At 65.3% G+C, this 111,108-nt stretch carries 115 protein-coding genes and 2 pseudogenes (1 of these 117 only partly in view); 75 read left to right on the top strand and 42 right to left on the bottom strand.

The annotated features are described in order from the left end of the window. Positions 1-1,053 carry the 3' portion of a sulfate adenylyltransferase subunit CysN gene (cysN, locus tag Q1U94_RS00575; RefSeq protein ID WP_300540828.1) on the top strand. It extends 843 nt beyond the left edge of the window, so 1,053 of the gene's 1,896 nt are visible here — the last part of the coding sequence; the start codon falls outside the window, past its left edge; its stop codon occupies positions 1,051-1,053. Between the two features lie 37 nt (positions 1,054-1,090). On the opposite strand, the gene cysQ is transcribed toward cysN, so the two are convergent. Next, positions 1,091-1,888, bottom strand: coding sequence for a 3'(2'),5'-bisphosphate nucleotidase CysQ (gene cysQ, locus Q1U94_RS00570; RefSeq protein ID WP_300540825.1), 798 nt, complete (start codon positions 1,886-1,888; stop codon positions 1,091-1,093). A 185-nt stretch (positions 1,889-2,073) separates the two neighbouring features. Between cysQ and Q1U94_RS00565 the strand changes: the two genes are divergently transcribed. Beyond that, a complete protein-coding gene (locus tag Q1U94_RS00565) occupies positions 2,074-3,102 on the top strand; it encodes a glycosyltransferase family 2 protein (RefSeq protein ID WP_300540822.1) in 1,029 nt (342 codons plus the stop codon). Here Q1U94_RS00565 and Q1U94_RS00560 read toward each other — a convergent pair. Continuing rightward, positions 3,074-3,655: a hypothetical protein gene (locus tag Q1U94_RS00560; RefSeq protein ID WP_300540819.1), complete on the bottom strand. Its 582-nt coding sequence runs from the start codon at positions 3,653-3,655 to the stop codon at positions 3,074-3,076. The genes Q1U94_RS00565 and Q1U94_RS00560 overlap by 29 nt on opposite strands. Positions 3,656-3,879: 224 nt before the next feature. Between Q1U94_RS00560 and Q1U94_RS00555 the strand changes: the two genes are divergently transcribed. The 4 genes from Q1U94_RS00555 to Q1U94_RS00540 all read left to right on the top strand — a co-directional run bounded on the left by Q1U94_RS00555 (position 3,880) and on the right by Q1U94_RS00540 (position 5,779). Beyond that, the gene (locus tag Q1U94_RS00555; RefSeq protein ID WP_300540816.1) at positions 3,880-4,170 is read left to right on the top strand and encodes a DUF4164 family protein; all 291 of its coding nucleotides are present in this window, start codon (positions 3,880-3,882) and stop codon (positions 4,168-4,170) included. A 6-nt stretch (positions 4,171-4,176) separates the two neighbouring features. Continuing rightward, on the top strand, positions 4,177-4,599 hold the full coding sequence (gene zapA, locus Q1U94_RS00550) for a cell division protein ZapA (protein ID WP_300540813.1): 423 nt from the start codon (positions 4,177-4,179) through the stop codon (positions 4,597-4,599). 200 nt (positions 4,600-4,799) lie between these two features. Then, positions 4,800-5,408 carry a 5-formyltetrahydrofolate cyclo-ligase gene (locus Q1U94_RS00545; protein WP_300540810.1) on the top strand — a complete coding sequence of 203 codons (609 nt, stop codon included), beginning with the start codon at positions 4,800-4,802 and terminating at the stop codon, positions 5,406-5,408. Further along, positions 5,405-5,779, top strand: coding sequence for a hypothetical protein (locus Q1U94_RS00540; protein ID WP_300540808.1), 375 nt, complete (start codon positions 5,405-5,407; stop codon positions 5,777-5,779). Before Q1U94_RS00545 ends, Q1U94_RS00540 begins: the two co-directional genes overlap by 4 nt. Before the next feature lie 57 nt (positions 5,780-5,836). Here Q1U94_RS00540 and ahcY read toward each other — a convergent pair whose 3' ends face one another. Both ahcY and metK read right to left on the bottom strand, forming a co-directional pair. Continuing rightward, positions 5,837-7,264 carry an adenosylhomocysteinase gene (ahcY, locus tag Q1U94_RS00535; protein ID WP_300540805.1) on the bottom strand — a complete coding sequence of 476 codons (1,428 nt, stop codon included), beginning with the start codon at positions 7,262-7,264 and terminating at the stop codon, positions 5,837-5,839. A 114-nt stretch (positions 7,265-7,378) separates the two neighbouring features. Next, entirely contained in the window at positions 7,379-8,545 is a 1,167-nt protein-coding gene (metK, locus tag Q1U94_RS00530) for a methionine adenosyltransferase (RefSeq protein ID WP_300540802.1), read from the bottom strand. A 232-nt stretch (positions 8,546-8,777) separates the two neighbouring features. Here metK and metF point away from each other — a divergent pair, with 232 nt between their 5' ends. From metF to tkt, 10 genes are all read left to right on the top strand, one after another. Next, complete coding sequence (metF, locus tag Q1U94_RS00525) at positions 8,778-9,683, top strand: methylenetetrahydrofolate reductase [NAD(P)H] (RefSeq protein ID WP_300540799.1); 906 nt, start codon at positions 8,778-8,780, stop codon at positions 9,681-9,683. Then, the gene (locus Q1U94_RS00520) at positions 9,683-10,741 is read left to right on the top strand and encodes a homocysteine S-methyltransferase family protein (RefSeq protein WP_300540797.1); all 1,059 of its coding nucleotides are present in this window, start codon (positions 9,683-9,685) and stop codon (positions 10,739-10,741) included. Before metF ends, Q1U94_RS00520 begins: the two co-directional genes overlap by 1 nt. Positions 10,742-10,753: 12 nt before the next feature. Beyond that, complete coding sequence (gene metH / locus Q1U94_RS00515; protein ID WP_300540794.1) at positions 10,754-13,414, top strand: methionine synthase; 2,661 nt, start codon at positions 10,754-10,756, stop codon at positions 13,412-13,414. Between the two features lie 246 nt (positions 13,415-13,660). Then, on the top strand, positions 13,661-14,476 hold the full coding sequence (locus tag Q1U94_RS00510; RefSeq protein ID WP_300540792.1) for a TIGR00282 family metallophosphoesterase: 816 nt from the start codon (positions 13,661-13,663) through the stop codon (positions 14,474-14,476). Between the two features lie 239 nt (positions 14,477-14,715). Next, complete coding sequence (locus tag Q1U94_RS00505; protein ID WP_300540789.1) at positions 14,716-14,982, top strand: hypothetical protein; 267 nt, start codon at positions 14,716-14,718, stop codon at positions 14,980-14,982. A gap of 151 nt (positions 14,983-15,133) precedes the next feature. Then, positions 15,134-16,216 carry a mannose-1-phosphate guanylyltransferase/mannose-6-phosphate isomerase gene (locus tag Q1U94_RS00500; protein WP_300540787.1) on the top strand — a complete coding sequence of 361 codons (1,083 nt, stop codon included), beginning with the start codon at positions 15,134-15,136 and terminating at the stop codon, positions 16,214-16,216. Between the two features lie 89 nt (positions 16,217-16,305). After that, positions 16,306-17,067, top strand: coding sequence for a YebC/PmpR family DNA-binding transcriptional regulator (locus Q1U94_RS00495; RefSeq protein ID WP_300540784.1), 762 nt, complete (start codon positions 16,306-16,308; stop codon positions 17,065-17,067). A gap of 35 nt (positions 17,068-17,102) precedes the next feature. After that, positions 17,103-18,236: an AGE family epimerase/isomerase gene (locus Q1U94_RS00490; RefSeq protein ID WP_300540781.1), complete on the top strand. Its 1,134-nt coding sequence runs from the start codon at positions 17,103-17,105 to the stop codon at positions 18,234-18,236. A gap of 76 nt (positions 18,237-18,312) precedes the next feature. Beyond that, positions 18,313-19,866, top strand: a complete 1,554-nt coding sequence (gene pgi / locus Q1U94_RS00485) for a glucose-6-phosphate isomerase (RefSeq protein ID WP_300540779.1) — start codon at positions 18,313-18,315, stop codon at positions 19,864-19,866. 51 nt (positions 19,867-19,917) lie between these two features. Continuing rightward, entirely contained in the window at positions 19,918-21,900 is a 1,983-nt protein-coding gene (gene tkt / locus Q1U94_RS00480) for a transketolase (RefSeq protein ID WP_300540776.1), read from the top strand. Between the two features lie 13 nt (positions 21,901-21,913). Here tkt and Q1U94_RS00475 read toward each other — a convergent pair whose 3' ends face one another. The 4 genes from Q1U94_RS00475 to Q1U94_RS00460 form a co-directional block, all read right to left on the bottom strand. Further along, on the bottom strand, positions 21,914-23,083 hold the full coding sequence (locus tag Q1U94_RS00475) for an SMP-30/gluconolactonase/LRE family protein (protein ID WP_300540773.1): 1,170 nt from the start codon (positions 23,081-23,083) through the stop codon (positions 21,914-21,916). 147 nt (positions 23,084-23,230) lie between these two features. Further along, positions 23,231-24,418 (bottom strand): cupin domain-containing protein, encoded by a 1,188-nt coding sequence (locus Q1U94_RS00470; protein ID WP_300540770.1) that lies wholly within the window; start codon positions 24,416-24,418, stop codon positions 23,231-23,233. Between the two features lie 133 nt (positions 24,419-24,551). Beyond that, positions 24,552-25,166, bottom strand: coding sequence for a hypothetical protein (locus Q1U94_RS00465; protein ID WP_300540767.1), 615 nt, complete (start codon positions 25,164-25,166; stop codon positions 24,552-24,554). A gap of 22 nt (positions 25,167-25,188) precedes the next feature. Next, positions 25,189-25,698, bottom strand: coding sequence for a hypothetical protein (locus tag Q1U94_RS00460; RefSeq protein ID WP_300540764.1), 510 nt, complete (start codon positions 25,696-25,698; stop codon positions 25,189-25,191). Positions 25,699-26,027: 329 nt separating this feature from the next. Between Q1U94_RS00460 and ruvC the strand changes: the two genes are divergently transcribed. The 17 genes from ruvC to Q1U94_RS00375 all read left to right on the top strand — a co-directional run bounded on the left by ruvC (position 26,028) and on the right by Q1U94_RS00375 (position 40,458). Beyond that, the gene (gene ruvC / locus Q1U94_RS00455; protein ID WP_300540761.1) at positions 26,028-26,528 is read left to right on the top strand and encodes a crossover junction endodeoxyribonuclease RuvC; all 501 of its coding nucleotides are present in this window, start codon (positions 26,028-26,030) and stop codon (positions 26,526-26,528) included. Then, positions 26,525-27,169 carry a Holliday junction branch migration protein RuvA gene (ruvA, locus tag Q1U94_RS00450; RefSeq protein WP_300540758.1) on the top strand — a complete coding sequence of 215 codons (645 nt, stop codon included), beginning with the start codon at positions 26,525-26,527 and terminating at the stop codon, positions 27,167-27,169. Before ruvC ends, ruvA begins: the two co-directional genes overlap by 4 nt. 58 nt (positions 27,170-27,227) lie before the next feature. Next, positions 27,228-28,280 carry a Holliday junction branch migration DNA helicase RuvB gene (gene ruvB / locus Q1U94_RS00445; RefSeq protein ID WP_300540755.1) on the top strand — a complete coding sequence of 351 codons (1,053 nt, stop codon included), beginning with the start codon at positions 27,228-27,230 and terminating at the stop codon, positions 28,278-28,280. Between the two features lie 2 nt (positions 28,281-28,282). After that, positions 28,283-28,741, top strand: coding sequence for a tol-pal system-associated acyl-CoA thioesterase (ybgC, locus tag Q1U94_RS00440; protein ID WP_300540752.1), 459 nt, complete (start codon positions 28,283-28,285; stop codon positions 28,739-28,741). 91 nt (positions 28,742-28,832) lie between these two features. After that, the gene (locus Q1U94_RS00435; protein ID WP_300540749.1) at positions 28,833-29,501 is read left to right on the top strand and encodes a nuclear transport factor 2 family protein; all 669 of its coding nucleotides are present in this window, start codon (positions 28,833-28,835) and stop codon (positions 29,499-29,501) included. Between the two features lie 169 nt (positions 29,502-29,670). Next, a complete protein-coding gene (gene tolQ, locus Q1U94_RS00430) occupies positions 29,671-30,339 on the top strand; it encodes a protein TolQ (protein ID WP_300540747.1) in 669 nt (222 codons plus the stop codon). A gap of 3 nt (positions 30,340-30,342) precedes the next feature. Then, the gene (tolR, locus tag Q1U94_RS00425; RefSeq protein WP_300540744.1) at positions 30,343-30,780 is read left to right on the top strand and encodes a protein TolR; all 438 of its coding nucleotides are present in this window, start codon (positions 30,343-30,345) and stop codon (positions 30,778-30,780) included. 11 nt (positions 30,781-30,791) lie between these two features. After that, entirely contained in the window at positions 30,792-31,622 is an 831-nt protein-coding gene (locus tag Q1U94_RS00420; protein WP_300540741.1) for a cell envelope integrity protein TolA, read from the top strand. A 22-nt stretch (positions 31,623-31,644) separates the two neighbouring features. Next, complete coding sequence (tolB, locus tag Q1U94_RS00415; RefSeq protein WP_300540738.1) at positions 31,645-33,000, top strand: Tol-Pal system beta propeller repeat protein TolB; 1,356 nt, start codon at positions 31,645-31,647, stop codon at positions 32,998-33,000. A gap of 132 nt (positions 33,001-33,132) precedes the next feature. After that, the gene (pal, locus tag Q1U94_RS00410; RefSeq protein WP_300540735.1) at positions 33,133-33,657 is read left to right on the top strand and encodes a peptidoglycan-associated lipoprotein Pal; all 525 of its coding nucleotides are present in this window, start codon (positions 33,133-33,135) and stop codon (positions 33,655-33,657) included. 123 nt (positions 33,658-33,780) lie between these two features. Beyond that, positions 33,781-34,659 carry a tol-pal system protein YbgF gene (gene ybgF / locus Q1U94_RS00405; RefSeq protein WP_300540732.1) on the top strand — a complete coding sequence of 293 codons (879 nt, stop codon included), beginning with the start codon at positions 33,781-33,783 and terminating at the stop codon, positions 34,657-34,659. Between the two features lie 2 nt (positions 34,660-34,661). Next, positions 34,662-35,978 carry a tRNA lysidine(34) synthetase TilS gene (gene tilS, locus Q1U94_RS00400; protein ID WP_300540729.1) on the top strand — a complete coding sequence of 439 codons (1,317 nt, stop codon included), beginning with the start codon at positions 34,662-34,664 and terminating at the stop codon, positions 35,976-35,978. Positions 35,979-36,080: 102 nt separating this feature from the next. After that, positions 36,081-38,003: an ATP-dependent zinc metalloprotease FtsH gene (ftsH, locus tag Q1U94_RS00395; protein ID WP_300540726.1), complete on the top strand. Its 1,923-nt coding sequence runs from the start codon at positions 36,081-36,083 to the stop codon at positions 38,001-38,003. 203 nt (positions 38,004-38,206) lie between these two features. Next, entirely contained in the window at positions 38,207-39,037 is an 831-nt protein-coding gene (gene folP / locus Q1U94_RS00390; RefSeq protein ID WP_300540723.1) for a dihydropteroate synthase, read from the top strand. 37 nt (positions 39,038-39,074) lie between these two features. Further along, complete coding sequence (locus Q1U94_RS00385) at positions 39,075-39,467, top strand: cupin domain-containing protein (RefSeq protein ID WP_300540721.1); 393 nt, start codon at positions 39,075-39,077, stop codon at positions 39,465-39,467. Further along, positions 39,467-40,114 carry a glutathione S-transferase family protein gene (locus Q1U94_RS00380; RefSeq protein WP_300540718.1) on the top strand — a complete coding sequence of 216 codons (648 nt, stop codon included), beginning with the start codon at positions 39,467-39,469 and terminating at the stop codon, positions 40,112-40,114. Before Q1U94_RS00385 ends, Q1U94_RS00380 begins: the two co-directional genes overlap by 1 nt. Further along, positions 40,111-40,458, top strand: a complete 348-nt coding sequence (locus Q1U94_RS00375; protein WP_300540715.1) for a multidrug efflux SMR transporter — start codon at positions 40,111-40,113, stop codon at positions 40,456-40,458. Before Q1U94_RS00380 ends, Q1U94_RS00375 begins: the two co-directional genes overlap by 4 nt. Here Q1U94_RS00375 and Q1U94_RS00370 read toward each other — a convergent pair. Both Q1U94_RS00370 and Q1U94_RS00365 read right to left on the bottom strand, forming a co-directional pair. Next, positions 40,455-41,672 carry a Xaa-Pro peptidase family protein gene (locus tag Q1U94_RS00370; RefSeq protein WP_300540712.1) on the bottom strand — a complete coding sequence of 406 codons (1,218 nt, stop codon included), beginning with the start codon at positions 41,670-41,672 and terminating at the stop codon, positions 40,455-40,457. The two genes, Q1U94_RS00375 and Q1U94_RS00370, sit on opposite strands and share 4 nt — an antisense overlap. A gap of 65 nt (positions 41,673-41,737) precedes the next feature. Next, the gene (locus Q1U94_RS00365; protein ID WP_300540709.1) at positions 41,738-42,745 is read right to left on the bottom strand and encodes an RluA family pseudouridine synthase; all 1,008 of its coding nucleotides are present in this window, start codon (positions 42,743-42,745) and stop codon (positions 41,738-41,740) included. 326 nt (positions 42,746-43,071) lie between these two features. Between Q1U94_RS00365 and Q1U94_RS00360 the strand changes: the two genes are divergently transcribed. Further along, positions 43,072-44,769, top strand: a complete 1,698-nt coding sequence (locus Q1U94_RS00360) for an alkaline phosphatase D family protein (protein WP_300540706.1) — start codon at positions 43,072-43,074, stop codon at positions 44,767-44,769. A 54-nt stretch (positions 44,770-44,823) separates the two neighbouring features. Here the strand turns inward: Q1U94_RS00360 and Q1U94_RS00355 are convergent, their stop codons facing one another. Beyond that, positions 44,824-45,186: a helix-turn-helix domain-containing protein gene (locus Q1U94_RS00355; RefSeq protein ID WP_300540703.1), complete on the bottom strand. Its 363-nt coding sequence runs from the start codon at positions 45,184-45,186 to the stop codon at positions 44,824-44,826. A 131-nt stretch (positions 45,187-45,317) separates the two neighbouring features. Between Q1U94_RS00355 and Q1U94_RS00350 the strand changes: the two genes are divergently transcribed. Together Q1U94_RS00350 and gstA are read left to right on the top strand one after the other, a co-directional pair. After that, positions 45,318-46,406, top strand: a complete 1,089-nt coding sequence (locus Q1U94_RS00350) for a nitronate monooxygenase (RefSeq protein ID WP_300540702.1) — start codon at positions 45,318-45,320, stop codon at positions 46,404-46,406. A 29-nt stretch (positions 46,407-46,435) separates the two neighbouring features. Beyond that, the gene (gene gstA, locus Q1U94_RS00345; RefSeq protein ID WP_300540699.1) at positions 46,436-47,056 is read left to right on the top strand and encodes a glutathione transferase GstA; all 621 of its coding nucleotides are present in this window, start codon (positions 46,436-46,438) and stop codon (positions 47,054-47,056) included. Between the two features lie 65 nt (positions 47,057-47,121). Here the strand turns inward: gstA and Q1U94_RS00340 are convergent, their stop codons facing one another. Both Q1U94_RS00340 and folE read right to left on the bottom strand, forming a co-directional pair. Next, positions 47,122-47,511, bottom strand: a complete 390-nt coding sequence (locus tag Q1U94_RS00340; RefSeq protein ID WP_300540696.1) for a DUF4168 domain-containing protein — start codon at positions 47,509-47,511, stop codon at positions 47,122-47,124. Positions 47,512-47,681: 170 nt separating this feature from the next. Then, complete coding sequence (gene folE, locus Q1U94_RS00335; protein ID WP_300540693.1) at positions 47,682-48,299, bottom strand: GTP cyclohydrolase I FolE; 618 nt, start codon at positions 48,297-48,299, stop codon at positions 47,682-47,684. A 238-nt stretch (positions 48,300-48,537) separates the two neighbouring features. Here folE and cysS point away from each other — a divergent pair, with 238 nt between their 5' ends. The 7 genes from cysS (at position 48,538) to Q1U94_RS00300 (ending at position 55,416) form a co-directional block, all read left to right on the top strand. Next, the gene (gene cysS / locus Q1U94_RS00330) at positions 48,538-49,926 is read left to right on the top strand and encodes a cysteine--tRNA ligase (RefSeq protein ID WP_300540690.1); all 1,389 of its coding nucleotides are present in this window, start codon (positions 48,538-48,540) and stop codon (positions 49,924-49,926) included. Positions 49,927-49,931: 5 nt separating this feature from the next. Next, entirely contained in the window at positions 49,932-50,198 is a 267-nt protein-coding gene (locus Q1U94_RS00325; protein ID WP_300540687.1) for a hypothetical protein, read from the top strand. Between the two features lie 136 nt (positions 50,199-50,334). After that, positions 50,335-50,787 (top strand): iron-sulfur cluster assembly scaffold protein, encoded by a 453-nt coding sequence (locus Q1U94_RS00320; protein WP_300540684.1) that lies wholly within the window; start codon positions 50,335-50,337, stop codon positions 50,785-50,787. 150 nt (positions 50,788-50,937) lie between these two features. Further along, positions 50,938-51,309, top strand: coding sequence for a membrane protein insertion efficiency factor YidD (gene yidD, locus Q1U94_RS00315; RefSeq protein WP_300540681.1), 372 nt, complete (start codon positions 50,938-50,940; stop codon positions 51,307-51,309). Positions 51,310-51,311: 2 nt separating this feature from the next. Then, on the top strand, positions 51,312-53,246 hold the full coding sequence (gene thrS / locus Q1U94_RS00310) for a threonine--tRNA ligase (protein ID WP_300540678.1): 1,935 nt from the start codon (positions 51,312-51,314) through the stop codon (positions 53,244-53,246). Between the two features lie 23 nt (positions 53,247-53,269). After that, the gene (locus Q1U94_RS00305) at positions 53,270-54,496 is read left to right on the top strand and encodes an O-antigen ligase family protein (protein ID WP_300540675.1); all 1,227 of its coding nucleotides are present in this window, start codon (positions 53,270-53,272) and stop codon (positions 54,494-54,496) included. Further along, on the top strand, positions 54,409-55,416 hold the full coding sequence (locus Q1U94_RS00300; protein ID WP_300540672.1) for a glycosyltransferase family 2 protein: 1,008 nt from the start codon (positions 54,409-54,411) through the stop codon (positions 55,414-55,416). Before Q1U94_RS00305 ends, Q1U94_RS00300 begins: the two co-directional genes overlap by 88 nt. Here the strand turns inward: Q1U94_RS00300 and Q1U94_RS00295 are convergent. Next, positions 55,413-56,324: a hydroxymethylglutaryl-CoA lyase gene (locus Q1U94_RS00295; RefSeq protein WP_300540670.1), complete on the bottom strand. Its 912-nt coding sequence runs from the start codon at positions 56,322-56,324 to the stop codon at positions 55,413-55,415. The genes Q1U94_RS00300 and Q1U94_RS00295 overlap by 4 nt on opposite strands. Beyond that, the gene (locus Q1U94_RS00290) at positions 56,299-58,062 is read right to left on the bottom strand and encodes a glycosyltransferase family 39 protein (protein ID WP_300540667.1); all 1,764 of its coding nucleotides are present in this window, start codon (positions 58,060-58,062) and stop codon (positions 56,299-56,301) included. The genes Q1U94_RS00295 and Q1U94_RS00290 overlap by 26 nt, the downstream gene beginning before the upstream one ends. Before the next feature lie 101 nt (positions 58,063-58,163). Here Q1U94_RS00290 and Q1U94_RS00285 point away from each other — a divergent pair, with 101 nt between their 5' ends. Continuing rightward, positions 58,164-58,910 (top strand): glycosyltransferase family 2 protein, encoded by a 747-nt coding sequence (locus Q1U94_RS00285; RefSeq protein WP_300540664.1) that lies wholly within the window; start codon positions 58,164-58,166, stop codon positions 58,908-58,910. A gap of 137 nt (positions 58,911-59,047) precedes the next feature. Further along, a complete protein-coding gene (locus Q1U94_RS00280; RefSeq protein ID WP_300540661.1) occupies positions 59,048-59,461 on the top strand; it encodes a hypothetical protein in 414 nt (137 codons plus the stop codon). An 88-nt stretch (positions 59,462-59,549) separates the two neighbouring features. On the opposite strand, the gene Q1U94_RS00275 is transcribed toward Q1U94_RS00280, so the two are convergent. After that, positions 59,550-59,879, bottom strand: a complete 330-nt coding sequence (locus Q1U94_RS00275; RefSeq protein ID WP_300540659.1) for a hypothetical protein — start codon at positions 59,877-59,879, stop codon at positions 59,550-59,552. Positions 59,880-60,040: 161 nt separating this feature from the next. Next, positions 60,041-60,643, bottom strand: coding sequence for a polyhydroxyalkanoate synthesis repressor PhaR (phaR, locus tag Q1U94_RS00270; protein WP_300540657.1), 603 nt, complete (start codon positions 60,641-60,643; stop codon positions 60,041-60,043). A gap of 156 nt (positions 60,644-60,799) precedes the next feature. Here phaR and phbB point away from each other — a divergent pair, with 156 nt between their 5' ends. Then, positions 60,800-61,525, top strand: a complete 726-nt coding sequence (phbB, locus tag Q1U94_RS00265; RefSeq protein ID WP_300540654.1) for an acetoacetyl-CoA reductase — start codon at positions 60,800-60,802, stop codon at positions 61,523-61,525. Between the two features lie 57 nt (positions 61,526-61,582). Next, positions 61,583-62,308 (top strand): DUF4908 domain-containing protein, encoded by a 726-nt coding sequence (locus tag Q1U94_RS00260; protein WP_300540651.1) that lies wholly within the window; start codon positions 61,583-61,585, stop codon positions 62,306-62,308. Here Q1U94_RS00260 and Q1U94_RS00255 read toward each other — a convergent pair. Further along, positions 62,305-62,742: a cupin domain-containing protein gene (locus Q1U94_RS00255; protein ID WP_300540648.1), complete on the bottom strand. Its 438-nt coding sequence runs from the start codon at positions 62,740-62,742 to the stop codon at positions 62,305-62,307. The two genes, Q1U94_RS00260 and Q1U94_RS00255, sit on opposite strands and share 4 nt — an antisense overlap. Next, positions 62,742-63,512 (bottom strand): hydroxyacylglutathione hydrolase, encoded by a 771-nt coding sequence (gloB, locus tag Q1U94_RS00250; RefSeq protein ID WP_300540646.1) that lies wholly within the window; start codon positions 63,510-63,512, stop codon positions 62,742-62,744. The genes Q1U94_RS00255 and gloB overlap by 1 nt, the downstream gene beginning before the upstream one ends. 70 nt (positions 63,513-63,582) lie before the next feature. Between gloB and Q1U94_RS00245 the strand changes: the two genes are divergently transcribed. After that, complete coding sequence (locus tag Q1U94_RS00245) at positions 63,583-64,341, top strand: methyltransferase domain-containing protein (protein WP_300540643.1); 759 nt, start codon at positions 63,583-63,585, stop codon at positions 64,339-64,341. 13 nt (positions 64,342-64,354) lie between these two features. Continuing rightward, the gene (gene hisC / locus Q1U94_RS00240; RefSeq protein WP_300540640.1) at positions 64,355-65,443 is read left to right on the top strand and encodes a histidinol-phosphate transaminase; all 1,089 of its coding nucleotides are present in this window, start codon (positions 64,355-64,357) and stop codon (positions 65,441-65,443) included. Here the strand turns inward: hisC and Q1U94_RS00235 are convergent. From Q1U94_RS00235 to ftsE, 5 genes and pseudogenes are all read right to left on the bottom strand, one after another. Next, a complete protein-coding gene (locus Q1U94_RS00235; protein WP_300540638.1) occupies positions 65,440-66,447 on the bottom strand; it encodes a DUF2125 domain-containing protein in 1,008 nt (335 codons plus the stop codon). The genes hisC and Q1U94_RS00235 overlap by 4 nt on opposite strands. 56 nt (positions 66,448-66,503) lie before the next feature. Continuing rightward, positions 66,504-67,184, bottom strand: coding sequence for a lysophospholipid acyltransferase family protein (locus Q1U94_RS00230; protein WP_300540635.1), 681 nt, complete (start codon positions 67,182-67,184; stop codon positions 66,504-66,506). 35 nt (positions 67,185-67,219) lie between these two features. Further along, complete coding sequence (locus Q1U94_RS00225; RefSeq protein ID WP_300540632.1) at positions 67,220-67,807, bottom strand: YdcF family protein; 588 nt, start codon at positions 67,805-67,807, stop codon at positions 67,220-67,222. 96 nt (positions 67,808-67,903) lie between these two features. Further along, entirely contained in the window at positions 67,904-68,821 is a 918-nt protein-coding gene (locus Q1U94_RS00220) for a hypothetical protein (RefSeq protein ID WP_300540631.1), read from the bottom strand. Between the two features lie 133 nt (positions 68,822-68,954). Continuing rightward, positions 68,955-69,638 (bottom strand): annotated as a pseudogene (gene ftsE / locus Q1U94_RS00215) (cell division ATP-binding protein FtsE); the annotation flags it as partial. A 63-nt stretch (positions 69,639-69,701) separates the two neighbouring features. On the opposite strand from ftsE, the pseudogene Q1U94_RS14095 reads away from it, so the two are divergent. Together Q1U94_RS14095 and Q1U94_RS00210 are read left to right on the top strand one after the other, a co-directional pair. Further along, positions 69,702-69,806, top strand: a pseudogene (locus tag Q1U94_RS14095) (MJ0042-type zinc finger domain-containing protein); the annotation flags it as partial. Between the two features lie 27 nt (positions 69,807-69,833). Continuing rightward, complete coding sequence (locus Q1U94_RS00210; protein ID WP_300540627.1) at positions 69,834-70,478, top strand: DUF3426 domain-containing protein; 645 nt, start codon at positions 69,834-69,836, stop codon at positions 70,476-70,478. Positions 70,479-70,651: 173 nt separating this feature from the next. Here the strand turns inward: Q1U94_RS00210 and Q1U94_RS00205 are convergent, their stop codons facing one another. The 3 genes from Q1U94_RS00205 to argH form a co-directional block, all read right to left on the bottom strand. Then, positions 70,652-73,201 carry a DUF4175 family protein gene (locus tag Q1U94_RS00205; protein WP_300540625.1) on the bottom strand — a complete coding sequence of 850 codons (2,550 nt, stop codon included), beginning with the start codon at positions 73,199-73,201 and terminating at the stop codon, positions 70,652-70,654. 68 nt (positions 73,202-73,269) lie between these two features. Continuing rightward, positions 73,270-73,431: a lipoprotein gene (locus Q1U94_RS00200; protein ID WP_300540624.1), complete on the bottom strand. Its 162-nt coding sequence runs from the start codon at positions 73,429-73,431 to the stop codon at positions 73,270-73,272. 2 nt (positions 73,432-73,433) lie between these two features. Then, positions 73,434-74,858, bottom strand: a complete 1,425-nt coding sequence (argH, locus tag Q1U94_RS00195; protein WP_300540621.1) for an argininosuccinate lyase — start codon at positions 74,856-74,858, stop codon at positions 73,434-73,436. 27 nt (positions 74,859-74,885) lie between these two features. On the opposite strand from argH, the gene Q1U94_RS00190 reads away from it, so the two are divergent. Continuing rightward, on the top strand, positions 74,886-75,473 hold the full coding sequence (locus Q1U94_RS00190; RefSeq protein ID WP_300540618.1) for a TlpA disulfide reductase family protein: 588 nt from the start codon (positions 74,886-74,888) through the stop codon (positions 75,471-75,473). 280 nt (positions 75,474-75,753) lie between these two features. Here Q1U94_RS00190 and Q1U94_RS00185 read toward each other — a convergent pair whose 3' ends face one another. Beyond that, on the bottom strand, positions 75,754-78,564 hold the full coding sequence (locus Q1U94_RS00185; RefSeq protein WP_300540615.1) for a TonB-dependent receptor: 2,811 nt from the start codon (positions 78,562-78,564) through the stop codon (positions 75,754-75,756). A 239-nt stretch (positions 78,565-78,803) separates the two neighbouring features. Between Q1U94_RS00185 and Q1U94_RS00180 the strand changes: the two genes are divergently transcribed. From Q1U94_RS00180 to Q1U94_RS00165, 4 genes are all read left to right on the top strand, one after another. Next, positions 78,804-79,838 carry a phytase gene (locus Q1U94_RS00180; protein WP_300540612.1) on the top strand — a complete coding sequence of 345 codons (1,035 nt, stop codon included), beginning with the start codon at positions 78,804-78,806 and terminating at the stop codon, positions 79,836-79,838. 12 nt (positions 79,839-79,850) lie between these two features. Continuing rightward, on the top strand, positions 79,851-80,171 hold the full coding sequence (locus tag Q1U94_RS00175) for a hypothetical protein (protein ID WP_300540609.1): 321 nt from the start codon (positions 79,851-79,853) through the stop codon (positions 80,169-80,171). 45 nt (positions 80,172-80,216) lie between these two features. Then, the gene (locus Q1U94_RS00170; RefSeq protein WP_300540606.1) at positions 80,217-81,260 is read left to right on the top strand and encodes a helix-turn-helix transcriptional regulator; all 1,044 of its coding nucleotides are present in this window, start codon (positions 80,217-80,219) and stop codon (positions 81,258-81,260) included. A 91-nt stretch (positions 81,261-81,351) separates the two neighbouring features. Further along, positions 81,352-82,758 carry an amidohydrolase family protein gene (locus Q1U94_RS00165; protein WP_300540603.1) on the top strand — a complete coding sequence of 469 codons (1,407 nt, stop codon included), beginning with the start codon at positions 81,352-81,354 and terminating at the stop codon, positions 82,756-82,758. A gap of 55 nt (positions 82,759-82,813) precedes the next feature. Here the strand turns inward: Q1U94_RS00165 and Q1U94_RS00160 are convergent, their stop codons facing one another. The 4 genes from Q1U94_RS00160 to Q1U94_RS00145 all read right to left on the bottom strand — a co-directional run bounded on the left by Q1U94_RS00160 (position 82,814) and on the right by Q1U94_RS00145 (position 86,096). Beyond that, entirely contained in the window at positions 82,814-83,743 is a 930-nt protein-coding gene (locus Q1U94_RS00160; protein ID WP_300540600.1) for an FAD-binding protein, read from the bottom strand. A gap of 2 nt (positions 83,744-83,745) precedes the next feature. Further along, on the bottom strand, positions 83,746-84,495 hold the full coding sequence (locus Q1U94_RS00155; RefSeq protein ID WP_300540597.1) for an electron transfer flavoprotein subunit beta/FixA family protein: 750 nt from the start codon (positions 84,493-84,495) through the stop codon (positions 83,746-83,748). Positions 84,496-84,824: 329 nt separating this feature from the next. Beyond that, complete coding sequence (locus tag Q1U94_RS00150) at positions 84,825-85,412, bottom strand: YceI family protein (protein WP_300540594.1); 588 nt, start codon at positions 85,410-85,412, stop codon at positions 84,825-84,827. Positions 85,413-85,520: 108 nt separating this feature from the next. Beyond that, positions 85,521-86,096 (bottom strand): cob(I)yrinic acid a,c-diamide adenosyltransferase, encoded by a 576-nt coding sequence (locus Q1U94_RS00145; RefSeq protein ID WP_300540592.1) that lies wholly within the window; start codon positions 86,094-86,096, stop codon positions 85,521-85,523. 48 nt (positions 86,097-86,144) lie between these two features. Between Q1U94_RS00145 and Q1U94_RS00140 the strand changes: the two genes are divergently transcribed. Further along, positions 86,145-87,245: a serine hydrolase domain-containing protein gene (locus Q1U94_RS00140; RefSeq protein WP_300540589.1), complete on the top strand. Its 1,101-nt coding sequence runs from the start codon at positions 86,145-86,147 to the stop codon at positions 87,243-87,245. Here the strand turns inward: Q1U94_RS00140 and Q1U94_RS00135 are convergent. Together Q1U94_RS00135 and Q1U94_RS00130 are read right to left on the bottom strand one after the other, a co-directional pair. After that, positions 87,242-87,448: a twin transmembrane helix small protein gene (locus Q1U94_RS00135; protein ID WP_300540587.1), complete on the bottom strand. Its 207-nt coding sequence runs from the start codon at positions 87,446-87,448 to the stop codon at positions 87,242-87,244. The genes Q1U94_RS00140 and Q1U94_RS00135 overlap by 4 nt on opposite strands. A 2-nt stretch (positions 87,449-87,450) precedes the next feature. Continuing rightward, complete coding sequence (locus Q1U94_RS00130; protein ID WP_300540584.1) at positions 87,451-88,500, bottom strand: Rieske 2Fe-2S domain-containing protein; 1,050 nt, start codon at positions 88,498-88,500, stop codon at positions 87,451-87,453. A 136-nt stretch (positions 88,501-88,636) separates the two neighbouring features. Between Q1U94_RS00130 and Q1U94_RS00125 the strand changes: the two genes are divergently transcribed. After that, complete coding sequence (locus tag Q1U94_RS00125; RefSeq protein WP_300540581.1) at positions 88,637-89,191, top strand: hypothetical protein; 555 nt, start codon at positions 88,637-88,639, stop codon at positions 89,189-89,191. Here Q1U94_RS00125 and Q1U94_RS00120 read toward each other — a convergent pair. Beyond that, the gene (locus tag Q1U94_RS00120; protein ID WP_300540578.1) at positions 89,188-90,117 is read right to left on the bottom strand and encodes a hypothetical protein; all 930 of its coding nucleotides are present in this window, start codon (positions 90,115-90,117) and stop codon (positions 89,188-89,190) included. The genes Q1U94_RS00125 and Q1U94_RS00120 overlap by 4 nt on opposite strands. An 85-nt stretch (positions 90,118-90,202) precedes the next feature. Next, entirely contained in the window at positions 90,203-91,066 is an 864-nt protein-coding gene (gene gluQRS, locus Q1U94_RS00115; protein ID WP_300540575.1) for a tRNA glutamyl-Q(34) synthetase GluQRS, read from the bottom strand. Between the two features lie 141 nt (positions 91,067-91,207). Here gluQRS and Q1U94_RS00110 point away from each other — a divergent pair, with 141 nt between their 5' ends. The 3 genes from Q1U94_RS00110 (at position 91,208) to Q1U94_RS00100 (ending at position 93,183) form a co-directional block, all read left to right on the top strand. Continuing rightward, a complete protein-coding gene (locus tag Q1U94_RS00110; protein ID WP_300540572.1) occupies positions 91,208-91,873 on the top strand; it encodes a phospholipase in 666 nt (221 codons plus the stop codon). A gap of 213 nt (positions 91,874-92,086) precedes the next feature. Beyond that, entirely contained in the window at positions 92,087-92,653 is a 567-nt protein-coding gene (locus tag Q1U94_RS00105; RefSeq protein WP_366917234.1) for an HNH endonuclease, read from the top strand. Positions 92,654-92,670: 17 nt separating this feature from the next. Further along, positions 92,671-93,183, top strand: coding sequence for a DUF1697 domain-containing protein (locus tag Q1U94_RS00100; protein ID WP_300540565.1), 513 nt, complete (start codon positions 92,671-92,673; stop codon positions 93,181-93,183). Here Q1U94_RS00100 and Q1U94_RS00095 read toward each other — a convergent pair. Together Q1U94_RS00095 and secA are read right to left on the bottom strand one after the other, a co-directional pair. Then, complete coding sequence (locus Q1U94_RS00095; RefSeq protein WP_300540562.1) at positions 93,180-93,632, bottom strand: GNAT family N-acetyltransferase; 453 nt, start codon at positions 93,630-93,632, stop codon at positions 93,180-93,182. The two genes, Q1U94_RS00100 and Q1U94_RS00095, sit on opposite strands and share 4 nt — an antisense overlap. Before the next feature lie 14 nt (positions 93,633-93,646). Then, entirely contained in the window at positions 93,647-96,397 is a 2,751-nt protein-coding gene (secA, locus tag Q1U94_RS00090) for a preprotein translocase subunit SecA (RefSeq protein ID WP_300540559.1), read from the bottom strand. A gap of 175 nt (positions 96,398-96,572) precedes the next feature. On the opposite strand from secA, the gene Q1U94_RS00085 reads away from it, so the two are divergent. Genes Q1U94_RS00085 through Q1U94_RS00075 form a run of 3 tightly spaced genes read left to right on the top strand, consistent with a single transcriptional unit; the run spans position 96,573 to position 98,151 of the window. Continuing rightward, positions 96,573-97,526, top strand: a complete 954-nt coding sequence (locus Q1U94_RS00085; RefSeq protein WP_300540555.1) for a peptidylprolyl isomerase — start codon at positions 96,573-96,575, stop codon at positions 97,524-97,526. 50 nt (positions 97,527-97,576) lie between these two features. Beyond that, positions 97,577-97,993, top strand: coding sequence for an 8-oxo-dGTP diphosphatase MutT (gene mutT, locus Q1U94_RS00080; RefSeq protein WP_300540552.1), 417 nt, complete (start codon positions 97,577-97,579; stop codon positions 97,991-97,993). Beyond that, on the top strand, positions 97,990-98,151 hold the full coding sequence (locus tag Q1U94_RS00075) for a Flp family type IVb pilin (protein ID WP_300540549.1): 162 nt from the start codon (positions 97,990-97,992) through the stop codon (positions 98,149-98,151). The genes mutT and Q1U94_RS00075 overlap by 4 nt, the downstream gene beginning before the upstream one ends. A gap of 49 nt (positions 98,152-98,200) precedes the next feature. On the opposite strand, the gene Q1U94_RS00070 is transcribed toward Q1U94_RS00075, so the two are convergent. Beyond that, complete coding sequence (locus Q1U94_RS00070) at positions 98,201-99,115, bottom strand: methyltransferase domain-containing protein (protein ID WP_300540546.1); 915 nt, start codon at positions 99,113-99,115, stop codon at positions 98,201-98,203. A gap of 47 nt (positions 99,116-99,162) precedes the next feature. On the opposite strand from Q1U94_RS00070, the gene Q1U94_RS00065 reads away from it, so the two are divergent. The 4 genes from Q1U94_RS00065 to Q1U94_RS00050 are packed head-to-tail and all read left to right on the top strand — an operon-like array spanning position 99,163 to position 101,456. Continuing rightward, complete coding sequence (locus Q1U94_RS00065; RefSeq protein WP_300540543.1) at positions 99,163-99,909, top strand: ComF family protein; 747 nt, start codon at positions 99,163-99,165, stop codon at positions 99,907-99,909. A gap of 22 nt (positions 99,910-99,931) precedes the next feature. Next, positions 99,932-100,189, top strand: a complete 258-nt coding sequence (grxC, locus tag Q1U94_RS00060) for a glutaredoxin 3 (RefSeq protein WP_300540540.1) — start codon at positions 99,932-99,934, stop codon at positions 100,187-100,189. Next, on the top strand, positions 100,189-101,031 hold the full coding sequence (locus Q1U94_RS00055) for a carbon-nitrogen hydrolase family protein (RefSeq protein ID WP_300540536.1): 843 nt from the start codon (positions 100,189-100,191) through the stop codon (positions 101,029-101,031). The genes grxC and Q1U94_RS00055 overlap by 1 nt, the downstream gene beginning before the upstream one ends. Continuing rightward, positions 101,028-101,456, top strand: coding sequence for a DUF1178 family protein (locus tag Q1U94_RS00050; RefSeq protein WP_300540533.1), 429 nt, complete (start codon positions 101,028-101,030; stop codon positions 101,454-101,456). Before Q1U94_RS00055 ends, Q1U94_RS00050 begins: the two co-directional genes overlap by 4 nt. A 2-nt stretch (positions 101,457-101,458) precedes the next feature. Here Q1U94_RS00050 and Q1U94_RS00045 read toward each other — a convergent pair whose 3' ends face one another. After that, positions 101,459-102,184 carry a zf-HC2 domain-containing protein gene (locus Q1U94_RS00045; RefSeq protein ID WP_300540531.1) on the bottom strand — a complete coding sequence of 242 codons (726 nt, stop codon included), beginning with the start codon at positions 102,182-102,184 and terminating at the stop codon, positions 101,459-101,461. Further along, a complete protein-coding gene (locus Q1U94_RS00040) occupies positions 102,181-102,693 on the bottom strand; it encodes a sigma-70 family RNA polymerase sigma factor (protein WP_300540528.1) in 513 nt (170 codons plus the stop codon). The genes Q1U94_RS00045 and Q1U94_RS00040 overlap by 4 nt, the downstream gene beginning before the upstream one ends. 40 nt (positions 102,694-102,733) lie before the next feature. Here Q1U94_RS00040 and Q1U94_RS00035 point away from each other — a divergent pair, with 40 nt between their 5' ends. The 3 genes from Q1U94_RS00035 to Q1U94_RS00025 all read left to right on the top strand — a co-directional run bounded on the left by Q1U94_RS00035 (position 102,734) and on the right by Q1U94_RS00025 (position 105,414). Further along, positions 102,734-104,035 (top strand): S8 family serine peptidase, encoded by a 1,302-nt coding sequence (locus tag Q1U94_RS00035; protein WP_300540525.1) that lies wholly within the window; start codon positions 102,734-102,736, stop codon positions 104,033-104,035. Positions 104,036-104,127: 92 nt separating this feature from the next. Continuing rightward, on the top strand, positions 104,128-104,751 hold the full coding sequence (locus tag Q1U94_RS00030; RefSeq protein WP_300540522.1) for a hypothetical protein: 624 nt from the start codon (positions 104,128-104,130) through the stop codon (positions 104,749-104,751). Positions 104,752-104,898: 147 nt separating this feature from the next. Continuing rightward, entirely contained in the window at positions 104,899-105,414 is a 516-nt protein-coding gene (locus Q1U94_RS00025; RefSeq protein WP_300540519.1) for an RT0821/Lpp0805 family surface protein, read from the top strand. 60 nt (positions 105,415-105,474) lie between these two features. Here Q1U94_RS00025 and ubiG read toward each other — a convergent pair whose 3' ends face one another. After that, positions 105,475-106,233, bottom strand: a complete 759-nt coding sequence (gene ubiG / locus Q1U94_RS00020) for a bifunctional 2-polyprenyl-6-hydroxyphenol methylase/3-demethylubiquinol 3-O-methyltransferase UbiG (protein ID WP_300540516.1) — start codon at positions 106,231-106,233, stop codon at positions 105,475-105,477. A gap of 195 nt (positions 106,234-106,428) precedes the next feature. Between ubiG and Q1U94_RS00015 the strand changes: the two genes are divergently transcribed. The 4 genes from Q1U94_RS00015 to Q1U94_RS14090 all read left to right on the top strand — a co-directional run. Continuing rightward, on the top strand, positions 106,429-107,646 hold the full coding sequence (locus tag Q1U94_RS00015; protein WP_300540513.1) for an aspartate kinase: 1,218 nt from the start codon (positions 106,429-106,431) through the stop codon (positions 107,644-107,646). A gap of 26 nt (positions 107,647-107,672) precedes the next feature. Further along, positions 107,673-109,940: a phosphoenolpyruvate--protein phosphotransferase gene (ptsP, locus tag Q1U94_RS00010; RefSeq protein ID WP_300540510.1), complete on the top strand. Its 2,268-nt coding sequence runs from the start codon at positions 107,673-107,675 to the stop codon at positions 109,938-109,940. 84 nt (positions 109,941-110,024) lie between these two features. Then, complete coding sequence (locus Q1U94_RS00005; RefSeq protein ID WP_300540507.1) at positions 110,025-110,876, top strand: helix-turn-helix domain-containing protein; 852 nt, start codon at positions 110,025-110,027, stop codon at positions 110,874-110,876. Positions 110,877-110,999: 123 nt separating this feature from the next. Continuing rightward, a partial coding sequence (locus Q1U94_RS14090; RefSeq protein WP_366917240.1) for a hypothetical protein occupies positions 111,000-111,108 on the top strand: 109 nt, incomplete at its 3' end.

Here is a 111,108-nt window from a genome sequence, read left to right as displayed (position 1 = left end):
AATGTGGACCGGATCGTTTCGGCCGATGGCGATCTCGAACAGGCGGTGGCCGGCGATGCCGTCACCCTGGTGCTCAATCACGAAATCGATGTGTCGCGGGGCGATGTTCTCGCTGCAGCTGACGCGCGTCCGGAAGTGACCGACCAGTTCGCCGCCGAGGTGTTGTGGATGTCCGGCGAAGACCTGCTTCCGGGCCGGTCCTATCTGCTGAAAATCGGAACGGCGACCACGCCGGCGACGGTATCTGCGCTGAAACACCGGATCGACGTGAACACATATGAGAAGAAGCCGAGCCGCAAGCTGGAAATGAACGGCATCGGCATGTGCAATGTCTCGACCGCACGGCCCATCGCTTTCGACCCTTACCAGTCGATCCGCGACATGGGAGCCTTCATCCTGGTGGACCGCTTTTCCAACCAGACGGTGGGCGCGGGCATGATCGAGTTCGGCCTGCGCCGGGCGTCGAACATCCATCAGCATGCCATGGACGTGACCAAGGACGCCCGGTCCGTGATCAAGGGCCAGAAGCCCGCCATTCTCTGGTTCACGGGCCTTTCCGGTGCCGGCAAGTCAACTGTGGCCAATGCAGTCGAGCGCAAGCTGGCGGCAGCGGGGCATCACACCTACTCGCTCGATGGGGACAATATTCGCCATGGTCTCAATCGCGATCTCGGCTTTACCGATGTCGACCGGGTGGAGAATATTCGCCGTATCGGCGAAGTCGGTAGGCTCTTCGTGGATGCCGGTCTTCTCGTCACCTGCTCCTTCATCTCGCCCTTCCGCTCAGAGCGGCAGATGGTGCGCGAGCTCGTCGAAGACGGCGAGTTTATCGAGGTCTTCGTCGATGCCCCGATCGAGGTGTGCATCCAGCGGGACCCGAAAGGTCTCTACAAGAAGGCACAGGCCGGCGAGATCAAGAACTTCACCGGGTTCGACAGCCCGTATGAGCGGCCGGAAAATGCCGAAATCCATATCGACACCACGACCGTTTCCGCCGAGGAGGCCGCAGACCAGGTGATTGCGAAACTGCGGGAAATGGGCCGTCTGGGCTGACTTCGTCGGGACGCGCGCGATTTTTGAGACTGGCCGGTCAGGCCGGGCGTCCCCAGGCGATGAAGGGGCCGTTGAGATAATCGGCTGCCTGTTTGGCATACAGGAATTCCCCGCCATCGGGCGTGAGAACGCTGCCGCCGGCCGCGTTCAGGACGGCATGTCCGGCGCCCGTATCCCATTCCTTCGTGGGTCCGAAGCGCGGATAGACATCGGCACTGCCTTCCGCAACGAGGCAGAATTTAAGGGACGATCCCGCCGACACGGTATTCGCGACGCCCTGGGCTTCGGCAAAGGCCAGGGTCTGCTCGTCGACATGCGAGCGGCTCATGACCGCGGCCAGGCCTTCTGCCGGCCGCGGCCGTGTGGTGATGCGCTCCAGCGTGTCGGCGGATACCGGTTCGCCCGCCTCGAGCTTTCCGGCCCAGGCGTCACGGCCGCCCAGGAAAATGCGTTCGCGCGCGGGCGCGAAAACACACCCAGCCGTTGGCCGGCGGTTCTCCACCAATGCGATGTTGACGGTGAACTCGCCGTTCTTGTTGATGAACTCCTTCGTGCCATCGACCGGGTCGACAAGAAAGAAGGCGCCCTGGGTCGACGGTCTCATGCCCGCCTCGAAACTCTCTTCGGCGAGGACCGGAACGCCGGGAAAGGCCGCGTCGAGTTCTGCCAGGATCACGTCTTCGGCCAATTCGTCGGCGTCTGTTACCGGCGACCGGTCGCTCTTGCCGCGAGCGTCGAAATCGGAATTGTAGACCGTCATGATCTTCACGGCGGCCAGGCTGCAGATGCGGGCAAGTTCGAACGCAACCGAATTCTTGTCGTCAAGGCGGGACATGGGTAGAGACTCGTCACTAGCTGGGCCGGCCGCAGAGCGGCTGTGCCCTGCAGCCACCGGCATAGGTGAATTGGATAGTGCCGCCAAGCCCGAATGACCTCGCCCCGGGCAGTCCGGCCACCGGAAGTGCGGTAGGCGGGCAAGGGGGCATCGATCGGCTGAACCGCGGCCGGATGGGAAAAGCAATGCCGCATACGTCGGATATCTCAGTTCTGATTGTCGCCTATCGCAGCCGGGACACGATCGGACGCTGTCTCGATGCGCTCGCCGCACAAACCGTCAAACCCCGCGAAGTTCTGTTGCTGGAGAACGGGTCTCCAGCGGCCGAGCGGGTCTCGGTATCCGATGTACCCGACTGGGTGCATATGGTCGAAAGCGATGAAAATCTGGGCTTTGCAGGCGGGAACAACCGGCTGGCAAGGCTTGCAACGGGCCGGTGGCTGGCCCTGCTCAACCCCGACGCCTATGCCCGTCCGGACTGGATCGAGCAGCTCTGCGAGGCGACCGGGCGTTATCCCGGCATCGCCCTGTTCGGCTCGACACAATATTCCGCGGAAAGGCCCGACCTGCTCGACGGCGCCGGGGATGTCTATCACGCGACAGGACTGGCTTACCGGGCCGGTTATCTCAGGCCGGCATCGATGCTGCCGCCAGAGGGCGAGGTCTTCGGTCCGTGCGCCGCCGCGGCGCTGATCCGGAAGGATGTGTTCGACATGCTCGATGGCTTCGACGAGCGCTTCTTCTGCTACAATGAGGATGTCGATCTGGCTTACCGGGCCCGGCTCCTCGGCCACCGGGCCATCCAGCTGTCCGGTGCGGCGGTCGATCATGCCGGCTATGCATCGTCCGGCCGCCGGTCGGAATTCGCCACTTACTACGGTGTGCGCAATCGGGAATGGGTATTCTTCAAGAATACGCCGGGCTGGCTGCTCGCCGTGCTGTCGCCGCTGCATGTTGCAACGGTACTCGCGCTATGGCTCTCAGCGGCGCGCTTTGGCCAGTTCACACTTTTCGGCCGCGCGCTCCGCGACGCATGGGCGGCATGGCCTGAAATGGCGCGGTCTCGGCGCCTTCTGCAGCAATCGGCGCGGATACCGCCATCGCGGATTGCGGCGGCCATGGCATGGAATCCGCTGCGGCTGCTCTCCCGGTCCCCGGATATCCGGCCATACCCGGACGGGCAGGCTAGCACTCGAGAGGCTCGAGCGCGGTAAGCGTTACGCGTGCAATGTCGACTGCATTCCGGTCATTGTCCCAGTCCGGCCAGATGCCGATATAGCCGTGTGCCCAGTCGCAGCTCTGGGGCGAAAGATCGAAGATGATTTCGCCGTACTCGTCCGAAACCGTGTGGCGCTGCCAGGAGTCCTGCCCGACATTCGGGACAAAGAAGTTGAAGCGAACGCCGTCGGCAGGCGCCGGCGCGGCCTGCCTGACGCGGAAGGTGAAGCGGACCCGGTGGCCTTCGAGCGCCGACAACTCGTCCGGGGACAGCGTGAAGAAGGCGCCGGCCGACTGAATGCCGTCCAGCGGCCCGCGCACCGCGCTGACCCGCAGGAATGTCGTGTCGCCCTCGGTGAGCAGTTCGGCCGTCAGTCCGTTTCCGGTCGTGATCGCGTTCAGGCTGTCGCCCTCATAGGCCAGGCCTTCGGCACGGATCTCTTCCGGGGCCCGGTGCGTTACGTCGCCAAAGCTGAGAGCGCCGGCAATCATGCCGCCGGCAATGAGGGAGGCGAGGGGGTAGAAGGCCCAATCCGGCAGGCTGATCATGGACTGTCCGTGATTTGCGATGGATCTGCTCGATGCGGTTGTTTGGCCTGCTACGCCCGTCAGGTCAATTGAGGAGCAGGCGGGATTGCTGTGACTGAGCTGGGATCCGGACGGACTCAATTTGGCCATCTGCAAAGTGTTCAATGTCGCCATGAGTCAGCCGCTCCGGAGAAGAAGTTGACGTTGCACTTGAACTTTTGGCCGACGCAGCCGATTCTGGGCGTATGAACGTGCGTCCCGAAGTGCCCGACAGTCCCATTGATGCAGCCGTTGCCAGGCTTGACGGCGCGATGGCTCGCGTCGAACGCGTGGCCGGCCGCATGCGGGCCCGTGTCGAGCGGGCCGAGGCGGAGGCCGACCAGTCTCGCAATGCCGACGACGACCGGGCGCGGCTGGCCGAGGCCCTGGACGTTGCCCGTGGGCGCGAGGCTGCCTTGCAGGACGCCGCACAGGAAGCGTCCGATGCGCTGGACCGCGCTATTGGCGAGTTACGCGCCATAGTAGGCGAGGAGTGAGGCGGCATGTCCAGGGTCACAGTCACGCTCAATGGCCGCGAATTCACCATTGGCTGCGAAGACGGCCAGGAAGCCTATCTCAAGGATCTGGCGCGCACGCTGGACGCGCGCGTCTCCTCGATTGCCGGCCAGGTCGGACAGATCGGCGATCTGCGCCTTCTGCTCATGGCCTCGCTCATGCTGGTGGACGAACAGAAGGATGCGGAGCGCCGCGTGGAAGCGCTGGAGTCCCATGTCGATCGCCTGCGCAACGAGCGCCATGGCGCGGCGAGCCTGCAGGCCGAGGAACGGGAGCGGATTGCCGCGCACCTGATCGGCATCGCCGAGCGTCTGGAAGCGTTCGCAACGAGTCTGGACGACCTTCCACCCGAAGGCGGAGATGGTGAGGACCAGGCAGCCGACACGCTCTTTGCAGAAGCGCGCGCTTGAGCCCGTGCCGATTAGACGCCACATAGAGGCGTGGCGGTCGTCTGCTGCGTGCGACTGGGGCGTTGATCCCGCCGACCGTACATCTCCACGAGGGAACTGCCTCTGTTCGGGACCGTGGTCTCTTTCACGCGGTGCCCACCTGAATTGTCGGGTCAGTGGGGATACACACGCGCCGACGGCGCAAGCGGAGCCGCCACACCATGTCCGCTGACGATCCAAAGGCCGCGCTTCGGCGCCGCCTCCTCGCGCTGCGGATGGACGTCTCTGCGGCCCGGCCCGATGCAGGCGCCGCTCTTGTTGAACACTGGCCTGAAGCCTGGGCCCTTCCGGCCGGATGTGTAGTCGCCGGCTACCGGGCATTGCCTGGCGAGATCGATCCGGAACCGCTGATGCGCCATTTGGCCTCGCGCGGTGCCGAACTGGCGCTTCCGGTCACGCAGGCTCAGGACGGTCCTCTCCTGTTTCGCGCCTGGTCGCCCGGCGATCCGCTGCAACGGGCCGCTTTCGGCGTCGAGGAGCCCACCGGCGAAGCACCGGCCCGGCATCCCGATCTGGTTCTGGTCCCGCTGCTCGGCGTCGACAGGCACGGCATGCGGATCGGTTTCGGAAAGGGCTATTATGATCGAACCCTGGACCGTCTGCGGACCCTGGCGCCGGTTCGCGCGGTCGGATTGGCCTTTTCCGAACAACGACTGGACAGCGTGCCATTCGACGATCACGATCAACCACTTGACGCCTTGGTCACGGACAGCGGGTTTCACTTGTTCGGGACGGACAAGCCGGAAAGCGGCGCAGGAGGGCGGACATGACGTTTTCGGTTCGATACGATGCGACCCATCTCGCGGCGATCCTGGCCCATGAGGGACCGGTCGACGAGCCGGAGATCCGTGCTTCGCGCGTCGAGCTGAAAACCGTGGCCAATGCCGAGGGGGCCGCAGGAGCGGTTATCGATATTCTCGATGCGCAGATCGAGGCCACGCCCGTCGACATTATCGAGAATGTTGAGGCGCTGACCCGGGATCTCAAACCCGGTACGCGCCTGGCCTTTGTGGCCCGTGAGGCCGATCAGCAGACCGTGTCGATGATCGTGACGACGGTGGCGCATTCCTCCGGCCTGAGGGTTGAGTATTTCCCGAGCCTGGATGGTGCGCTGGAGTGGATCCGGGCCTACGCCGCGTAAAGAAAAAGCGCCCTGCCGGAACAGGGCGCTTCTCCAGGTTTTCCAAGCCGGCCGGGCCTAGTAGCGATAATGCTCGGCCTTGAACGGGCCTTCCTGCGGCACGCCGATATAGTCGGCCTGATCGCCCGTCAGCTCGGTCAGCTGGGCGCCCAGCTTGGGCAGGTGCAGGCGGGCGACCTTCTCGTCGAGATGCTTGGGCAGGATATAGACCTCGTTCTTGTACTGCTCGCCCTTCGTCCAGAGCTCGATCTGGGCGAGCGTCTGGTTGGTGAAGGAGGAGGACATCACGAAGGAGGGGTGGCCCGTGGCGTTGCCCAGGTTCACCAGACGGCCTTCCGACAGGAGAATGATGCGGTTGCCGTCGGGGAATTCGACCAGGTCGACCTGGGGCTTCACGTTCGTCCAGTTGAAATTCTTGAGGCTTTCGACCTGAATCTCGTTGTCGAAGTGGCCGATATTGCAGACGATCGCCATGTCCTTCATGGCGCGCATGTGGTCGACGGTGATGATATCCTTGTTGCCTGTGGCGGTCACAAAGATGTCCATCTGGCCAATTACGTCGTCCAGGCGGACAACTTCGAAGCCATCCATGCAGGCCTGCAGGGCGCAGATCGGGTCGATCTCGGTGACATAGACCCGGGCACCGGCACCGCGCAGCGATTCCGCCGAACCCTTGCCGACATCGCCATAGCCGCAGACGACGGCCTTCTTGCCCGCCATCATCACGTCGGTGCCGCGGCGGATGGCGTCGACCAGGCTTTCGCGGCAGCCATAGCGGTTGTCGAATTTCGACTTGGTGACGCTGTCATTGACGTTGATGGCCGGGAAGGGCAGCTCGCCGCGCTTGGCCATCTGATAGAGGCGCATGACGCCGGTGGTCGTCTCCTCGGAGACGCCCTTGATGGCTGTCTTGGCCTTGGTGAACCAGCCCGGGCTTGCTTCAAAGCGCTTCTTGATCTGGGCGAAGAGCGCGGTTTCCTCTTCCGACTTGGGATGCGCCAGAACGGACGGGTCGGCCTCGGCCTTCTCGCCGAGGATCAGATACATCGTGGCGTCGCCGCCATCGTCCAGGATCATGTTGGCGGTTTCGCCGTCGGGCCAATGGAAGATGGCGTCGGCATAGTCCCAATATTCCTCGAGCGTCTCGCCCTTGTAGGCGAAGACCGGGATCTGCCGGTCGGCAATGGCGGCCGCGGCATGGTCCTGGGTCGAGAAGATATTGCACGAGGCCCAGCGCACTTCCGCGCCAAGCTCGACGAGGGTCTCGATCAGCACCGCGGTCTGGATGGTCATGTGCAGCGAGCCGGCAATGCGCGCGTCCTTGAGCGGTTGCGATGCCTTGTATTCCTCGCGCAGGGCCATCAGGCCCGGCATTTCGATCTCGGCCATCTCGATCTCGGTCCGGCCCCATTTGGCCAGCGAGATGTCCTTGATGACGTGGGGATTGTCAGCGGCGAACTGGGTTTTTTCCGCAACAGCAGTCATGACCTCAAGGTCCTTTGTGGTTCGGGTTTCAATCGGGGCGCTTCGCTTTGAGCGCCGGGACGGTCGGGGCCGGCGCGCGATGCAGACCGGCCCCTCTTATCGCTTTGGCGCGGCTTAGGCGAGCCCGCGCAGTTCGTCGGCAATGTCGGTCTTCTCCCAGGAGAAGCCGCCCTCATTGTCCGGCTTGCGGCCGAAATGCCCGTAGGCGGCCGTGCGCGCATAGATCGGCCGGTTGAGCTGGAGATGGGTACGGATGCCGCGCGGCGAAAGATTGACCAGCTGGCGCAGCGCATCCTCCAGTTTGACCTCGTCGACCTCGTTGGTGCCGTGGCAATCCACATAGAGCGACAGAGGTTTGGAGATGCCGATGGCGTAGGAGACCTGGATCGTGCAGCGCTTGGCCAGGCCGGCCGCGACGACATTCTTGGCCAGATAGCGGCAGGCATAGGCGGCCGAACGGTCGACCTTCGTCGGGTCCTTGCCGGAGAAGGCGCCGCCGCCGTGCGGTGCCGCACCGCCATAGGTGTCGACGATGATCTTGCGGCCGGTCAGGCCGGCATCGCCGTCCGGGCCGCCGATCACGAAGGTGCCCGTCGGATTGACGTAGAACTCGTCTTCCGGCGGCAGCCAGCCCTCGGGCAGCACGTCTTGCACCACCGGACGCACGAGTTCGCGGATCTGGTCTTGCGAGATGCCGTCCTTGTGCTGGGTGGAAACGACGACCGATGTCACGCCGGCCGGCACGCCGTTCTCGTAGCGCATCGTCACCTGGGACTTGGCGTCGGGCTCGAACTCGGGACGCTGGCCGTTCTTGCGGAGTTCGGCCATGCGCTTGAGAATCTTGTGCGAATACAGGATCGGTGCCGGCATGAGCTCCGGCGTCTCGTCGGAGGCATAGCCGAACATGATGCCCTGGTCGCCGGCACCCTCGTCCTTGTCGTCACCGGCATCGACGCCCTGGGCAATGTGGGCCGACTGTTCGTGCAGGAAATTCTGGAAGTTGGAATTCTTCCAGTGAAAACCATCCTGCTCGTAGCCGATATCGCGCACGGCTTCGCGTGCAGCCTGCTCGATCTCGTCATTGTCGATCTCGGCGGCGCACCGGACTTCGCCGGCCAGCACGATCTGGTTCGTGGTGGTCAGGGTCTCGCATGCCACGCGGGCTTCCGGGTCCTTGGACAGGAAGAGGTCGACGATCGTATCCGAAACACGGTCGCACACCTTGTCCGGATGGCCTTCTGAGACACTCTCGGAGGTGAAGATGTAGGACGGTCTGCTCACTGCGCATATCCTCATATAAAGATCACTTTATATGGCGGATAGAACAGATACGGCGGCGGGATGCAAGCCTCTTGGTGCGGCCGCTGCGATTGCCGGGACCGCCAACATCATGGCCTCTAGCCATCCGGCTCACATAAAGATATCTTTATGTCTCCATGTTTATGTGGCATGGAGTAAGGACATACCCGTTTCACACGCCCCGCCTGGTTGCGGGGCAAATTGAAGGTGTCTCATGAGTGCCGATGGAAGTCCGATACAGCCGCGTGGCGGCTTGAATGTTTCCTTCGAATTCTTCCCGCCCAAGACCGAGGCAATGGAGGAAACGCTCTGGGAATCGATATCCCGGCTGGAGCCGCTCTCGCCCGATTTCGTCTCGGTGACGTATGGCGCGGGCGGGTCGACGCGGGACCGGACGCACCGCACGGTGCGCCGTATCGTGCAGGAGACCGGTATCCGTCCGGCCGCCCACCTGACGTGCGTGTCGGCCACGCGCGAAGAGATCGATGGTGTAATCAAGGACTATTGGGAGGCAGGCATCCGCCACATTGTGGCCCTGCGTGGCGATCCGCCTGACGGTATCGGCGAAACATACGTGCCCCATCCGGGCGGGTATGCCAACGCGGCCGAACTGGCGTCGGGCATCCGCAAGGTCGGAGATTTCGAGATATCCGTGGGCTGCTATCCGGAAAAGCATCCGGAAAGCCCCGATTTCGACTATGATCTCGACCTTCTCAAACAGAAGATCGACAACGGCGCGACACGCGCGATCACCCAGTTTTTCTTCGATCCTGACGTGTATTTCCGCTATCGCGAGCGGGCCGAGCGGGCCGGTATCACGATACCCATCGTGCCCGGGATCATGCTGCAGCCCAATTTCAAGGGTCTCAAGCGCATGGCCGGGCTGTGCGGTGCCAACCTGCCCGCATGGCTTCACGAGGCCTATGAAGGGCTTGAAGACGATGCGAGTACGCGCCAGCTGGTGACGGCCCACATCGCAGCGAAACTCTGCAGCCAGCTGCAGGCGGGCGGTGCCGAATACTTCCACTTCTATACGCTCAACCGGGCCGAGCTCGCACTGTCCACATGCCAGCTCCTCGGCGTGAAGGCCGAGCAGCCGGTGGCGGAAGGAGTGGCATAATGACCCAATCCGGACGCATCGAAAAACTCGGAACCCTGGCCAGGGAGCGTGTGCTCATCCTTGACGGTGCCATGGGTACCCAGATCCAGGATCTCAAGCTCGACGAGGACGGATATCGCGGCGAGCGCTTTGCCGAGTGGCAGGTGGCCATCAAGGGCAATAACGACATCCTCAACCTGACCAGTCCGGAGGCTGTCAAGGCAATCCACAAGGCCTATTTCGAGGCCGGGTCGGATATCGTGGAGACGAACACGTTTTCCGCCACTTCGATTGCCCAGGCCGATTATGAAATGCAGGATCTGGCGCCCGAAATCGCCCGGGAAGGGGCGCGGCTGGCGCGGGCCGCCGCCGACGAGGTCGAGGCCGAGACCGGCAGTCCGCGCGGGGTCGCCGGCGCCATCGGTCCGACCAACAAGACGCTCTCCATCTCGCCCGACGTCAACGATCCCGGCTTCAGGGACATCGATTTCGACTCGGTTCGCAATGCTTATTACGAGCAGGCGGAAGCAATGGCCGAGCATGTCGACTTCTTCCTGATCGAAACGATTTTCGACACGCTCAATGCCAAGGCCGCGATCAAGGCATTGCTCGATCTGAAGGCCGCTACGGGTATCGACCGGCCGATCCTGATCTCCGGCACGATCACCGACCGGTCCGGCCGCACCCTGTCCGGGCAGACGGCCGAAGCCTTCTGGTACTCCGTGCGTCACGCCAAGCCCTGGGCCGTCGGCCTGAATTGTGCGCTGGGAGCCGAAGAGATGCGGCCCTACATCACCGAGATCGCGCGCGTCGCCGACACCCGCATCATCACCTATCCCAATGCGGGCCTGCCCAACGATATGGGCGAATATGACGAGACACCCGCAGAGACGGCCGCCCAGGTTTCGGACTGGGCCGAAAACGGCCTGGTCAATATCCTCGGCGGCTGCTGCGGCACCACGCCCGACCATATCCGGGCCATCGCCGAGGCCGTGAAGTCCGCCAAGCCGCGCCGCCCTGCGAGGCGCGAGCGTGCCATGCGGCTATCCGGTCTCGAACCCTTTGAGCTTTCCGCCTAAGGCACAGAATTCATGACAGTATCCGTACCTACCTTCGTCAATGTCGGCGAACGGACGAATGTGACTGGCTCGGCGAAGTTCCGAAAGCTGATCACCGACGGCGATTATGCCGAGGCAGTGTCCGTCGCCCGCCAGCAGGTCGAGAATGGCGCCCAGGTCATCGACGTCAATATGGACGAGGGCCTCCTGGACAGTGTCGAGGCCATGACGACCTTCCTGCGCATGATCGCCGGCGAGCCCGATGTGGCGCGCGTTCCGGTCATGATCGACAGTTCCAAATGGGAAGTGATCGAGGCCGGTCTGAAGAATGTCCAGGGCAAGGCGATCGTCAATTCGATCAGCCTGAAGGAAGGCGAGGACCAGTTCCGCGAACAGGCGCAGACCTGCCTGGCCTACGGCGCTGCGGTTGTCGTCATGGCGTTCGACGAGGTCGGCCAGGCGGACACGGCCGATCGCAAGTACGAGATCTGCGAACGGGCCTACAAGATCCTGGTCGACGAGATCGGCTTTCCGCCGGAAGACATCATCTTCGACCCGAATATTTTCGCCGTGGCGACCGGGATCGAGGAGCACAACAATTACGCCGTCGATTTCATCGAGGCGACACGCCGCATCCGCGAAAACCTGCCCGGCTGTCACGTCTCGGGCGGGCTGTCGAACATCTCCTTCTCCTTCCGCGGCAACGAGCCGGTGCGCCGGGCCATGCACTCGGTCTTCCTCTATCACGCCATCAAGGCGGGGATGGACATGGGCATCGTCAATGCGGGTCAGCTCGATATCTACGACGATATCGACGAGGAACTGCGCGAACTGGTCGAGGATGTCATCCTCAACCGCCGCGACGATGCCACCGACCGTCTGCTGGAGGCGGCCGAACAGTATCGCGGCCAGGGCGGCGGCACGACCAAGGAACGCGATCTGCGTTGGCGCGAGGCTCCGGTGGCCGAACGCATCCGCCACGCCCTCGTGCACGGCATCAACGAGTTCATTGTCGAGGATACCGAAGAGGCGCGCCAGGAGTTCGAACGGCCCCTGCATGTCATCGAGGGTCCGCTGATGGACGGTATGAATGTCGTCGGCGATCTCTTCGGCGACGGCAAGATGTTCCTGCCGCAGGTGGTGAAGTCGGCGCGTGTGATGAAACAGGCCGTCGCCCATCTCATCCCCTACATGGAAGCGGAAAAGGAAGCTGCCGGCGAAGCGCAGTCGTCCGCCGGCAAGGTCGTCATGGCTACGGTGAAGGGCGATGTGCACGATATCGGCAAGAACATCGTCGGCGTCGTCCTTCAGTGTAACGGGTATGACGTGATCGACCTGGGCGTGATGGTGCCCTGCGAGAAAATCCTGGAAACCGCGCGCAAGGAAAAGGCCGACATTATCGGCCTGTCCGGCCTGATCACGCCCTCGCTCGACGAAATGGTGTTCGTCGCCTCCGAGATGGAGCGCCAGAAGGTCGACATCCCGCTGCTGATCGGCGGGGCTACGACCAGCCCGGCGCACACCGCAGTGAAGATCGATCCGTCGATTTCCGTTGCGCCGGTCGTGCATGTGCTCGATGCCAGCCGGGCCGTGGGCGTGGTCTCCAAACTCCTTTCCGACAAGCGCGACGATTATGCCCGGGAAGTGCGCGAGGACCTGGCCAGGATCCGCGAACGCCGCCTGGCCGCGCGCTCGGCCAAGTCGCGCGTTTCCATAGAAAAGGCCCGGGAAAGGGCCTGGGACTGCGACTGGTCGGCGCACACGCCGCCGAAACCGGTATTGCAGGGCGTGAAGGCCTTCGAACCCGATCTTGAAACCCTGACGAAATATATCGACTGGACCCCCTTCTTCTTCACCTGGGAGATGAAGGGCTCCTATCCGGCGATTTTCGAGGATCCGAACCGGGGCGAGGCCGCCAGGGCGCTGTTCGACGACGCCCAGGCCATGCTCAGGCGCATTGTCGAGGAAAGGTTGCTCAAACCGCGTGCCGTGTGCGGCATCTGGCCGGCCAACCGGGTTGGCGACGACGCCGTGCTCTATACCGGCGACAGCCGCAAGGAGGTGCTCGCAACCTTCTACGGCTTGCGCCAGCAGGCGGCAAAGTCGAACGACAAGCCGCATTTCTGCCAGTTCGACTTCCTGGCTCCGGAGGGGATTGATGACTGGCTGGGCGGTTTTGCGGTAACGGCCGGCGACAATGTTGAACTCCTGGCGGAATTCGAAAAGACGAAGGACGATTACAGCTCGATCATGTTCAAGGCCCTGTCCGACCGTCTCGCCGAGGCCTGCGCCGAATGGCTGCACGAACAGGTGCGCCGCGAGGACTGGGGCTATGCGCCGGACGAGGCCCTGTCCAACCGCGAACTGATCGGCGAGGCCTATGCCGGGATACGTCCTGCGCCCGGCTATCCATCCCAGCCGGACCACACCGAGAAGCGCACCCTGTTCAAACTGCTCGATGCGAAAGCCAATGCCGGTGTGAGCCTCACCAACTCCTTTGCCATGACCCCGGCCTCGTCGGTGTCCGGCCTCTATCTGTCGCATCCGGACAGCTGCTATTTCGCGGTGGGCCGGATCCTGCGCGACCAGGTCGAGGACTATGCGGACCGCAAGGGCTGGACCGTCGAGGAGGCCGAACGCACCCTGGCGCCGATCCTGGACTATCAGCCGGGCGTGAAGGAAGACGCGGCGTGAGCGCCGGACTTGTAAAGTCGGCGGTCGGGATAGGGCGCGTGGGTCACCACAAAGGCTAGGTATTCACCGCGTATTTTGCGGCGAATAGGGTGGCTGATCTCCGCATTTTTCCGTGCGCCGGATGAGGGCCATCCCAACGCATCCGTGATGTAGGGCCGTCCCCCGCAGACCTGCATCAGCGATGACTTGGACTTTGCGAAGCGGATGGGCCATATCGACGGCCTTAGTCAAGCGGAGCCTCGATTCATGCGCCTAGCCTTTTTCGGAGATATTGTCGGCAAGACCGGCCGCCGCGCGGTCGAGATGCACCTGCCCGATCTCCGCAAGCGGCTGGGTCTGGATTTTGTCGTGGTGAATGCGGAGAACGCGGCGGCCGGATTCGGCACGACCGAAAAGATCTGCAACCAGCTGTTCGATCTCGGCGTGGACGTGCTCACCCTGGGCAATCACGCCTGGGACCAGCGCGAGGCCCTGACCTATATCGAGCGCGAGCCGCGCCTGTTGCGGCCGGCCAACTATCCGGTGGGGTCCACACCCGGCGCGGGCGCCAATCTCTACGATCTGCCGGACGGACGCCGCGTCCTGGTCATCAATGCCATGGGCAATCTCTTCATGGAGACGCTGGACGATCCCTTTGCGGCGGTCGAGCGGGAACTCTCCGCGGCCCCGCTGGGGACGGTGGCGGATGCCGTGATCCTCGACTTCCACGGAGAGGCGACGAGCGAGAAGACGGCGATGGGTGTGTTCTGTGACGGCCGGGCGAGCCTGGTCGTGGGGACGCATACACACGTGCCGACGTCCGACACCCGGATCCTGCCGGGCGGCACCGCCTATCAGACCGATGCCGGCATGTGCGGCGACTATGACAGCGTGATCGGCATGGACAAGGAAGAGCCCCTGCGCCGCTTCACCACCCGCATGCGCACGGCCCGTTTCGAGCCCGCCACGGGCGAGGCGACACTGAGCGGCGTATTCGTGGAAACCGACGACGCAACCGGCCTGGCAACACGCTGCGAGCCCATCCGGATCGGCGGCCAGCTGTCGGAACACATCCCGGCCTGACCGGACACCGGGCTGTGTTCTCAGCCGGTTGCGCTCGGCATTGCGCCAGCGTGCGGGAGCGATAGCATCGGTCACCCCCGGCCGTGACGACGATCACTCCGGTCCGGTATAGTCCCGCTGCACGCTCTGGTCAGAACAGGCGGGACCGGCTGGGGATCGCGGTCTGGCGATGCGTGTCGGGAGTGAGGGGAACGGTCTTCCTTCGCGCAAGCAGCGGCCGTTGCGATATGGGGGAGGCGATGTTCAGGCAGACAATCCGGTTCGAACGGGCACAGGACGCTTTCGTTTTCGACCGGCACATCGCCGAATTCCTGCGGTCATGCGGCGCGGCGGGCGACAGTGCGGGAGCGGACGCCTGCCTCTTCACGAGCAGTCTCCAGGATGACGAGGCGCATATTCGTGTTGTCCAGACCGACAGTGCCGATCTTCTCGGCCGGTTGCTGATCTATCTTACCAGGCGCGATTTTCCGCCGACGACACAGGGCCGGGCCGGACGGGATCGCTGAGACTGTAGGCCGGTGCGCGGTTCCGGGCTGTCACGAGCTTGAACGTGTACCGCGCCTGGTAGTAGGCATACCGGCATGGCGACTGTGCCTCCGGCTTGATCCGTTGCGCCGGGGCGGGAACATTCGGGCGCGGCACAGACAGGGGTTTTCAGTGACACGCATTGTTCCCGTCATCATGTCGGGTGGTTCCGGGACCCGGCTCTGGCCGCTGTCCCGCGCCGCGCTGCCCAAGCAGCTGCATGCGCTGGTCACCGACATGACAATGGTGCAGGAAACCGTCCGCCGGGTCTCGGGTGCGGGCGAGGGTTTCGATTTCGAAACGCCCATCGTCGTCCTCAACGAGCGCCAGCACGATCTGGCGCGCGCCCAGCTGGAGGCCCTGGGCACGGCGCCGTCCCACTATGTCGTCGAACCTTTCGGCCGCAATACCGCGCCGGTCGCCGCGGTGGCCGCGGAGCTGGTGCGCCGCGTGCACGGCGAGGAAGCGCTGATCCTCCTGCTGCCGGCCGATCATCACATCCGCGACGTGCCCGGCTTCCGCCAGGCCGTTGGCGTCGGGGCGGGACTGGCCGGACAGGGGCATGTCGTCACCTTCGGGATCCAGCCGGACAGTCCGGAAACCGGCTATGGCTATATCCAGCGCGGCGAGGCACTGGAGGGCGGGTACACGGTGGCCAAGTTCACCGAAAAGCCCGACCTGGAACGCGCCCGGGCGTTTCTCGCCGATGGCGGCTATTACTGGAATGCCGGGATCTTCCTGTTCGGTGCCGGCCGCCTCCAGGCCGAAATGCGCGCGCATTGCAGCGACGTGCTGGACGCCTGTACGGCGGCGGTGCAGCGGGCGGAGGTGTCGGGCAGCAAGATTCTGCTGGATCCTGAGCCGTTCGAGGCCTGCCCCTCCATCTCCTTCGACTACGCCGTCATGGAGCGCACCGACAAGGCCGTGGTCGTGCCAGCCGATGTCGGCTGGTCGGATGTCGGCGCCTGGAGCGCGCTCTGGTCGATCGCCGACAAGGATGCCGACGGCAATGCGGTGCGCGGCGATGTCGAACTGGTCGGGACGCGCAACAGCTATGTGCTGTCCTCCGGCCAGAAGGTCGGCGTGATCGGCGTTGAGGATCTGGTCGTCGTGACCACCGAGGATGCCGTCCTGGTGACGCGCCGCGACACCTGTCAGGACGTCAAGACGATAGTGGAGCGGCTGAAGGCGGAAGGCCGCGGCGACCTGCTCTGATATTCCCCGTTCTGCCCTGCCCAGTGGCCAATTCCCGGCATTGTGGGTATGCAAGGCGCCTCGAATCCGCAGGAAGAGGGATCCCGACCATGGCCGGACATTCCAAATGGGCCAATATCCAGCACCGCAAGGGCCGTCAGGACAAGCTGCGTTCCAAACTGTTCTCGCGCCTGTCCAAGGAAATCTCCATCGCCGCGAAGATGGGCGGTCCGGACCCCGACGCCAATCCGCGCCTGCGTCTGGCAATCGCCAATGCCAAGGGCCAGTCGATGCCCAAGGACAATATCCAGCGCGCGATCGACAAGGCGTCCGGCGGTGACGGCGAGGCCTATGAGGATATCCGTTACGAGGGCTTCGGCCCGGCGGGCGTCGGTGTGATCGTCGAGGTCTCGACCGATAACCGCAACCGCGCCGCAGCGGAAGTGCGCACGGCCTTTGCCAAGAATGGCGGCAATATGGGCGAGACGGGCTCGGTCGCGTTCATGTTCGATAATGTCGGCGAGATCCGCTATCCGCTGTCCACCGCGGACGAGGACGCGATGATGGAAGCGGCGATCGAGGCCGGCGCCGAGGATGTGACGTCCGAAGACGGCGACGAGGACGAGGAAGGCCAGCATGTCATCTATACGGCGCGCGAGGATCTGATGGATGTTGTCGGCGCACTGTCGGAGAAGTTCGACGACCCGGCTTCGGCAAAACTGGTCTGGCGTGCGCAGAACCTGATCGAGGTCACGGGCGACAAGGTCGCCACGCTGATGAAGATGATGGAAGCGCTGGAAGACTGCGACGACGTGCAGAATGTCTACGCCAATTTCGATGTCTCGGATGAGGATATGGCCGCGCTAGGCTAGGCCCGCCGCGGCGGCGGTCATCACGGGGGGACGACGTGGCCGAGATACGCCGATTGCTGGAATGGGGACGTCATCAGGCTCTGCCCTTCTGGTCGGACCACAGCTGGGACGAGCGCGGCGGCGGCTTCTACGAAACCCTCGACCTGCAGGGCGCGGGTGTTCGCGGCGATGTCCGCCGGGTGAGGGTTCAGGCACGCCAGGCCTATGTTTTCGCGCGATGTGCGCATGAGGGATGGCTCGACCGCCTCGATCTGGCAACCGGCGGCCTGGACCGGCTTTACAAACTCGCCTGGAATGTCGGCGGCGAACCGGGCTGGGTGCATACACTCAATGACGACGGTTCGGTGCGCGATACGCGCCGGGATCTTTACGACCAGGCCTTTGTCATTCTGGCCTGCGCCTGGGTCTACAAGGCGACCGGCGAGACGCGCTATCGCGACATGGCCTACGACACGCTGGCCTTTCTGGACGATCACATGGCCGACCCCCGGGGCGGCTATGTGGAAGCCATCGGCGCAGACCTGCTGCCGCGGCGGCAGAATCCCCACATGCACCTGTTCGAGGCCCTGCTGGCCCTTTACGAGGTTGCCGGCGATGAAGGGTTGCGCCCGCGGCTCGACGCCATCCGGACGCTGTTCGACAGGCATTTCTACGACAGCGGACATGGGGTCCTGCGCGAGTTCTTCCGCGCCGACTGGGTTCCGCACGGGGAAAAGGGCCATATCGTCGAACCGGGTCATCTGTGCGAGTGGGTCTGGTTGCTGGCCGAATACAGCCGGTTGACCGGAGCGCCGGCCGCCCCGGCCGGTGTTGTCCTGTTCGCGCAGGCCATGACCTCCGGCGTGAATACACGCACGGGCTTGCTGATGGCCCGCATGACACCGTCGGGCGAGGCTCTGGACGCGGGGTCGCGCACCTGGATGCAGACCGAGTGGGTTCGCGCCGCGGCGGTCGAGGCGGTTCGTGGCAGTGCTTGCGGCGAGAAGGCCCTGAAGTCGGCCTGTGCGGCGCTCTACCGGCATCATCTGGAGCCGGCGGTCCCCGGCGGCTGGATCGATGCGGTGGCGGAAGACGGGAGCGGTGTATCGTCGGACATGCCGGCCAGCACGCTCTATCATGTGCTTGGCTGTCTGCTCGAACTGGATGCGCTGGGGACCCGGGAGCACTGATCGGATGCTGACCATATTGTCTTATGGGAGCGCTACCATTACCCTCGTCGCAACACGGCATGAATAGGACAATCCAGTGCTCACTCCCGACCTGCTTCAACACGCCGATCGCCTGAAGGGCGAGACCCTTCGCGCTCTTGCCGACGCGGCCGGCGACCGGGCGAACCGTATGATCCGGCGCGCCGCCGGCGTGGAATTCGACGCGACCAAGCAACGCCTCGATACGGTGACGCTGGATGCATTGATCGATGCCGCGCGAAAGGCCGGCCTCGAGGAGAAGCGCGAAAAGCTGCTTTCGGGCGGGATTGTCAATCCCACGGAAGGCCGCCCGGCGCTGCACATGGCGTACCGGCAGGGCGCACGGATCTCCGGTTCGCAGGAGGCCGAACTCGTCGAGCGGACGCAGGCGCAGACCCGCGCCTTTGCCGAGCAGGTTCGCAGCGGGGCCTACGCGCCCTCGGGCAAGCCGATCGAACGCGTGGTGAATATCGGTATTGGCGGATCCGATCTGGGGCCGCGCCTGATTGCCGATGCCCTGGCCGATCACACAGGTTCGGGGCCGCAGATGCGATTTGTTGCCAGCCTGGATCCCAGCGATCTCCAGCACGCGGTGGCGGGCGCGGACCCGGAAACCGTCCTCTTCATCGTCGCATCGAAATCCTTTTCCACGCAGGAAACCCTGATGTCCGGCGAGGCCGCACGCGACTGGCTGGCCGGCAAGATCGGCCCGGAACGGGCGGGTGCCCATTTTGCAGCGGCCTCGGCGGCGCCGGACAAGGCGCGCGCCTTCGGTATCGACCCGGACAGGGTGTTCGATTTCCCCGATTGGGTGGGCGGGCGCTATTCAGTCTGGTCGGCGGTTGGTCTGGCACTGGAGATCGGGCAGGGCCCGGACCTGTTCGCCGATTTCCGGGCGGGCGCGCGCGACATGGATTCCCACTTTGCCGTTGCTCCGCTGGAAGACAATCTCCCGGTCCTCAAGGGTCTCGTCGATGTCTGGAACCGCGCGGCCCTGGGCTATCCAAGCCGCTGCGTGGCCGCCTATTCGGCCCGGCTGGGCAAGCTGGCCGACTATTTCCAGCAGCTGGAGATGGAATCGCTTGGAAAGTCCGTGACCATTGCCGGGCATCCGGGGCCGACGCCGGGCGGTGCGCTCGTCTGGGGCGGGTCCGGAACGGAAATCCAGCACTCCTTCTTCCAATGGCTGCATCAGGGCAAGGATGTCGTGCCTGTCGACTTCATCGGCATCGCCCGGCATTTCGCCAGCGACAATCCGCGCGAACGGGCGCTGGCGGCGAACATGGCCGCACAGGGGGCCGCCCTGCTGGACGGCCGCCGGATCGATCCGGCGGTAGAGCCGGCGCTGGCTTCGCACAAGTCGATGCCCGGCGGGCGGCCTTCGGCGACCATCCTGCTCGACGATTTGACGCCGCGCACACTTGGTGCGCTTATCGCGTTGCAAGAGCACAAGGTTTTCGTCGAGAGCGTGATGTACGACATCAATCCGTTCGACCAATGGGGCGTTGAGCTGGGAAAAGTTCTGACCAAGGGGATTTTGGACGGCGACATATCCGAGTATGACGCGTCGACGAAAGCCTTGCTGGCCCGTACCGGTCTGATCGGAGACTGATCTCCGACGAGCGCCGGGGCCGCCAATCGGCAGAGCGCAGGAGATCGCCGGATGAAAGCTTCGAACGGAACGCCGCTGACGGATATGGCGAATGCCATCCGTGCCCTGTCCATGGATGCCGTGCAGGCCGCCAATTCCGGCCACCCCGGCATGCCCATGGGCATGGCCGACGTTGCCACGGTTCTCTGGTCCCGCCACCTGAAATTCGATCCGGCCGCTCCCGCCTGGGCCGATCGCGATCGTTTCGTGCTGTCGGCCGGCCACGGTTCGATGCTGCTCTATTCGCTGCTCCATCTGACCGGTTTCGAAGACATGACGCTGGATCAGATCAAGCGGTTCCGCCAGCTTGGCTCGATCACGGCCGGCCATCCCGAATACGGGCACACCCCGGGGGTCGAAGCGACCACCGGACCGCTGGGGCAGGGCATCTCCATGGCGGTCGGCATGGCACTTGCCGAGCGCATGCTGAACGCGCGCTTCGGCGACGAACTGGTCGATCATCGTACCTGGGTAATCGCGTCGGACGGCGACCTGCAGGAAGGTGTCAGCCATGAGGCGATATCCCTGGCGGGCCATCTGGGGCTCAACCGGCTGTGCGTGCTCTGGGACGACAACGAGATTTCCATCGACGGCCCGACCGAACTGTCGGAATCGACCGATGTTCTGAAACGCTTCGAGGCGGCCGGCTGGGCGGTGTCCCGCATCGACGGTCACGACCTGGCAGCCATCGATGCCGCGATCGAGGCTGCGAAAACCTCGGACCAGCCGGTGCTGATCGCCTGCAAGACCACCATCGGCTACGGCGCTCCGACCAAGGCCGGCAAGGCTTCCAGCCATGGCGCGCCGCTGGGCGATGAGGAAATCGCCGGAGCCCGCAAGGCGCTGAGCTGGGAACACGGACCGTTCGAGATTCCCGACCCGGTCGTGGAAGCCTGGCGCACGGCCGGCGCGCCGGACGAACACGTGGCCTGGACCGAACGCCTGGCCGCCTCTGACAAGGCCGATGCTTTCGTGGCACAGCTGTCGGGCGAGCCGGGGCAGGGCGAGCTGACGGCGCTGGAAGCCTGGCGTCAGAAAGTGGCCGAGGACAAGCCCGCCCTGGCAACCCGTGCCGCCTCGGGCAAGGCGCTTGAGGCCATCATTGGCGAGTGGCCGGCCCTGGCTGGCGGCTCCGCGGACCTGGCCGGCTCCAATCTGACCAAAACGCCGGATGTCGGTGTAGTGAAGGCGGGCGATTATGCCGGCCAGTATATCCATTTCGGTGTGCGCGAGCATGGCATGGCGGCCTGCGCCAACGGTATGTCGCTGCATGGCGGGTTCCGGCCGCATGTTGCGACCTTCCTGGTCTTCGCCGACTATTGCCGCCCCTCGATCCGCCTTTCGGCCCTGATGGGCCAGCCAGTCGTCTATGTGATGACACACGACTCCATCGGCCTGGGCGAGGACGGTCCCACGCATCAGCCGGTCGAGACCCTGGCCTCGCTGCGCGCGATGCCGAACGTCGAGGTGATCCGCCCGGCGGACGCGCTGGAGACGGCGGAGGCATGGGAAATGGCGCTGAAACGCCTGGAGGGACCCACCATCCTGGCCCTGTCGCGCCAGAAGGTGCCGCATTTGCGCGACGATAACGGCCGCGACAACCGCTCCGAGCGAGGCGCCTACATTCTGGCCGATACCGACCGGACACCGGATGTCGTGCTGATCGGGACGGGTACGGAAACCGCTCTGGCGGTGGACGCTGCAGCCGCGCTGAAGGCGGAGGGGATCGAGGCGCGCGTCGTCTCGGCGCCCTGCCTGGAACGCTTCCAGGCCCAGGACGCGGCCTATCGCGCCCAGGTCGTGCCGGCCGGCATTCCGTGCGTGGCGGTGGAAGCGGCCCTGCGTTTTGGCTGGGACGGGATCATTGGCCGCGAGGGTGCCTTTGTCGGCATGACAGGCTTCGGCGCCAGCGCTCCGGCCGAGGCGCTCTATGACCATTTCGGCATCACCGCGAAGGCAGTCGCCGATGCCGCGCGAGGCCTGCTGAAGTCCTAGGGCGTTTGTCGCTTTAGCGATGTTCCGACAGGAGCGGGGCGGACGGTCCCGTATCCGGCTGCTGTCCGGACGGGGCCGGCAGGTCGGGCAGGGCGAGGCGACCGATAACGCCGCAATCGGTTGAGCCGAGCCAGATCGACCCGCCCGCCGTAATATCCACGTTGGAGAGCAGGCATAGCCGACCGTCAGGGTCGTGCAGGGTGTCGAGCGGGGCACCGGTTGCCTCGTCCATGACGAGCACGAAACCCTGAGCAGGTCCGCCGGACGGTCGCATCCAGCCGGGAAGTTTGGCGATCAGCCGCGCAAGCGGCGGATTGCGGTGCAGCGTCCGCATCAGCGGGATGCGGCGTGTGGACATTGCGACGAACAGGCGGCCCTGGCCGTCGGAGTCGATGCCGTCGGGCAGGCCGGGCAGGTTGTCGGCGAGGATGTCGATATTGCCGGCATTGGGACCATCGATCCAGAGCCTGAGAATGCGATACCGGAACGACTCGGCAATGAAGAGTGACCGGCCGTCTGACGCCAACTCCATTCCGTTGGGATAGTATAGCCGGTCCCGAACGAGGCGGGACTGATGCAGTTCGGGGTCCCAGGCATAGATGGCCCCGCTCGGCCTGTTCTCCAGCAGATCGTAGATATAGCCCGGATTGTTCGCGGAATGACCCCAGCGCGTCGAGGAATCGGTGAAATAGATCGTTCCGTCAGGTGCCGCTGCGAGATCGTTGATGTAGCCGTAGGAATGGGCCGGCACGCCTGTACTGACGAGACGGTGGTGCCCGGTATCCAGATCGAGAGTGTACAGTCCGGAGACGGCGGCGATGCCCAGCACCCCCGGCCGGACCCAGTCGAGCCCGAGTATCCGCGTGTCGGTGATCTGCGCGACATCCTCCAGCATCGGCGCGCCGTCCGGTGCGCCGGCGGCCAGGCGCTGGATGCGCCCGTCCGGCGTGCCGAAATAGACCGTTCCGTCCTCGCCGGTGGCAATTCCCTCGGCGGTGCCGGCCGGCCCGGCCGGATAGAGGGCCGCTTCGCGCAGGGCCGCGTCCGGTGCCAGCGGGCCCGTCATGGCCGGCGGCTCCGGCTCGTCCCAGTAGGCGGGGCTGACCGGCGCCGGCCACATGACCCAGAGGGCGCCGAAGATGGCGACGAATCCCAGTGCAATGGTGATCGTTCTCACGCGCATACCGTTTCGCAAATCTGTTCGTGCAAAAGAAATCGCGGCCCGGAACGTCCGGACCGCCGACGCGAGGCGCATGTAGTCTTTTGTCTATACAAACCGCAAGGGTCCGCCGGGTACTGAATTATAACCAGGCGGTAACCATGCCGGCGCTCAGCTGGCCGGAACGATCAGCCCGAAGGCGTGCAGCCGGCCCAGCGTGTCACGCGCCGCGCCTTCGTCCATCTCCTTGAAAGTCTCCAGGGAGATGGTTTCGCCGTCGAGCAGGACGTGCAGACCCGGCTCGGCGGCTGCAGGAAAGCGGACCTCACCGCCCGCCGTCACCAGCACGATATCGTCTCCGTCGCCTGCCAGGCGCCAGGGTACGAAGCGGCGGAGGGTGAATCGTGCGCCCTGTGCGGCCGGGTCCGCATAGCCCGTGATCGTGCCACGCGTATCGGGCATGCGCGAGCGGATGAAAGTGTCGGCGAACAGGTCCATCGACGAATCGAGATCCGCATCCCGTGCGAGCGCTTCGATCAGGGATTTGAAATAGGCCCGGGCGCCGCTGCGGTCGAAATCGGGACTGGCAAAGCCCGGTGGCAGCGAGCGCCGGAAGGCTGAATGACGCAGCGCCACCTCCGACACGGCCTCGAGCATCAGGTCGGCCCAGGTCTTCACGATCAGGCCAAGCGTGATGTGGAGCGAGGGTTCCTCGCCGCGTGTCGAGGCATCGTGCATCAGCCCGCGGGGAACATAGGCGCATTCCCCGGCCTTGAGCACGAATTCCTCCACCGGGTCGCCGACTTTGTGGTCTTCCGGCTTGAAGCCTTCCCCGCGATAGGGATTTTCCACCGGCGTGTCGTAAAGGCGCCAGTACTTTTCGCCGGACACCTGCATGACGAACACGTCGTGGTCGTCGTAATGGGTGCGAAAGCCCTGATTGTGCGGCGGTGTGAGGTAGATATTCGTCTGCACCTGGCAGGAGAACAGCGCCTCCATGGCGCGGCAGAACTCGCCGAGTACGGGATCCGACATGTGCAGCTGGGGCAGGATGATGGTGGCGCCCTGCCGGTATTGTTCCGCCACGCCGCCCCGGTCGATGTGACCGGTCTCGAAAATGAAATCCTCCTGCCGGACTGGCGGATCGGATCGCGCCATGTCCAGCTGGCCGGCGCGCAGGTCCAGGCTGGTCACGATCTCGTCAATGCGCTGGATCGACAGGAGGTCGCCGTAGCGCTCCGGATCGTCGCGGTGCGCCACCAGCGCGGTCTGTTCGTGATAGTCGCGAAAGAATGTGCCGGCATCGACCGGATCGAGAAGACAGCGGATCGGATCGGTCAGCCAGAGCGGATCGGTCATTCGGGCAGGTCCCAGATTTGGTGTCCGCAGGCGCCCGCATGCGGCGGCGGCGCGGAAAAATTGTCCCGGTGTTGACGGGAAAGGGCCGGACCTGCGACCGGTGTCACAAGGCCCGGCCGCATGTCATCGGCGTCTAGCAATGACGGCCATTGCCGGCGGGGTCGGCATAGCTGCCGGTATCGCTGTCGGTACAGTTGCCCCGGCGCCCGCCACGGCCACCGCCGACGGGATCGTAGGGATCGCTGTCGGTGATGCCGCCGCCGCGATTGCCGCCGCGTCCATTGCCGACCGGATCGGCGTAGCGGCCGCTGTCATTGTCGGTGATGCCGGAGCGATAGCCGCCGCCGCGCCCGCGGCCGACGGGGTCTGCATAGCTGCCCGTATCGTTGTCGGTGATGCCCGAACTGCCGCGCCCGCGCCCTGGCGGATCGGCATAGGTGCCGGTATCGCTGTCGGTAACGCCGCCGCCGCGGCCCCGTCCCACCGGGTCGGCATACTGTCCGGTATCGCGGTCGGTGATGCCGCCGCCGCGCCCATTGCCGGGCGGGTCGGCATAGCGGCCTGAATCGCTGTCGGTGATACCGGTATTGTAACCGCCCCGTCCGCCGCCGACCGGATCATAGGGATCGCTGTCGGTATAGCCCGTCGAGGCGCATCCGGTCACGGTGCCCGCGGCCCCGGTGGTCAGGGCCGCGCCGGCGACCCGGGTCAGGAAGGAGCGGCGGGAGAGCTTTCCGCGCTTTGCCATGGTTCAGTCCTTTGCCGCCGGATCAGTAGCCGGGACGGCCACGGCCGGCCGGGTCGGAACACCCGCCGGTATCACTGTCGGTCGTTCCGCTGCGCACGGGCCCGCGCCCGCGTCCGCCCGGATCGGCGCAACTGCCGCTGTCACTGTCGGTATAGCTTGAGCTGCCGCGGCCATTGCCGGCCGGGTCTGCATAGCTGCCCGTGTCGCTGTCGGTGATACCGCTGGTGCGTCCGCCGCGGCCATTACCGGCCGGGTCTGCATAGGCGCCTGTATCGCTGTCGGTGACACCGCTACTGCCGCCGCCGCGGCCATAGCCCGCACGGTCGGCATTGGCGCCGCCATCGCTGTCGGTTACACCCGTACGGCCATAGCCTGCGCGGTCGGCATAGTTGCCGGTGTCGCTATCGGTGTGGCCGGTATAATTCTGTGCCTGAGCGGTCCCGGTGACCACGGACGCCGCGCCTGTCGCGACAGCCGTTCCGGCCACCCGCGTCAGGAATGAGCGCCGGCTCAGCTTCCCCTTCTTCGCCATGTCTTGCTCCCATGGATGGCGAGTATCCTCCCCAGGAAACCGCCCGCGTCCCTCATGGCGCGGCAAACAGCCCGTTCGGGCCAGTCTGCATTGCCGCACCCCGGTAATTTACGCGCGTGCGTTGAGCCCGGTCAAACAATACCAGGAATAATAATAGCGACGGTATTCAATGTGTTAGAAGGTTTATTGAAACTGCTTCTCAGTATACTTGCGTCTGACATTCAGTCTCATGTGTTTCTGCGGCTCATTCGCATTGCAAGGGCGCATTGCGTTCACGACTTGTTCCGGGTCGGGGCTTGATGATAAGTCTGGAGCAAACAGGGGGCGTCATGTCGGCAGCGGTCAGAATTCTTGGCATCGATCCGGGCCTTCGCCGGATGGGATGGGGCGTGATCCGGGCGGAGGGCACGCGGCTCGGAGCGGTCGCACACGGTGTCGTCGCTCCGCCCGCCGATGCGCCGATGGCTGTGCGCCTGGACTACATTTTCCAGGCGGTGACCGATCTGGTTGCGGAACATGCTCCCGACGAAGCGGCGATCGAGGAGGCCTTCATGGCGGCGAATGCGTCGTCGGCGCTCAAACTTGGACATGCCCGGGCCGCGGCCCTGCTTGCGCCGGCGCGGGCCGGACTGCCGGTCGCGGAGTATGCGGCGCGCCTGGTGAAGAAGAGCGTCGTCGGCACCGGAGGGGCAGAAAAGGACCAGGTGGCCGCAATGGTCGGCGTCCTGCTGCCCGGCACCAAGGCCAGGGCGGACGCCGCCGATGCGCTGGCGGTTGCCATTTGTCACGCCCATCACCGCAGGTCCGCCCGCATCGGGAGCGCGGCATGATCGGCCTGCTCAAGGGGATCGTGGAAGCCGTGGGGGCAGACGAAGTGGTGCTCGACGTCAACGGGGTGGGCTATCTCGTCGGCGCCGGCTCGCGCACCCTGGCCCGGCTCGAACCCGGCCAGTCCGTCACATTGCACATCGAAACCCATGTGCGCGAAGACGCCTTCAAACTCTATGGCTTCCTGGACGACATCGAGCGTGCCTGGTTCGTGCATCTGCAAAATGTCCAGGGCGTGGGGGCCAAGGCCGCCTTTGCCATTCTCGACACCAGCCCGGTCGGCGAAATCGCCAATGCGGCGGCGCTCGGCGACAAGGCGACGTTCGCCCGCGCCAAGGGTGTGGGTCCCAAACTGGCAACGCGCATCGCCACCGAATTGAAAGACAAGGCACCGCCGCAGGGCCGCAGTTTCTCGATCGGCCTGCCGGTGCATGCCGTGACCGGCGACGGTGGCACCCCGCCGCCGGCGCCGGCCGCCGCTGTCAATGGCGGTGCGCGCGACGACGCCGTCTCCGCATTGATCAATCTGGGCTATCACGAAAGCCTGGCCCGCCAGGCCGTGGCAACCGTGTTGCGCGAAACGGGAGACGAGGCCGCGCTGAACGAGGTTATCCGGCTGTCCCTGAAGGAGCTCGCGCCGTGATGGCTGTGCCCCGCGCGGCTTCCGGAGCGGAGCGGATCAGTCTAGACCCGTTGTCGTCATGACAGACCTCACCGATACATCCGGCGACGACCGTCTGGTCGATCGCGATCTCCAGGCCGGCGACGGGCGGGACCGCGCCTTGCGGCCGGAGAGCTTCTCGGACTTCGTCGGGCAGAAGGCGGCGATCGCCAACCTTAAGGTCTTCGTGGAGGCCGCGCGCCGGCGTGAGGAGGCGCTGGACCATGTCCTCCTGTCCGGCCCGCCGGGACTGGGCAAGACGACCCTGGCCCAGATCGTGGCGCGGGAGATGGGGGTGGGCTTTCGCGCAACATCGGGGCCGGTGATCGCCAAGGCCGGCGATCTCGCCGCCATCCTGACCAATCTGGAACCGCGCGATGTCCTGTTCATCGACGAGATCCACCGGCTCGCCCCGGCAGTCGAGGAAATCCTCTATCCGGCGATGGAGGATTTCTGCCTCGACCTGGTGATCGGCGAGGGGCCGTCGGCGCGGACGGTGCGGATCGAGCTGCCGCCTTTCACTCTCGTTGGCGCGACCACGCGGGCCGGGCTTCTGGCGACGCCCCTCCGCGACCGTTTCGGTGTGCCCGTGCGGCTGGAATTCTACGACGAGGCCGAACTCGGTTTCATCGTCACGCGTGCAGCCGCGAAGTTCGGCATTGATGCCACGCCCGATGGCGCCCGCGAGATTGCCCGCCGGGCACGCGGCACGCCGCGCGTTGCCGGCCGGCTGTTGCGCCGTGTGCGCGATTTTGCCGAAGCCGAGGATGCCGCCGAAATATCCGCCGCGGTTGCCGACCGGGCGCTTAAACGGCTCGAAGTCGATACGCTGGGGCTGGACAGCCTCGACCGTCGCTATCTCAAGGCCCTGACAGAGAGTTTCGGTGGCGGGCCGGTCGGCGTGGAGACCCTGGCGGCGGCCCTGGCCGAGGCTCGCGACGCGCTGGAGGATGTGGTCGAACCCTTCCTCATCCAGCAGGGCTTCATCCAGCGCACCCCGCGCGGCCGCCTCGCGGCACCGCGGGCCTGGGAGCATCTCGGCCTGACCCCGCCACAGGCGGGCGGCGGTCAGAACGGCTTGTTCGGGAAGTAGTCATGGCTGCAAGGATGACACCTGCGGCCGGCGCGTTCGGCGACGACCGGATCCACCGCCTGCCCGTGCGGGTCTATTACGAAGATACGGACTTTTCCGGCATCGTCTATCATGCCCGATATCTGCACTTTCTAGAGCGTGGCCGTACCGAAAGCCTGCGCGCGCTGGGCATCCACCATTCCGAGCTCGCCGCGCAGGCGACACCCCTGGCATTTGCCGTCCGGCGCATGAATATCGAGTTCGAGCGCGCTGCGCGGGTCGATGATGTCCTGATCGTCGAGACTTTCTATCGGCCGCAAAAGGGCGCGCGTCTGATGATCGGCCAGCGGATCTGCCGGGCCGGCGAGACGATCGCAACAGCCGATGTTGAAGCCGTTTGCATTGACGGCGCGGGCCGGGCGAAACGGCCGCCGCGTGAGATGGCGGCCCGCTGGGCCGGGTATGTGATATCCGGAGACTGAGGCGTTCCGGCGGTGCTGCGATTGCTGCAGAACCGTCACTTGCCGATATTCCGGGACAGCGTTACCCCTGAAGTTGAAAGGGGGTTCAGCTGTGGACGAAATCCGCCATTCCCGTCGTCCGGACGATGTGAATGCCCCGGCAGAGCCGGAGCGGCCTCCCAATTTCGACTTCTCCGTCACCCGTGTGCTCCAGGACGGTGACGCCATGTTCGTCAAGGCGGTGCACGAGCCGGACGGATCGGCGGCCTCCTGGCTGACCATGAGTCTTATCTGTGCTGATTCGAACGGTCTGATGTCGGTGCGCCGGCAGATCTCGGCGCGCTATCTTCAGCAGGATTGCCTGTGCTCGTCCCTCGCGGCCTGCTCCCTACCCAACGGATCGCGTGAAGAAACCGCCGGGAGCAAAGCTGTCGTGCAGCAGTTCATCGACGAGGTGGTTCGCGGCCAGCAGCTGAAAAATCTGGACGATTTCATCGATCGCAGCGTTTTCGTGTCCCATACGCCGGGCGGCTGCAGTCATCCGGATCGTCTGGCACAGCTGGTTGCCCGCCGCCGTCCGCGGCCCGGATTGCGCTATCACGGCGTTGACGACTTGGTCGGGGAGGGCAGATTTGTTGCCCTGTTCTCCTGCTTCGACACCGAGGGCGTCCACTTTCGCGCCTGCGACCTGTTCCGCCTGGCCGGCGGCCGGATCGTGGAGCACTGGGATGTCGTGGAACAGGTCTCCGCCCATACCGTTGCACACAATGACGAGACTTGATCGCGCGGCAGAAGTGTTATCAGCTCCCGAAATTCGCCTTAATCGCTGTGCATAGCGCCTGGGGACGATGCCGGGTGGGGGTTCGGGCATCGGGCTTGCATGGTATCAGGCCGGAAGTAGTCACACGGTTCGCTGCCGGTAGGCGGGCCGGAGCCAGAGGGTAGGGTTCATGGAATCGAGTGTCGTCGACATCGCGCAGGCGGTTGAGGGCTTTTCCTTTTATGCGCTCTTCATGCGTGCCGATTGGGTCGTGAAGATCGTTATGGGCATTCTCGCCTTCATGTCGGTCTGGTCCTGGGCGGTTGCCATCGACAAGGCGTTTCAGCTGCGCGGTCTGCATGCCAAGGCCCGCCATTTCGAACGTGAATTCTGGTCCGGGCGGTCGCTGGACGCCCTGGCCGACCAGTTCGGCAAGACGCCGAAGGACCCGTTCACCCGCGTCTTCGCCGCCGGACTGCGCGAATGGGAGGGCGAGAATGCGGGCAGCCGGGTATCGAAGGCCGCCGGCGCGGAAGCCGGGCGCGAGATGACGAATTGCGAGGGCGGCCTGGGCATTCTGGCAACCATTGCTTCGGCGGCGCCCTTCGTCGGCCTGTTCGGCACGGTGTGGGGGATAATGAATTCCTTCCGCGCCATCGCCGCCTCTCAGGACACCAATCTGGCCGTCGTTGCCCCGGGTATTGCCGAGGCGCTGTTCGCGACCGCGCTGGGCCTCCTGGCTGCCATCCCGGCGGTGATTTTCTTCAATGCGCTGTCGGCCAATCTGGCCAAATACGGCGCCAAGCTGGACGGTTTCGTCGACGAGCTGTCGGCCTTGGCCGACCGGGATGCGCTCTAGGCCATGGCTGTTTCGCTCGACAACAACGGCGGATCGGGTCGCGGACGCGCCCGCTGGAAGCCCAAGGCGGAGATCAATGTCACGCCCTTCGTCGACGTGATGCTGGTATTGCTGATCGTGTTCATGATCACAGCGCCCCTGCTCACTGTCGGGGTCGAGGTGGAATTGCCGCAGACCGAGGCGCAGAACCTGCCGGCTGACCAGGAACCGCTGACCATCACAATTACCGCCGATGGCCGGATCTACCTCCAGGAAACTGTCGTCGGCCGCGACGAACTCGTGCCCCGGCTGACGGCGATTGCCGGCACGGGCTATGATGCCCGCATCTTCATCCGGGCCGATGATGGAGCGGCCTATGGCGAGGTGGCGCGCGTGATGGCGCGCATCAATGCCGCGGGCTTTTCCAATCTGGGCCTGGTGACGGACCCGATCGAGCGTTAGCGAGGTCGCCCGTGCGAGGTGTTGTCCTTTCCCTTCTCGTCCACGCCGGAATCCTGGCGGCGGGACTGGTGTATCTGCCGCGCGCCGCCCAGGTGTTCGAGGACACGCCCATCGTTCCGGTCGAACTGGTGACGGTCGCCGAGCGCACCAATGTCCGTGCAGCCGCGCCGGAGCCCGAGCCGGAACCCGAGGAGGCAGTCGAGGACACCGTCGAGGACGAGATCGAGACGCCTGAGCCGCAACCCGAGCCCGAACCGGAACCGGCCCGGGCGGAGCCAGAACCCATAGATCCCGAACCGGAGCCCGAACCCGAGCCTGCTGAAACGCAACCGGAACCGGTCGAGGAGGCGCCCGAACCGGAGCCGGCCCGCGAAACTCCGCCGGTGCGACCGGAACAGCGGCGCGACACAACACCCTCTCTTGAGGACATGCTCGGCAATATAGAACGCCAGGTCGCAGAGGTCCGCCGCGAAACCGGAACGCCCGACGAGGGCGAACGCCGCCGTTCGGCCGGCGCCGGTGACGCGATGACGGCAACGTTGCAGGACCTGATTCAGAGCCATCTCGCCCGCTGCTGGCGGAATTCGCTGGATGCGCCCGATCCGGACGAACTGGCTGTGGAAGTGGTGTTCAGCCTCAACCGCAATGGCGAACTGGCCGGACCGCCGCGCCTGGTGGACCAGGCGCGGGTACTGAATTCGCCCAACCCCTATTTGCGCGTTGCGGGGGAACGGGCCTTGCGCGCGGCGACCCAATGCGCTCCCTATCCGCTGCCGCCCGAATATTATTCGCAATGGCGTCAAATTACGGTCAACTTCGCGCCGTCCTTATACAGCCGCTGATCCTTCATCCGGAGCCTGCCGCATGACCCGTCTTCTCGCCCTTGCCGCCGCCCTTGTTGCCAGCCTTGTCTTCACCGGGCTGTCCATGGCCCAGGAACCGCTGCGCGTCGATGTAACCCGCGGCAATCTGGATCCGCTTCCGATCGCTCTGCCCGACTTTGCCGGGGAGAGCGAGGAAGCCCTCTCGCGAGGCTCGGACATCACCCGGGTGGTGACCAACGATCTGGCCTCCTCCGGCCTGTTCGCCCCGATCGATCCGGCGGCCTATATCGAGGATATCGAGAATATCGATCTGCGCCCGCGCTTTTCAGACTGGCGCGTGATCGATGCGTCGGCCCTGCTGGTCGGCTCGGTGACAATCCAGGACGACGGCCGTCTCGTGGTGGCCTTCCGGCTGTGGGATACGCGGCTGGAGGAACAATTGCTGGGCCTGCAATACCGCACTGCACCGGAAAACTGGCGCCGCGTGGCGCACAAGGTGGCCGATGCCGTCTATCAGCGTCTGACCGGTGAGGAGGGTTATTTCAACACCCGCATCGTCTACGTCGCCGAGGGTCGTGGCATCGAGGGCGAACCGCTGCGCCAGCTGGCAATCATGGACCAGGACGGGGCCAACCCCTCATTCCTGACGGACCGGTCCTACATGGCGCTCCTGCCGAACTATTCGCCGAACTCCCAGGAGATCACCTATGTCTCCTTCCTCGAGGGGCAGGCGACGACCTATCTCTACGATCTGGAGACCGGGCGCCAGGAAGCCCTGTTCAGCTCGGCGATGCGCAGTGCCGGTCTCGATCCGGACGGGCAGAGCCTGTCGGCACGGTTCTCGCCGGACGGTGAGTCGCTTGCAGTTTCGGTGGAGACGCGCTCCGGTCACGACATCCATCTCTATGACCTGCGCACCCGCTCGCTGGACCGGCTGACCCAGCATCCGGCCGACGATGTGGAACCCTCCTTCTCGCCGGATGGCGAGCGGATCGTCTTTTCCTCTTCGCGCGGCGGCGGATCGCAGCTCTACACCATGAACCGCGACGGTTCGGACGTGCAGCGCATCACTTTCGGCAATGGCCGCTACACCACGCCTGTCTGGTCGCCTCGCGGCGATTTGATCGCCTTCACGAAACAGTCCGGCGGCACATTCTCGCTCGGCGTGGTCAGGGCGGACGGTTCGGGCATCGAACGCATTCTTTTTGAAGGCTATTTCGTGGATACGCCGGCCTGGTCGCCGAACGGCCGTGTCTTGCTGTTCACACGCGGGGAACCGCGCACGGACGGTACGCGTTACGAGATCTGGAGTGTTGATCTGGCAGGTTTCAATCTTAGGCGGCTGGCGACGGGCGGCATGGCGTCCGATCCCGCGTGGTCGCCCTTGATCGAGTAGAGGATTTCTGCGTAACGTTCGTGGCGATATGCGGCGCCATTGGGGGGGTCGCGTTTTCAGTTGCGTCACGCGAGTCGTGATCGAGAGTATGCCATTGGTCATCACGGCCTGGCTGCATGAGGGTGTAACATCATGAATATCAAACTGTTTGCCATTGCGGCGCTGGGCGCCTTCGCGACGGCTTGCGCGTCAACGCCGCCGGCCGACGACCCGGAGCCGATTGAACCGCCGCGTTCGGCCGAGCCGGTCGATCGTGGCCCGAGTGAGCCGGCCGGACCGACGCCGGGTTCGACCGAGCATTTTGTCCAGACGGCAGGCGACCGTGTCTTCTTCGGCCTCGATCGTCACGATCTGACCAATGAAGCCCGTGAAACGCTGCGCCGCCAGGCGGCCTGGCTGGCCAGCTATTCGGACGCCCGCATCCTCGTCGCCGGCAATTGCGACGAACGCGGTACGCGCGAATACAACCTGGCCCTGGGCGCCCGTCGTGCGAATGCGGCCCGCGACTATCTGATCAGCCAGGGTGTCGATCCCTCGCGGATTTCCACCGTGTCCTACGGCAAGGAGCGTCCGACCTGCACGCAGTCGAACGAGCAGTGCTGGGCGATCAACCGCAATGCGACGACGTCGATCGTCGGCAGCGGCTACACCAACTAGCGGGCATCTGCCTCGCTGACAGCAAAACGCCCGTGGCGGTTCCGTCACGGGCGTTTTCGCTGGGCTTGCGGTCTTCGGGGCCGCCGCCGTAATTTTGCCGCGCTCGTTTGTAAGGTGCGCATCATGATCAAAGCTCTCAGTGTAACCGTCCTGACCGCGGCCTTCGTGCTGACGGTTCCCGCCCACGCCCAGTCGCGCCGTGAGCTGGCCGAACGCATCGACGCCGCCGAGGTGCGCATCGGCGAGCTGGAAGACCAGTTCATGGCCGGCGATCCCGTGGCCGAGGCGCTGATGCGCCGGATCGACGAGATGGAATACCAGCTGCGCGAACTGACCGGGGAAACCGAACGGCTGAACTACGAGAACCGGCAATTGCGCCAGCAGGTCGAGGCGCTGGAAGCGCAACTTGCTCCGCCGCAACCGCAGGAGACGCCGCTGGACGATGAGGCAGTGGCCTGGATGCGGGATGGTCTGGACGAGGTCGACGGTTCGCGGATCGCCATTGTCGACCCGAATGATCCCCACGCCGAGGCCCGTGCCGCTGCGACCGGTGTGCTCGGAGCACCGAACGGCATGCGGGCTGCCGAGGCCGGCGAGATGGCGCCGGCAGTCGAGGCGGATCCGGCGGGCCTGTTCGACCAGGCGCACGCCAAGCTGCTGGACGGCGATTTCGGCGGTGCCCAGGTCGGTTTCGAGACCTTCGTGAACGAGCACCCCGATCATGCCCGTGCCGGCGAAGCCTGGTACTGGCTGGGCGAAACCTTCTTCGTGCGGTCGGATTTCGCCGAGGCCGCCGACGCCTATATCGCATCGCTGCGCAGCCGTCCGGACGGCGAAAAGGCGCCAGACGCCCTGGTGCGCCTGGCGGCGTCGCTCAACGGGATGGGCCGGCAGGCCGATGCCTGCGCCACGCTCGACCGTTTTTCCGGTCAGTTCCCGAATGCACCGGCCGCCTCGCGGGCCCGGGCCAACCGGGAATCCCTGCGCGCCGGCTGCCGGTAGGCGTGCGCGCGTCGATTCCCGAACGCGTCCACGACTGGCTTGACCGGCACGCCGCGCCCGAAGGCGGGCTGGCACTCGCCTGTTCCGGCGGCAGCGATTCTCACGCGCTCTTGTTGATGGCCTCAGCCTGGGCGCGCTCCCGGGGGCGGTCCCTGCACGTTTTCACAGTCGATCACGGCCTTCGCCCCGAAGCGCGCGCGGAGGCACGGAGCGTGGCCGGGCGGGCTGCAGAACTGGGTCATGCGGGCGAAGTCCTCTCCTGGACCGGTCCGAAACCGGACAGCGGCGTGCAGGCGGCCGCCCGCGATGCCCGCCACCGGCTTCTGGCCGCGGCGTGCCGCAAGGCCGGGCTGGCCGATCTGATGCTCGCCCACACGCAGGACGACCAGACGGAAACCGTCTGGATGCGGCTGGCGGCCGGCGGCGGCTGGCGCGGATGTGCCGGCATGGCGCCGGCGGGCCCGTCTCCGGTCTGGCCCGGGGGGCGCGGGCTGCGCCTCTTGAGGCCATTGCTGGAGACCTCGCGCGCCGATCTGCGCAACTGGCTGCGCGAGCGGGGTGAGGACTGGGTCGAGGATCCGTCCAACTCCGATCGCCGCCATGCCCGCATCCGTATTCGCGAAGCCATGGGCGGATATCGTGCGGCAGGGTTCGACCCGTCCCGGTTTGCCCGTCTGGCCCGGGAAATCCGTCATCTCGTCGAGGCCGAGGGGCGGGCGGCCCTGAACCTGGCCCGCGGAACGGTTGTCGTTCACGGCTGGGGCGGGGCCGAGCTGGACGCGCCGGCACTGCAGGCCGCGCGGCCGGCGATCCGGCGGCGCCTGCTCGAGGCGCTGATGCTGGCGGTGTCGGGACAGGAGCGCCTGCCCGGCGCGCACGCGATCGACCGTATCGAGGGCGCCCTGTCCGGCAGGCGCACGGCTACGGCCGGGGGTGTGCTGCTGACGGCGTCCGGCGGAACGGCGTGGCTTGTGCGCGACCCCGGCGCCGTGCTGGGCCGGGTCGACCGGCCGGCACCCCCGGCGCTGGCTGGCGACGTCTGGGATGGCCGGTTCGCCATCGCGCCCTTGCCCGACGGTTGGCATGCGGAACCGCTGGGCCGGTCATATGACGGCCTCGATTGCCGGGCTATACTGGATGGTGTGCCCGGGATCGCCCGCTCCGGACTTCTGGCGCTGCGCCGGAAGGGGGAGATTGCCGCCCTGCCGGGCCTGACGGATGCGGATCGCAGCGAAGTAACAATCACGCCGCTGCTGGAGCACAGATTTTGCACCCGGCTGGTACCGGGCGGTGCGCCGCCATGGTTTGATACGAAATGACGCAGCGCCGCGGCGGCGGATACTGTAGGCTGTTCTGGCAATGCAACGGCACAATGCCCATATCCGGTCGATAATGACCGCCTGTTTGAACGGAATGAACGCATGCAAATGAGAAATCTCGCGATCTGGGCCCTGGTCCTTGTGCTGTTGCTGGCCCTGTTCCAGCTGCTGCAGAATTCGTCGCAGACGGCACCGTCGGCCAGCGAGGTGACCTATTCGCAATTTCTCGCCCGCGTCGAGCGCAATGAGATTTCCCAGGTGACGATCCGCGGCGACGAGGTGCGTGCGCAGAGCGGGACCGGCCAGACCATCGTGGCCACGTTGCCGCCCCAGGACAACGAGACCGTCCGCCTGCTGCGCGAGGCCGGTGTCGATATCCGCGTCGAGGAAGAGGCCCAGGAGGGCAACTTCCTTGTCACGATGCTGCTGAACTGGTTCCCCTTCCTGCTGCTGATCGGCGTGTGGATCTTCTTCATGCGCCAGATGCAGGGCGGCGGGCGCGGCGGCGCCATGGGCTTCGGCAAGTCCAAGGCGCGGCTTCTGACCGAACATCACGGCCGCAAGACCTTCGACGACGTCGCTGGCGTCGACGAGGCCAAGGAAGAATTGCAGGAAGTCGTCGAGTATCTGAAAGACCCGTCGAAATTCCAGCGCCTGGGCGGCAAGATCCCCAAGGGTGCGCTGCTGGTCGGCCCTCCGGGCACCGGTAAGACGCTGCTGGCCCGTGCCGTGGCCGGCGAGGCGAATGTGCCCTTCTTCACCATTTCCGGCTCTGACTTCGTGGAAATGTTCGTCGGTGTCGGTGCGTCCCGCGTACGCGACATGTTCGAACAGGCCAAGAAGAACGCGCCCTGCATCATCTTCATCGACGAGATCGATGCGGTGGGCCGCTCGCGCGGTGCCGGCCTGGGCGGCGGCAATGACGAGCGCGAACAGACGCTGAATCAGCTGCTGGTCGAGATGGACGGGTTCGAGGCCAATGAGGGCATCATCCTGATCGCCGCGACCAACCGTCCGGACGTGCTGGACCCGGCGCTGCTGCGTCCCGGCCGCTTCGACCGCCAGGTCGTGGTGCCCAATCCGGATATCATCGGCCGCGAGAAGATCCTGAAGGTTCACATGCGCGATGTGCCGCTGGGCTCGGATGTCGATCCCAAGGTGATCGCACGCGGTACGCCGGGCTTCTCCGGTGCCGATCTCGCCAATCTTGTCAACGAGGCCGCCCTCCTGGCGGCGCGGCGCAACAAGCGCCTGGTGTCGATGCCGGAATTCGAGGACGCCAAGGACAAGGTCATGATGGGGCCGGAGCGCCGCTCCATGGTCATGACCGAGAAGGAAAAACAGCTCACCGCCTATCACGAGGCCGGTCACGCCATGGTGGCGCTGAACATGCCGTCGACCGATCCGGTGCACAAGGCGACCATCATTCCGCGCGGCCGTGCGCTGGGCATGGTCATGCAGCTGCCCGAGGGCGACAAGATGTCGATGACGCGCGAGGAGATGACCTCGCGTCTGGCCGTGATGATGGGCGGCCGCGTGGCGGAAGAGCTGAAATTCGGCCGCGAGAAGGTCACCTCCGGCGCCGCTTCGGACATCCAGCAGGCCACCCGCCTGGCCCGCGCCATGGTGACCAGCTGGGGCCTCAGCGACGAACTGGGCACGATCGACTATGCCGACGACCAGGGCGAGGTTTTCCTGGGCCAGCAATTGGTGCAGTCGCGTTCGATCTCGCCGGAAACCTCGCGCAAGATCGAGGCCGAGGTGAAGAAGCTGGTCGATCAGGGTCTGGCCGATGCCAAGCGCATCCTGACCGAAAAGCAAAAGGATTGGGAAACGCTCGCCGAGGGCCTCCTAGAATACGAGACCCTGACGGGTGCGGAAATCACCGACCTGCTCAACGGCAAGCCGCCGCAGCGCCCCGAAGAGGACGACACCCCGCCGCCCACAGCGCCGGCCAGTGCCGTGCCGACGACCGACGCGGAGGAAGAGGGGCCGGAAACCGGGCCGGAACCGCAGGGGGCTTAGGCGCTTGCGTGCCAGAAGATCAGAAACCCCGGGCCGCTGGTCCGGGGTTTTTTGGTGGGGCGAGGGTGCTGTCCCGGAGTGTCGCGATCGTCGCGGCCGCCCGGTGCAGGTGCACCACAAGGGATTGGCTGTTCGACCCCGCAGGTCGCCGACCGTCCGGTCGGGCCCTTGCCAACCTGTCTGCCCGGGACTAGCAGAACTGCATGGCCAAACTCCGTCCCCGCCGCAAATCTGACCTGCCCTTCATCATGGGTGTGCTGAATGTCACGCCGGACAGTTTTTCCGATGGCGGCCAGTGGATCGATCAGGAAGCGGCGGTCTGTCGGGCCCTCGAAATGCTGAATAACGGTGCCGACATCATCGATATCGGCGGAGAGTCCACCCGGCCGGGGGCAAAACCCGTCCCCGAAGCCGAAGAGCTCAAACGGGTCATTCCGGTGATTCGGGCGCTGCGCGAACGCACGGCGGCGCGTATCTCGATCGATACGTTCAAGCCCGCCGTGGCCCGCGCCGCGATCGAGGCCGGGGCGGATATCTGGAACGATGTCATGGCGCTGCGCCATGAGGGAGCGGTAGAGACTGCGGCCGAGCTGGGCGTGCCCGTGATCCTGATGCACATGTCAGGCACGCCCCAAACCATGCAGAAGAATCCGCAATACGAAGACGTGGTCTCCGACGTGTGCGATTTTCTTACCGAGCGCGCCGACATCGCCATGGGCGCCGGTGTGACGGCGGACAGTATCTGGCTCGATCCGGGCATCGGTTTCGGCAAGTCGCTGGACCACAATCTCGCCCTCATGCACGATCTCGACCAGGTTATCGCCCTGGGCTATCCCGTTCTCTTCGGCGCTTCGCGCAAACGCTTCATTGCTGCCATCGACGACGGTGCTGCAGAGACGGAGCGGCTGGGCGGTTCGCTGGCCGCCGCCCTGCGCGCGGCGCAGGCCGGCGTGGCCATGGTACGGGTGCACGATGTGCGCATGACGGTGCAGGCGCTGAAAGTGCAGGCCGCGATCCGCAAGGGCCGGTCCTGACACAACGCTGCTGACACCAGGCTGACGGGAGGCATTCATGCCCGGCTCTTCCTTCGATCCCCGCAATACCTATGTCCACCTGGCGCCCAGTGGCGCGTCGGAGATCGACACTTCCGGCGATTTCTGGGGCGATCTCGCCAGCGGCCGCAAAGTCTATCCGGGCCGTATCGCGATGGTGCTGGCGATGACGGGCGATTTCCCGCACTGGGAGCGCCATCCGGCCGGAGAGGAATTGGTGATGATGCTGTCAGGGCGGATGGATGTGATCCTGGAGGAGCCCGAGGGTGAACGCCCGGTCCCGCTCGGCCCGGGCAAGGCAGTGCTGGTACCAGCGGGCGTCTGGCATCGCGGTGTGGTGCACGAGCCCGGCGAGGCGCTGTTCGTCACCGAAGGCGAGGGCACCGAGCACAAACCCATAGGGGACGCGTGATGAGCTATACGCTGTACGGCCAGTCGGGCTTCGGTTCGGTCTGTGTGGAGGCCGCACTGGAGCTGCTGGGGCTGGACTATGAATTTGTCGAGGCCGACCCGCTGGGCGACGAGGCCAATCGCCGGCGCGTTACTGCCATAAACCCGGTGGGCCAGGTGCCCGCGCTGATCCTGCCGGACGGGTCTCCGATGACGGAGAGCGCCGCCATCCTGACCTATCTCGGCGATCTCCATCCCGGGGCCGGCCTGGTGCCGGCGCCGGATGCGCCTGAGAGGGCGCAATACCTGCGCTGGATGAGTTTTCTGTCCGCCAGCATCTATTCCACCTTCACCCTGTCGGACGATCCTTCGCGCTATCACCCCGATCCCGAGGTTCAGGAAGCGCTGCGGCACAGCGCCAATGAGCGCCGCAAGGCGATGTGGACGATCATGAACGAGGCGTTCGAGGGGTGCGCCGGTCCCTGTCTCCTGGGCGCGAATATGAGTTTTCTGGACGTCTATGTTGCGATGATGAGCTTCTGGTCGCCCCGGCGCGACTGGTTCGAGGCGAACTGCCCCCATCTCGCCGGTGCCGTGCACGCGCTGGAGCGTAATCCGGTCATAAAAAGGGTCTGGGCCCGCAACTACGATGCGGAGGCGCTGGCGTGAACGCGGGGCTCCTGGGCCCGTGGACCCTCCTGGTCCTGGGCGGTCTTCTGGAAATGGTCTGGGCGATCGGCTTCAAATATGTCGGCCGGGACGCGCCCCTCTGGCAGCAGGGCGGTGTGGTGCTGGCGCTGATCGGTTCGATGACGCTGCTCTACATCGCCATGAAACACCTGCCCGCCGGCACGGCCTATGCCGTGTGGACCGGGATCGGCGCGCTCGGCGTGGCGACCGTGGGCATCCTCGTTTTCAAGGAACCGGCTACCCTGGCGCGGATCGTCTTCCTGGCGATGATCCTGCTGGGAATTGTGGGCCTGAAGGCGACCAGCGGCGGGGGGCAGGCCTAGCCGAAAGGATCGTCGATCGACCTTGACGGCGCCGTGAACCAGCGCGGGCCCTGCGGTGTCATGTAGAAATGATCCTCCAGGCGCACACCGAATTCGCCGGGAACGCAGATCATGGGCTCGTTGGAAAAACACATGCCGGCAGACAGCGGCGTATCGTCGCCGCCCACCAGGTAGGGGCTTTCGTGGATGTCCAGGCCTATACCGTGGCCGGTCCGGTGCGGCATGCCGGGCAGGGCATACCCCGGACCCAGGCCATGGCGTTCGTTTACGGCGCGGGCCGCCGCGTCCACGGCCGAACAGGGTGCGCCGATACGGGCGGCTTCGAACGCGGCGATCTGGGCCTCCTTCTCCACATTCCAGATCTCGCGTTGGCGCGCTGTCGGTTCGCCGAAAACGTAGGAGCGGGTGATGTCGGACTGGTAGCCATGGATGGCGCAGCCGCAATCGATCAGCACCATATCGCCCTCTTCCAGAGTCTTGGGCCTCGCGACGCCGTGCGGGAAAGCCGTATCCGGTCCGAACAGGACAATGCAGAATGTTGAACCGCCAGGTGCACCGATCCTCTTGTGGGCGGCGTGAATGAACTCTGTCACCTCCCGGGTGGAGATGCCGGGTCTCAGGATGCGCGCGGCCGCCTTGTGCACCTCCAGCGTGGCGGTCTTGGCGGCCTGCATCAGCGCGATCTCGCCGGCATCCTTTTCCCGGCGGGCGCAGAGAACAAGTTCGTCGCCGTCGCGGCAGGCGCCCGGCCAGCCGAATTCGAGCGCCCGGGCAACGGTGAGGGGGGTGGCCGGATCGATGGCGAGATCGCCACCCGTCAGCAGCGATCCGGTCAGCGCATAGGGATCCTCATGCTCCTCCCATCCGCGCAGAGGCGCGTCCAGGCGCATAAAACCCTCGATCGTGCCGCGTTCGAACTCGGGGCCGACATAGGTCAGGTCGCCATCGGCCGTGAACAAGGCGCCGACCAGCCGTTCGGAGGGCCGCCAGACGAGGCCGGTGTAATAGGTCAGGTTGCTGCCGGCATTGAGCCAGGCCGCGGCGAAACCGTCAGCCCTCAATCGCCGTGCCAGGCCGTCCAGCCGCGCACGATAGCGATCTGCGGAAGTGGGGCGGCAGTCATTCAGCATGGGGTTGAGCCGGGCCAGCTCTGCGTCCGGCGTGGAACCGCCGACGCCGCGTGTTGCCGTTTCCGGTGCCTGATTCTCAGTCATGGCAAGCTTTCCTCGCGATCCGTCCTATCCATGGCCCCCGGGGAGGCCGGCGTCCAGTTCGGTTGCTACAATCGCAGAAGGAATTTCTCCAGGCGCTGCATGTCCTTGGGCAGATCCGCCTCGAAGCGCAGCTGCTGGCCGGTGACCGGATGGTCGAAACCCAGGATTGCCGCATGCAGGGCCTGCCGGCGGAAATCCTTCAGCTCCCGGCCATTGTCCGCTGTCGCGAGCAGATTGCCGCGCTTGTGTCCATAGACCGGATCGCCCAGCAGCGGGCAGCCGATATGGGCCATGTGGACGCGGATCTGGTGGGTGCGGCCGGTTTCCAGACGGCATTCCACCTTTGCCGCCAGCCCCGTGCCGACGGCCATGTCCGGCGCCTGGCCGTAGCGGGCCAGGGTGAGGTAATTGGTAATGGCGTGTTTGCCGGCCTCGCTGGCCGGATCGCGCGGCACGGTGAATTTCTTGCGGTCCTGCTGGGAGCGCACGATCTGCGTCTCGACCCGTCCGGCCTTGGGACTGGGCGCATTGCGGGTGAAGGCGACATAGGCGCGCTCGACACTGTGGGCGGCGAACTGGGCGGTCAGGCCCTGATGCGCGGTATCCGACTTGGCGGCGACCATCACTCCGGACGTGTCCTTGTCGAGCCGGTGCACGATGCCGGGACGTTCCACACCGCCAATACCCGACAGCGAGCCGGCGCAATGATGCAGCAGGCCATGCACCAGCGTGCCTGTCCAGTTCCCGGCGGCCGGGTGCACGGCGAGGCCGGCCGGTTTCAACAGCACGATCAGGTCGCCGTCCTCGAACAGGACGTCGAGATCCATCCTTTCCGGCGTCGGCTCGGCCGGGCGGGGGGCGGGAATGGCGAGCGTATAGCGCGCGCCCTCCACCACCTTGGCCGATGGGTCGGTGAAAACCGATCCGTCGACCCGCAGTTGCCCGTCCTCGATCAGTGCCTTCAGCCGCGAGCGCGACAGCGTGTCGATCTCGGCCGCCAGCCAGCGATCGAGGCGCGCGCCTGCGGCCTCGCTGGAGGCGGTAAGCTGAGTGGTCTCGGCGATCCCGGTCATCTCCGGACAGTTCCTCAACCGGTGCAGGAATGCAACGCACCGTCTGTTGCTGTAGCGCGTGATCTACCTGTCACGGCCTTGTCGGCAAAGCGTCATTGCCAGCGCCCCCCATGCTTTACGGCGTCCGGGCCGGCGTCGACGTCTGACACTGGACCGGGACGCGTGACCGCATGCTGCGCGTCGCTTCATCTGCCCTGCGAGGATGTGGGGGAAGGCCGTGTGCCGGGGCCTGGGGGAGTTCGGCGCACGGCCTTCCGGCACGTATCGTAGTGAAGTCGTCGCGAATACGGTTTAGTGGTCTTCGATATCGAACCGCGGGGGACGGCATGACGAAGACATCTCTTACGCGCCGCGGCGCACTGATCGGAGCGGCGGGAACCGGTCTGGCCGCCAGCGCCTGTTCGCCGAAGCCGGACACCTTCCAGCCCCGCGGCGAGGGGCATTTCCGCCATGGTGTTGCCTCGGGCGATCCCGACCAGACCTCGGTGATGTTGTGGACGGCGCTCAGCGACGATGCCGGCGGCTATCGCGGCGTCGAGCTGGCGCACGACGAGGCTTTCTCCGACATTGTTTTCCAGCAGGGCGAAGAGCGCACCTATATCCGGCCCCAGCCCCTGGGTACCCTGAAGATCCTGGCCACGGGACTCCAGCCCGGAAGGCGTTATTTCTACCGTTTCCGCCTGGGCGAGACCTATTCCCCCACGGGCGTCACCCGCACCTTGCCCGAAGGCGCGGTCAGCCGGTTCCGCATCGGCGTGTTCTCCTGCTCCAATTTCCCGGCCGGGCATTTCAATGCCTATCGCGAAGCTGCCGGGAATGGCGATCTCGACCTGGTCGTCCATCTGGGCGACTACATCTACGAATACGGGTATGGCGGCTATGCCACGGGGAATGCGCAGGCGCTGAACCGTGTACCCGATCCGCTGCACGAGATCGTCTCCTACGAGGACTATGTGGCGCGCCACGCCCAGTACAAGTCGGATCCCGACCTTCAGGCGCTGCACGGTGCGGCGCCCTGGATCATGAGCTGGGACGATCACGAGACGGCCAATAATTCCTGGACCGGTGGCGCCCAGAACCACAATGAGGGTGAGGGCTCGTGGGACGACCGGCGCAACGCCGCCCTGCGGGCCTGGTATGACTGGACGCCCTCGCGCGAGCCGGACGATCTGCGCCATCGCTACGGCGCCTACGAGATCGGCGATCTGGCGACGCTGTGCCTGATCGAAAGCCGGCTGTCCGCGCGTGACCAGGAAATCCTGCAGGACAGCTTCCCGGTGGCCTCCGATGCCGACATCGAGGATTCCGAAGTTCTTGCCGCCGTCGAGTCGTGGAAGCGCGATGTAGTGGGGGACGGGGACCGCGAGCTGATCGGGCCGGAGCAGATCGCGCGTATACGCGAAGCCTGCGCGGCGTCTGTCGCAGCGGGCAAAACCTGGCGCATCCTGGCCAACCAGGTGATCATGTCACGCGTGAATTTCCCGGACTTCTCGCGGGAAATGCCCGGCTGGCTGCGCTGGTGGGCGACGCGGGATAGCGAGTTCGCGCGCAATTTCATCCTGCGCACGCGCTTCGACATCCCCTTCAATCTGGACATGTGGGACGGCTATCCGGCCGAGCGCGAACGTCTGTTTTCGGCCCTGCGCGACGCGCAGGCCGATGTCATCACCATCACCGGCGACGTGCACTCCTTCTGGGCCAACGATCTGGTCGATGCGGGCGGACACCGGATCGGCACGGAATTCGTCGGCACTTCGGTGACCTCGCCTTCGCCCTTCTCGTCCTTCAAGGCGCCCGGTGTCGATTACGGACAGATGATGGCCGATGCGAACACCGATGTGCGCCACTGCAATATGGAAGACCACGGCTATATCCGCCTGACCCTGACGCCGGAGGCGGCGGAGGCCGAATACGTTACCGTGTCCACCATTCTTCAGCGCGACTATCGTGCCGGGCTCGACAGCCGCTGGCGTCTGGAGCGCACTGCGGACGGCTCGGTTCCGGTGGTGGAGCGAGTGGAATAGGAAACCCGGGGCCGGCCTTCTCCGGCACCTTGACGGGAAGGCGGGCTACGGCGCTCAGACGTCGCACACACCTGCCGAACGCTTGAGCCGTGTTCCTACATCGACGATCGCTTCGATTACCGGCAGGAGCTCGCGGCCCAGTTCGCTGAGGGAGTATTCGACGCTGGGCGGGGAAGTCGGCTGAACGGTGCGCATGACGACGCCCTTGGCGACGAGTTCCTTCAGCCGGGCCGAAAGCACTTTCGCCGAGATCGGCGGTATGTCGTTTTCCAGCTCGGAAAAGCGCCGCGGTCCACCGCTCAGATGCCAGATCACATACGGCGTCCAGGCACCGCCCAGCAATCTCATGCACTCGTTCACGGGGCAACCCACCCCGTCGTCGAGCGGAGCGGACCGGTTGTGCCGGCGTTTGAGCATGACTGTGCCTCCCGGAAGCAGCTTACCACAGGGATAGTACAAAATATTCCTTACCTGAAGCGACAAGGTTACATTTCGTAATCAGGGATCCCATCTGAGCCTCCGACCGCATCGGACAGGAGGCCTTCAGGATGGCGGATGCAAGCGAAGCTCAACGGCGTATCGGACTGCGCCACCCGATTGTCCAGGGACCGTTCGGTGGCGGATTGTCGACGGTAGAACTGGCCGCCACTGTTTCAAATGCTGGCGGGCTGGGCTCGTTCGGAGCGCATATTCTCGATCCGGACGGGATCGAGGATCTGGCTGCCGAACTGCGGGCGGCGACGGACGAGCCCTTCGCCCTCAATCTCTGGGTTTCCGACCACGATCCGGGCGGCGACCCCTTTTCCCGGGACGCCTTCGACGCCGTCTGGCCGGTCTTCGCTCCCTTCTTCCGCGAATACGGGCTGGACAAGCCCGAGCCGCAGGCACGCTATCATCCGCGCTTCGAAGACCAGGCCGAAGCGATCCTGGAGACCCGCCCGCGGGTGTTTTCCTTCGTGTTCGGCATTCCCGACGCGGTGACGCTGAAAGCCTGCCGCGAACGCGACATCCTCACCCTGGGCGCGGCCACGACGCTGGCCGAAGCGGAAGCGCTGGATGCGGCAGGCGTCGATCTCGTTCTGGCGACGGGATTTGAAGCCGGCGGTCACCGCCCGGCCTTCCTGGAACCGGCCGACAACAATCTCGTCGGAACATTGCCCCTGACCCGGCAGATCGCGGCCCGTCTGAAACGGCCCGTCATCGCGGCGGGCGGTATTGCGGACCGGGCCGGTATCGATGCCGCCCTGACACTGGGCGCCGGCGCCGCCCAGCTGGGCACGGCCTTTCTGGCCTGCGCGGAGTCCGGCACGAGTGATGCCCATCGCGACGTGCTGTTTTCACCACGCGCGCGCCATACGGTTCTCACCCGTGCCTATACCGGCCGTCTGGCGCGGGGCATTCCCAATCGCGTCATTGCCGAAATGGAAGCGCGTGCGGCCGATCTCCCGCCTTTTCCGGTCCAGGCCTGGTTCCTCGGGCATCTCAAGCGCGCCGCGATCGAGGCGGGCGACGAGGATTTCGCATCGCTCTACGCCGGCCAGGGTGCGCCGCTTCTCACGCATCGCCGCGCCGGCGATCTCATGACCGAGCTTACCACCGCTTCACCCGCCCGCGCGCCGGCCCCCGCCGGCGCGTGATCCTCCCCCACCGAAGAAGGAAATTATCCATGAAACTCTATTTTTCCCCCGGCGCCTGTTCCCTGTCGCCGCATATCGCCCTGCGGGAAGCGGGTGTGGACGTGGAACTCGAACAGGTCGATCTCGCCAGGGGCGTGATCGCCGCGTCCGGCCGGTCCTTCCGCGAGGTCAATCCGAAAGGTTATGTTCCGGCGCTCGACATCGGTTCCGGCGTGCTGCTGACCGAGGGCGCGGCGCTGGTCCAGCACATCGCCGACACATATCCCGATGCCGGCCTGGCGCCGGCGCCGGGCACGCTGGAACGCACCCGGGTAAATGAATGGCTGACCTTTCTGTCGTCGGAATTGCACAAGTCCTTCGGCCCTCTGTTCAACCCGAAGGCCCCGGAAGCCGACAAGGCGGCGGCGATCGACAAGGTTCGCAGCCGGCTCGACTACATCGAGCAATCTCTGGCTGACGGCCGGGATTACCTGACCGGTCCGGATTTCACCATTGCCGACGCGTATCTGTACACCCTGACCAACTGGGCCGGCCCGACGGGCGTTGGCCTGGGCGAGCGGCCGCGTCTGGCAGCCTTCATGGACCGTGTGCATGCGCGTCCGGCAGTCCGGGCCGCGCTCGAGGCGGAAGGCCTGCTGGAAGCGATGTAACGCTGCACACGAGAACGGGCGGCCCGCCGGGCCGCCCGTTTCTGCTGATAAACGGCGTCCGCGGCCTATTGCGCGGACTGTTGTGCCTGCGCGGTTTCGCGGATGCGAGCGGCGACGCTTTCATCGTTGCGGGCGGCATTGGCGATGGAATTGTACTCGACCACCGTCAGGCCGGCCTCTTCCACAATACCCGCCATCTGGGCCTGGGCGTCCTGCTGGATCTGCTGCTGGGCTTCCGGCGTCTCCGCGGCCTGGATTTGCGGCTGGATCTCCTGGACGAGCGCATTTATGCCCTGGGCGGCCTCGATGAAGGCAAGGACCTGCTCGTCGGTCAGTTCGAAGGTCTGGGGTGCCTGTTCCTGCATGCCGGCGGCGTCCTGGGCGAGAGCCGGAGCAGCGGCGGTCCCTGCGGTCAGGGCGGCGGCAAGGGCGGCGGCGAAAATCTTTTGCGTCATGTCGATGTCTTCCCGGGTTGCGAAACGGTATTGAGCCCAAACACGCTCAATGTATTGGGAACGCAAAAGCCCTAACAGCGATCCATGATAATTGCACCCCATGGCCTGCAGGCGCACGGGGTGCAATTTATTACATCGCTATTACAACGCTTTTATTGGCCGTTTGTTTCCTAGGCCCGTTCCACCAGGCGCATGAAGCGGTCCTTCAGTGCGGCGTCGGTCTTGAATTCGCCGGTGAAGGTGGTGGTGATGGTCGAGACGTTCGGATGGTGTACGCCGCGCGTGGTCATGCACTGGTGCTTCGCATCGATCAGAACTGCCACGCCGCGCGGGCTCATCGCCTCGTTCAGGGCGTCGGCGATCTGGGCCGTCATCGTCTCCTGCGTCTGCATGCGCTTGGAGAAGATCTCGACGACACGGGCGATCTTGGAAATGCCGACGACGGAATTCTGCGGCAGGTAGGCGACATGAGCCACTCCGAGGATCGGCGCGAGATGGTGTTCGCAATGGCTCTCGACATCGATATTGGTCAGCATGACCATGTCGTCATAGCCCTGCACATCCTCGAAGGTGCGGCCCAGGGCCTGCAGGGGGTCGGCCTGATAGCCCGAGAACCACTCTTCCCAGGCTTTCACGACGCGCTTGGGCGTATCGATCAGGCCTTCGCGGGCGGGATCGTCTCCGGCCCAGGAAATGAGCGTGCGGACGGCCTCTTCGGCCTCTTCGCGGGTGGGACGGGTGTTGGCAGCGCCAGCTAGGCGCACGGCTTCAGGTGTCACGGCGTCCATCCTCATGGATCCTTTCGTTGTCGGGTCGGCTCCGCTGGTATACGACGCAGCCGTAGTGCCGGTTTCCGGATCGAGGATGCACAGACCGCTCTTTTTGCAGGGCGGTGCCTGAAATCCTCTGTTTCCACGCTTGCGCGCTTGCCCGTATTTAAGGCTTCCCAGCGCCGTTTCCAATGATAGGACCGCATGCGGCGTATGCATTTTTCAGTATCTGGATAGTTGGCGGATAGATAGCATCATGAAATCGCTTACTCTTTACGACACGATGGCGCGAAAAAAACGCGTTTTCGAACCGATCGACGAGAGCCGGGTGACGATGTATGTCTGCGGTCCGACGGTCTATTCCTACGCCCATATCGGCAATGCCCGCCCGCCCGTCGTGTTCGATGTGCTGCGGCGCGTGCTCGCGCATCTATATGGCGAGAGCGGAGTCGTCCTGGCGGCCAATATCACCGATATCGACGACAAGATCATGGCTGCAGCCCGCGAAAGCGGTGAAAGCATCGAGGCGGTGGCGACCCGGTTTGCCCGCATCTATCGCGAGGATCTAGACGCGCTGGGCATCGCCCCGCCGACGCTGGAACCCAAGGCGACCGATCATATCGGTCCGATGATCGCGATGATGCAGCGCCTGGTCGATACCGGCCATGCCTACGAGGCCGAGGGCCATGTCCTGTTCTCGGTGAAGTCCTATGAGGCCTATGGCGCGCTGTCCAAGCGCTCGCTGGACGACATGATCGCCGGGGCCCGTGTCGAAGTGGCGCCCTACAAGAAGGACCCCTGCGATTTCGTGCTGTGGAAGCCGTCGTCGGAGGACGAGCCGGGCTGGGACAGCCCCTGGGGCCGTGGCCGTCCGGGTTGGCATCTGGAATGTTCCGCCATGTGCGAGGCGCATCTGGGCGAGACGATCGACATTCATGGCGGCGGCATCGACCTGGTCTTCCCGCACCATGAAAACGAGATCGCCCAGTCGACCTGCGCCCATGGCGGCAAGACGATGGCCAATTACTGGCTGCACAACGGCTTTCTCAACATGGGCTCGGACAAGATGTCCAAGTCGCTGGGCAATGTTGCGCTGATCCGGGACCTGTTGAAGACCTGGCCCGGCGAAGTGCTGCGCTGTGCCCTGCTGACGGCGCATTATCGCGCACCGCTGACCTGGAATGCCGACCTGCTGGCCAAGACCCGCCGTTCGCTGGACCGGATCTATGGCGTGCTGCGCCGGCTGGGCGATATCGAGGCGGTCGCGGCGGATGTGCCCGAAGCCTTCCTCGATGCGCTGCTGGATGATCTCAACACCCCGAAGGCAATGTCGGAGCTCTTTGCCCTCGCCGGTGCCGCCAACAAGGCGGAAACCGCGGAGGAGAAGGCCCGTGCCAAGGGCGAACTCCTGACAGCTGGCGCCCTGATGGGGCTGGGCCAGGACAATCCGGACGCCTGGTTCGGCCTCACCGGCATGAGCGAAGCCGAACGTGCCGAAATCGACATCCTGATCGAAAAGCGCCAGAAGGTCCGCGCCGACAAGGACTGGGCCACGGCCGACGCGGTGCGCGACGAGCTGAATGCGCGCAAGGTCCAGGTCGATGACGGCCCGGAAGGCTCGACCTGGCGGATCGTGGTGGAGTAACTGCCATGGCCCTCAAGGGCTTCAATGTGATGCTCCAGGCCGAGGACGGGATCGGCCCGTGCTTTGTCGCCTATGGCGTTGTCGCCCCGGATGCGGACCAGGCGGGCCGTCTGGCCGAAGGCGCGGCCCGGGCCGAGGGTTTCTGGGCCATCGAGATCGACGAGGTCTGGGAGCCGGAACCGGACGAGGGCGAAGATCTGGGCGATATCCCCGAAGTGCTGGGCCGCACGGACCCAACCTATCTGGACGAGGACGAGGCGGACTGGGATTAGGGGCGGCGGCCCGCGGTCTCATCGCCCGCTTTTCGCGGACGTACGCAATGCTGTCCGCGCCGTCCCGGCCGAAGCTCGAGGCGAGACGCCCTACCCCATGGCAAAGCCGGGCGAAACCGCTTAAATAGAGCCTGCAATGGCTGAAGAACTCTATTCCAATGCCGTCCTGCGGCTGGCCGCGGATATTCCGCGCATCGGGCGTCTGGCGCGCCCGCAGGCGTCGGCGCGAAAGGTGTCGCGCCTGTGCGGGTCCGAGGTGGAGGTCGACATCGTCATGCAGGGCGACAAGGTCGCCGACCTGGCGCTGCGGGTGAAGGCCTGCGCGCTGGGGCAGGCCTCGGCCTCCGTGCTGGCGCGGCAGGTTATCGGGGCCTCCCAGCGCGAGCTGGAAATGGCCAAGGACAGCCTGCTCGCCATGCTGAAACAGGGCAAGCCGATGCCCCGCGGACGATTTTCCGAACTGGCTGTTCTGGAGGGCGCGCGCGCCTATCCGGCCCGCCACCAGTCCGTCATGCTGGCCTTCGAGGCGGTAACCGACGCGGCGCGCCAGGCGGGCACCGGGCGAACTCCGGCCGAGCTCACTGGATAGGGCTGTCCGGGCCCGCCGCGCCGGCGGGTAACAACCGGACAGTCCGCAAATATCCCGATTGCACCCCGAATGCTTTACTGCGGCCCGTCTGCCGCGCTTGATGTCCACGGTGGACAGCGCGTACGGCGGCGTTAAAAGGCTTGAATCCATATGCGTTCGACGGAACGGATCGATAGGCCGAAATCCCGGTTGCCGGGCTGGCTGATGATTGGCGCACTGCGCGTCTATCAGCTCTCCCTCTCGCCGGTCTTCTACGCGCTGGGCGTGCGATGCCGGCATGAGCCGAGTTGTTCGCACTACGCCATCGGCGCGATCAGGGGGCAGGGCGCCTGGCGCGGTTTCTGGCTGACGCTGGGACGGCTTCTGCGCTGCCGTCCCGGTGGCACATTCGGTTTCGATCCCGTGCCGCCCATGCGCAAGGATACGCCCTGGTGGCGAGTCTGGGCCTTGCGGCCCCGGTTTTCGCAACAGGGCCAGGACAGGTTTCCGCCGGCGGGCCGCGCCGACGACAAGGACATGTAGACATGATCAATGTGACGCTTCCCGACGGATCGAAACGCGAACTGCCCGAAGGCGCCACGCCGCTCGATCTGGCCGAGGGCATTTCCAAATCCCTCGCCAAGGCGGCCATCATTGCCGAGGTGGACGGACAGGAATGGGACCTGACGCGGCCCCTGGAGGGCGATGCGCAGGTCGCCATTGTCACCCGCAAGGATGACAAGGCGCTCGAAGTGATCCGCCACGATACCGCCCACGTGCTGGCCCAGGCGGTCCAGGATCTCTTCCCCGGCACGCAGGTGACGATCGGTCCGGCCATCGAGGACGGCTTCTACTACGACTTTGCCCGCGAGGAACCCTTCACACCGGAGGATTTCGAGGCGATCGAAAAGCGCATGGCCGAGATTGTCGATGCCGACCTGCCCTTCGTGCGCGAGGTCTGGGACCGCGATGAGGCCATCGCCGAATTCGAGAAAATGGGCGAGCACTACAAGGCCGAACTGATCCGCGATCTGCCGGAAAACGAGACGATCACGATCTACCGTCAGGGCGAGTGGTTCGACCTGTGCCGCGGTCCCCATCTGCCTTCCACGGGCAAGATCGGCAAGGCGTTCAAGCTGATGAAGGTGGCCGGAGCCTATTGGCGCGGCGATCATCGCAACGCCATGCTGCAGCGGATCTATGGCACGGCCTGGGCCGACGAGAAACAGCTCAAGACGCACCTGCATCGCCTCGAAGAGGCGGAGAAGCGCGATCACCGCCGTCTGGGCAGGCAGATGGAGCTCTTCCATTTCCAGGAGGAGGCGCAGGGCCAGGTGTTCTGGCATCCCAACGGCTGGACGCTGTATCGCACGGTGCAGGACTATATGCGCCGGCGCCTGGAAGCGGCGGGCTATGTGGAAATCCGCACGCCGCAGCTGATGGACCGGAAATTCTGGGAGGCTTCGGGCCACTGGGACAAGTACCGCGAGAACATGTTCATCTCCTCGATCGACCAGGAAGAGAAGGTCCTGGCGGTGAAGCCGATGAACTGTCCCTGCCACGTCCAGGTGTTCAACCAGGGCCAGAAATCGTATCGCGACCTGCCGCTGCGCATGGCCGAGTTCGGTTCCTGCCACCGTTATGAGCCTTCCGGCTCGCTGCACGGGTTGATGCGGGTGCGCGGGTTCGTGCAGGACGATGCACATATTTTCTGCACGGTCGAACAGATCACCGACGAGGTGAAGGCCTTCTGTGAACTGCTGAAATCGGTCTACCAGGATTTCGGCTTCGAGGAACCGCGGATCAAGTTTTCCGACCGGCCCGAGGTTCGCGTCGGTTCGGACGAGGTCTGGGACAAGTCCGAAGCTTCGCTGAAGGAAGCGGCGGAGGCGTCGGGCCTGGACTACGAGCACAATCCGGGCGACGGCGCCTTCTACGGACCCAAGCTGGATTTCGTGGTCAAGGACGCGATCGGCCGGGAATGGCAGACGGGCACGATCCAGTGCGATTTCAACCTGCCGGAACGTCTCGATGCGACCTTTGTCGGCGATGACAGCGAGAAACACCGGCCGGTCATGCTGCACAGGGCGATCCTGGGCTCGCTGGAACGCTTCCTGGGCGTTCTGATCGAGAACTATGCCGGCAAGCTGCCCTTCTGGCTGGCACCGCGCCAGGTCGTGATCGCCACGATCACCTCGGATGCGGATGCCTATGCCGAAGAGGTCCGGGCGGCTATGGCAAAGGCCGGACTGCATGTCGAGACCGATCTGCGCAACGAGAAGATCAACTACAAGGTCCGCGAACATTCGGTCGGCAAGGTGCCGGTGATTGCGGTTATCGGCCGCAAGGAGGCCGAGGAGGGCACGGTGGCCCTGCGTTTCCTGGGCGAGGACGGCAAGAAGCAGGAAGTCCTGCCGCTGGCCGAGGCGATTGACCGGTTGTCGGCAGACGCGCTTGCTCCCGATCTGAAACGCGCCTGAGACAAGACCGGGAGGCGCGAACCGTGCGCGACGACACCAGGGCAGGCATAGCCGGCATCGCCGGTTTCGGGCTTTCCTTCCTGTTTGCAATAGCGGGAAGCCTGTTGATCGCTCCCTGGGTCGCCCTTCTCGCGCTGGTCGCGCTTCCCGTCGATCCGGCCTTCTGGCGGATGCGGCGTGTGCCCTGGGGGCTGCTGGCCGGCGGGGCATTTCTCGCCTGGGTAGCCCTGTCGGCCCTGTGGTCGCCCTATGAGGGGACGGGACAGATCTGGCGGACCTGTCTGGGCATTCCGCTTTATGTGCTCTTCGTTGCGCGCATCGGACAGCTCGGCGAAGCATGGCAGCACCGCGTCGAAGCGGCGATGATCTTTCTGGTCACGGGCCTTGGCCTCTTCCTGCTCGCGGAAGCCCTGTTCGACGGTGTCGCCACTCGCGGCTTCAAGTTGGTCGAGGAGGGCTATGCCGTTTCGGAGGCGGCAGCGGACGTGCAGACCTTCGTCAATCGCAATCTGGGGCATGCTGCGGTGCCGCTGCTGTTGTTGAGCGTGCCTGCGGGACTGGTCGCCTGGCGCGAAGGCGGGCCGCTGATCGGCATTGCCATTGTGGCCCTTGCGGCGATTGCGGCCTTCAGCTTCGACACCCACGTCAATGCCGCGGCCTTCATGCTGGCGTTCGTCGCCGCCGGCCTGGCCGTTTTCTGGCCGCGCACCATGATCACACTGGTATGCGGCATAACGGCCGGTATCCTGATTGTCATGCCCTTGGCTCTGCCCGAACTGATTGCCGCGCTGCCGCAAGGCTTCAAGGATGCCTTGCCCCTGTCGTGGATCTGGCGCCTGGAGATCTGGTCGTTTGCGGGCGAACTCATCCGGGAGAGGCCGTGGTTCGGCTACGGCCTGGATGCCTCGCGCCCGCTCAATCGGGAGCTCGCACTGCAGGGCTTCACGGTCGAAGCCCTCCCCCTTCACCCCCACAATGCGACTTTGCACATCTGGCTCGAGACCGGCGCCGTGGGCGCCGTGCTCCTGGCTCTGGCACTGGTTGCCATGGGGGGGCGGATCGCCGCTGCAGAACAGCTTTCGCGGCTCCAGGCAGTTGGCGTGGTCTGGATATTTGTGGTCTATGTGTCCCTGATCGTGTTTTCCTACGGGGTCTGGCAGGAATGGCACCAAGGAACGGTAGCGTTGGCGGCGACGTCGGTATTCTTTCTCGGCGCGAAGAAGAGGAAGTCACGGACGAGCCGCGTCTGAGTGTCGTCACCGTATCCTGGCAGACCGGCCCGCATTTGCTGGAATCGGTGGCCTCTATCCTGAATGCTCCCGGTGTAGACGAGTTCATCCTGGTCAATCACGGCAATCCGCCGGATATGGTCCGCATGCTGCGCGAGATGGCGGCGGAGAGCGACCGGTTCGTCCTGGTGGAATCCGGCGGTAATCTCGGATTTGCGCGAGGCTGCAATATCGGCGCGCAGCGTGCCAGCGGCGATCTGGTTATGTTTCTCAATCCGGATGCGGTGCTCAGGCGCGGCGTGGTGCGCCAGCTCAAGGCCTCGGCTTCAGGCATGGACGCGTCGCCCTGGGTGATCGGTGCGCGGATCGTCAACCAGGACGGGACGGAACAGCGCGGCGGGCGCCGCGGCGAGCTGACGCCGGCATCCGCCCTGGTCAGCTTTCTGGGCCTCGAGCGCTTCATTCCGGGCTTGCGCAGTCTGCACCGGGAGGGCGAACCGTTGGGCGACGATCTGACCGATGTGCCCGTTGTCTCCGGTGCGGCGCTGATGATGCCACGCACGGCATTCCTTGAATGCGGCGGCTTCGACGAGCGCTATTTCCTTCATGTCGAGGATATCGATCTGTGCCGGCAGGTGCGCCAGGCGGGCGGGCGCGTGTGTTTCGAGCCGCGCGCCACCATCCTGCATTATGGCGGCACGAGCCAGTCGTCGCCATTCTTCGTCGAGACCCACAAGGCCCTGGGTTTTGTGAAGTATTTCTGGAAATACTATCCTGGCCCCCTGCAACGCCTGACGACGATGCTGATGATCGGGCCGATTTTTGCGGCGATCTGGGCCCGTGTGATCCTGCAGCGCTGCAGGAATACCGTCCGCAACAGTCTGCAGCGAACGCGGGCCCGCATGCGCCTGAGCCGGATCCGGAAGCAGGCCGGCCGCTAGCCGGCCAAGGCCCGGGGAAAGCCGCCGGTTTTGGACAAGGCGGATTCCACCGGGTGTTTCAGTCCGTCGGTTTCAAGCCATTTCGCCGTCGCGATCAGCTTGTCGAGGTCGAGCCCTGTCTCGATACCGGCGCGACCGAGCATGTAGACAACATCTTCGGTGGCCACATTGCCGGTGGCGGCCGGCGCGAACGGGCAACCGCCAATGCCGCCGACCGAGGCGTCAATTACATCCACCCCCGCCTCGATGGCGGCATAGATATTGGCCATCGCCGTATTGCGCGTGTTGTGAAAATGCATGCGCAGACGCATGTCGCCGCTTTCGGTGCGCACCAGGTCCAGGACCTGGCGGACCTTCCAGGGGTCGGCCACACCGATCGTGTCGCCCAGGGCAAACTCCATGGCGCCGGCGGCGCGGGCGCGTGCAGCAAGGTGGGCGAGAACCTTGGGGTCGACCTCGCCGTCGAACGGGTCGCCGAAGGCCACCGAGACGGTCACCGAAACCGGCACGCCTTCGTCATGGGCGAGCACGGCGATGCGGTCGAACAGGTCGGCGGTCTGTTCCGGCGTGGCGTTCTGGTTTTTCAGGCCGAATCCCGGCGAGGCGACCATGACGTAGTTGATTTCGTCACAGCCCGCCTCCAGCGCCCGGCGCATACCGCGTTCGTTCAGGGCCAGCCCGATATACTTTACGCCGTCCAGGCGCGGCACACGCTGCATCACCTCGTCGCTGTCGGCCATGGCGGGAACAAGTTTCGGATGCACGAAACTCGCCGCTTCCATGCGTCTGACACCGGCGTCGATCAGCCGCTCGACGAATTCGATCTTGGCGTCTGTCGGCATCATGGCCGGATCATTCTGCAACCCGTCGCGCGGGCCGACTTCAACGATTTCGATCTTGCGGGTCATTGTGGTCGTCCATTTCCGGGCAGGGTGTGAAAAACACAGCGAGGACGGTGTCGGTCCCCCGTGAGTAATTGGTGCCGGCTATTGCCGTGCTGCCGGACGGGCAGGGTAGGCCATTGCGGTCCAGGGTCCACCGGCGCGGTGCACCCTCATCGCCGGTGGCCGCCATCGCCTGTCTCAACGCGTCGTCCCGCCACAGGTCCAGCACCACCAATGTGGGGTCTTCCCGGCTTTCCGCAAAGGCCAGGACCTCGCCGGTCGTGCCCAGGACGGTGTCACTGCCCAGGGAAAAGACGAGGCTGGGCTCGGTATAGCTCGACGCCGTGACGATCGCGTCCGGTGGCACACCGGTCAGGGATTGTGCGCTATCCCTCACGGCACGCACCCGGTCGGCCAGGCGCACCGCCTCGGCATTGGGCAGGGCCGCGCCGCGCGCGGCCAGGTGCCATCCCAGCCCGGCCAGAACGGCCAGGATCAGGGCCGTCGGGCCCGGCCGCAATCGCTCGCTGGTCAGGCTTGCAGCCGCCAGTGCGACGAATATCGCCAGACCGGAAAACACCCAGATGGATGTACCAAGGCCGGGGCCCTGTTCCAGGCCGGTTCCGTATCGCGCGTAGATCACGGGCAGCGCCACGGCGAAGACCAGGCCACCGCCCGCAAACAGGGCCCGGCCGGTCCAGCGTTGCCAGAGCGCCGCCTTCCCCAGTTCTACCAGCCCCCAGCCCGCCACCAGCGCCAGGGCCGGAAAGGCCGGCAGTACGTAGTGGGGCAGTTTGGTGGGCAGGAATTCGAACACGATCCAGGTCGGTACCGCCCAGGCGACAAGGAAACGGGCGGCCTCGGCTCGCTGGCTGCCGGACCGCAGGGCGTCCGCCAGCCGCCCGACCCCCGGGACTAGGAACAGGACGGCCGGGAAAAATGTCAGCGGCAGCAAAAGCAGGTGGTAGCCCGGCCAGCCGCCATGGCGTTCGTCTGCGGAGACCAGTTTCGGCCCCAGATCGTCACCCAGCGCTTCACGCAGAAAATTGCCGTCCGTGGCGATCTGGATCGTGACCAGCCAGGGCACCACCATCGCGATGGCGAGGACCGGTCCGGGCCAGAAGACGAGGAGCGGTTTCAACCAGGCGATCCGGCGCTCCCAGACGATGAGTACGGCGGCAGTCAGCCCCGCCACCATCGGCGTCACGGGGCCCTTGATCAGAACGCCCAGGCCCAGCGCGAACCAGAAAACAAGCGCCGAGCGCCAGCCGGCGGCGCCAGTGCGCAGATTCGCCAGGGCGGCCATCGCCAGGGTCGTTGCGCCCACCAGCACGGCGTCGGTCTTGGCGATGCCGCCCTCGATACCCAGCATGACGCTGGCTGCGAACAGGGCGGATCCGGCGAACGCCGCTTCGCGTCCGAGCAGTCGCTGACCGCCCCAGAAACAGGCGAGCGTTGCCAGTATTGCGCCTAGTACGGAGGGCAGGCGATAGGCCCATATATCGCGCGCCTCGGCACTGGAGAGAGCCGCCACGCTGACCGCCTGCATCCAGTGGATGCCGACCGGTTTCTTGTTGCGCTCGTCGTCGAGATAGTTGATGCGGACAAAATCACCGCTTTCCAGCATCTGCGCGGTGGCCTGGGCATAGCGGCTCTCGTCGCGGTCGAGCGGGGGCAGGGTGAAGACGCCGGCCAGGGCGGCAAGGGCCGCGATCAGTCCGACGATGAAATAGGCGCGCCAACCGCGGGCAAGCTCGGCCATTCCTGTTCTCCGCTGGGGCGGACGTGAGAAAACCCTCGCGTCCACGGCCAAACCCGGTATGTAACGGGCAAGCCCCGTTTCGCAAGCTCAAGCCGTCACATATGAGCCAGACCAGCCCCACCGTCCCCGATATTTCCGTTGTCGTTCCGGCCTATAACGAGGCCGGTAATGTCGTGCCGCTTGCGCGCGAGATCGCGGCCGCGCTGGCGGGGCGCAACTTCGAAATCATCTTCGTCGATGATTGTTCCGGTGACACCACGCGTCAGGAACTGGCCGACGCCAAGGGCGAATTGCCCATGCTGCGCGTGATCAGCCACCGGCACAATTCCGGCCAGTCGCGTTCGATCCGCACCGGTGTGATGAATGCGCGCGGCGCGATCGTGTGCACGCTCGACGGGGACGGACAGAATCCGCCGGCTGACCTGCCGGTCCTGATTGATGCGCTGATGCGTCCGGATGCGCCGCAGGATCTGGCCCTCGTCGGCGGTGATCGCACGGCCAATCGCCAGGACTCGGCCTGGAAGAAGTTCGCCTCGCGCCTGGGCAACGGGATCCGCAAGCGCATGCTGGGCGACAATTGCAACGATACGGGCTGCGGGCTGAAGGCCTTCCGGCGCGCGGCGTATCTGGAATTGCCCTTCTTCGATCACCAGCACCGTTTCATCCCGGCCCTGATGATTCGGGAGGGCTATACGTGCGAGTTCCGGCCCGTCACCCACCGCCCCCGGGCCCACGGCCAATCGAAATATACGAATTTCGGCCGTCTTTTTGCCTCTTTGACAGACATGATGGGGATGATGTGGTTAAATTCCCGCGCGCGTAATCCGCGCGGAAGCGACGAGTTCTAGTTTGGCGCGGCCCGGCGGGCCGCTCGGTAGGAAAGGGACGCGACATGGCCGGAGGCGGGGATAACGGCGTATTGTTGGGTATGACGGCGGCCAATCAGGCGCAACGCGCACGGGGCCGCGGAAATGGGGGAAGTTCGATGTTCAATGTAATTCCACTCCTGATCGTTCCGGTGATTGCCTATGCGGTCATCGTGATCTTTTCCGGCGGCGATCCGGCCGCTGCGGCCGCGTTGATGGACAATGCCATCTTCTCGATTCCGCTGGTTTCCGGCCCGTGGTCGATGAAGGTCGGCGATCTTCTGATCATCCTGGCCATGCTGATGCTGTTCATCGAACTGGTGAAGTCGGCCGGCACGGGCACCGCGACGATTATCAATCACGGCCTGTCGATGGCGGTCTTCGTGATCGCGATGGCGCTGTTCCTGCTGGTCGGCCGGTTCGGCACGTCGGTCTTCTTCCTCATCACCATGATGGCGCTGATGGATACTGTGGCCGGTTTCGTGGTGACGATCGTGGCAGCCCGCCGCGACCTGGCGGTCGGCGGGGAATAGACTGCCTACAGCAGGACGAAGAGCAGACCGGCACCCAGGCTGATATCCAGCCAGAAGCCGACACGCCGGGCGGTGACCTTCGGGATACTCATGCGCGCCGCTCCCATTTCGGGGGCGGCGTGCGCTTCTGGGCCGCCTGTTCATAGGTGCGGCGGAAGCGGGCCACCTCGCTGGGGTCGGCTTTGAGGCCGCGACGCGGGGCGTCGCCGATGATCTGGACCATGACCTCCGCCGTGGCAGGGCGGGCCCGCACAAAGGAACGCTCGCCTTCGCGTGCGTTCGTCTGCGGGGTCGGGACGGGAACAAGAGCCTGCTCCTGCCTCGGCGGACGGTCGTTGGAACCGCGCGCGCGGCCGGCCGGCTCAACGCGCCGGCTGGTCGGGATCGGGACAGGATATGCGCTGCGGATCGTGGTCATGCCCCTGAACTCGCAAGGCGGATGCCAACTCTTAATGAGAGGTTAACCGCGATTCCGGGGCAAAAACAGGGTTTCAGGACTGCAAATACACATCAGCCGGCCCGCCTGGCGGACCGGCTGGCTCATATCGATACGAATTTGTTAACGCTGGCCGGGCGCCGCTATTTCTTCTTGGTGTCGAGCAACTGATCCAGCTTGGCCCGCATCGCGTCGAGTTCCTCACGCATGGCGGTGAGGTCCTCGCTCTCCTTTTCCGGCGCGGTCCTGGCAGTGTCGCTGCCATCCTCGCTGCCCTGCTGCTGGGTGAAGGGCGAGAACATGCGCATCGCCTGGCCGAACATTTCCATGTTGCGGCGCGTCTGCTCCTCGAGCATGGCCATGGAGGCCTGCGGCGAGGACATCGCCTCGGTCATGCGTTCGCGGAATTCCTCCTGCTGCTGGGCAAAGGAGTTCATCGACATCTGCAAATAGCCGGGCACCACGCTCTGCAGGCTGTCGCCGTAAAAGCCGATCAGCTGGCGCAGGAATTCGACGGGCAGGAGATTGGCGCCGCGCGACTCCTCCTCGAAGATGATCTGGGCCAGAACGCCGCGTGTGAGGTCCTCGCCGCTCTTGGCGTCGACGACCTGGAAATCCGTGCCCTTCTTCACGAGGTCGCGCAGATAGTCCAGCGTGACATACTGGCTGGTGGAGGTGTCGTAGAGCCGCCGGTTGGCGTACTTCTTGATGACAATGTCCGGCGACTTTCCGTTCGATTTTGGCACCGCTGACTCCCCTGTGGCACGTCCCGCCGACTTGTCGCGCCGATATTACTCGACACAGGCGTGTTGCTATTTCATGTAACGGTGTACGCGCTTAAGGTGGTGTGCTGCAAGCGCGAACGCAAACGGCCGATCGAAACAGACGGTATGGGGGATGCAATGAAACGCACGGCAATCGTAACCGGTGGTACGCGCGGCATCGGTGCCGCGATCAGCCTGGCCCTGAAGTCGGCGGGTCACACGGTCGTGGCCAACTATGCCGGAAATGACGATGCGGCGAACGCCTTCTCGGCGGAAACCGGCATCGCCGTGGTCAAGTTCGATGTGGGCGATTACAACGCCTGTGTCGCCGGCCTTGCCGCAGCCGAGGACAAGGCGGGGGCGCCTGCCGACATCCTGGTCAACAATGCCGGTATCACCCGCGATGGCATGTTCCACAAGATGACACCCGAGCAGTGGCGCGACGTGATCCGCGTCGATCTGGACAGCCTGTTCAACATGACCCGCCCCCTGATCGACGGCATGCGCGAGCGCGGCTGGGGCCGGATCGTCAACATTTCCTCGATCAACGGCCAGAAGGGGCAGATGGGCCAGGTGAACTATTCCACGGCCAAGGCAGGCGTGATCGGCTTCACCAAGGCGCTGGCCCAGGAAACCGCGCGCAAGGGCATCACCGTCAACTGCGTGACCCCGGGCTATATCAATACCGAGATGGTGGCCGCAGTGCCGGAAAAGGTGCTGGAAGGCATCATCGCGGGCATCCCTGTCGGCCGGCTGGGCGAAGCCGGGGAGATCGGGGCGCTGGTTGCCTATCTGTGCGGCGAGGACGCGGGCTTCATCACCGGATCGACGCTCACCATCAATGGCGGACAGTACATGGTGTGAGGATGGTTTGGGCTTTGCCCCAAATTCGCCCTCTTGCCGGTGATGATGCTGTCCGGGATGACACGATTCATTTTTGCCATACTGATCGCCGCACTGGCTGCAGGCGCTGCTTCGGGAATGCAGAATCCGCTGCGCGACCGGCTCTTGCGCAACGAGCGTGCAGAGGAAGTCACCGGCTGGTACCAGCGTGCCGATACCGGCGAATTTTTCCTGTTCGACCGTTCGGGCGAGGCGGCGCTTCTGCGCGAACGCGATGACGCGAATGCGGAAGTCCTGGTGCTGTATCCCAATCGAGCACCGGGCGGTGGTACCGCCTTCATCACCGATACCGGCCGAGAGGTGATCCGCCTGACCGGGCTGGGCGGCGCCACCTATTTTCCCGCCGACGCGCCCAATGGTGTCATCGTGGAATTTGCCAGCCCGTCCGGCGCCCTGACGCCCGCGCCGCGTTCACCCGGCGAAGTGCGGGCCCTGGCCGAAGATCTGGCCCGTGACCTGGCGCACCGTCTCGATCGCAACATCTCGGTGGAATACGCTCCGGCCCCGCGCGCCGGTCTGGGCGTCCAGTATGACGCCCTGCGCCTGATCGCCCATGCCTTTGCCATTGCAGGCAGCGACCGCCGGTTGCGCGATGTGGAACAGATCAATCTCGTGCTCGGCGACCAGCCCTCGGCCCATCGCGACGGCGATGCACTGATCGTCGTGATCGCGCCCCAGCTGGGCTATGCAGGCCGTCCGAGCTCGGCCTATCTCGCCGATGTGCTGCTGGGCGCAGACAGCTAGAGCGCGCCGCCCGGGGCCCAGCCGTCCGGGGCCAGTTCGAACCCGTCGAACTCAAAGCCCGGCGCTACCGTACAGCCCACCAGGGACCAGCCGCCGGTCGAACGGGCGCTCTGCCAGGCGGCCGTGGGCACGATGCCCTGGGGGCGCTGTCCGGCCGCCAGATTGGAGCCAAGGGTCAACGTGCGCGCGGTCCGGCCGTCCTCGCTGATCGACAGCGCGAGCGGCGCGCCGGCATACCAGTGCCACACCTCCACCGCGTCGACGCGATGCCAGTGCGACACCTGGCCCTCGGCGAGGAGATAATAGATCGCCGTCGAGCGTGCGCGGCCGTTGGCCGTATCCGGGTCGCGAAAGGTCTCGGCATACCAGCCGCCTTCGGGATGCGGCTGCATGCCCAGGGTTTCGATAATGTCGTGGAACGGCGTGGTTTCCATCAGAATGCATCCTTGCGGCGGCGGATTTCGGCGAAGACTTCGGCATTGTCAGCCGTTTCAAGGCGGAGATGTTTGCGAATGGCGGGATCGGCCGCACGCAGGAAAGGATTGGCCGCCTTCTCCGCGCCGATCGTGGTCGGTACGGTCGGTTCGCCGCGGGCGCGCTCGGCCTCGACCTGGGCGGCATAGGCGGCCAGATCGCGATTGTCCGGGTCGACGGTGACAGCAAAGGCAGCGTTGGCCTGGGTGTATTCGTGGGCGCAATAGATGCGTGTTTCGTCGGGCCAGCCGGCGAGACGGCTGAGACTGGCCCACATCTGTTGCGGCGAGCCTTCGAACAGGCGTCCGCAACCCAGTGCGAACAGCGTGTCGCCCACAAAGGCGAGACCGTCATCGGCGAAATGGTAGCAGACATGGCCCAGTGTATGGCCCGGCGTGTAGTGGACCCGCGCGGCGTGTGTGCCGAGGTTCACCGTATCGCCATCGCCGACTTTTAGGCCGATGTCCGGAATGCGGTGCGCGTCATAGCCGGGCGCGATGATTTTCGCGCCGGTGGCGGCGCGGATCGCGGCATTGCCACCGGCATGGTCGAAATGGTGATGGGTGTTCCATATCTGGGTGATGGTCCAGCCGGCCGCCTCGGCCTCGGCGAGGATGCGATCGGCGTCAGGCGTGTCGATCGTGGCCGTCTCGCCTGTATCCGGGTCGTGCACGAGAAAGCCGTAATTGTCGGAAAGACAGGGAAATTGCCGGATCTGGAGGTCGCTCATTGTCGATTCCGCCGGTTTCGCTAGTGTGAGCCGTCCCGCCCTACATAGGGCCCAGCCGGGAGTATGACCAGTGCGCCGCGACGCCACTGAACTCGACCGCTTTTACCGCACCCGCCAAGGGCGCACCGCCCGGCGCATGATCGCGCGGCGGATTTCCGCCCTGTGGCCGGATGCGCGCGGGCTGGACGTGCTGGGCCTGGGCTTTGCGAGTCCCTATCTGGCTGCATTCCAGGCCGAGGCGCGTCGTTGCGTCGCCTTCATGCCGTCCGAACAGGGGGCAATCGTTCCATCCGCCAAGGGCGTGCCGACGGCGCTGGGTGACGAAGTGCGCCTGCCCTTTACCGAGGCGATGTTCGACCGCATCCTGCTGGTTCATGCGCTGGAAGAGGCCGAGGCGCTGCCGGCGCTGCTGCGCGAAATCTGGCGGGTAATGGCGCCCGAGGGCCGGGTGATGCTGGTCACCGCTTCGCGTACCGGTGTCTGGGCACTGTCCGACAAGACGCCTTTCGGCCATGGCCGGCCGTTCACGCGCAGCCAGATTTCCCGGCTGCTGGAAGATGCGCTGCTGGAGGCGACTGCGTGGTCGTGTGCGCTCTATGCCCCGCCTTGGGGCTGGACCACACACCGCCGCATTGCATCGGTCTGGGAAGAGATCGGCGAATATGCCTGGCCAGGCCTGGGCGGAGTGATCCTGGCCGAGGCCGTCAAGCGGACCGGGGCGGCACTGCCGGCCCGGCGGACTGCGCCTGCACGCGCCCGCGCACTTGAAGGGCGCAGCCGCCCCGCGCTATCTCCCCGTCACCTGTCCGAACGGACGCCCAACGACTGAAGAAGGACGTTTCATGGGTATTCAGCCTCGCGCCGGCATTCTCGACATTCGCCCCTACAAGCCCGGATCGTCGGAAGCGCCGGGGGTCGAAAACCCGGTGAAACTCTCTTCGAACGAGAATGCGCTGGGGTGTTCGCCCAAGGCCGCCGCGGCCTTCGAGGCGGCAAGCACGCGCCTGCACCTTTATCCCGACGGCGGCGCCACCAAGCTGCGCGAGGCGATCGCGCGGGAAGAGGGGGTGGATGCGGACAATATCGTCTGCGGCTGCGGGTCCGACGAACTGCTCCAGCTTCTGGGCCGGGCCTATCTCAATCCCGGCGACAAGGTCGTGCAGTCGCAATACGGTTTCCTGGTCTATCGCCTGGTGGCCATGCAGTGCGGGGCCGAACTCGTGTGCGCACCCGAACGCAATTACACAACCGATGTGGATGCGGTGATCGGGGCGGCCGGAGACGATGCCCGCATCGTCTTTATCGCCAACCCCAACAATCCCACCGGCACCTATATTCCGGACGCCGAGATCCGCCGTTTGCGCGATGCCCTGCCGGACACCACCCTTCTGGTGATCGACGCCGCCTATGCCGAATTCGTCAGCAATGCCGACTACAATGCCGGCATGGATCTGGCGCGCGAGCGCGACGATGTTGTGGTCACCCGCACTTTCTCCAAGATCCACGGTCTCGCAGGCGCGCGTCTGGGCTGGGCCTATGGCGACAAGTCCATCATTGACGTGTTGCACCGGGTGCGCGGCCCCTTCAACGTCAACCTGCCGGCCATTGAAGCCGGCGCTGCGGCGATTGCCGACCGGAGCTTCATGAAAAAGTCCGCCGATCATAATGCGGAATGGGTCGCCTGGCTGCGCCAGCAGATCGGCGGCCTGGGCCTGGAAGTGACGCCCAGCGTGTGCAATTTCGTGCTGATCCATTTCCCGGACACGCCGGGCAAGAGGGCGGCCGATGCGGATGCGTTTCTGACGTCGAAAGGCCTGATCGTGCGCGGGGTGGAGCCCTATGGCCTGCCCAACGCGCTGCGCGCCACCGTCGGCAAGGCCGATGACAACCGGCGTCTGGCCGAGGCGCTGGGCGAGTTCGTAAACGCTTAGCCGTCGATGCCGCCGAGGCGGACAGGCCCCAGATAGATGCCGCCGTCATGGATGCGGAAGGGCAGGGAAACGCCCTCCGGTCCGCGGGGCGCCAGCATCGCTGCCAGGCGCAGGGCCTGCTCGTTCTCCTGCGGCACAACACCGGCCTCGACCAGGGCGTCGGCGAGTGCGTCCGGATCGGTGATGCGCAGCGACAGGCGGCCATCGGGGCGGGCCAGGGCGTCGATGGTGAAATCGCCGGTGCCCGTGATGTGCGCCGGCCCCCATTCCAGTTCGGACTCGGCAATATGCAGCACGCCGCCGGCATCGCGCCAGGCCAGTGCATTGGCGCCGCGCGCCAGGGCCGACCACTGGGTTACTTCCAGATCGACGCGGGCGATATGCGCGGTCCCGCCGAAGGCGTTTTCCACCTGGCGGTCCAGCACGCCGGCCGCAGCTGTCACACCGCGCGCGGTGACGCGCAGGCGCAGCCGGTCGTCATCCTCGACCAGGCCTGAGAGCAGGAGTTCCTCGATCGAGCGGATATCGGGCGGCAGACCGGCGTGGGTCGTGATGTCCAGATCGCGCAATTCGGCACCGACGCGTTCGGTGTCTCCGTTTTCGTCATAGACAAGGCTGATGCGTGCATCCGTCGCGTTCAGCTCCAGCGCGCTGCCCGGCTCGGTATAGTCCTCAAGGAAGAAGGGGCCGCCGAAAGCAACGATCCAGTGCGAGAAATCGTGTGGCATGGCGTTGGCGCGAAGGGCCGTGAGGTGGGCAAACCAGCCGCCGTCGCTGTCCGGCGCACGAAAGCGCGGATTGTCGATATGGATGGAGAAACGGTACGGGTAGCCGCCCACGCCGATCCCGGCATGTTCGATCGTGTAGCCGGCCGCTTCCTGCTCGGCGATCCAGCCCTCGACACCGGCGCGGATGCGTGTCCCGGCATATATCCAATAGGCCGAATACAGCACCAAAAGCAGAACAATGCCGCCAATGGGCCAAATCAGTCTGGACCGCGTCATGCCTGGCCTGCCTTCCCCAACTATGCCGGGTTCAACCGGTCCCGGCGAGAATGCGGCTATCCCTCGCCCATGCCCTCGAGTTTGCCGGACGCCGCATTGATGCGCTCATGCAATTGCCGCAGGAAGGCCGGTTTGTCGAGGCCCGGAGGTATGGCGGGGAGGAATTCCACCACGATCCGGCCCTTTCGTTTCAATCCGCAATAGGATTTCAGGAATACGCCGGAATTCAGCGCGACCGGCACACAGGGCACGTTCATCGACAGGTAGAGCCCGGCAATGCCGGGTTTGAAATCGGGCGCCTCGCCGGGTGCCACGCGGGTGCCTTCCGGAAAGATCAGCACCTGGCGGCCTTGGCTGCCGCGCCGCGCTGCGTCCCGAAGCATTTTTTTCAGTGCCTTGGCGCCGCCCGTCCGGTCGATGGAGATGTTGCCCAGCTTGACCGCAAACCAGCCGAAGAAAGGCATGTAGATCAGGGATTTTTTCAGGATGATGGCCGGGTCCGGCAGGATTTCCCAATAGGCCAGCGTTTCCCACATGCTCATGTGTTTCGACGCCACCAGCGCGCCTTCGGCGGGCAGGTGTTCGCGGCCGCGCACCTCGAAGGTGATGCCATAGATCCAGCGCAGGCCGAACCAGAGGCCTTTCAGGTAAAGCCGCAGATAGGCACGCGACCAGCTGCGCGGGGCCAGCAGAAGCGGCAGGCCGATCAGGCCCATGGCCACCATCAGCCCGTACATATATAGATAAAAAACGTAAGATTTCAGCGTGTTCATCAGGCTTGTTCCGCGCGCGGGGCGACCGAATACCGTACCCAGACGGCGGTGTATTTGGCGTATTCCTGCAGCCAGAGCCGGGCGGCACGTGCATTGTGCCAGGGTGGGGGGGTGCGGACGGGATAGGGGATCAGTTCGACACCGGGCATCAGCGTTCTCATCTCCAGCAGGCTGCGCGGCAGATGATAGTCCGAGGTGACGATGATCAAGCTTCGATAACCGTTCTCGCGCACCAGCATGCCGGCCTCGCGGGCATTGCCGATCGTGTCGGTCGCTTCGCGGCCGAGCACGACGCAGCAACTGAATTCGGCATCGGTGAGCCCCGTGTGACGCTTGATGTCGTCGACTGTGGCCGAGGGGTGGACGCCGGAGATCAGCAATTGTGGCGAACGGCCGTCGCGAAGCAACTGCCCGCCGGTGGCCAGCCGGCCTGTATCGCCGGTCAGCACGATGATCGCGTCGGCGCGCTGCGAGACGGGCGGCGGGTCGTAGCGGGCCACCCTTATGGCATAGGACATGAAGCCGCCGATCAGAATGGCGACGAAGAGAAAGGCCAGGGCACGCAGCCCGTCCCAACCCCGGATCATCGGCGACTCCCGTCCGACTGTTGGCCGGCGGTGCGGACCGCGGCCGGTGCTGACACTGACTCAACCAGCCGATCCCGGCCGTTTCGTGGCGACATTCTACCAGCGTCCCCTCAGGTCCGAGACCACGGCCAGGCGGGCGGAAATGGCGGCGGTCAGGCCCGCCAGCAGCGGCGCGCCGCCCAGTAGCAGGAGTTCGAACGGGGCGGCGTCCCATTGCGGCAGGAAAAACGCCATGTCGGCGGGAGCGCGGCCCAGGCTGACCAGGATGGAGACCAGGGCGGCGATGACCGCGCCGGCGACACCGGACTTCAGGCCCAGCATGAAGAAGCGGCGCTGGAACAGGCCGGCGATAAACCGGTCCTCAGCCCCGCACAGGTGCAGTGCATCGATCACATCGACCCTGGCGGCCAGGCTGGCCCGGGCTGCGAAGGCGACGACGGCGGCCGCTGCACCGGCCAGGAGGGCGAGCAGGGAGAGGCCCAGCGTCTGCGCCGTACGCGCGGCGCGGCGCACTGCGCCGGCCCAGCGCGAATGATCGTCCACGGAGGCTGCAATGCCCGCGGCATCGAGCTCGGCCTGCATGGCCGCCACGGCGATGCCTCCGTCCCGGACGGTGGCGGTGTCGAGTTCCACCTCCACCAATAGCGGCAGGGGCAGGTCGTCGGGCAGATTGCCCTCGCCCAGCCAGGGTGCGAGCAGCGAGAGGGCGTGATCGCGATCGTGCGCCGTCGCATCGCGTACGCCGGACAGGCCGCGCGCGATTTCGGCGGCCCGGGCGGCGTCCTCGCTTGTGTCGCGGTCGCCCACCGGGCGGACTTGAATGGTCAGGCTGCCTTCCAGATCGCTGGTCCAGGCCTGTGCCTGTACCCACGCGCCGCGCGCACCCAGGGCCGCAATACAGGCAAGAAAGACGAGGATGGCCGCGACAAGGAAAAGCGGTCGATCGCGCCCGGTATCGGGCGGCAAGAGCCGGCCGCTGCCGCCTGAAGGCGGTTTGGGCAAGGCATCAGTCATCGCCATCCTCCCCCTCGTCCGCCGATACCCGGTTTCCGGCCGGCCGGCCGGCCTGTGCGACCGAGTCCAGCGCCTCGCGGCCATCCGCTTCGCGGGCTTCGGCGTGCCGCTGGCGCTCGCTGCGCGGCGGGCGGATATGCAGATGCCCGTTCGACAGGGTCATCACCGGCGCATCGATCATCCGCACCAGCTGCAGGTCGTGGGTGGCGATGACGATGGTCGTGCCCAGCTTGTTCAGTTCGACGAAGAGGCGCAGCAGCCGCATGCCCATTTCCGCATCGACATTGCCCGTCGGTTCGTCGGCAATGAGGATTTCCGGCTGTCCGACCACGGCGCGGGCGATCGCCACGCGCTGTTGTTCGCCGCCCGACAGCGTCGGCGGCAGCGCCGTCATCTTGTCGCCCAGCCCGACCCAGGCCAGCAGCTCGGCCACGTCTTCGGCATAGTCGGATCGCTTCCTCCCGGTGACGCGCAGGGGCAGGGCAACATTGTCGAACACGCTCAAATGATTGAGCAATCTGAATTCCTGAAAGACCACGCCAATGCTCCGGCGCAGATCCGGCAACTCGCCTCGCGGCAGCGTCGCGGCATCGCGGCCGAAAAAGCTGATCAGTCCGCGCGAGGGTTTGGCGGCCAGATAGATGAGTTTGAGCAGTGAAGTTTTGCCAGCACCGGATGGTCCGGTGAGAAATTGGAAAGAACCGCGTGGTAAATCAAACGACAAATCGCGCAGAATCTCCGGGCCGCGTCCGTATCGCATGCCGACATTGTCGAAGCGGACGACCGGTTCGGGATCGCTGTGCGGGGAAGCGGTCATACTCGGGCTGATGGAGAACCTCCACTGACGCGGGTGAGCCAAGTAGGACGAAACCGACTCACTATGAGCATAGTACTCAGCTGTCCGTCCTGTTCCACGCGTTATCGCGCCAGTCCCGATGCGATTGGCGCGGCCGGCCGGCGTGTGCGTTGCGCATCCTGCGGCCATGTATGGACTGCCGAGGCTGAAATTCCAATGGATCAGGCCGGTCCGCAAGAGGCCGCGGCAGTCTCCGAAGCGGGAATGCAGGAGCCGGCGGCCCAGCCCCACAAGGCCTTCCGGGCGCGGCAGGAAAAGAAGCGCCACACCCTGTCGCTCGCCGCTGCGGGCGGGGCCTGGGGTGCGCTGATGGCGGCCTGCGCCCTGCTTTTCGTCGGCGCCTGGATCTTCCGTGTCGACATCGTCACCCTGTGGCCGCGTGCCTCTTCGGCCTACGCCGCGGTCGGCGCCGAAGTGAACCCGTACGGTTTCTCGATCGGCGAGCTGGATATCCGACGCGAGACCGATCACGGCGTGCCGCTGCTGGTGATCGAGGGGGATATACACAATTTCGACCGCCGTTCGCGCGATGTGCCGGGGCTTCGCGCCATCCTGCGCGACAGCGAGGGGGCGTCGGTTCTTGAGTGGCAGGTCTCCATGCCGGCTGGCCGGGTCCGGCCGGGCAAGCGCCACGACTTCCGCACCGTCGTGTCCGACCCGCCGCCCCACGCGGTGGAGGTCGAGGTGGTGCTGATGAGCGAAGCAGCCAGGGGCAATGTCGCGCATGAGGCTCCCCGTCCACGGCCGGGGCACGAAGATCCCCCGCAAACCCGGACGGCCGGAGCTGACGGGCATCGCTAGCACGTGTTGCCGGGGACGGAGGATGGCAATCTGTCCTCCCCCTTCTCGCCAATCCCGGACGGCCGGCGCGCCCCGTCGGCGTTTCGTGTATTGCCGGTATCCGGAGTCGCGCATGTGAGCGGTTCCCGGCTCTGGGCTGTGCTCCGGCGGGCAAGAGCGACGGGTAGAGGCGCTCAGAACCGGTCGAGCAGGCGTTCGATATAGTCTAGTTCTTCCTGGGTCAGCCCCGTGTCGGCGGCGCGGTCGCGCAGGCGTTCCAGGATCTCGCGGGCGCGGGCGCGGCTCATTTCGTCGGGAATGTCCACGCCGGATCCGTCGGCAAAGGCGCCTTCGGCCGGGCGTCCCAGCGGGTCGCGATTGTCTTCGCCGGACCCGGCCTGTCCCTGCCCCTCTTCCATGCGTTCCAGAAGCTCGCGGGCGAGTTCCTCGGCACCGGCACGCAGGTCGGCCAGAGCCCGTTCCTGGGCGGCCAGTGCGCCGTCGGTATCGCCCTGGCGCAGGGCGTTCTCGGCCTCGCGCATGGCCTCGCCCGCTGCATCCAGGCTCTCCCGCCCTCCCTGGCCGGGCAGGCTTTCGGCGGACTCACCGAAACGTCCCGCCAGCTGTCCCTGGGCATCGGCCAGTTGTTGCGTGTTCGAACCGCCCCCCTGGTTCTCGGCCAGCGATTGCGGGCCTTCGCCGGACTGGCCGCCTTGTGGCTCGGCCGGCTGACCACTGCCTTCGCCGTCACCCGGTTGCTGCTGGTTCAGTCCGAAGGTCTGGTCCTGCAGGTTGCGCTGATCGCCGATCACTTCGCCGAGCTCTTCCAGCGCTTCGCGCATGGCTTCAGAGACAGGGTCGGACTGCTGGCCGTCACCGCCACCCCGCGCGAGTTGCATCTGCATGTTGCGCAGCATTTCGCCGAGCGCGGCCAGAGCCTGGCGAGCATCGGCCGTGTCGCCCAGCTCGGCGGCTTCGCGCAGCGCTTCCAGCATGTCCTGCAGGGCCTGGGTGTCGACCGAGGGACCGCTATTGCCTTCGGCAAACCGGCCCTCTTCGGCGGCCTCGCGGGCCAGGGCCGCCATGTAATTCTCCATGGCCGCTTCATAGGCTTCGAACAGGGCCGCCAGCTCGGTCTCGTCGGCGCCGCGGGCCAGGGCTTCCATCAGGGCGCGCTCGGCCGCGCGCAAGGCCGCCTCCGCGTCGGCCAGCGAACCCAGTTCAGCACGCAGGGCGATATGCCACAGGTCGGTTTCCAGCCCGTGCAGGCCCTCCTGGCCGCGCGAACGGCGCAGCCGGTGCACGGTTTCGCGGATGCCCAGATAGACCACCGGATCGTCGAAGAAATGCTGTGGCGCATCGGTGATCGCATCCAGGGCCCGTGCGGTGTACTGGAGGCCGTCCGGAGCGCGTTCGATCCGGCGCTGCGGCTCCTCGGCCAGATAGGGCGGGCCGGGTGGAATATCCTCGGCGGTGAGGGCCGGGCGTTCGGGCAGTGGGGCATAATCCGCCGATGCGGACATGACACCGCGCCGCTGTTCGGCGACGGCACGGGCAAGCGCGTCCAGAAAGACGCGCTCAGGCAAGGTCACGCCCAGCGGCGGGGATACGCCCTCATTGCCGGCGGCGTCGCTGGCGACCATGCGGATGGTCACGCGCGACCCGGCCAGCGGATGGCGGGCCGTTTCCAGCCGTGTGCCCAGGCCCTCCGCCTCGCCGCGCAGCGGCGTCACCCCGACGGCATCGATTTCGAGACGCTGCCAGGACGCATCGCTGTCATTTTCGGGGCGCAACTCCAGCGCATAGCCGGTGGGGCCGTAGTCGTCGGTGACGGAAAAGCGCAGATCGAGTTCGCCCGCGGCGGTCGCTTCGGGAACGGAAAGCAGGCGTACACGGGGCGGATTGTCAGGAATGATGGACAGTGTCCAGGTCTGACGCGTGCCCGGCGCCGCCAGGCGCGCTGTGGCATCGCCATCGACGGGCGCGCGGATCTCCCACACGCCGTCACCGATCGAATTGGGTTCGGCGCGCGCCGTGCCGGCCTCTCCGCGCAGGGTCAGGCGCGGTGCCCGGCGGCTGCCGGCGATCCGGGCCACGAAGGTCGAGCCCTCGGGCACGTGGGCGCTGTGTTCGTCTGCGGCCAGGAAGACCGGTGCGCGGCCCGTATAGGCAGGCGGATCGATCCAGGCGTCGACGCCGAGCGTCTCTCCGCCCGCGATAATCGGGGTCAGGCTGAAGGCTTCGCCCAGCCGGTCGCGCGCCGCCGGACCGGCGATCAGCCAGGCCGAAGCGACGAGCACGGCGAAGACCCCGCGCAGCGCCCATACGTCGGTTCTGGCCCAGGCCGCACGGGGCCGGCGGGCATGGGCCCCGGCCAGGCGCCGGGCCATGCGGTTACGGTGTTCGGACCAGACCGAACGCGCGACGGGATCGCGTTCGACGGGCTCATCGGCCAGCGCTTCGTGAGGCCGCGCCTCGATCCCGCTGTCCTCTTCCACCCGGCGGGCGATCTCGTCCCGGGTCGGCCAGGCAAAGCTGTGCAGTCCGCGCCAGGTCAGCCAGGCCGCGGCCATCAGTGTGCTCAGCGCATAGAGCGCACGCCACGGGTCGCCGATCCAGTCCCACAGACCCAGGAGGGAGAGGATGGCAAAGGCCGCAAGCCAAGCCAGTCCGGGCCAGAGCAGGGGCACGGAACGTTCCCAGAGAAGGGCGAACAGGGCAACGAGGAGCGAACGGCGACGCATGGGCGAAAGCCTATCATGACGGCGTGAATACACGAGCATCGCCTGCATTACGATTTTGAGAGCCGGCGCTAGCTGTCGCCGTCCTCATGTCCGGAGCCGTCGGCGCCGTCTTCCTGCTCAGGCGGGTCGCCCCACAACGGGGGCGGACGGTCCAGATCGCCGCGCAGGCCGCAGGCGGTAACCGCCAGGGCGCCAAGCACGGCAAGGGTGAGACAGGTAAGACGCTTCATGGCTATTTCCCCAGGCGAGCCTTCCAGGCAGCCAGCTGTTCGCGAATGCGAACCGGTGCGGTGCCGCCGAAACTGGTCCGGCTTTCCATCGATGCCCGCGCACTCAACACGGAAAACACGCGTTCGTCGATGCCCGGTTCGATGCTTTGCATGTCGGCAAGGTCCAGCGCGGCCAGCGGCACGCTCTTGCGTTCGGCCATCTTCACGATGGAGCCGGCGATATGGTGAGCTTCGCGGAAGGGTTTGCCCAGCTCGCGCACGACCCAGTCGGCCAGGTCGGTCGCGTCGGAATAGGCTTCGCCGGCTGCCGCCTCCATCGCCGCGCCATTGAAGGAGAGATCGGCGGTCATGCCGGCCATGGCCAGAAGGGCAAGCTCCAGATCGTCGATCGCCTGGAAGACCGGCGCCTTGTCTTCCTGCAGGTCCTTGGAATAGGCCAGCGGCAGGCCTTTCACCACGGTCAGGAGACCGGTCAGCGAACCGATGATCCGCCCCGGCTTGGCGCGTACCAGTTCGGCGGCGTCGGGATTGCGCTTTTGCGGCATGATCGAGGAGCCGGTCGACCAGGCGTCCGACAGGGAGGCAAAGCCGAAACGCCGCGTGCACCACAGCACGATTTCCTCGGCAAAACGCGACAGGTTCACCGCGCAGATCGAGGCGGCCGAGAGCACTTCCAGGGCGAAGTCGCGCGCGGCGACGCCGTCGAGCGAATTGGCCATGGGGCGGTCGAAACCCAGCGCCTTCGCCGTCATATCGCGGTCTATGGGAAAGGCCGTGCCGGCCAGAGCCGCGCAGCCCAGCGGGCACTCGTTAAGACGCCTGCGGGCATCGGCGAAGCGGCCCCGGTCGCGCTGGGCCAGTTCAACATAGCTCAGGAGGTGGTGCGCCAGGGAGACGGGCTGGGCGGTCTGCAGATGGGTGAAACCGGGCATGACCTGGTCGACATGGTCGTCGGCCTGCGCCAGCAGTGCGCGCTGATAGGCGGCAAGCTGGCGATCGATCCGGTCGCAGGCATCGCGCAGCCAGAGCCGAAAGTCCGTGGCGACCTGGTCATTGCGCGAGCGCGCCGTGTGAAGCCGGCCGGCCGGCTCGCCGATGATTTCCTTGAGACGCGCCTCGACATTCATGTGCACGTCTTCCAGTGCCGCAGACCAGGCAAACTCACCGGCATGGACCTCCTCACGCACTTGTTCCAGGCCCCGGCGGATTGCCGCAGCATCCGCGCTTGAAATCACACCGGTTTCGCTCAACATCTGGGCATGGGCGAGGGAGCCGTCGATATCCTGATCGGCCATGCGCTTGTCGACATCGACCGAGGCATTGATCGCCTCCATCACCGCCGACGGCCCCGCCTCGAATCGACCGCCCCACATCGCGCTGGAGCCGGGGGTGGAAGCAGTCGTGGGGTTTTTCGTGTCCTTGGCCATGAATGTCCCGCCGGTAAGGAGAAGAAGATGAAGATGTCGCCCCTCAAGGCAGGACTGATCGCCATGCCCGTCTTCGGTTTGCTGGCTTTCCTATACGTGGTGTTCTCGGCCATGGACAAGGGCGATGCCGGAGGGCTGGACAGCTACGCGCGGGGCGCCATGCGCAATTTCGTCTCGCGGGACGATGCTCCCGCGCAACCCGATGTCGCCTATGTCGACGAGAACGGCGAAGAGGTGCGCCTGTCGGACTATCGCGGGCAGGTTATCCTGGTGAATTTCTGGGCGACCTGGTGCGGTCCCTGCGTGGAGGAGATGCCCGCCCTGGACCGGTTGCAGGGCGAGCTGGGCGGTGGGGACTTCCAGGTCGTCACGGTCTCGCTGGACCGGTCCATGGATGACGTGCTGGCCTTCTTCGAGCGCATTGATCTGGAACATCTCCCGATCATTCACGACACCAACCTGGCCAGTTTCTCGCGCATCCAGACGCCGGGCCTGCCGACCTCGATCCTTTACGACCGCCAGGGCCGCGAGCTGGGCCGTGTGACGGCACCGGCCGAATGGGACAGCGAGGATGCGAAGGCACTGATCCGCGCCGCGATTGCTCGCGGGGTGTGAGGATGCGAGCGCGGTGATCGACCGCGCGATCTGAGGAAAAGAGGCCCGTCCACAACGCGGACGGGCCTTCAAGTTGGATTCCTTGCCCGGAGGGATAAGCCGGGACAGGAATACCCGATCGGGGAGGAGCGGGTCGGCGTCTGTCTACGGGCCCAAGACGACGCATTGATGACGAAACCGAGACTCTTTCACGTCGAACGTATTGTTCATAAATCGTTGAAACAAAAGAAAAGCCCCGGACCCGAAGGCCCGGGGCTTCCCCGTTAGACTGGCGCTGGGCCTAGTAGGTGAAGCGCAGGCCGAAGACCGACGACCAGCCGTATTCCTCGAACTGTTCGATGCGGTCGATCCCGTCCGGACGGGTCACGGCGCGGTAGGGCTCGTCGGTGACATTCTTCAGATCGGCGAAGATCTGGAGATTGTCGTTGAGCTCGTACTTGGCCGAGAGGTCGAGCTGGGAGTGCTCGAGGACGAAGCGGTCCTCGTCGGCCCCGCCGCGGATCTCGTCGAGATATTCCGAACGGGTCGACAGGACGGCGCGCAGGTCCCAGGGGCCCCGGTCATAGCCCAGCTGGGCGTTCCAGACACGGTCGGACTGACCCGGCAGGGCCACGGTGCGGCCGTCGCTCAACACCGCTTCGCTTTCTGTCCAGGTGGCGTTGAAGCCGACGATGAAACCCTCCACCGGCAAGAAGTCGAGCGCCTGCTGGTAGTTGAATTCCAGGCCGGAGACATCGCCTTCCGGCAGGTTGATGTAGGAGCTGGCCTCGTCGAAGAAGCGGCCGTTCAGCGTGACGCTTTCATAGCCGATCGGGGCGATGATGTTTTCCAGATCCTTGTAGAAGTAGCCGAGGTAAACGACGGCGTCGTTGTTCGGATACCACTCGAGGGAGACGTCGAGATTGTGGGCTTCCAGGCGCTCGAGATCCGGATTGCCGAATTCGCCCTCGACCTCGTCATCGTCATTCTGCTCGACCAGGATGCGCGGGGCGAACTGGTCCGGGTTGGGACGCTGGATCGAGGCATGATAGCCGGCGCGGGCGATCACGTTCTCGGCCAGTTCGAAACGGCCCAGCACTGAGGGCAGCACGTCGGTATAGTCGTCGGAGACGGACTGCGGATTGACAAAGAGCGTGTCGTCGCCGAGCACGATGCCGCCGACCATGGAGTCTTCTTCAGCGAGGAAGACCTCATAGCCGTAGCCCGACACGTCGGTCTGTTCGATACGCACACCGCCGACGATGCGGGCCGGGCCATTGTCCCAGCCGCCCATGACATAGCCGGCCGTGATATCCTCGGCGATGCCGTAGCTGGCGCCTTGGCTGTCGATGATGCTGTCGATCGGTTCGAAGTCGAGCGCGTCCCGGTTGGCGAAGAAGAAGTCGCGGACCGTCGACGGGTTCGGCACCGGACCCAGGCGCGACTGGCTGTAGTCGACCGTGCGGGCGACGTCGGCCAGCGTGAGGGCATCGGAGCTGTCATAGACGTCGAAGTCCAGCGCATACTTCTTGTCGCGCAGGCGCAGGCGCACACCGCCCTGAACGTAGGCCGCGACACCCTGGAAGGTGAAGTCCTGGCGGATATTTACCGCACCGGCATATTCGCGGTCCTGGGCCAGGCCGTTGGTCAGCTCGAAACCGGCATTCTCGTAATTCGAGGCGTCGAAGACGGCCTGGGTCGTGGCGCCGCCCTCATAGCCGATCGACGGCATCAGCGGGTTGGAGCTGTCGATGATGAAGGTCTCGCCATTGGTGAACTCGGCCGCGAAGTCCGTGTCGAGGCGGTTCGGCTCTTCCTCTTCGGAATGCACGTAGGAGAGCGACCAGTCGATCGTCGTATTGCCGTTGAGCCATTCGCCGCCGAAATCGGTGGCGAAGATCAGCTGGGTTTCCAGACGATCCTTGACGTCGCGGTCGATCTCCATTTCCGAGGCGCGCAGGATGGCGACATTGCCCGAGGAGTTGACGTCGTCATAGTCGGCGTCTTCCAGCTTCAGCTCGACGCGGTTGCGGTATTCCTGATCGGAGAAGTCCGAATAGGTGGAGCGCAGGTAGAAGCTCAGCTCGTTGGATGCCTGGTAGTCGAAATTGAGGACCGCCGTCGTGCGTTCGCGCGTGATCTGGTAGTTGCGCATTTCCACTTCGTTCGGGAAGGCGACGTCTTCGCCGATCTCCCAGCCGCCATCGACCTCGAAGCTTTCCGAGCCGAAGACGCGTTCCTGGTAGGACAGGGAGGCGGCCACGCCGAGGCGGCCGTCCAGGAAGTTGTCGGCGAAGTTCGCCGAACCGCGCCAGCCGAACGCTTCCTCGCCGTCCGAGTAGAGCGTGGCCGCACGGGCACGGAAATAAATGTCGTCGACGTCGAGGCCGGACATGGTCTCGATCTCGACATTGCCGCCGACGCTGTCGCCGTCCATGTCCGGGGTCAGGGTCTTGTTGATCACGACCGAGGAGAGAACGTCGGCGTCGATCACGTCCAGGCCGACCTGGCGGTCTTCCGCTTCCGGCGAGGTCAGGCGCACGCCGTTGATCGAGGTGGAGACCAGGTTCGGCGACAGGCCGCGGATCGAGACGAAGCGGCCTTCGCCCTGGTCGTTGAGCACGTTCACGCCGACGGTGCGGCGGGCGGCTTCGGCCACGTTCTCGTCCGGGAACTGGCCGATGGCGTCGGAGGTCAGGACAGCGACATTGCCGTCATTGGCGCGCTGGCGGGAGAGCGCCGAGTTGAGAGCGCCACGCTGGCCGATGACCAGGATGTTTTCGACGAAATCGACATCGTCACCCATCAGGATACTGGTCGACACGGTGTCGTTGACGCTGTCGAGCGTAATCGTGGTTTCCTCGGCGTCGGCGCCGACATAGGTGACGCGGAGCGTGTAGGTGCCGGCGGCCAGGCCGACGATGCGGAAAGTGCCGTCAGCGGCGACCGTGGCGGATTGGCCGGTTTCCATGATGCGGACAACCGCGCCTTCCAGGCCAACGGTTTCGGATGCGTCGGTGACGCGGCCGGTCACGGTACCGGCATGGGCGGCCGTGGCCGCCGTGAGCGCGAGCACCGAGGCGGTGCCGAGCATGGCGATCGTTCTGGTCATGTTAGTCCCCCTGAAAGGATGCACGTATCGCTTGGCCCGAACGGGCAAAGTCGGCGCCTCTATGGGGGTGGAGTGACGACAGGTTGATGACGCCGGCGCTGCACTTCCATATCATTCGCATGTAAAATTTGTGACGATGCGAAACTGCATCACTTCGTAAATGAAGTGTCATGATTGCGGGCATGTTGCGGCCGTCCGGCCGTGCTATGCGCAGACAGGCCGTGGTTTGGAGGGACAGGATGAAACGGATTGCCGCAATCGCGACGCTTGTCACGGGGTTGGCCGCCTGCAGCCAGGGCCTGCGTGCCGTCGAGATCGAGGCCCAGCTGGAGACGGCCAGCGTGGCCGGCACCGGCGATGCTGCCGACGACCCTGCGGTCTGGGTGGCGGCGAATCCGTCCGACAGCCTCGTCTTCGGCACCGACAAGGACAATGGCATCTATGTCTACACGATGGATGGCGCCGAGCATGCCTATCTGCCGGAAGGGCGGCTGAACAATGTCGATGTCCGCCACGGTTTCGCGCTGAACGGCCGGACGGTCGACATCGCGGCGGCCTCGGACCGGTCGAATATCGGCATTGCGTTCTTCTTCATCGATCCGGACAGCCGCGCGGTCACCTATGCCGGCGCCGTGCCCGTCGACGTGACCGAGCCCTACGGTTTCTGTCTCTATCGCAGTCCGCGCGACAACAGTCTGTACGCCTTCGTGTCGGACAAGGAGCCCGGCACTTTCGTGCAGTCGCGCGTCGGCTGGGACGGCGCGGCCGTGACGCTGGAGGAAGTGCGCCGCATCCCGCTGGGCACGATCGCCGAGGGCTGTGTAGCCGACGATCGCACCGGCCAGCTCTACATGAACGAGGAAACCGTCGGCGTCTGGACCGTCGGGGCGGAGCCGACGGATCCGGCTGTGCCGCAGCAGATTGCGGTGACCGGCGACGGAGAGATCACGGCCGATGCCGAAGGCGCGGCCCTGCTGCCACGCGGGGAAACCGGCGGCTGGCTGGTCGTCTCCAGCCAGGGCGACAATGCCTATGCCGTCTACGATCTGGAGACGCACGCCTTTGTAACCCGCTTTCGCATCGCCGACGGCGCGACGGACGCCGTGACCCACACCGACGGTCTCGACATTTCGGTCGCCAATCTCGGCGCGCATTTCCCGGGGGGTATCCTTGTCGTCCAGGATGACGAGAACGATACCGGCGGGCAGAACTTCAAATTCGTCGACCTGCGCTCGGTAATGGCGATTCTCGACACACCGCAGGACGCCGAATAGGTTTTTTGATCCATGGTGCTTTTCGTCCTGATCGCGATACTGGCGGTTCTGGCCTATCTCTACGGTCAGAAGCGCCGGGCTGCGCAGCGCCTGCGAGAAGCGGTCAATCTGACTGTCGACGAGGCCCGGCAGAATATCGGCGCGCTGGCGGCGGGCCGCGAGATCGGCCGGGACAGGTTTGACGCGGCCCGTAGTGCCGGAGCGTTCGAAACGGCTCCGATCCATCTGATCGCAACGCTGCACCAGGCCTATGATCGTCCCGATGCGGAGCGCTTCCAGACCGCAGTCTCCCAGCTGGAGGAATACCGCGAGTTTCGAGGTTGGACTGCGTAACCGGGCGCCTCTAGGCAAGCGGGCGGCAATCGCTAGTCTGCAGGCATGACGCTTGCCCCGGTCAATCTCGTCCAGATCGCCCTGATCGCCATCGGCATGCTCGGCTTCGTCCTGACCGTGACGCGGCCGCGCCTGCGGGCCCTGGCGGCGCTGATGGCGATGGCGGTTCTCTGGATGGTCTTCAACTTTCTTGAGGAGACAGCCGGCTTTCGCGATGTATGGCTTGTCACTCCGGCCTTCCGCCTGGCCTATCCACCGCTCTTTTTTCTGCTGACCCGCGGCCTGATCTTCCGTGGTGCTTCACTGCATTGGCGCGACTGGCCGCACGCCGTGCCCTTCCTTGCCGGACTGATGCTCACCGGAAGCCTGCTCGGACTGGTCGAACTGGCAGCCCGCATCAGTCTGATGGCCTACTCCACCGCAGCGGTCTGGCTGGTGCACCGTTTTCACCTGGCCAGCCGCCGGCAGCGCTCTGACGCACGCGGAATTCGCATGTTCTGGATCTATGGTGTGGTCGCGGCTTTCCTGGCCGACGAGGTGTTCGACCTGTTCCGCATGGACTTCGCCTGGGCGCAAACGCGCTGGCCCTGGCTGCTCTCGCATGACGCCTATTTTCTCTCGCTGTCGATCTCGCTTGTCATGACCGTGATCCTGATCGTGCTGGCGATCCGGCGGCAATCCCTCTTCGAGGGGCTGGATGGCGATGCGCTGGCGGCCGAACCGGATAGCGGGCGCGATGCCTCCTGCTTTGCCCGGCTGGACGAGACAGTGCGGCGCGATGCACTCTACAGCGAGCCGCGCCTGACCCGGGCCGAGGTCGCGGCGGCCTGCGGGCTCAGCGAACGTGCTGTATCGGAAACGATCAAGGCGGCGACGGGCCGCAATTTCAACGACTACATCAATGCCCTGCGCATCGAGGATGTTAAGGCGCTGCTCCAGGCCAGGGCCGGGGGAGGCGACGGCTCCTCCCTGCTGGATATCGCCTATACGGCGGGCTTCAGTTCCAAATCCGTGTTCAATGCCGTGTTCAAGCGAGAAACCGGGCTGACCCCGTCCGCCTACTTCGACCGGCTGAACGCGGTGCGCTGAATTCCGGACGTCCGGAATCCGGATACCGGACGACGGGCAGTCCTGGCCGACGTTGTCTGCACCTCGTACCAGCGCGAAACGGGAGTTCACGATGCGCCGTTCGATGTCGATGGGCCTGGCGGTCCTGTGCCTTGTTATTTGCCTGGCCGTAACCGCATGCGGATCGCCGGCGGCGATGCGCCCGCCGCCGGCTGTTCCTTCCGCCTATCTGTTCCACAATGTCCGGGTTCTGTACCCGGACCGGGCCGAGGCCGGTCCGACAACGACAGTCCTGGTCGTCGACGGCGTGATTGCCGGGGTGGGCGTGCCGGACACCGGTACCCTCCCCGAAGGGACGCAAGAAATCGATGGGGCCGGGCGCGTCCTGATGCCGGGCCTGATCGACATGCATGTGCACATCTTCGACGAAGCCGGTCTGGCGGCCAATCTGGTTCATGGCGTCACGACCGTGCGCAATCTCGGCGGCATGCCTTTCCATCCCGGTCTGGCCAGGCGCATCGAGGCCGGCCGGATCGCCGGACCGCGTCTGGTGTCGACGGGACCGATCATCAACGAGCGCGGCGGCCGCAATGCCAATCCCCTCCAAGTCCTGGTCGACGGTGCGGACGAGGCCCGGGCGGAGGTCCGGCGCCAGCATCGCCGCGGCTACCGGCATCTCAAGGTCTATTCCAATCTGAGCCGCGAGAGTTTCGCGGCGGTTCTCGATGAGGCGGCGGCGCTGGGGATGAGCGTCAGCGGGCACCCGGTCGAGGGACGGCCGGCTGATCCGATGGAGATCGGCCACACGCTCTTGGCCGGTCTGGCTACGATAGAACATGCCGAGTCGATCGTCTGGCACGGCCTGGACGACAATCCCGATCCCGCCGGCATGACGCGCCTGGCAGCAGAATTCGCCGCGGCCGGCGCGACCGTGTCGCCGACGCTGGTCGTGCACGAAAACCTCAGCCGTATCGTGGAGACCCGCGGCGCCCATCTGCAGCGGGCCGACATGACCGGTTTCAATCCGGTCGTGGCCGGTTTCGAGCGCGACACCTACGAATTCTGGACGGCGTACCGGAACGAAGACCGCACGCGCATGCAGGGAGTCTATGAAGAATTCACCGGTGCATTGCATGCGGCCGGCGTGCGCCTTGTCGTCGGCACCGATGCGGGCATCATGGCGACGCCGCACGGCGTGTCGGTATTGCGGGAAATGGAATTGCTGGTGCGGGCCGGACTGACCCCGCACGAAGCCCTGCGCGCCGCGACGGTCAATGCTGCCGATGTGCTGGGCCTGGCGGACCGTCTGGGCAGGGTCGAGCCGGGCTATCGCGCCGACCTTGTCCTGGCCGACGCCGATCCGCGCGTGGACTTCCAGATCCTGCGCCGGCCGGCTGGCGTTATGAGGGACGGGGTCTGGTACGATGCCGTGGCCTTGGCAGAACTCCGCGAGGCCGCCCGGCAACCCGGCGCCTGGCGCACGCGCCGCCGGCTCCTGATGCATTTTCTGCTGAAGTAGACAAAAACGCCCGGCCGTTCGGCCGGGCGTTTCCAATCCGATCGGCGCGTCGGGTTCAGCCCAGCGCCTCGTCCAGTTCCGGCAGGACCTGGAACAGGTCGGCGACGAGACCGTAATCGGCGACCTGGAAGATCGGCGCTTCCTCGTCCTTGTTGATCGCGACGATGACCTTGGAGTCCTTCATGCCGGCCAGGTGCTGGATGGCGCCGGAAATGCCCACGGCAATGTAGAGTTCCGGGGCGACGACCTTGCCGGTCTGGCCGACCTGGTAGTCGTTCGGCACGAAGCCCGCATCCACTGCCGCGCGCGAGGCGCCCACGGCGGCGCCCAGCTTGTCGGCGATCTTGTCCAGCAGGTGGAAATTGTCGCCGGACTGCATGCCGCGGCCGCCCGAAATGACGATCTTGGCCTGGGTCAGTTCCGGACGATCCGACTCGGAGAGTTCCTCGGAGACGAATTCCGACTTGAACGGGCCCGAGCCGGCGCCGATTTCCTCGATCGAGGCCGAGCCGCCATCGCCTGCCTTTTCGAACGTCGTCGGACGCACGGTGATGACCTTTTTCGCGTCGGACGACTTCACCGTCATCATGGCGTTGCCGGCATAGACCGGGCGGATGAATGTATCGGCGCTTTCCACTGCGGAGATGTCGGAGATCTGCATCACGTCGAGATGCGCGGCGATGCGGGGCATGAAGTTCTTGCCCATCGTCGTTGCGGCAGAGAGGACAGCATCATAATCGTCCATCATCGGCGTGACGAGCGCGTCCATGGCTTCGGCCGTGGGCTTGTCGAAGGCATCGGCCTCGGCGTGCAGAACCTTGGCGACACCGTCCAGCTTGGAGGCCGCTTCGGCCACGGCCGAGGCGGCCTTGCCGGCGACGAGGACATGGATGTCGCCGCCCAGCTCTTTCGCGGCGGTGACGACAGCGCGGGTGGCGTCGTTCAGCGCGGCATTGTCGTGTTCGGCAATAACGAGAACCGTCATGATCAGATCACCCCCGCTTCATTCTTCAGCTTGTCGACCAGTTCGGCGACGCTTTCCACCTTGATGCCGGCTTCGCGCTTGGGCGGTTCGGTGACCTTGAGGACTTCCAGGCGGTTGGCGATATCGACGCCGTAATCGCCGGGCGATTTGGTGTCGATCGGCTTGCGCTTGGCCTTCATGATGTTCGGCAGGGAGGCGTAGCGCGGCTCGTTCAGGCGCAGGTCCGTGGTGACGACGGCCGGCAATTGCAGGGCCAGGGTCTGCAGGCCGCCATCGACCTCGCGGGTCACCGTGGCCTTGCCGTCGGCAATCCCGACCTTGGAGGCGAAGGTCCCCTGCGGCCAGTCCAGGAGCGCGGCCAGCATCTGGCCGGTCTGGTTGGCATCGTCGTCGATGGCCTGCTTGCCCAGCATCACCAGTTCCGGGCCTTCTTCATCGACCACGGCCTTGAGAAGCTTGGCGACTGCGAGCGGTTCGACGGTCTGATCGGTCTCGATCAGGATGCCGCGATCGGCGCCCATCGCCAGGGCCGTGCGGATGGTTTCCTGCGCCTGGGCCGGGCCGATGGACACGGCGACGATTTCAGAGGCGACGCCCTTTTCCTTCAACCGGATCGCTTCTTCCACGGCGATCTCGCAGAAAGGGTTCATGGACATCTTGACATTGGCAAGGTCGACACCCGTCTGATCGGGCTTCACGCGGACCTTCACGTTGTAATCGACGACCCGTTTGACGGGGACGAGAATCTTCATGCTGGGGCTCCGGTTGGCCGCGCGCTGGAATGATCTGCGCACCTACAAAGAATAGGCCGCGAACCTGCCTTCGCGCGTGCGGTAAGTCAATGCGTCCAGCTGGCTTACGCGTGCGTCAATTCGCAGCTGCGGTATTGTTTGCGGTATGGCGGCCGTGACCGAAGATGAAACGGGATGCGTGGCCTAAGTGGGCGTCAAATCTATCTCTTGTTCGACGCTGCGGGCCACGTTTCGATTTTTGAGTATGTTTTTCTTATGCCGAAAGAGGACGATCGAAGAGCGTGCCCGCGAACGGGCACGCCTTGCCCTGCGGTTCTTGTCCGTTGAGCTTATTCCGCCGCAGCCGACACGAGTTCTGTCGAGATGAAGAGCTCGATCTCGTCCGAGACGTAGGGCACGGCATAGCCCATGTCCCATTCAGACCGCATCAGCGAACCGGTCGCGGTGAAGCCCAGCTTCGTGCGGCCGTCATTGGTTTCGCCGGTATTGTTGAGCGTGACATCGAGAGTTACCGGATGGGTCTGGCCATTCATCGTCAGCTCGCCGGTCATCGTACCGGTTTCGCCATCCTCTGTCTCGAAGCCGGTGGCCACGAAGCGGGCGGTCGGATTGGCCCCGGTTTCGAAGAAGTCGTCAGAATTCAGGTGACCGATGAAACGCTCGTGATGGGCTCCGGCCCAGATGCCGTCGACGAGGTTGAACGTGACTTCCACCGTCGAGGCGGACGGATCGTCCAGATCGAGGTCCAGTGTGCCGTCGTAATCGGTGAACTGGAGACGCTGGGTTGAATAGCCCTGGTGCGTCCAGCTGGCTTCGATGAGGGTGTGCGACTTGTCGAAGTCGAACGCCACCGGCTCGGCCTGGACGGCGGTGCCGACAAGGGCGAGGGCGGCGGTGGCGGTAAGAAGGCGGGTCATGCGGCAATCTCCGTCTGCGCTGAACTGTCGCACCCAGAGATAGACATTCGTGCGCCGATGTCGACCGTGGCGTAATCACATCCGTGTTTCCGTGGCGGAAACAATGCCCTAGCGGTCCTTCCCCGGCACCCAGAGTACATCGCCGCCCGCGTCCAGATTGGCGATGCGCGCCATCACGAACAGCAGGTCGGACAGCCGGTTGGCGTATTTCAGGGCTTCCGGATTGATCCTGGCACCCGATGCGGCGAGCGCCGACATCTTCCGCTCTGCGCGGCGGCAGACAGTGCGGGCGAAATGCAGGCGGGCCGAGGCTTCGTCTCCGGCCGGAAGGATGAAGGATGTCAGCGGTTCCAGCTGGGCGTTGAGCCGGTCGATTGTCGCTTCCAGGCGCGCAACCTGGGCTGCGGTGATGCGCAGGGGTTCGAAGTCCGGCGGTTCCTCGCTCTCGGGCACGCACAGATCGGCGCCCAGATCGAACAGGTCGTTCTGGATCCGCGCCAGCTCGGCATCCAGTTCATGCCCGGCTGACAGGGCAGCCCGGGCCAGCCCGATAGAGGAATTCGTCTCGTCGATGTCCCCGTAGGCGTCGACGCGCACGTCGTGTTTGACTGTCTGCGACATGTCGCCGAGCCGGGTCGAACCGGTATCGCCGGTGCGGGTGTAGATTTTCGTCAGACGGACCATACCCGTCTGTTTAGCGCTCCGCCCGGGAGAAAGGGAAGGGAGGGCCGCATGCTCGCAACGCTGTTTCTCGCGACGGTTCAGATCGTCTCGGCGCAGGCCGCACGGCCCGTCGCCGAGGATGCCGTACTGGCCGGCATCGCCGAAACGCTTCGCGCCGCCGCCGGTTCGCCGGGTGCGGCCGTCATGCTGTGGGAGGCGGATACGCTGCGTGTCGGAACCGCCGGGGTACGGGCGCTTGGCGAGGAGGCCGCCATTGCGCCGGGCGATCTCTGGCATATCGGATCGAACACCAAGTCAATGACGGCGACCCTGGTGGCTCGGCTGGCGGAACGCGGCATCGTCGGCTGGGACGATACGATCGGCCAGCACCTTGGCGGCGCCATCGGGGACATCCATCCCGATTACCGCGATCTCACCTTCCGCCATCTTCTCAGCCACCGGGCGGGTCTGCCGGCCAATGCCGGCATGGTGGCCCTGATGGGTTTCGCCCTGCAGGGCGACGGAGCCCCGCGCCCCGATCAGCGCCTGGCATACGCCGAAACCGTACTGATGCACGCCGCCCAGGTGGAGCCCGAATCCGGGTTCGGGTATTCCAACGCCGGCTATGTCGTGGCCGGAGCCATGCTGGAACAGGCCACAGGCGAAGACTGGGAGACACTGATCCGGCGTGAGGTCTTCGATCCGCTGGGCATGGAGACGGCGGGCTTCGGCGCACCGGGACGCGCCGGCCGCATCGATCAGCCGCGCGGCCACCGGCCGGGGCTGATCGGCGGTCTCAACGCCGTTGCGCCGGGACCGAGGGCCGACAACCCGCCCGTGATGGGACCCGCCGGGACGGTGCACGCGTCCATGGCCGATCTCGCCCGTTATCTCGACATGCATCTGGCCGGGGCACGCGGCGAGGCGACGGATTATCTGTCGGCGGAGAGCTGGGCGATCCTGCACACACCGCCATTCGGCGGCGACTACGCGATGGGCTGGGCCGTGCGCGACGGGCTGATGATGCACGGGGGATCGAACACGATGTGGCTGGTGATCATGCAGATAGATCCCGCCGGAAACCGGGCCATGGTGGCCGGGGTGAATGACGGGCGGATCGAGTCCGTCCGCCCGGGCGTGCAGGCAGCTATCGAAGATCTGGGCGACTAGCCTCCGAAATTCTCGCGGACCAGGAAGATCACCACGATCAGCACGATCGCGGAGAATTGCAGCACCACGCGAAGCCGCATCAGCTTGTTCGAGCGCGAGCGTGCCTTCTCGTCGCCGCGATAGAGATTGATGATACCGAAGGCCAGCACCACGACGACCGCCAGCATGGCGATGTAGAGCAGGCCCGTGAGAATGGTGTCCATGATCAGCTTCTCCAGCGCAGCGTGGCGGGCTTGACCGGGTTTTTGAAGTCTTCGCCCGTATCGCGATGCTTCTCCCAGGCCCGTTTCAGGGCGAAATACCATTTCGCCTGCACGTCGGCATCGTGGATCAGCATGAGTTTGGGATCGTAGGCCAGGCCGACCTGCTGGTCGTTCACGGCGTCGCGGTCCTGGCCGACAAATGTCTGGATGCCGCGTTCGATCAGGAAATTGGGTGCGATCGTCGGCAGCCAGTGGTTCCAGTAGACCACGATGGTGATCGCCGTGGAACGCTCGTTCGTCGGCGTGACGGCGGTGAAGCCGGTGAAATGGCGGCCGCCGGCATGCACGTATTCGGTGCGCAGGCCGGGCAGCTGGAAGCGGATCTCGGTCTGCGGCCGGCCCATGAGCCGGTAGAGGTAGGAATTCTTGGACGGCACGTGCGGCAGCATGGAAAAACCGCGCTCGACCGGGCCGAACTGTTTTTCCTTCTCGTGTACCGACTTGGCCGAACGCCACCACCACTGCCGGTGGATGTAGGGGATGTGGGCGGGGTCCATGAGGCCGATCACGGCGTGGTCGACATGACAGTTGAACACGTCGTGCACGACGAGTTTCGGCCGGGCTCCCTCCGGCAGGTCCAACCTGGGCGGATCGACGGCGGGGACCGCGCCGGCATCTTCTTCGCGGGCGTAATAGATCCAGATCAGACCCTGGTCCTCGTGCACCGGGAAGGCGCGGGTACGGATTTTCGACAGGTCCATCGCCTGCGCCTGGTCGGCCGTCAGCGAGGGAATGGCCGCGCAGCTGCCGTCGGTGCGGAAACGCCAGCCGTGATAGGGACACTCCACCTGGGTTTCGTCGCCATGGCGCTGTGCCCGCCCGCCGGACAGGAGAGTGCCGCGATGCGGGCATATGTCCTTCAGCGCATAGGCCCGGCCCTGATGGTCGCGCCCAAACAGGACGGGCTGTCCCAGCAGCTCACGATGGAGATGCTGGCCCGGTTTGAGCTCGCTCGACAGGGCGCCGAAATACCAGAGATCACGCACGAACATGTGCGCCTGATAGCGTGATCGGTGCGTCCTGCCTAGCATGGAGGGCGCATTACATGTGCGGCCTATCGTCTTGCCGCATGGCACGGGGCGGGCCTAGACTTGTCTCCGGCGCTGGGGCGTGAACGGGGACGAACGGATGAATATCCCGTCTTTGGGGGTTTTCGGCCCGGCGGCGCTGGCGCTCGGCCTGTGCGTGAACTGCTCCGCTCCGCCGGATCATCCCGGCGACGGCGAATTGCCACCCGCGGCCCTGGCCGCCTTTCAGGATCATCTTGCCGGCATCAGCGACGGCGCGCTTGTCTGCCCGGATGCGGAGATCGAAGCGGCGCGGCGGGTGACCGCCTTCATCAATGCAGACGCCGAACCCGACTTCGTGCTCGAGACGCGGGTACTGAATTGCCGGGAGACGCGTGGCCGTCCGGCTGTCGCCTATTTCTGCGGCTCCTTTGCCTGTGCCTTTCCCCTGCTCGTTTCCGGCGAGGAGGGCTGGCAGGTCGTCACGCTGATGTCGGGTAATCATGTTCAGGCGCGCGAGCACTATCGGGAAACCCGGCTGGAAGTGCGCGAGATCGCCCGTTCGGAACCGGGCGGCCGCGCCGTCGCTGTGCGCGAATATGCCTGGCGCGACGGCGCGCTGATCCGCATCGGCGAATGGGTTGAGAGTTCCGACGCCCGTCTGGGCTCGCGCTAGTCGCTGGCGTGACCGGCCAGCTGTGCCATGAAATCCGCGCCCATCTGCGGCTCAATGACCAGGACTTCGGGCTTGTCGAAGCGCTGGGCCACGGCGCCGCCCTCGTAGAAGCGATAGTCGGTGCCGGCAAGGTCGGGGGCTCCGAAATGAGCATCCATCGCAGCCTGCAGCCGGTCAGCTTCGCCCTCGCCGGTGAGGATCCAGGCAAGCACCAGCGTGCCGTCGCCGAAGACAAACTCGATCTTGCGTTCGAACCCGGCATAGACATAGCCGAAACAATTGATCTGGGTCTGGGTGGCTGGTTGTGCCGGCAGGCTCGGCGGGTCGATATCCCGCTCCTGAAGGATCGGGCATGCCGCATCCAGTTCCGCGCGCAATACGTCGATCGAGGTGCCGGGCCGGATCTCGCGCGGTACCGATACATCGATCTCGCCATAGGCCAGCGGTTCGCGGCGCAGCAACGGATTATGCCAGGCGAACAGATTGGTGTGCAGCCCGTCCTCATTGACGATGTGGACCGTATTGTCTGCAGCATCGACCAGCATTTGTGCCGCCGGATAGGCCGTCCAGCCGCCAAAGGCGAGCGCGTCGCCGGCCTGCCGGGACAAGGGGGCGGCGTCGCCGAAAAGCTCGATATGGACGAGATGCCCGTCGGCCACGACGAAGACGCCCCGCACGAACTGCGCGCCGTCCGCCGTCGTGAAACCGTCGCAGACCAGATGGGCCTCGGTCTCTGCGGCCAGTGGAAAACGGGCGCGGTCCGGTATGACAGTCTCGACATGGCTGCATTGCGCATCGAGCACGGACCGGACCGTAGCCTCCCGGGCGCCCATTGCCAGATCGGCATGAAGCAGGCTGGCGGCGCTGGTGGATGCGTCGCTTGCCGCCAGGGCGAGAGCGAGGCTTGCGGCGTGGATCAGGGGCATGAGTGTCCTCGGCGTTGGATCCCGTATCGCGAACAGGATGCCTTTCACCGCGGAAATGGATGCAGCTTGCCGGATCCCGATCCAGTCAGGTGACGGAGGGGCCGGCAAACCGGGCGCGGATATCTTCCGGCGAGGCGCCCGCCTCGCGCATGGATTTCAGTGTGGCTGCCTTGTTGCGTTTGGCGAAACGCTGCCCTTTTGCGTCGGTCAGCAGCCGGTGGTGGCGGTAGACTGGGGTGGGCAGGTTCAGCAGTGTCTGCAGCAGGACATGCAGCGGCGTCATGGCAAAGAGGTCCTCGCCGCGGATCACATGGGTGATGCCCTGCAGGGCATCGTCGTGCACGACGGCGATGTGATAGCTGGTGCCGACATCCTTGCGCGCCAGGATCACATCGCCCAGCGGATCGGGATCGGCGGCTATTTCGCCTTTTCCGTCTTCGAGAAAGTGCATCGCGCCGAAGCGTTCACCCAGAACCTCGCGGCAGCGCGCCTGCGACAGACGCCAGGCATAGGGCTCGCCGGCAGACAGGCGCTCGGCCTCCTCGTCCGAACTCAGGGGCTCGGCGGGACCGCGATAGATCAGTCCGTCCGCGCCCTCGCCGGCATGATGCGGCGCGCGGGCAATGTCTTCCAGGATTTCCCGGCGCGTCTTGAAACAGCGATACACCACGCCAAGGCCGCGCAGGTGTTGCAGCACGGTTTCATAATCGTCGAAATGTTCGGACTGCCGCCGTACCGGCAATTCCCAGTCAAGTCCCAGCCAGAGCAGATCGTCGTAGATGACGTCGTCGAATTCCCGCTTGCAGCGCACGGTGTCGATATCCTCCAGCCGCAGCAGGAAGCGGCCGTCTGCCTCGCAGGCCGCACGGAATGCCGTCCACGCCGAAAAGGCATGGCCGAGATGGAGATGGCCGGTGGGCGACGGGGCGAAGCGGGTAGTGAAGGTCATGGGCGTGGCGACTCGGCTGTGGCGTATATAGGCATTGCGGGTGGACACGGCCAAACCGGGGGCATGATCCGTCCACGCCTCTTGCACCCACCGCCCGCATCCCGCTATTCCCCCTCGCACTGCACGACACCGGAGCCCTTCATGAGCAGACCCATCGACGGACCGCGCCTGGCCCCGCGCGACGGACAGGCGCCGCGCAAACTCGTGATTTTCCTGCACGGTTATGGATCGAACGGGCAGGATCTGATTGCGCTGGGTCAGCACTGGGCGCGCGACCTGCCGCATGTACAATGGGTCTCGCCCGACGCGCCGGACCCTGTCCCCGGTGCGCCGGGGGGATTTCAATGGTTTCCCATTTCCAACCTCGATCCGCACCGGATCGAGGCCGGCGCCGCCCAGGCCTGGCCGGTCGTGGACGCCTTCATCGACCAGGAACTCCAGCGCTACCGGCTGGGCGAACAGGATCTTGTGCTATGCGGCTTTTCCCAGGGCACCATGCTGGCCTTGCATGCCGGACTGCGGCGCAAGCGGCCGCTGGCGGGGGTCATGGGCTTTTCCGGTGCCTTGCCGGGCGGGGCGCGTCTCAAGGAGGAGATGACGTCGAAACCGCCGATCATGCTGATCCATGGCGATCAGGACCAGGTCCTGCCGCCGGGCTTCATGTTCGACGCGCTGGAGCATATCGCCGCGGCCGGCCACGGAGCGCAGTGGCATATCTCGCACGGGCTGCCGCACTCGATCGGCGAGGACGGGCTGCGCATCGGCGGCCGGTTCATCGGCAATGCCCTGGCGGGGCGTTACCGATAGGCCACAGCGCGTTGGCGACACGCAAGATTCGCAGGACCGTCATGGGATTGTCATGCGAACACTTGTAACGTCCCTACCAAGCTCTGGACGTGATATGATTCGGGTAAACGAATCCGCGTCTTGTACGCGACAGGAGGTGAGCTTTCAGGACCGAGGTCCAAAAGACACACTCTCTCCGGGACCGATGGACCGGTCGCCATGAGGGAGGTCGCCATGCAGGTGCTTGATCGGGCGCCGCAGGGATGGCCTTGTTTGGTCCTGAATGCGGACTATCAGCCCCTGAGCTACTGGCCCCTGTCGACCTGGCCGTGGCAGGAGGCCATCAAGAACGTCTTCCTGGAACGCGTGGCCGTGGTTTCCCATTACGACGAGGTCGTGCACTCGCCGAGTTTCGAGATGCATGTGCCGTCGGTCGTGGCCCTGCGTGAATACATCGCCCAGGACCGCAGCCCCGCCTTCACACGCTATAATGTCTGGCTGCGCGACGGCTTCCGGTGCGTTTATTGCGGTGCCGGCGGGGTGGATCAGCTGACCTTCGACCACGTCATTCCGCGCCGCTCCGGCGGCAAGACATCGTGGGAAAATATCGTCGCCGCCTGCGGGCCGTGCAATCTGAAGAAAGGCGGGCGCACGCCGCGCGATGCCCGCATGCCACTGCCGCGGCCGCCGCAGCGCCCCACCATGCACGAGCTGCAGGCCCAGGGCCGGAAATTCCCGCCGAAATTCCTCCACGAAAGCTGGCTCGACTATCTCTACTGGGATATCGAACTGGAGCGCTAACCGCTCCGGGAGCCCTGATGCCCACGCACATCGCCCTCCTGCGCGCCGTCAATGTGGGCGGCACCGGAAAACTGCCCATGGCGGAGCTGCGGGCGATGGCGGCCCGTCTCGGCTTCGACAATCCGCGTACCCATATCGCCAGCGGAAACCTGGTGTTCGAGAGCGATCTGGATATCGGCTCTGCAGGGGCCCGGCTCGAAGCGGCGCTGGAGACCTATGCGGGCAAGCCGGTCGGTGTGCTGATGCGAACGCCGGCGCAGATGCAGGCTGTGTTCGAGGCCAATCCCTTCCCGCAGGCGGCGGGCAATCGCTGTATCGTCCTCTTCCTCAATGGTCCGCCGCCCGCGGACCTTCAGGATACACTGCGTCATCAAGCGGATGAGATCGTGGCTGCCGGACGGCACGAGGTCTACATCCATTACGGCGAGGGCATGGCGCGATCGAAACTGGTGGTGCCTGCGGCCAAGGACGGAACCATGCGCAATCTCAACACCGTCGCCAAGCTGGTCGAGATGAGCGGGGCCGGTTAGAGGGCGACTTCAAGCCAGGGCAGTTTGCGCCCCTCGAAAACGTCGGAAGGCCGCATTTCCACGCGTTTTGCCCCCATGTGCAGATATGCGGGCTCGGCATAGGGATCGGACAGGATGGTCATGACCGTCTCTCCCTTCGCGCGGAGCTGTTGCTTGGCGTGTTCGAACAGGGCACGGCCCGCGCCTGTGCCGATCGCCTCCGGCGCGACGAAGAGAAGGTCGAGCGAGCCGTGTTCTCCGCCCGGTTCGATCTGGCAGACACCGAGCAGTGTGCCCTCACCAGTCTCGGCCACGGTGGTGAAACCCGCCTCGATCGCCTGGGAGGTCACCTTCAGATAGGGCGAGACAGCGGCCATGAAGGCCGCATCATAGCCCCAGTACGCCTTTGATTTCAGGCACAGGCGGGACAGCGCCTCTTCCTCATCCGGGCGAGCCGGTCTGAGACGCATTGCGCCCACGGGTATCAGGCCGAGGCCTGGCCGATGGCGCCGTGGCAGTGCTTGTATTTCTTGCCGGATCCGCACGGGCAGGCCTGGTTGCGGGCGACGCGGCCCCAGGTCTCCGGCTTGTTGGGATCGGCCGGTGTCGGTGCCCGGCGCTGGGTCGGGGCAATGCGCGGCGCCACGGGCTGACCCTCGGCGCCGTCCATTTCGTTGCGGCCGGTACGAGGATCGATATGGGTTTCCTGCATGTCCCGGGGCGCCTCCGGTGCTGCCGGCGGGCGCTCGAAGCGCAACAGCATCAGCTGACGCGTCACCTCGCCGCGCAGATTGTCCATCATGTGCTCGAACAGGGAGAAGGCCTCGGTCTTGAACTCGTTCAGCGGATTGCGCTGGGCGTAGGAACGCAGCCCGATCATCGAGCGCATGGCATCGAGATTTTGCAGGTGTTCGCGCCAGTTGATGTCGATGGCCTGCAACAGGATCGACTTCTCGACGCGCCGCATCAGGTCCGGCCCGGCCGTGGCGGCCTTTTCCGCAAAGGCCTTGTCGGCGGCGCCGGTGATGCGTTCCAGGATTTCCTCGTCGGCGATGCCCTCTTCCTGCGCCCAGTCGGCGATCGGCAGATCCAGGCCGAATGTGTTGCGCACCTCTTCGGCGAGACCGTCGACATCCCACTGGTCGGCATAGGCCTTGGGCGGGATGTGCGCGGCGACCAGGTCCTCGGCGGTCTGGTGACGCATGTCCTTGATGACGTCGGCGACATCGTCGGACGTCATGAACTCGATGCGCTGCTCGAACACGGCCTTTCGCTGGTCGTTCATGACGTCGTCGTATTTGAGAACATTCTTGCGGATGTCGAAATTGCGCTGCTCGACCTTCCTCTGCGAGGTTTCCAGTGCCTTGGACATCCAGGGATGCTCGATCGCCTCGCCTTCCTTCATGCCCAGGGTGCGCATGATGCCGTCCAGGCGTTCCGGAGCAAAAATGCGCAGGAGATCGTCCTGAACGGAGATGTAGAATTTCGACCGTCCCGGATCGCCCTGACGGCCCGTCCGGCCGCGCAGCTGATTGTCGATGCGGCGGCTTTCGTGCCGTTCCGTGGCCAGCACGTAGAGACCGCCGGCGTCCAGGGCCTGCTGCTTTTTTTCGGCCACATCGGCAGAGATCTTCTCGCGCTGCTGTGCGATCTCGGTCTCGGTCGGCTCCCGGCCGGCTTCCTTCTGTTCGGCCTGCCAGGCGGCCAGGCGCATCTCCACATTGCCGCCCAGCTGGATATCGGTACCGCGGCCGGCCATGTTGGTGGCGATGGTCACCGCGCCCGGTACCCCGGCATCGGCAATGATATAGGCTTCCTGCTCGTGATAGCGTGCATTGAGCACTTGGTGCTTGATCTTGCGCTTCTTGAGCATTTCCGAAAGCAGTTCGGATTTCTCGATCGACGCCGTGCCGACCAGGACCGGCTGGCCGCGTTTCACGCAATCCTCGATATCCGCAATGGCGGCATCGTATTTTTCCTGGGCGGTACGGTAGACGCTGTCTTCCTCGTCGATCCGTGCGATCGGCTTGTTGGTCGGAATTTCGACCACGCCCAGCTTGTAGATGTCCATGAACTCGTCGGCCTCGGTGAGCGCCGTCCCGGTCATGCCGGCGAGCTTGCCGTAGAGGCGGAAATAGTTCTGGAAGGTGACCGAGGCGAGGGTCTGGTTTTCCGGCTGGATCTCGGTGCCTTCCTTGGCCTCGATCGCCTGGTGCAGGCCGTCGGACAGGCGCCGGCCCGGCATCATGCGGCCGGTAAACTCGTCGATCAGGACAACGCCATTGTCCTTGATGATGTAGTCCTTGTCCTTGACGAAGAGCTTGTGCGCCTTGAGCGCCTGGTTGACGTGGTGGACGGTCGCAATGTTCTCCACATCGTAGAGATCGCTGTCCTCCTTGATCAGCTCGCGCTCCTTGAGGAGGCGCTCGACCTCTTCATTGCCCTCTTCGGTCAGCAGGATCGACCGGGCCTTCTCGTCGATCTCGTAGCACTCCTCGCCCAGGAGCGGGATCAGCTGGTCGATCGTCTTGTAGAATTCGGTCCGGTCTTCGGTGCGCCCGGAAATGATCAGCGGGGTCCGCGCCTCGTCGATGAGAATGGAATCGACCTCGTCGACGATGGCGAATCCGTGACCGCGCTGCACCATCTCCTCGACCGAGTATTTCATGTTGTCGCGCAGATAATCGAAGCCAAGCTCGTTATTTGTCGCGTAGGTGATGTCGCAGGCATAGGCTTGGCGGCGTTCCGGATCGGTCATGCCATGCGCGATCACGCCTGTGGTCATGCCCAGCTTGCCGAAAACCTTGCCCATCCATTCCGCATCGCGCCTGGCGAGATAGTCGTTCACGGTCACGACATGGACGCCCTTGCCGGCCAGCGCGTTGAGATAGCAGGGCAGGGTGGCGACCAGCGTCTTGCCCTCACCGGTCTTCATCTCGGCGATCGAGCCCTGGTGCAGTACCATGCCGCCCATCAGCTGCACGTCGTAGGGGCGCAGGCCCAGGGCGCGCCTCGCGGCTTCGCGCACGGCAGCGAAGGCTTCGGTCAGCAGATCGTCGAGCTTGTCGCCCTGCTCGAGACGGTTGCGGAATTCCGCCGTCTTCGCTTTCAGCTCGCTGTCGGAAAGCTTTTCGTAGTCGGGTTCAAGGGCGTTGATCTTTTCGACCGTTGGCCGCATGCGGCGAAGTTTGCGGTCGTTCTCGGTTCCGAAGATCTTGCGGGCTATGGACAGCATGTGCTCTGGCTTTATGTACGATGACGACGGCCTCCGGCGGTCGGGGTCCGTCCCGTACGCCGAGGACGCCAGCATTGCTTTGAAACGTCAGGGTGACTTAAGGATGGGGCGGATAGGTGTCAATCAAGCGGCGCGGCGGCAGCCGGGCGGCAAATTCCCGTAAAGGATTGCTGGCGTGGTGTTTCTGCGGGTTTTTATCCCACTGCTGTTGATTGCGGCCGGTCTGGTCTCATGCGGTCCCGAGCCGCGCCGGGCTGCCGAGCCGGAGGCGCCGCCGCCCGCGGTGTCGCCGGATGAGACCGATCCGGTCGTCGCGCGGGTCGATGGAACGCTGATCCGCCGGTCTGATGTGGAACGCGAGGCCATGGCCCAGGCCGAAGGGGAGCTGGATATGCCTCCGGCCCCCGGCGAGGGCGAGTTCGAGCGCGTACTGGAGGAGCTGATCGACCAGCGGCTACTGGCGCTGGAGGCGCGCCGCCGCGGGCTGCACCGGTCCGAGGAGGCGCGGCGGCGCCTGGCCCTGGCGGAAGAGCGGATCCTGGGTAATGTCCTGGTGGAGACGGCGCTGGCCGATGCGGTCACAGAGGAAACCATCCAGCGCATCTATCAGGAGCAGATCCAGCTGATCCCGCTGGGCGAGGAAGTGCGTGCGCGCCACATTCTGGTGGAGACCCGCGAAGAGGCCGATGCCATTGCCCAGCTCCTGGCCGAGGGGCGGGATTTTGCCGAACTCGCTGTGGCGATGAGCCAGGATCGTGCCACGCGCCTGGAAGGCGGGGATCTGGGTTATTTCACGCGGGGCGGCATCCTACCGGCCTTTGGCGCCGTGGCCTTTTCAACTCCCGAGGGCGAAGTCTCGGCACCGTTCCGGACCGAGTTCGGGTGGCATCTTCTCACTGTCGTCGACCGCCGCCGCCAGCCTCCGCCCTCGCTGGAACAGCTGCGGCCGAACATTGTGCGCTTCTATACGTTCGACCAGCTCGAAGCGCTGATCGAGGGGCTGCGCGAGGAGGCCGAGATCGATCGGCCGGAATTGCCCATTACGGCCGGACCGGGGACGAACGGAAATGGCGAGGGCGGCAGTGCCGATCTGCCGGAAGACGGGGACACGGACGACGCACCGGGTTAAGCCCGCATTCATTGCGTTTTTGCACGCGTCCTTAAGGGAGTTCAGGCACCATGACCGCTCGTGGCCCCAAACCGGTGATCCATGTCGCTGCCTGTGCCTTGCTGGATACCGATGGACGGATCCTCATTGCCAGGCGGCCCGAAGGCAAACCGATGGCGGGGCTTTGGGAATTTCCCGGCGGCAAGATCGAGCCGGGCGAAACGCCGGAGCAGGCCGTGGTGCGAGAACTGCGAGAAGAGCTGGGCGTGGAACCGTGCGAACGGTGCCTGCACCCCTTTGCCTTCGTCTCCCACCCCTATGACGACTTCCATATCGTGATGCCGCTCTTCCTGTGCCGCACCTGGGACGGGTTCCCGCATCCCCACGAAGGCCAGGAGATCGCCTGGGTCCGCAAGGAGCGTCTCATGGACTATCCCATGCCCGCAGCCGACCGCCCGCTGGCGGCGGAACTGAGGGACCGTCTGTGATCGCGCGCCTCGCCCTCTTCCTGCGCGACACGCGCGGCGCCACGGCGATCGAATATTCGATGATCGCGGTTGTCATCTCAATTGCGGCTGTGGCAGGTCTGGCCATGATCGGCCCGGCCGTATTGGGCATGTTCCAGGACGCCAGCGCGCCGTTCTAGGCTGTCATGGTGTTCCCGCTTCCCGACGATACCGGGAAGAAGCCCGAATTTACCGTCCCGCCTTCTCGTCCAGCGACTGTTCCTTCACACCCAGCGCATCCGCCAGGCGATGTGTGGCCGATCCCGGGCGTTTCGGCTTGGGCTGGTCCGGATGCGGCGCCCAGCCGGCGGCGTGGACGATCTCGAAGGTGGCGCGGATGCGGCCGTCGGGATCGGAGAACTTTTCCCGGTAGATCTCGCCGGCACGGAAGAACAGGGCGCGGGTGGCCGGTTTCGGCCGTTCGGCCAGGACCGACGTCTCGCCCATGCCCCGCAGATCGTTCATCAGGGCGAAAATATTGTCGTATCGCACGGTGACGCGGTCGATATCGGCCACCGGCATGGCAAAGCCGGCGCGCTGCATGAGAGCGGCCATGTCGAACGTGCCGGCATAGGGCGAGATGCGGGCGCTGACCCCGCCGGTCAGCTCGCTCTCCGCCGTCATCAGGCATTGCCTCAACTCGGTCAGCGTCGCTCCGCCCAGCAGGGCGCCGGCAAAAAAACCGTCAGGCTTGAGCGCATGATTGATCTGCACGAGCACGCCGGGTAGGTCGTTGGTCCAGTGCAGGCCCCAGGGGGCCAGTACCAGGTCCAGGCTTTCCCCGGCAAAAGGCAGGGCCTCCTCGTCCAGCGCAAGGGCCGGCGTGTCGAGCGTTGCGGCGACACCGGCTGCCAGATCGCTCTGGACGGCCCAGCCGGTCTTGCCGCCAGCCGGTCGTGAGGCGAACTCGTCGGTCAGCCCCGGACCGCCGCCCAGGATCGCCGTGCGTTGAAAGTCCCGCGTAATGCTCTCGACCCGATCGCAGATATCGTCGAATGCGCGGCGCACCAGAAAGTTGTAGTCTGCCAGTTTCGCCGCGGCACGGTTGCGGCGCCGGGCCAGCAGGGACCGGTCGAACAGGCGGGGCAGGGTTTCGGTGTTCATGACCGGGATATGCCTCCTGCCGGTCCGGGAGGAAAGGGGGGAGCTGTGTGATCGCACACGCCTTGCAGCGATTATCGGACCTGGCCTGGCCGCCGGTCTGTCCGGTCTCCGGCGCAGCGGTGGAGGAGAATGGGCGCCTGGCGCCCGCCGCCTGGCACGGACTGACTTTCCTGGATGCGCCGTGGTGTTCCACCTGCGGCCTGCCCTTTCCCTATCCCGGTGCGGGCGGCTCACAGGCGGCCACGCTGTGCGCCATGTGTATCGCCAGGCCGCCGGTTTTCGACAAGGCCCGGGCACCGCTGGCCTATGACGATGCGTCGCGTCCGCTGGTACTGGGTTTCAAGCATGGCGGGCGGCGCGAAATGATCGACCGGTTCGCGCGCTGGATGACGGTGGCCGGCGGTGACTGCCTGGCCGATGCTGACGTTATCTTGCCCGTTCCCCTGCACTGGCGCCGGCTCTGGTCGCGCCGCTACAACCAGTCTGCGCTGCTGGGGCGGGCGCTTTCGGCGCGAACCGGCTTGCCGATGGAGACGGACCGGCTCCTGCGCAAGCGGGCCACGCCCAGCCAGGCGGGTCAGAGCGCCAAATCGCGCAAGCGCAATGTTGCGGGCGCCTTTGTCGTGCCGGACCGGAACAGTGTGCAGGGACGTCGTTTCGTCCTGATCGACGATGTCTTCACCACCGGCGCCACGGCAACGGCCTGCGCGCGGGCGTTGAAACGGGCGGGGGCGGTGCGTGTATACGTTATGACACTGTGCCGCGTTGTCAGGACGAGCGATCCGACTATCTAGGGTCCATCCAGGAGTTTGTTATATGGCAGATGTGACCATCTATACCCGTCCGATGTGCGGCTATTGTGCCCGGGCGGTATCGCTCTTGAAATCCAAGGGCGTGAATTTCAACGAGATCGATGCCGGTTTCGACCAGGCCAGGCGCGAAGAAATGATGCAACGCTCCAATGGCGCACGCACCTTTCCGCAGATTTTCATCGGCGACATTCATGTCGGCGGCTGCGACGACATGATGGCGCTGGAACACGCCGGCAAGCTCGACTCGCTGTTGTCCGCATAATGGCCCGGCTCGACGTCGCCCTCGTCCAGATGCGCTCCGGGATCGACCCGGCGGCGAATATTGCCGCGGCAACGGATCTGATCCGCAAGGCCGCGGCGACAGGGGCCCGTCTGGTCGCTACGCCGGAAACCACGCATCTGGTCCAGAAGGACGCGGCCGAAGCGCTCAAGGTCATGCATGCGCCGGAGACGGAACCGGCCATTCCGGCCTTCGCGGCTCTCGCGAAAGAACTGGGGATCAGCCTGTTGATCGGATCGCTGGCGGTGCGCACTGCCGGGCGCAAGGCCGCCAACCGGTCCTTCCTGTTCGCGCCCGATGGCGGCCTGGTCGCAACCTATGACAAGGCCCACATGTTCGATGTCGGGCTGGGTCAGGGCGAGACCTATCGCGAAAGCGACAATTACCGCGCCGGCGACCGGCTGGTTGTCGCAGAGGCCGAGGGCGCGCGGCTGGGCCTGTCGATCTGCTATGATGTCCGCTTCGCTTATCTCTATCGCCGGCTGGCCCAGGCGGGCGCGCAGATCCTGACCGTGCCGTCGGCCTTCACCCGGCCGACAGGGCGTGAGCACTGGGAGGTTCTGTTGCGTGCGCGGGCGATAGAAACCGGCAGCTATGTCCTGGCGCCCGCCCAGGGCGGGCTGCACGAGGACGGACGCCGCACCTGGGGCCATTCCATGATCGTCGGTCCGTGGGGCGATATCGTTGCCACGCTTGAAGACGATGAACCTGGTGTTTTGACAGCCTCGCTCGATTTGACGAAAGTCGAGGAATCCCGGCGCCGTATCCCGGCCCTCACGCATGACCGGGATCTTCAGGGGCCGGACGAAATGACGAGACCATGATCCGCTACGCATTGGTGTGTGACCGGGCCCATGAGTTCGAGGCCTGGTTTTCAAATTCTGCTTCTTATGACGACCAGGTCGCGCGTGATCTCGTCGAATGCCCCCATTGCGGCTCCACTCTGGTGCGCAAGGCGGTGATGTCGCCGGCCGTTGCCACCGCCGGAAGGCGTGAGGACGACATTCCGCCGGAGAAGCGCCTGAAACAGCTTGCCGACCAGGTGAAGGCGCATATCCGCAAGAACTTCGACTATGTCGGCGCCGAGTTCGCCCGCGAGGCGCGCGAGATGCACGAGGGAAAGAAGCCGCAGCGGCTGATCTATGGCGAAGCCAGTTTCGGCGACAGCCGCCAGCTCGCCGACGATGGTGTCGCCGTTACACCCCTGCCGGACATGTTCGCGCCGGTGCCGCCGAAGAAGGCAAACTAGGCCTATTCGGGCCGCCACCCGCGTTCCGCGGCGCTGATCTCCTCCTCTGCGGAAAGGGCGTCGCCCTCGATCAGAACATCCATGTGTTCGAGTACCGCCGGTGGAAGTGCGCTTCCGGCGGTACGGATTTCGGTCTCCTGACCGGCGGCGGGCGCGGCCAGTTCGATCTGCCAGGCACCGGCATCGCGGCATGCGATGCCGGCCGTGTCCGAGGCCGTGAAGGTACGGCAATAGCGGCCGTCGGCACGGCGAAAACTGACTTGCACCGCTATGTCGCCGCGCCCCGGCCCCGGACGGTCCAGCGCAGCGGCGAGCGGACCTCCCGGAGCGAGCCGCCCGTTTTCGACGGTCAGGATGCTGCGGTCCCCCGGAATGCCGAGCTGGGTGCCGGCAAGAACGCCCAGGACCAGTGCTGCGGCCACGGCGGCCCATTGCGGTGCCTGCCAACCCTGCCGCAGGCGGTCCAGCCATTGTGAAACCGGGTTTGCAGCGGTCGCCCTCGGGCGCGCCGCCCTGGCCGGTCTTATCAGCGCTTCGAGACGGGCAGGCACCGGTTCGTCGAGCACGGGATCGTAGTGTTCGGACAACGTTCCGCGCAGCGCCTGCATGGCGTCGAACCGGGCTTTGAGTTCGGGATCGTTCGCCAGGGCGGTTTCCACGCGCGCCGCCGCGGCGGCATCCAGCTCGCCATCGACATAGGCCATCAGCATGTCCTCCTCGATCGTCACTGCGGAGTCTCCTTGCCCGGATTGAGGACGGCTTCCAGCGCGGTTCGTCCGCGCGCCAGACGGCTGGTCAGCGTGCCGATGGGGACGTCCATCACGGCCGCCGCTTCCTTGTAGGACAGCCCTTCGACAAGGACGAGGGCAACCGCCAGGCGTTGTTCTTCCGGCAGGGTTTCCATCGCGCGGTCCACCGACATCGCGCGCACGCGCCGTTCGAATTCCGGATCCTCCCGGCCGATATGCGCACCGGCATCTTCCGGTGCAAACCGGGCATCGCGCCGCTGACGGAACCTCACCTCATCGATCCAGGCGTTTTTCATGATACGGTACATCCAGCTGTCCAGACGCGTGCCGTCCTTCCATTGGTCCAGGCGGGCAAGGGCGCGTTCCAGTGTCATCTGGACGAGATCGTCGGCGTCGGCCGCATCGCGGGTAAGCGAACGTGCGAACCGGCGCAGCCGGGGCAGCAGAGCGATGATCTCGTTTTCCAAACGCGGGGTTCTCGCGCTCATGCCCTTGCACCGACAACGACGGGAAGAAAGACTTTCTTCCATGCGTTATCACAGACGGAACAAAAAGCGCAGCCTGCGGAGCTATGTGATGATCGGCGGACGGATCGTATGCGGACTGGCAGCCGCCCTGGCGCTGGGCCTGGCGATACCCGCCGATGCCCAGCTCCCCGTCGATCTTCCCGACCTGCCAACCGGGCGTGTCGACGACGTATTGCGGGACCGGATCGATCGGACACGCGACCAGGTGGACGAACTGCGCGAGGATGTCGAGGACACCCGCCGGGAAACCCTGGACACGCTCCTGCGGCAGAATCCGGATGTTCTGGAACGCGGCCCGGACCGCTCCGTCATCGTGCGCAACCAGATCACGGTGCTGGCCGAAAGCCGCTCGGCACTTGGTCTCGTCCTGGGCCAGGGTTTTGCCCTTGTGCGCGATCGCCCGCTGCCAGGGCTGGGACTCAGCCTGTTCGTGCTCGAAGCCCCGCCGGGGCTATCGACGCGGCGGGCGCTGGACCTGGCTCGCCGTATCGATCCGGGCGGGCTTTACGACTTCAACCATATCTACACCCGGTCCGGCCATGCGGCGGCGCTGGTGTCGGCCCAGTCCGCGCCCCGCCACCTGCGCGTCGGGCTCGTCGATACGGGGGTCGAGCCCGGCCATCCGGCACTGGCGGGATTTCGTGTTTCGACGCGGGCCTTTCATGGCGCGGCCTATCTGCCCGCTGCGCACGGCACGGCTGTCGCTTCGCTGATAGGGGGCGGCTACCTCTATTCGGCGGACATCTATGGCGACGGTCCGACCGGCGGATCGCTCGACGCGCTGGTTGCGGCGCTGGGGTGGATGTCCGAACAGGGCGTGGCGGTGGTCAATGTGTCCCTGGTGGGGCCGGAAAACCGGCTGCTGGAACGGGTCGTCTCGCTGCTCCTTTCGCGCGGCCACATCGTGGTCGCCGCCGTGGGCAACGATGGTCCTTCGGCGCGGCCGCTCTATCCGGCGGCCTATGACGGCGTTACCGGCGTGACCGGTATCGGCGAGCGCGGCCGGATCCTGCCCGAGGCCGGCCGGGGCGATCATGTCGACTTCGCAGCTCCCGGCGCCTTTCCGCGGGCAGCCCGGGCGAGCGGTGGCTATGGACCCGTACGCGGCACATCCTATGCGGCACCGCTGGTGGCGGCCATGCTGGCATCGCGCCTCGACCGGCCGGATCCGGCGGCAGCCCGCCGGGCCCTGGACAGTCTGAGGGCCGAGGCCCGCGATGCCGGGCGGCGTGGCCGTGACAATACCTACGGCCATGGCGTCGTTGGTGAAGCGACATTCCGCACCGCTGCAAGCGGAAACTGATTTTTCGGCCATGAAGCGGAAGAAAACGCTCCGCCGGATCGTTGTCCTTCCTGTCAGCCGGTTCGAGACCGGCGCAGAACAGGGAGAGATCGATGAAAACGCCCTTCGCCTACATTCTGACGGCCGGTCTTCTGACGGCGGCGCTCGCAACGGGTGCCGGGCAGGCACAGGTGACGTCCGTCACTGACACCGCGGCCCGGGCGACACAGGAAACCCGGATCGACCGTTTCGGCCACAACGATCTTCGCAGCCGTACCGACGTGACGGGACATGCCCGCCAGAGCCTTCGGGTTGGCCGGCCGATGAGCCGGATCGAGCAGATGCGGCTCGAGCGTGCCGAACGCGATGCGCGCCGCGCGCAACGCACTGCCCGCACAGCAGCGGATGTTCGCGGCAGTGCGGATGCTGCCGCCCGTGGTGCCGTCCGGGGCGACAGCACTGCCCATCAGGCAGTGCGCGGTTCAGCCCGCGGTTCGGCTCGCGCCAGGGCCGAAGTGCACGCGCCGGACACGGCGCCGGTGCGCCGGGAAGCCCGCGAACAGGCGGTTCGTGCGCGGGGTGAAGTCCGCCGCGCCCGCAATACGCGGCCGCAGGTCTCGGTCGAGGCCAATGGCCGTGCCAGCGGCTCGACCCGCGCCGACAGCAACGGCAATGCGTCAGCCCGTGCTTCGGTGGATGCAAGCGCCCGCGCGCGCGCCGGCAATCCGGACCGCTAACCACCCCAACACCCAGAACAGGCGCTGCACAACGGAGGCGCCGATCCTGGCGCCAGCGGCCGGCGGGCCGCAAAAATCCTCCCGCCCGGGAATAAAACCGGCTGCTGGCGCGTTCTTTCCAGTGAGGGACCAAAAAAGGAGGACGACATGACCTGCTTCAAGACGATCATCCCCGCCCTCGGCGCGTTCGCTGTGCTGGCCGGGGGAGCCGCCGCCCAACACTACCACCACCAGTCTTCGGCGCGGTTCGAGTATCACAGCTCCTACTATGAGCGCGGCTATCATGCGCATGATTTCCGCTATTACCGCGGAGCCTGCCGCACCCGCTCGTCCGGCGGTCTCGGCCTGGGGCTGAGCCTGGGTGGCGGCGAGATCCTGAGTGCCAATATCGGCGGTCACAGCTGGACCGAATGCGATCGGGGCCAGTTCGTCTATGCCCAGTACGACGCCTTCGATCACAACCGCCCGACCTACTGGCACAATCCGGACACCGGCCGGCGCGGCGTTATCCGCCCGGACCGGCGCTATCACTCGCACGGTCGCGAATGCGCTTCGGCGCATGCCGAAGTCTATGACCGCGACGGCGACTATCAGAGCTTCGGCTTTGAGAGCTGCCGCGACGGATCCGGCCGCTGGCACTACGAGGGACGTACCGGCTATTGACCGGGCCTTGCGCAGGGAGACGGCGCCGCCTTTCGGGCGGCGCCGTTTTCGTATGGAGCGTCAGGCCTTGTCCGCCACCACCATATAGTTCACCGACGTATCCGAACCGAGGGAGAACTGGTCTGTGACGGGATTGTAGGTGACGCCGACGGGCTCGCGCAGCGTCATTCCACCCTCGCTCAGCGCGGTACGGATTTCGGCGGGTTTGACCAGTTTGCCGAACCGGTGCGTACCCCGCGGCAACCAGCCCATGATCCACTCCGCTCCGACGATCGCGAGCGCAAAGGCCTTGGAGGTGCGATTGATGGTGGCGCAGATCATCAGCCCGCCCGGCTTCACCAGTTTCGCGCAATCGATCAGGAAGGTGTGCGGATTGGCGACATGCTCCATGACTTCCAGATTGAGCACGACGTCGAAGGGATCCTCGCCGGCCTCGAGCAATTGCTCGGCGACGCCGTGGCGATAGTCGATCCGGAGCCCTTCCTGTTCGGCATGTACGCTGGCGGTCTTCACATTGGCCTCGGCCGCGTCGACGCCGGTCACGCGGGCGCCGAGCCGCGCCATGGGTTCGCACACCAGCCCGCCGCCGCAGCCGATATCGAGAATGCGCAGACCCTTCAGGGGGGTGTCGCCGGCGCGGCCGAAATGCTCGCAGATAGTGTCGCGGATATAGCCCAGGCGCACAGGGTTGAACTTGTGCAAGGGTTTGAACTTGCTGTCGGGATCCCACCATTCCGCCGCGATGCGGGAAAATTTCTCGACCTCCTCCGGATCGACCGAGGGGCGGGTCAGCGTATCGGGCGCAGTTGCCGTGGCCATTCCAGTTTCTCCTCGCAGGCGTAATCGACCATCATTGCGTTCGAGCGTTGCGTGCCGGGCCGTGTCCGCTTACCTAACCGCCGGCGCATCGCTACACGTCTTGGCCATAATATGGCCCTGCCGGTGCCGCTAATCGAGCCCGGTGCGACGTTATGGGCGTACCGTTCAGGCAGGGGAAGCACGAGGGACAGGCCAATGACGCGGGTGGTGGCAAAATTCGGCGGCACCTCGGTGGGTTCGGTCGAGCGTATCCGCCATTCTGCCGGACTTGTCGCCGATGCGGCCGCGCGGGGCGAGACAATGGCCGTCGTCGTCTCCGCCATGGCCGGCGAAACCGACCGCATACTGGGCCTGGCCGGAGAATTCGGCGCGGGTCTGGGCGACGCGGAGACCGATGTTGCGCTGGCAGCCGGCGAGCAGGTCTCGTCCGCACTGATGGCGCTGGCCCTGCGCGAACTGGGCCTGAATGCGCGCTCCTTCCTGGGCTGGCAATTGCCCGTGATCACCGACGGACCGCCCGGTGCCGCGCGCATTGCGGGCATGGATGTTTCGGTTCTGGAGACGGTGCTGGAACAGGGCATCGTACCGGTGCTGGCCGGTTTCCAGGGCATTACCGGCGAGGGCGATGTCCGCACGCTGGGTCGGGGCGGCACCGATCTGTCGGCGGCGGCTCTGGCGGCCGCGCTGGGCGCGCGCTGCGATATCTACACCGATGTGGACGGGGTCTACACTACCGATCCGCGTATCGAACCGGGTGCCGGCCGGCTCGAGGCGATCAGCCATGACGAGATGCTGGAACTGGCGGCCCAGGGCGCGAAAGTGCTGCAGACCCGGTCCGTCGAGTTCGCCAAGGCACGCGGCGTGCCGATGCGGGTTCTCTCTTCCTTCCTGGCGGCGGGTGAGAGCCGCGGCACGGATGTGGTAAAAGAGACCGGCATCGCGGAACGGCGCATTGTCTCCGGCGTTGCCTATGCGCGCGATCAGGCGCGCATCGCGCTTCTGGGCGCGTCCAGCCGGTCGGACCTGGCGGCGCGGACCTTTGCCCTGCTGGCCGACGCGGAGATCGGTGTCGACATGATCGTCCAGGCCCAGGCGCGCACGCCGGGCACGGTGAATATCGAATTTTCCGTGGCCCATCGCGATCTCGATCGCGCCCAGGCACTTCTGGAGGGCGAGCTTCCGGGGGTCGACATCTCTTCGGAGACCGGGCTGGCGAAAGTCTCCATCGTCGGGGCCGGACTGCGCCAGCGCGCGGATGTGGCGCGATCCCTGTTCGCCGTGCTGGGCGATCACGGGATTTCGGTCAGGGTGCTGGCCACGTCGGAAATCAAGATTTCCGCGCTTATTGAGAACGATGCCGTGGAACGTGCTGTGAGAGCCTTGCACGCGGCCTATGGATTGGATCAGGTGTAGGCATGGAAGACATGAAGACAACGCCCATGCGCGATCCCCGCCGACTGCTCAAGCGCATGCGTGAGCTCATGGCGGTGCAGGAGCATGCCCAGGCCCGCCTGGATCATCTCACTGCCATGATCGCGGAGGAAGCGGGTTGGGACGTCTGCTCGATCTATCTGGCCCGCCAGTCCAATGCGCTGGAACTCTGTGCGACCTACGGCTTGAAGCCGGAATCGGTCCACCATGTGCGCCTGCAGCCGGGCGAGGGCCTGGTCGGCCTGGTAGCGCGCCGGGCGCGGCCGCTGTCGACCTCGAATGCGCGCGCGCACCCGGCATTTTCCTACAAGCCTGAGACGGGCGAGGAACCCTTCAACACCTTCGTCGGCGTGCCGATCCTGCGCGGCGGCCGCATGGTCGGCGTGCTGACGGCCCAGACGGCGCAGGAGCGTCAGGTCGCGGGCGATGAAATCGAGACGCTGCAGACCGTGGCCATGGTGCTGGCCGAGATTGTAGCCTCCGGCGACATTGTGGAATCCGAGGAAATGGCCGGGCTGGACCTGCGTCAGTCGCGGCCGGAACGCTTCCAGGGCGGGGCGTTCTCCGGTGGCGTGGCCAAGGGTGTGGCGGTGTTGTTCGAGCCGCATGTCGAGTCGGCGCGGCTGATTGCCGACGACCCCGCCGGCGAAGAGGAACGGCTCGACACGGCGATCAGCGCATTGCGCGCCTCAATCGACGACATGCTCGACAGCGGGCGTATTCCTTTCGGCGGACCGACGCGGGACGTGCTGCAGGCCTACCGCATGTTTGCCCACGACCGGGGCTGGCTGGAACGCCTGCGCGAGGCCGTGCGCCGCGGGCTGACCGCGGAGGCGGCGGTCGAGCGGGTCCGGAACGAGAACCGCGCCCGCCTGATGAAGGCAGCGGATCATACTTTCCGCGAACGCCTTCACGATCTGGAAGACCTGGCCAACCGGTTGTTGCGGCATCTCGAAGGCGGGGTGAAGACGGCGAACCTGCCGGACAATGCGATCATCATCGCGCGCAATATCGGCCCGGCCGAACTGCTCGATTTCGATCGCGAAAAACTCAAGGGCATCGCCCTGGAAGAGGGCTCGGCCTCGTCGCATGCCGCGATTGTAGCCAAGGCGCTCGGGATCCCGCTGGTCGGCCGGCTGGAAGGCGCGCTGGACCGGGCCGAGGACGGCGATCCGGTGATCCTGGATGGCGAGTTTGGCCTGTTGCACATCCGCCCCCAGCCCGATGTGGTGGAAACCTACGAAGCACGGATTCGGACGCTGTCCGAGCGGCGCCTGGCCTATGCCGAGCTGCGCGGGCCGGCCGTGACCGCCGACGGTGTGCGGGTCGGCCTGCACATGAATGCGGGCCTTCTGATCGAACTGATGGCGCTGGACGAGATCGGGGCGGATGGCGTCGGCTTATTCCGGACCGAATTCCAGTTCATGGTGGCGGAGACATTGCCGCGTCTGTCGGCCCAGGCCGCGGTCTACAAGGCGGTGCTCGATGCGGCCGGCAACAAGCCGGTCGTGTTTCGCACGCTCGATCTGGGCGGCGACAAGGTGGCACCGTTCGCCCCCTCGACCGTGGAGCCCAACCCCGCCCTGGGCTGGCGCGCCATCCGCATGGGGCTCGACCGTCCCGGCCTGTTGCGCTACCAGCTGCGCGCCCTGATCCTGGCGGCGGCCGGGCGGCAATTGCAGGTTATGTTCCCCATGATTGCCGCGCCCTGGGAGATGCGCGCCGCGCGAGACATGCTCGACCGTGAACTCCTGCATGCCAAGCGCGCCGGCCACGATCTGCCGTCCGAGGTCAGGGTCGGCATCATGCTGGAAACGCCCGGCATGGCCTGGGCGCTCGAACACGCCATCGACAGTGTCGACTTCGTTTCCGTCGGCGCCAATGACCTGATGCAGTATTTTTTTGCGGCCGACCGGCAGAATTCACGTGTCTCGGAACGGTACGATGTTCTCAGCCCGTCGGCACTCGATCTGCTCAAACGCATAAACGATATCTGCGTGGCGCACGACACGCCCGTCTCGGTTTGCGGTGAAGTGGCGGCCAAGCCGCTGGAGGCTGCAGTACTTGTGGCGCTTGGTTATCGAAACCTTTCCATGGCCGCATCCAACATCGGCCCGATCAAGAAACTCGTCTCGGGACTCGATGCCCGGAAACTTGGCACCTGGCTTGCGAGCCGCCTTGCAAGCCCCGCGGACAGCTTGCGCCCTCTCCTCCTGGAAGCGGGAGATGAGGCGGGACTGCCCCGCGAGGCAGTTGAAAACGGGCGAGTGATTTGATCTTATAAGGAAGCGGTAAGGGTAATTCCCCCAGTCGCGTTCCAAGGGTGACAATCGCTCCGGATGAGAGAGCGGTGGATGGTTATGTCAGGTCAAGCGTCCGGTACGGATTTCGTACCCGTCGATGCCGTCTATACCGATGACGGTGTTGGTTATGTCAGTATGACGGCCGGTGAGCGCCTGCGTGAGGCACGCGCCCGCATGAACCTGTCGCTGAAACAGGCCGCCGATGCGACCCGCATCCGGTCCGATTATCTGGAGGCGCTGGAGACCATGGATTCGCGCGGCCTGCCGGCCCGCGCCTATGCCATCGGCTATCTGCGCACTTATGCCAGCTTCCTCTCCCTGGAACCGGCGGGCGTCGTCGAACAGTTCAAGCGCGAGGTCGATACCGAGACCGGGCGCGCTCAGCCGACCGCTGCCGCCAAGACGCGCGAGCCGATCAAGCTGCCGCGCGGCGCCTTCGGGGCTATCCTGATCCTGATCGCCCTGGCCAGTGTGGCCTGGTGGTATGCCGAACAGACCTCCGGCAATCCGATCCTGAACAATCTGCCTTCGCCGCCCGATGCGGCGCCGGAATGGGCGCGTGCGGATTTCGACGCGCGGTCGCCGGCCTCGGTCGATGCGATCTGGAGCGATCTTCCCATCGGCGCCGATCCGGCCGGGATCGGCGATGTGGTCATGCGCGCCGAAGCACCGACCTGGATGGAAGTCCGTGATGCTTCCGGACGTATCCTGTTCTCCCGCGACGTACTGCCGGGCGAGACCTATCGCGCCCTCGAGCCGGGCCTGACGGTTTCGGCGGAAGATGCGGGCGCCATCATACTCGTGCGCGACGGCGAGGTGATCGGGCCGCTCGGCGAGCCGGGCATGGTGGTCGAGAACCTGCCTGTCCTGCCTGAGCCGGCCACGGTGGCGGAAAACCAGCCGCGCTGAACCCGATCTGCGGCAATTCCGCTGATAATGCCCTGACCGGTCGAAACCGCGCGGGCGACACGTTATATGCAGGGGGAATGTGCGATGCGGCGCGGCTTGTGCGCGCCGCCATGGAGCCACCCTATGACCTCATCCGACAAGGATCCCCGCAGTGTGCGCCCCTGGCGCATGATCGAGCGACGCCCGAGCCGGACTATCCGGATCGGCGGACTCGAGGTCGGCGGCGATGCGC

Origin of the sequence: Maricaulis sp. (assembly GCF_030149515.1) — a bacterium.
In the GTDB taxonomy this organism is placed as follows: Bacteria; Pseudomonadota; Alphaproteobacteria; order Caulobacterales; family Maricaulaceae; genus Maricaulis.
Note: the sequence above shows the minus strand (reverse complement) of the source record. Positions and strands in the feature narration are given on the sequence as shown.

Bases quoted from the DNA above. Each gene is read 5' to 3' on its own strand.
- cysQ (WP_300540825.1), bottom strand. From the start codon at position 1,888: ATGTCCCGCCTTGACGACAAGAATTCGGTTGCGTTCGAACTTGCCCGC.
- Q1U94_RS00565 (WP_300540822.1), top strand. From the start codon at position 2,074: ATGCCGCATACGTCGGATATCTCAGTTCTGATTGTCGCCTATCGCAGC.
- Q1U94_RS00560 (WP_300540819.1), bottom strand. From the start codon at position 3,655: ATGATCAGCCTGCCGGATTGGGCCTTCTACCCCCTCGCCTCCCTCATT.
- Q1U94_RS00555 (WP_300540816.1), top strand. From the start codon at position 3,880: ATGAACGTGCGTCCCGAAGTGCCCGACAGTCCCATTGATGCAGCCGTT.
- zapA (WP_300540813.1), top strand. From the start codon at position 4,177: ATGTCCAGGGTCACAGTCACGCTCAATGGCCGCGAATTCACCATTGGC.
- Q1U94_RS00545 (WP_300540810.1), top strand. From the start codon at position 4,800: ATGTCCGCTGACGATCCAAAGGCCGCGCTTCGGCGCCGCCTCCTCGCG.
- Q1U94_RS00540 (WP_300540808.1), top strand. From the start codon at position 5,405: ATGACGTTTTCGGTTCGATACGATGCGACCCATCTCGCGGCGATCCTG.
- ahcY (WP_300540805.1), bottom strand. From the start codon at position 7,264: ATGACTGCTGTTGCGGAAAAAACCCAGTTCGCCGCTGACAATCCCCAC.
- metF (WP_300540799.1), top strand. From the start codon at position 8,778: ATGAGTGCCGATGGAAGTCCGATACAGCCGCGTGGCGGCTTGAATGTT.
- Q1U94_RS00520 (WP_300540797.1), top strand. From the start codon at position 9,683: ATGACCCAATCCGGACGCATCGAAAAACTCGGAACCCTGGCCAGGGAG.
- metH (WP_300540794.1), top strand. From the start codon at position 10,754: ATGACAGTATCCGTACCTACCTTCGTCAATGTCGGCGAACGGACGAAT.
- Q1U94_RS00510 (WP_300540792.1), top strand. From the start codon at position 13,661: ATGCGCCTAGCCTTTTTCGGAGATATTGTCGGCAAGACCGGCCGCCGC.
- Q1U94_RS00505 (WP_300540789.1), top strand. From the start codon at position 14,716: ATGTTCAGGCAGACAATCCGGTTCGAACGGGCACAGGACGCTTTCGTT.
- Q1U94_RS00495 (WP_300540784.1), top strand. From the start codon at position 16,306: ATGGCCGGACATTCCAAATGGGCCAATATCCAGCACCGCAAGGGCCGT.
- tkt (WP_300540776.1), top strand. From the start codon at position 19,918: ATGAAAGCTTCGAACGGAACGCCGCTGACGGATATGGCGAATGCCATC.
- Q1U94_RS00475 (WP_300540773.1), bottom strand. From the start codon at position 23,083: ATGCGCGTGAGAACGATCACCATTGCACTGGGATTCGTCGCCATCTTC.
- Q1U94_RS00470 (WP_300540770.1), bottom strand. From the start codon at position 24,418: ATGACCGATCCGCTCTGGCTGACCGATCCGATCCGCTGTCTTCTCGAT.
- Q1U94_RS00465 (WP_300540767.1), bottom strand. From the start codon at position 25,166: ATGGCAAAGCGCGGAAAGCTCTCCCGCCGCTCCTTCCTGACCCGGGTC.
- Q1U94_RS00460 (WP_300540764.1), bottom strand. From the start codon at position 25,698: ATGGCGAAGAAGGGGAAGCTGAGCCGGCGCTCATTCCTGACGCGGGTG.
- ruvC (WP_300540761.1), top strand. From the start codon at position 26,028: ATGTCGGCAGCGGTCAGAATTCTTGGCATCGATCCGGGCCTTCGCCGG.
- ruvA (WP_300540758.1), top strand. From the start codon at position 26,525: ATGATCGGCCTGCTCAAGGGGATCGTGGAAGCCGTGGGGGCAGACGAA.
- ruvB (WP_300540755.1), top strand. From the start codon at position 27,228: ATGACAGACCTCACCGATACATCCGGCGACGACCGTCTGGTCGATCGC.
- ybgC (WP_300540752.1), top strand. From the start codon at position 28,283: ATGGCTGCAAGGATGACACCTGCGGCCGGCGCGTTCGGCGACGACCGG.
- tolQ (WP_300540747.1), top strand. From the start codon at position 29,671: ATGGAATCGAGTGTCGTCGACATCGCGCAGGCGGTTGAGGGCTTTTCC.
- tolR (WP_300540744.1), top strand. From the start codon at position 30,343: ATGGCTGTTTCGCTCGACAACAACGGCGGATCGGGTCGCGGACGCGCC.
- tolB (WP_300540738.1), top strand. From the start codon at position 31,645: ATGACCCGTCTTCTCGCCCTTGCCGCCGCCCTTGTTGCCAGCCTTGTC.
- pal (WP_300540735.1), top strand. From the start codon at position 33,133: ATGAATATCAAACTGTTTGCCATTGCGGCGCTGGGCGCCTTCGCGACG.
- ybgF (WP_300540732.1), top strand. From the start codon at position 33,781: ATGATCAAAGCTCTCAGTGTAACCGTCCTGACCGCGGCCTTCGTGCTG.
- ftsH (WP_300540726.1), top strand. From the start codon at position 36,081: ATGCAAATGAGAAATCTCGCGATCTGGGCCCTGGTCCTTGTGCTGTTG.
- folP (WP_300540723.1), top strand. From the start codon at position 38,207: ATGGCCAAACTCCGTCCCCGCCGCAAATCTGACCTGCCCTTCATCATG.
- Q1U94_RS00385 (WP_300540721.1), top strand. From the start codon at position 39,075: ATGCCCGGCTCTTCCTTCGATCCCCGCAATACCTATGTCCACCTGGCG.
- Q1U94_RS00380 (WP_300540718.1), top strand. From the start codon at position 39,467: ATGAGCTATACGCTGTACGGCCAGTCGGGCTTCGGTTCGGTCTGTGTG.
- Q1U94_RS00370 (WP_300540712.1), bottom strand. From the start codon at position 41,672: ATGACTGAGAATCAGGCACCGGAAACGGCAACACGCGGCGTCGGCGGT.
- Q1U94_RS00365 (WP_300540709.1), bottom strand. From the start codon at position 42,745: ATGACCGGGATCGCCGAGACCACTCAGCTTACCGCCTCCAGCGAGGCC.
- Q1U94_RS00360 (WP_300540706.1), top strand. From the start codon at position 43,072: ATGACGAAGACATCTCTTACGCGCCGCGGCGCACTGATCGGAGCGGCG.
- Q1U94_RS00355 (WP_300540703.1), bottom strand. From the start codon at position 45,186: ATGCTCAAACGCCGGCACAACCGGTCCGCTCCGCTCGACGACGGGGTG.
- Q1U94_RS00350 (WP_300540702.1), top strand. From the start codon at position 45,318: ATGGCGGATGCAAGCGAAGCTCAACGGCGTATCGGACTGCGCCACCCG.
- gstA (WP_300540699.1), top strand. From the start codon at position 46,436: ATGAAACTCTATTTTTCCCCCGGCGCCTGTTCCCTGTCGCCGCATATC.
- Q1U94_RS00340 (WP_300540696.1), bottom strand. From the start codon at position 47,511: ATGACGCAAAAGATTTTCGCCGCCGCCCTTGCCGCCGCCCTGACCGCA.
- folE (WP_300540693.1), bottom strand. From the start codon at position 48,299: ATGGACGCCGTGACACCTGAAGCCGTGCGCCTAGCTGGCGCTGCCAAC.
- cysS (WP_300540690.1), top strand. From the start codon at position 48,538: ATGAAATCGCTTACTCTTTACGACACGATGGCGCGAAAAAAACGCGTT.
- Q1U94_RS00325 (WP_300540687.1), top strand. From the start codon at position 49,932: ATGGCCCTCAAGGGCTTCAATGTGATGCTCCAGGCCGAGGACGGGATC.
- Q1U94_RS00320 (WP_300540684.1), top strand. From the start codon at position 50,335: ATGGCTGAAGAACTCTATTCCAATGCCGTCCTGCGGCTGGCCGCGGAT.
- yidD (WP_300540681.1), top strand. From the start codon at position 50,938: ATGCGTTCGACGGAACGGATCGATAGGCCGAAATCCCGGTTGCCGGGC.
- thrS (WP_300540678.1), top strand. From the start codon at position 51,312: ATGATCAATGTGACGCTTCCCGACGGATCGAAACGCGAACTGCCCGAA.
- Q1U94_RS00300 (WP_300540672.1), top strand. From the start codon at position 54,409: ATGGCACCAAGGAACGGTAGCGTTGGCGGCGACGTCGGTATTCTTTCT.
- Q1U94_RS00295 (WP_300540670.1), bottom strand. From the start codon at position 56,324: ATGACCCGCAAGATCGAAATCGTTGAAGTCGGCCCGCGCGACGGGTTG.
- Q1U94_RS00290 (WP_300540667.1), bottom strand. From the start codon at position 58,062: ATGGCCGAGCTTGCCCGCGGTTGGCGCGCCTATTTCATCGTCGGACTG.
- Q1U94_RS00285 (WP_300540664.1), top strand. From the start codon at position 58,164: ATGAGCCAGACCAGCCCCACCGTCCCCGATATTTCCGTTGTCGTTCCG.
- Q1U94_RS00280 (WP_300540661.1), top strand. From the start codon at position 59,048: ATGTTCAATGTAATTCCACTCCTGATCGTTCCGGTGATTGCCTATGCG.
- Q1U94_RS00275 (WP_300540659.1), bottom strand. From the start codon at position 59,879: ATGACCACGATCCGCAGCGCATATCCTGTCCCGATCCCGACCAGCCGG.
- phbB (WP_300540654.1), top strand. From the start codon at position 60,800: ATGAAACGCACGGCAATCGTAACCGGTGGTACGCGCGGCATCGGTGCC.
- Q1U94_RS00260 (WP_300540651.1), top strand. From the start codon at position 61,583: ATGACACGATTCATTTTTGCCATACTGATCGCCGCACTGGCTGCAGGC.
- Q1U94_RS00255 (WP_300540648.1), bottom strand. From the start codon at position 62,742: ATGGAAACCACGCCGTTCCACGACATTATCGAAACCCTGGGCATGCAG.
- gloB (WP_300540646.1), bottom strand. From the start codon at position 63,512: ATGAGCGACCTCCAGATCCGGCAATTTCCCTGTCTTTCCGACAATTAC.
- hisC (WP_300540640.1), top strand. From the start codon at position 64,355: ATGGGTATTCAGCCTCGCGCCGGCATTCTCGACATTCGCCCCTACAAG.
- Q1U94_RS00235 (WP_300540638.1), bottom strand. From the start codon at position 66,447: ATGACGCGGTCCAGACTGATTTGGCCCATTGGCGGCATTGTTCTGCTT.
- Q1U94_RS00230 (WP_300540635.1), bottom strand. From the start codon at position 67,184: ATGTACGGGCTGATGGTGGCCATGGGCCTGATCGGCCTGCCGCTTCTG.
- Q1U94_RS00225 (WP_300540632.1), bottom strand. From the start codon at position 67,807: ATGATCCGGGGTTGGGACGGGCTGCGTGCCCTGGCCTTTCTCTTCGTC.
- Q1U94_RS00220 (WP_300540631.1), bottom strand. From the start codon at position 68,821: ATGACTGATGCCTTGCCCAAACCGCCTTCAGGCGGCAGCGGCCGGCTC.
- Q1U94_RS00210 (WP_300540627.1), top strand. From the start codon at position 69,834: ATGGATCAGGCCGGTCCGCAAGAGGCCGCGGCAGTCTCCGAAGCGGGA.
- Q1U94_RS00205 (WP_300540625.1), bottom strand. From the start codon at position 73,201: ATGCGTCGCCGTTCGCTCCTCGTTGCCCTGTTCGCCCTTCTCTGGGAA.
- Q1U94_RS00200 (WP_300540624.1), bottom strand. From the start codon at position 73,431: ATGAAGCGTCTTACCTGTCTCACCCTTGCCGTGCTTGGCGCCCTGGCG.
- argH (WP_300540621.1), bottom strand. From the start codon at position 74,858: ATGGCCAAGGACACGAAAAACCCCACGACTGCTTCCACCCCCGGCTCC.
- Q1U94_RS00190 (WP_300540618.1), top strand. From the start codon at position 74,886: ATGAAGATGTCGCCCCTCAAGGCAGGACTGATCGCCATGCCCGTCTTC.
- Q1U94_RS00185 (WP_300540615.1), bottom strand. From the start codon at position 78,564: ATGACCAGAACGATCGCCATGCTCGGCACCGCCTCGGTGCTCGCGCTC.
- Q1U94_RS00180 (WP_300540612.1), top strand. From the start codon at position 78,804: ATGAAACGGATTGCCGCAATCGCGACGCTTGTCACGGGGTTGGCCGCC.
- Q1U94_RS00175 (WP_300540609.1), top strand. From the start codon at position 79,851: ATGGTGCTTTTCGTCCTGATCGCGATACTGGCGGTTCTGGCCTATCTC.
- Q1U94_RS00170 (WP_300540606.1), top strand. From the start codon at position 80,217: ATGACGCTTGCCCCGGTCAATCTCGTCCAGATCGCCCTGATCGCCATC.
- Q1U94_RS00165 (WP_300540603.1), top strand. From the start codon at position 81,352: ATGCGCCGTTCGATGTCGATGGGCCTGGCGGTCCTGTGCCTTGTTATT.
- Q1U94_RS00160 (WP_300540600.1), bottom strand. From the start codon at position 83,743: ATGACGGTTCTCGTTATTGCCGAACACGACAATGCCGCGCTGAACGAC.
- Q1U94_RS00155 (WP_300540597.1), bottom strand. From the start codon at position 84,495: ATGAAGATTCTCGTCCCCGTCAAACGGGTCGTCGATTACAACGTGAAG.
- Q1U94_RS00150 (WP_300540594.1), bottom strand. From the start codon at position 85,412: ATGACCCGCCTTCTTACCGCCACCGCCGCCCTCGCCCTTGTCGGCACC.
- Q1U94_RS00145 (WP_300540592.1), bottom strand. From the start codon at position 86,096: ATGGTCCGTCTGACGAAAATCTACACCCGCACCGGCGATACCGGTTCG.
- Q1U94_RS00140 (WP_300540589.1), top strand. From the start codon at position 86,145: ATGCTCGCAACGCTGTTTCTCGCGACGGTTCAGATCGTCTCGGCGCAG.
- Q1U94_RS00135 (WP_300540587.1), bottom strand. From the start codon at position 87,448: ATGGACACCATTCTCACGGGCCTGCTCTACATCGCCATGCTGGCGGTC.
- Q1U94_RS00130 (WP_300540584.1), bottom strand. From the start codon at position 88,500: ATGTTCGTGCGTGATCTCTGGTATTTCGGCGCCCTGTCGAGCGAGCTC.
- Q1U94_RS00125 (WP_300540581.1), top strand. From the start codon at position 88,637: ATGAATATCCCGTCTTTGGGGGTTTTCGGCCCGGCGGCGCTGGCGCTC.
- Q1U94_RS00120 (WP_300540578.1), bottom strand. From the start codon at position 90,117: ATGCCCCTGATCCACGCCGCAAGCCTCGCTCTCGCCCTGGCGGCAAGC.
- gluQRS (WP_300540575.1), bottom strand. From the start codon at position 91,066: ATGACCTTCACTACCCGCTTCGCCCCGTCGCCCACCGGCCATCTCCAT.
- Q1U94_RS00110 (WP_300540572.1), top strand. From the start codon at position 91,208: ATGAGCAGACCCATCGACGGACCGCGCCTGGCCCCGCGCGACGGACAG.
- Q1U94_RS00105 (WP_366917234.1), top strand. From the start codon at position 92,087: ATGCAGGTGCTTGATCGGGCGCCGCAGGGATGGCCTTGTTTGGTCCTG.
- Q1U94_RS00100 (WP_300540565.1), top strand. From the start codon at position 92,671: ATGCCCACGCACATCGCCCTCCTGCGCGCCGTCAATGTGGGCGGCACC.
- Q1U94_RS00095 (WP_300540562.1), bottom strand. From the start codon at position 93,632: ATGCGTCTCAGACCGGCTCGCCCGGATGAGGAAGAGGCGCTGTCCCGC.
- secA (WP_300540559.1), bottom strand. From the start codon at position 96,397: ATGCTGTCCATAGCCCGCAAGATCTTCGGAACCGAGAACGACCGCAAA.
- mutT (WP_300540552.1), top strand. From the start codon at position 97,577: ATGACCGCTCGTGGCCCCAAACCGGTGATCCATGTCGCTGCCTGTGCC.
- Q1U94_RS00070 (WP_300540546.1), bottom strand. From the start codon at position 99,115: ATGAACACCGAAACCCTGCCCCGCCTGTTCGACCGGTCCCTGCTGGCC.
- grxC (WP_300540540.1), top strand. From the start codon at position 99,932: ATGGCAGATGTGACCATCTATACCCGTCCGATGTGCGGCTATTGTGCC.
- Q1U94_RS00055 (WP_300540536.1), top strand. From the start codon at position 100,189: ATGGCCCGGCTCGACGTCGCCCTCGTCCAGATGCGCTCCGGGATCGAC.
- Q1U94_RS00050 (WP_300540533.1), top strand. From the start codon at position 101,028: ATGATCCGCTACGCATTGGTGTGTGACCGGGCCCATGAGTTCGAGGCC.
- Q1U94_RS00040 (WP_300540528.1), bottom strand. From the start codon at position 102,693: ATGAGCGCGAGAACCCCGCGTTTGGAAAACGAGATCATCGCTCTGCTG.
- Q1U94_RS00035 (WP_300540525.1), top strand. From the start codon at position 102,734: ATGCGTTATCACAGACGGAACAAAAAGCGCAGCCTGCGGAGCTATGTG.
- Q1U94_RS00030 (WP_300540522.1), top strand. From the start codon at position 104,128: ATGAAAACGCCCTTCGCCTACATTCTGACGGCCGGTCTTCTGACGGCG.
- Q1U94_RS00025 (WP_300540519.1), top strand. From the start codon at position 104,899: ATGACCTGCTTCAAGACGATCATCCCCGCCCTCGGCGCGTTCGCTGTG.
- ubiG (WP_300540516.1), bottom strand. From the start codon at position 106,233: ATGGCCACGGCAACTGCGCCCGATACGCTGACCCGCCCCTCGGTCGAT.
- Q1U94_RS00015 (WP_300540513.1), top strand. From the start codon at position 106,429: ATGACGCGGGTGGTGGCAAAATTCGGCGGCACCTCGGTGGGTTCGGTC.
- ptsP (WP_300540510.1), top strand. From the start codon at position 107,673: ATGCGCGATCCCCGCCGACTGCTCAAGCGCATGCGTGAGCTCATGGCG.
- Q1U94_RS00005 (WP_300540507.1), top strand. From the start codon at position 110,025: ATGTCAGGTCAAGCGTCCGGTACGGATTTCGTACCCGTCGATGCCGTC.